This is a genomic window from Enterococcus sp. ZJ1622 (genome assembly GCF_011038845.1).
Taxonomy (GTDB): Bacteria; Bacillota; Bacilli; order Lactobacillales; family Enterococcaceae; genus Enterococcus_B.
Genome location: NZ_JAAKDW010000009.1, coordinates 1 through 115,343 on the forward strand (window position 1 = coordinate 1; position 115,343 = coordinate 115,343).

104 protein-coding genes, 2 pseudogenes and 2 riboswitches (1 of these 108 running past the window's edge) are annotated in these 115,343 nt (G+C 41.9%); of the genes and pseudogenes, 24 read left to right on the top strand and 82 right to left on the bottom strand.

All coding sequences use genetic code 11. The features are described from left to right. Positions 1–490 (top strand): peptidase M23 (locus tag G7Y42_RS09570; protein ID WP_165005922.1); only part of this gene is annotated, 490 nt, incomplete at its 5' end. 449 nt (positions 491–939) lie between these two features. Here the strand turns inward: G7Y42_RS09570 and G7Y42_RS09575 are convergent. From G7Y42_RS09575 to G7Y42_RS09610, 8 genes are all read right to left on the bottom strand, one after another. Then, positions 940–1,662, bottom strand: coding sequence for a TatD family hydrolase (locus G7Y42_RS09575; protein ID WP_165005921.1), 723 nt, complete (start codon positions 1,660–1,662; stop codon positions 940–942). Continuing rightward, positions 1,652–2,395: an ABC transporter ATP-binding protein gene (locus tag G7Y42_RS09580; RefSeq protein WP_165005920.1), complete on the bottom strand. Its 744-nt coding sequence runs from the start codon at positions 2,393–2,395 to the stop codon at positions 1,652–1,654. The genes G7Y42_RS09575 and G7Y42_RS09580 overlap by 11 nt, the downstream gene beginning before the upstream one ends. Before the next feature lie 11 nt (positions 2,396–2,406). Further along, entirely contained in the window at positions 2,407–3,396 is a 990-nt protein-coding gene (locus G7Y42_RS09585; protein ID WP_165005919.1) for an ABC transporter substrate-binding protein, read from the bottom strand. Between the two features lie 15 nt (positions 3,397–3,411). Then, a complete protein-coding gene (locus G7Y42_RS09590; RefSeq protein WP_165005918.1) occupies positions 3,412–4,155 on the bottom strand; it encodes an ABC transporter permease in 744 nt (247 codons plus the stop codon). A gap of 84 nt (positions 4,156–4,239) precedes the next feature. After that, a riboswitch (TPP riboswitch) is annotated at positions 4,240–4,344 on the bottom strand. A gap of 58 nt (positions 4,345–4,402) precedes the next feature. After that, complete coding sequence (locus G7Y42_RS09595) at positions 4,403–5,725, bottom strand: NAD(P)/FAD-dependent oxidoreductase (RefSeq protein WP_165005917.1); 1,323 nt, start codon at positions 5,723–5,725, stop codon at positions 4,403–4,405. Positions 5,726–5,727: 2 nt separating this feature from the next. Further along, complete coding sequence (locus G7Y42_RS09600; protein WP_165005916.1) at positions 5,728–6,687, bottom strand: ABC transporter ATP-binding protein; 960 nt, start codon at positions 6,685–6,687, stop codon at positions 5,728–5,730. Further along, positions 6,684–8,222, bottom strand: a complete 1,539-nt coding sequence (locus G7Y42_RS09605) for an ABC transporter permease/substrate-binding protein (protein ID WP_165005915.1) — start codon at positions 8,220–8,222, stop codon at positions 6,684–6,686. The genes G7Y42_RS09600 and G7Y42_RS09605 overlap by 4 nt, the downstream gene beginning before the upstream one ends. Before the next feature lie 728 nt (positions 8,223–8,950). Next, entirely contained in the window at positions 8,951–9,238 is a 288-nt protein-coding gene (locus G7Y42_RS09610) for a hypothetical protein (RefSeq protein WP_165005914.1), read from the bottom strand. 134 nt (positions 9,239–9,372) lie between these two features. Here G7Y42_RS09610 and G7Y42_RS09615 point away from each other — a divergent pair, with 134 nt between their 5' ends. After that, positions 9,373–10,044, top strand: a complete 672-nt coding sequence (locus tag G7Y42_RS09615) for a YitT family protein (RefSeq protein ID WP_165005913.1) — start codon at positions 9,373–9,375, stop codon at positions 10,042–10,044. 160 nt (positions 10,045–10,204) lie between these two features. On the opposite strand, the gene G7Y42_RS09620 is transcribed toward G7Y42_RS09615, so the two are convergent. The 4 genes from G7Y42_RS09620 to G7Y42_RS09635 all read right to left on the bottom strand — a co-directional run bounded on the left by G7Y42_RS09620 (position 10,205) and on the right by G7Y42_RS09635 (position 13,324). Beyond that, a complete protein-coding gene (locus G7Y42_RS09620) occupies positions 10,205–10,945 on the bottom strand; it encodes a hypothetical protein (protein ID WP_165005912.1) in 741 nt (246 codons plus the stop codon). Positions 10,946–11,075: 130 nt separating this feature from the next. Next, positions 11,076–12,023, bottom strand: coding sequence for a LacI family DNA-binding transcriptional regulator (locus tag G7Y42_RS09625; RefSeq protein WP_165005911.1), 948 nt, complete (start codon positions 12,021–12,023; stop codon positions 11,076–11,078). 145 nt (positions 12,024–12,168) lie between these two features. Next, positions 12,169–12,930 carry an alpha/beta fold hydrolase gene (locus tag G7Y42_RS09630; protein WP_165005910.1) on the bottom strand — a complete coding sequence of 254 codons (762 nt, stop codon included), beginning with the start codon at positions 12,928–12,930 and terminating at the stop codon, positions 12,169–12,171. Positions 12,931–12,934: 4 nt separating this feature from the next. Beyond that, positions 12,935–13,324 (bottom strand): hypothetical protein, encoded by a 390-nt coding sequence (locus G7Y42_RS09635; RefSeq protein ID WP_165005909.1) that lies wholly within the window; start codon positions 13,322–13,324, stop codon positions 12,935–12,937. Between the two features lie 137 nt (positions 13,325–13,461). Between G7Y42_RS09635 and G7Y42_RS09640 the strand changes: the two genes are divergently transcribed. After that, on the top strand, positions 13,462–14,004 hold the full coding sequence (locus tag G7Y42_RS09640) for a DUF2179 domain-containing protein (protein ID WP_165005908.1): 543 nt from the start codon (positions 13,462–13,464) through the stop codon (positions 14,002–14,004). Between the two features lie 146 nt (positions 14,005–14,150). Continuing rightward, positions 14,151–14,774 (top strand): hypothetical protein, encoded by a 624-nt coding sequence (locus G7Y42_RS09645; RefSeq protein WP_165005907.1) that lies wholly within the window; start codon positions 14,151–14,153, stop codon positions 14,772–14,774. Between the two features lie 40 nt (positions 14,775–14,814). Here G7Y42_RS09645 and G7Y42_RS09650 read toward each other — a convergent pair whose 3' ends face one another. The 8 genes from G7Y42_RS09650 to G7Y42_RS09685 form a co-directional block, all read right to left on the bottom strand. Further along, complete coding sequence (locus G7Y42_RS09650) at positions 14,815–15,270, bottom strand: hypothetical protein (RefSeq protein WP_165005906.1); 456 nt, start codon at positions 15,268–15,270, stop codon at positions 14,815–14,817. Between the two features lie 69 nt (positions 15,271–15,339). Continuing rightward, the gene (locus G7Y42_RS09655) at positions 15,340–16,230 is read right to left on the bottom strand and encodes a DUF1803 domain-containing protein (protein WP_165005905.1); all 891 of its coding nucleotides are present in this window, start codon (positions 16,228–16,230) and stop codon (positions 15,340–15,342) included. 136 nt (positions 16,231–16,366) lie between these two features. After that, a complete protein-coding gene (locus G7Y42_RS09660; RefSeq protein ID WP_165005904.1) occupies positions 16,367–17,293 on the bottom strand; it encodes a manganese-dependent inorganic pyrophosphatase in 927 nt (308 codons plus the stop codon). An 86-nt stretch (positions 17,294–17,379) separates the two neighbouring features. Continuing rightward, positions 17,380–18,141: a pyruvate formate-lyase-activating protein gene (gene pflA / locus G7Y42_RS09665; protein ID WP_165005903.1), complete on the bottom strand. Its 762-nt coding sequence runs from the start codon at positions 18,139–18,141 to the stop codon at positions 17,380–17,382. A gap of 285 nt (positions 18,142–18,426) precedes the next feature. Continuing rightward, on the bottom strand, positions 18,427–20,658 hold the full coding sequence (pflB, locus tag G7Y42_RS09670; protein ID WP_165005902.1) for a formate C-acetyltransferase: 2,232 nt from the start codon (positions 20,656–20,658) through the stop codon (positions 18,427–18,429). A gap of 277 nt (positions 20,659–20,935) precedes the next feature. After that, positions 20,936–23,386 carry a DNA topoisomerase IV subunit A gene (parC, locus tag G7Y42_RS09675; RefSeq protein ID WP_165005901.1) on the bottom strand — a complete coding sequence of 817 codons (2,451 nt, stop codon included), beginning with the start codon at positions 23,384–23,386 and terminating at the stop codon, positions 20,936–20,938. An 11-nt stretch (positions 23,387–23,397) separates the two neighbouring features. Next, entirely contained in the window at positions 23,398–25,443 is a 2,046-nt protein-coding gene (parE, locus tag G7Y42_RS09680) for a DNA topoisomerase IV subunit B (protein ID WP_165005900.1), read from the bottom strand. Between the two features lie 223 nt (positions 25,444–25,666). Beyond that, the gene (locus tag G7Y42_RS09685; protein WP_165005899.1) at positions 25,667–26,110 is read right to left on the bottom strand and encodes a CoA-binding protein; all 444 of its coding nucleotides are present in this window, start codon (positions 26,108–26,110) and stop codon (positions 25,667–25,669) included. 124 nt (positions 26,111–26,234) lie between these two features. On the opposite strand from G7Y42_RS09685, the gene plsY reads away from it, so the two are divergent. Then, the gene (gene plsY / locus G7Y42_RS09690; protein WP_165005898.1) at positions 26,235–26,873 is read left to right on the top strand and encodes a glycerol-3-phosphate 1-O-acyltransferase PlsY; all 639 of its coding nucleotides are present in this window, start codon (positions 26,235–26,237) and stop codon (positions 26,871–26,873) included. A gap of 85 nt (positions 26,874–26,958) precedes the next feature. Here the strand turns inward: plsY and G7Y42_RS09695 are convergent, their stop codons facing one another. From G7Y42_RS09695 to ylqF, 10 genes are all read right to left on the bottom strand, one after another. After that, positions 26,959–27,834 carry an aldose 1-epimerase family protein gene (locus tag G7Y42_RS09695; protein WP_165005897.1) on the bottom strand — a complete coding sequence of 292 codons (876 nt, stop codon included), beginning with the start codon at positions 27,832–27,834 and terminating at the stop codon, positions 26,959–26,961. 67 nt (positions 27,835–27,901) lie between these two features. Continuing rightward, positions 27,902–28,693: a GTP-sensing pleiotropic transcriptional regulator CodY gene (gene codY / locus G7Y42_RS09700; RefSeq protein ID WP_165005896.1), complete on the bottom strand. Its 792-nt coding sequence runs from the start codon at positions 28,691–28,693 to the stop codon at positions 27,902–27,904. 15 nt (positions 28,694–28,708) lie between these two features. Then, entirely contained in the window at positions 28,709–30,109 is a 1,401-nt protein-coding gene (hslU, locus tag G7Y42_RS09705) for an ATP-dependent protease ATPase subunit HslU (protein WP_165005895.1), read from the bottom strand. Between the two features lie 15 nt (positions 30,110–30,124). Beyond that, positions 30,125–30,673 (bottom strand): HslU--HslV peptidase proteolytic subunit, encoded by a 549-nt coding sequence (gene hslV, locus G7Y42_RS09710; protein WP_165005894.1) that lies wholly within the window; start codon positions 30,671–30,673, stop codon positions 30,125–30,127. 40 nt (positions 30,674–30,713) lie between these two features. After that, positions 30,714–31,613 (bottom strand): tyrosine recombinase XerC, encoded by a 900-nt coding sequence (gene xerC / locus G7Y42_RS09715; protein ID WP_165005893.1) that lies wholly within the window; start codon positions 31,611–31,613, stop codon positions 30,714–30,716. Positions 31,614–31,856: 243 nt separating this feature from the next. Continuing rightward, complete coding sequence (trmFO, locus tag G7Y42_RS09720) at positions 31,857–33,182, bottom strand: FADH(2)-oxidizing methylenetetrahydrofolate--tRNA-(uracil(54)-C(5))-methyltransferase TrmFO (RefSeq protein WP_165005892.1); 1,326 nt, start codon at positions 33,180–33,182, stop codon at positions 31,857–31,859. Positions 33,183–33,215: 33 nt separating this feature from the next. Then, complete coding sequence (gene topA, locus G7Y42_RS09725) at positions 33,216–35,294, bottom strand: type I DNA topoisomerase (protein ID WP_165005891.1); 2,079 nt, start codon at positions 35,292–35,294, stop codon at positions 33,216–33,218. Positions 35,295–35,419: 125 nt separating this feature from the next. Continuing rightward, complete coding sequence (dprA, locus tag G7Y42_RS09730) at positions 35,420–36,274, bottom strand: DNA-processing protein DprA (RefSeq protein ID WP_165005890.1); 855 nt, start codon at positions 36,272–36,274, stop codon at positions 35,420–35,422. A 60-nt stretch (positions 36,275–36,334) separates the two neighbouring features. Next, on the bottom strand, positions 36,335–37,102 hold the full coding sequence (locus tag G7Y42_RS09735; protein ID WP_165005889.1) for a ribonuclease HII: 768 nt from the start codon (positions 37,100–37,102) through the stop codon (positions 36,335–36,337). Then, the gene (ylqF, locus tag G7Y42_RS09740; RefSeq protein WP_165005888.1) at positions 37,095–37,955 is read right to left on the bottom strand and encodes a ribosome biogenesis GTPase YlqF; all 861 of its coding nucleotides are present in this window, start codon (positions 37,953–37,955) and stop codon (positions 37,095–37,097) included. Before ylqF ends, G7Y42_RS09735 begins: the two co-directional genes overlap by 8 nt. A 185-nt stretch (positions 37,956–38,140) precedes the next feature. Here ylqF and G7Y42_RS09745 point away from each other — a divergent pair, with 185 nt between their 5' ends. Further along, a complete protein-coding gene (locus G7Y42_RS09745; protein ID WP_165005887.1) occupies positions 38,141–38,539 on the top strand; it encodes a VOC family protein in 399 nt (132 codons plus the stop codon). 151 nt (positions 38,540–38,690) lie between these two features. Then, a complete protein-coding gene (locus G7Y42_RS09750; RefSeq protein WP_165005886.1) occupies positions 38,691–39,230 on the top strand; it encodes a folate family ECF transporter S component in 540 nt (179 codons plus the stop codon). A 72-nt stretch (positions 39,231–39,302) separates the two neighbouring features. Here G7Y42_RS09750 and lepB read toward each other — a convergent pair whose 3' ends face one another. The 6 genes from lepB to G7Y42_RS09780 all read right to left on the bottom strand — a co-directional run bounded on the left by lepB (position 39,303) and on the right by G7Y42_RS09780 (position 43,339). Next, positions 39,303–39,854 carry a signal peptidase I gene (lepB, locus tag G7Y42_RS09755; protein ID WP_165005885.1) on the bottom strand — a complete coding sequence of 184 codons (552 nt, stop codon included), beginning with the start codon at positions 39,852–39,854 and terminating at the stop codon, positions 39,303–39,305. Between the two features lie 125 nt (positions 39,855–39,979). Further along, on the bottom strand, positions 39,980–40,207 hold the full coding sequence (locus G7Y42_RS09760; protein ID WP_165005884.1) for a YozE family protein: 228 nt from the start codon (positions 40,205–40,207) through the stop codon (positions 39,980–39,982). Next, positions 40,204–40,722 carry a peptide-methionine (S)-S-oxide reductase MsrA gene (gene msrA / locus G7Y42_RS09765; protein WP_165005883.1) on the bottom strand — a complete coding sequence of 173 codons (519 nt, stop codon included), beginning with the start codon at positions 40,720–40,722 and terminating at the stop codon, positions 40,204–40,206. The genes G7Y42_RS09760 and msrA overlap by 4 nt, the downstream gene beginning before the upstream one ends. Positions 40,723–40,742: 20 nt before the next feature. Further along, positions 40,743–41,441: a YpmS family protein gene (locus tag G7Y42_RS09770; RefSeq protein WP_165005882.1), complete on the bottom strand. Its 699-nt coding sequence runs from the start codon at positions 41,439–41,441 to the stop codon at positions 40,743–40,745. A gap of 4 nt (positions 41,442–41,445) precedes the next feature. Next, positions 41,446–42,342 carry an SGNH/GDSL hydrolase family protein gene (locus G7Y42_RS09775; protein ID WP_165005881.1) on the bottom strand — a complete coding sequence of 299 codons (897 nt, stop codon included), beginning with the start codon at positions 42,340–42,342 and terminating at the stop codon, positions 41,446–41,448. A 154-nt stretch (positions 42,343–42,496) separates the two neighbouring features. After that, positions 42,497–43,339: a DegV family protein gene (locus G7Y42_RS09780; protein ID WP_165005880.1), complete on the bottom strand. Its 843-nt coding sequence runs from the start codon at positions 43,337–43,339 to the stop codon at positions 42,497–42,499. 129 nt (positions 43,340–43,468) lie between these two features. Between G7Y42_RS09780 and G7Y42_RS09785 the strand changes: the two genes are divergently transcribed. After that, positions 43,469–44,122, top strand: coding sequence for a hemolysin III family protein (locus G7Y42_RS09785; RefSeq protein WP_165005879.1), 654 nt, complete (start codon positions 43,469–43,471; stop codon positions 44,120–44,122). 69 nt (positions 44,123–44,191) lie between these two features. Here the strand turns inward: G7Y42_RS09785 and G7Y42_RS09790 are convergent, their stop codons facing one another. From G7Y42_RS09790 to G7Y42_RS09825, 8 genes and pseudogenes are all read right to left on the bottom strand, one after another. Continuing rightward, entirely contained in the window at positions 44,192–44,701 is a 510-nt protein-coding gene (locus G7Y42_RS09790) for a dihydrofolate reductase (RefSeq protein WP_165005878.1), read from the bottom strand. A 19-nt stretch (positions 44,702–44,720) separates the two neighbouring features. Then, entirely contained in the window at positions 44,721–45,668 is a 948-nt protein-coding gene (locus G7Y42_RS09795) for a thymidylate synthase (RefSeq protein WP_165005877.1), read from the bottom strand. Between the two features lie 11 nt (positions 45,669–45,679). Continuing rightward, a pseudogene (locus G7Y42_RS09800) lies at positions 45,680–47,583 on the bottom strand (ABC-F family ATP-binding cassette domain-containing protein). Positions 47,584–47,736: 153 nt separating this feature from the next. Continuing rightward, entirely contained in the window at positions 47,737–49,827 is a 2,091-nt protein-coding gene (locus G7Y42_RS09805; RefSeq protein ID WP_165005875.1) for a sodium:proton antiporter, read from the bottom strand. 12 nt (positions 49,828–49,839) lie between these two features. Continuing rightward, a complete protein-coding gene (locus G7Y42_RS09810; RefSeq protein WP_165005874.1) occupies positions 49,840–50,115 on the bottom strand; it encodes a hypothetical protein in 276 nt (91 codons plus the stop codon). A 256-nt stretch (positions 50,116–50,371) separates the two neighbouring features. After that, entirely contained in the window at positions 50,372–50,827 is a 456-nt protein-coding gene (locus G7Y42_RS09815; RefSeq protein ID WP_165005873.1) for a hypothetical protein, read from the bottom strand. A 165-nt stretch (positions 50,828–50,992) separates the two neighbouring features. Then, a complete protein-coding gene (locus tag G7Y42_RS09820; RefSeq protein WP_165005872.1) occupies positions 50,993–52,201 on the bottom strand; it encodes a CCA tRNA nucleotidyltransferase in 1,209 nt (402 codons plus the stop codon). Positions 52,202–52,242: 41 nt separating this feature from the next. Then, positions 52,243–52,584, bottom strand: coding sequence for a nucleotide pyrophosphohydrolase (locus tag G7Y42_RS09825; protein ID WP_165005871.1), 342 nt, complete (start codon positions 52,582–52,584; stop codon positions 52,243–52,245). Positions 52,585–52,736: 152 nt separating this feature from the next. On the opposite strand from G7Y42_RS09825, the gene G7Y42_RS09830 reads away from it, so the two are divergent. Next, on the top strand, positions 52,737–53,612 hold the full coding sequence (locus G7Y42_RS09830) for a YitT family protein (RefSeq protein ID WP_165005870.1): 876 nt from the start codon (positions 52,737–52,739) through the stop codon (positions 53,610–53,612). Positions 53,613–53,717: 105 nt separating this feature from the next. Here G7Y42_RS09830 and G7Y42_RS09835 read toward each other — a convergent pair whose 3' ends face one another. The 10 genes and pseudogenes from G7Y42_RS09835 to G7Y42_RS09880 form a co-directional block, all read right to left on the bottom strand. Next, the gene (locus G7Y42_RS09835; protein WP_165005869.1) at positions 53,718–54,299 is read right to left on the bottom strand and encodes a ReoY family proteolytic degradation factor; all 582 of its coding nucleotides are present in this window, start codon (positions 54,297–54,299) and stop codon (positions 53,718–53,720) included. Positions 54,300–54,304: 5 nt separating this feature from the next. Next, entirely contained in the window at positions 54,305–55,564 is a 1,260-nt protein-coding gene (locus G7Y42_RS09840; protein WP_165005868.1) for a tetratricopeptide repeat protein, read from the bottom strand. Position 55,565: 1 nt separating this feature from the next. After that, positions 55,566–56,612 carry a hypothetical protein gene (locus tag G7Y42_RS09845; RefSeq protein WP_165005867.1) on the bottom strand — a complete coding sequence of 349 codons (1,047 nt, stop codon included), beginning with the start codon at positions 56,610–56,612 and terminating at the stop codon, positions 55,566–55,568. Positions 56,613–56,844: 232 nt separating this feature from the next. Continuing rightward, the gene (locus G7Y42_RS09850; RefSeq protein ID WP_002290178.1) at positions 56,845–57,120 is read right to left on the bottom strand and encodes an HU family DNA-binding protein; all 276 of its coding nucleotides are present in this window, start codon (positions 57,118–57,120) and stop codon (positions 56,845–56,847) included. Between the two features lie 243 nt (positions 57,121–57,363). Next, a complete protein-coding gene (gene der, locus G7Y42_RS09855) occupies positions 57,364–58,674 on the bottom strand; it encodes a ribosome biogenesis GTPase Der (RefSeq protein ID WP_165005866.1) in 1,311 nt (436 codons plus the stop codon). 177 nt (positions 58,675–58,851) lie between these two features. Continuing rightward, positions 58,852–60,084: a 30S ribosomal protein S1 gene (rpsA, locus tag G7Y42_RS09860; protein WP_165005865.1), complete on the bottom strand. Its 1,233-nt coding sequence runs from the start codon at positions 60,082–60,084 to the stop codon at positions 58,852–58,854. Positions 60,085–60,218: 134 nt separating this feature from the next. Beyond that, positions 60,219–60,896: a (d)CMP kinase gene (gene cmk / locus G7Y42_RS09865; RefSeq protein ID WP_165005864.1), complete on the bottom strand. Its 678-nt coding sequence runs from the start codon at positions 60,894–60,896 to the stop codon at positions 60,219–60,221. A gap of 115 nt (positions 60,897–61,011) precedes the next feature. After that, complete coding sequence (locus G7Y42_RS09870; protein ID WP_165005863.1) at positions 61,012–61,671, bottom strand: SAG1386/EF1546 family surface-associated protein; 660 nt, start codon at positions 61,669–61,671, stop codon at positions 61,012–61,014. A 66-nt stretch (positions 61,672–61,737) separates the two neighbouring features. After that, a pseudogene (locus G7Y42_RS09875) lies at positions 61,738–63,146 on the bottom strand (ATP-dependent DNA helicase RecQ). Further along, positions 63,130–64,161, bottom strand: coding sequence for a helix-turn-helix domain-containing protein (locus G7Y42_RS09880; RefSeq protein WP_165005862.1), 1,032 nt, complete (start codon positions 64,159–64,161; stop codon positions 63,130–63,132). Before G7Y42_RS09880 ends, G7Y42_RS09875 begins: the two are co-directional and overlap by 17 nt. Positions 64,162–64,191: 30 nt before the next feature. On the opposite strand from G7Y42_RS09880, the gene G7Y42_RS09885 reads away from it, so the two are divergent. Beyond that, entirely contained in the window at positions 64,192–64,410 is a 219-nt protein-coding gene (locus G7Y42_RS09885; protein WP_165005861.1) for a ferredoxin, read from the top strand. A 132-nt stretch (positions 64,411–64,542) separates the two neighbouring features. On the opposite strand, the gene G7Y42_RS09890 is transcribed toward G7Y42_RS09885, so the two are convergent. The 17 genes from G7Y42_RS09890 to G7Y42_RS09970 all read right to left on the bottom strand — a co-directional run bounded on the left by G7Y42_RS09890 (position 64,543) and on the right by G7Y42_RS09970 (position 84,576). Beyond that, a complete protein-coding gene (locus G7Y42_RS09890) occupies positions 64,543–65,274 on the bottom strand; it encodes an alpha/beta hydrolase (RefSeq protein WP_165005860.1) in 732 nt (243 codons plus the stop codon). A gap of 152 nt (positions 65,275–65,426) precedes the next feature. Next, entirely contained in the window at positions 65,427–66,767 is a 1,341-nt protein-coding gene (locus tag G7Y42_RS09895; RefSeq protein WP_165005859.1) for a M20 family metallopeptidase, read from the bottom strand. Positions 66,768–67,008: 241 nt separating this feature from the next. After that, positions 67,009–68,532: a YfcC family protein gene (locus tag G7Y42_RS09900; protein WP_165005858.1), complete on the bottom strand. Its 1,524-nt coding sequence runs from the start codon at positions 68,530–68,532 to the stop codon at positions 67,009–67,011. Positions 68,533–69,072: 540 nt separating this feature from the next. Beyond that, positions 69,073–69,684 carry an ECF transporter S component gene (locus tag G7Y42_RS09905; RefSeq protein WP_165005857.1) on the bottom strand — a complete coding sequence of 204 codons (612 nt, stop codon included), beginning with the start codon at positions 69,682–69,684 and terminating at the stop codon, positions 69,073–69,075. A 124-nt stretch (positions 69,685–69,808) separates the two neighbouring features. Further along, positions 69,809–69,934, bottom strand: a riboswitch (FMN riboswitch). 80 nt (positions 69,935–70,014) lie between these two features. After that, a complete protein-coding gene (locus G7Y42_RS09910) occupies positions 70,015–70,731 on the bottom strand; it encodes a pseudouridine synthase (protein WP_165005856.1) in 717 nt (238 codons plus the stop codon). After that, positions 70,731–71,306: an SMC-Scp complex subunit ScpB gene (gene scpB, locus G7Y42_RS09915; protein WP_165005855.1), complete on the bottom strand. Its 576-nt coding sequence runs from the start codon at positions 71,304–71,306 to the stop codon at positions 70,731–70,733. The genes G7Y42_RS09910 and scpB overlap by 1 nt, the downstream gene beginning before the upstream one ends. After that, a complete protein-coding gene (locus G7Y42_RS09920; protein WP_206215457.1) occupies positions 71,290–72,060 on the bottom strand; it encodes a segregation/condensation protein A in 771 nt (256 codons plus the stop codon). Before G7Y42_RS09920 ends, scpB begins: the two co-directional genes overlap by 17 nt. Beyond that, positions 72,057–72,428: a GNAT family N-acetyltransferase gene (locus G7Y42_RS09925; protein ID WP_165005853.1), complete on the bottom strand. Its 372-nt coding sequence runs from the start codon at positions 72,426–72,428 to the stop codon at positions 72,057–72,059. Before G7Y42_RS09925 ends, G7Y42_RS09920 begins: the two co-directional genes overlap by 4 nt. An 18-nt stretch (positions 72,429–72,446) precedes the next feature. Continuing rightward, positions 72,447–73,334, bottom strand: coding sequence for a site-specific tyrosine recombinase XerD (gene xerD, locus G7Y42_RS09930; RefSeq protein ID WP_165005852.1), 888 nt, complete (start codon positions 73,332–73,334; stop codon positions 72,447–72,449). Positions 73,335–73,428: 94 nt separating this feature from the next. Next, positions 73,429–73,902 carry a Fur family transcriptional regulator gene (locus tag G7Y42_RS09935; protein ID WP_165005851.1) on the bottom strand — a complete coding sequence of 158 codons (474 nt, stop codon included), beginning with the start codon at positions 73,900–73,902 and terminating at the stop codon, positions 73,429–73,431. Positions 73,903–74,006: 104 nt separating this feature from the next. Further along, positions 74,007–74,870 (bottom strand): S1-like domain-containing RNA-binding protein, encoded by an 864-nt coding sequence (locus G7Y42_RS09940; RefSeq protein ID WP_165005850.1) that lies wholly within the window; start codon positions 74,868–74,870, stop codon positions 74,007–74,009. Between the two features lie 189 nt (positions 74,871–75,059). Continuing rightward, on the bottom strand, positions 75,060–77,174 hold the full coding sequence (locus tag G7Y42_RS09945; protein WP_165005849.1) for a cell division site-positioning protein MapZ family protein: 2,115 nt from the start codon (positions 77,172–77,174) through the stop codon (positions 75,060–75,062). Positions 77,175–77,354: 180 nt separating this feature from the next. Then, positions 77,355–78,464, bottom strand: a complete 1,110-nt coding sequence (rpoD, locus tag G7Y42_RS09950) for an RNA polymerase sigma factor RpoD (protein ID WP_165005848.1) — start codon at positions 78,462–78,464, stop codon at positions 77,355–77,357. Between the two features lie 23 nt (positions 78,465–78,487). Next, positions 78,488–80,332 (bottom strand): DNA primase, encoded by a 1,845-nt coding sequence (gene dnaG, locus G7Y42_RS09955; protein WP_165005847.1) that lies wholly within the window; start codon positions 80,330–80,332, stop codon positions 78,488–78,490. A gap of 212 nt (positions 80,333–80,544) precedes the next feature. Then, positions 80,545–82,860, bottom strand: a complete 2,316-nt coding sequence (locus G7Y42_RS09960) for a cation-translocating P-type ATPase (RefSeq protein ID WP_206215456.1) — start codon at positions 82,858–82,860, stop codon at positions 80,545–80,547. 182 nt (positions 82,861–83,042) lie between these two features. Beyond that, on the bottom strand, positions 83,043–83,894 hold the full coding sequence (locus tag G7Y42_RS09965; protein WP_206215455.1) for a DUF368 domain-containing protein: 852 nt from the start codon (positions 83,892–83,894) through the stop codon (positions 83,043–83,045). Positions 83,895–83,943: 49 nt separating this feature from the next. Next, positions 83,944–84,576 (bottom strand): lysozyme family protein, encoded by a 633-nt coding sequence (locus G7Y42_RS09970; RefSeq protein ID WP_165005845.1) that lies wholly within the window; start codon positions 84,574–84,576, stop codon positions 83,944–83,946. Positions 84,577–84,786: 210 nt separating this feature from the next. Between G7Y42_RS09970 and G7Y42_RS09975 the strand changes: the two genes are divergently transcribed. After that, positions 84,787–85,503 carry an alpha/beta hydrolase gene (locus G7Y42_RS09975; protein ID WP_165005844.1) on the top strand — a complete coding sequence of 239 codons (717 nt, stop codon included), beginning with the start codon at positions 84,787–84,789 and terminating at the stop codon, positions 85,501–85,503. Between the two features lie 21 nt (positions 85,504–85,524). Beyond that, the gene (mprF, locus tag G7Y42_RS09980; protein ID WP_165005843.1) at positions 85,525–88,119 is read left to right on the top strand and encodes a bifunctional lysylphosphatidylglycerol flippase/synthetase MprF; all 2,595 of its coding nucleotides are present in this window, start codon (positions 85,525–85,527) and stop codon (positions 88,117–88,119) included. Positions 88,120–88,276: 157 nt separating this feature from the next. Here the strand turns inward: mprF and tuf are convergent, their stop codons facing one another. Further along, on the bottom strand, positions 88,277–89,464 hold the full coding sequence (gene tuf, locus G7Y42_RS09985) for an elongation factor Tu (protein WP_165005842.1): 1,188 nt from the start codon (positions 89,462–89,464) through the stop codon (positions 88,277–88,279). A gap of 328 nt (positions 89,465–89,792) precedes the next feature. Between tuf and G7Y42_RS09990 the strand changes: the two genes are divergently transcribed. Then, the gene (locus G7Y42_RS09990) at positions 89,793–90,149 is read left to right on the top strand and encodes a YxeA family protein (RefSeq protein WP_165005841.1); all 357 of its coding nucleotides are present in this window, start codon (positions 89,793–89,795) and stop codon (positions 90,147–90,149) included. 115 nt (positions 90,150–90,264) lie between these two features. Here the strand turns inward: G7Y42_RS09990 and G7Y42_RS09995 are convergent, their stop codons facing one another. Beyond that, on the bottom strand, positions 90,265–91,269 hold the full coding sequence (locus G7Y42_RS09995) for a nucleoid-associated protein (protein ID WP_165005840.1): 1,005 nt from the start codon (positions 91,267–91,269) through the stop codon (positions 90,265–90,267). 173 nt (positions 91,270–91,442) lie between these two features. Here G7Y42_RS09995 and G7Y42_RS10000 point away from each other — a divergent pair, with 173 nt between their 5' ends. The 3 genes from G7Y42_RS10000 (at position 91,443) to G7Y42_RS10010 (ending at position 93,469) form a co-directional block, all read left to right on the top strand. Next, positions 91,443–92,294, top strand: a complete 852-nt coding sequence (locus G7Y42_RS10000; protein WP_165005839.1) for an aldo/keto reductase — start codon at positions 91,443–91,445, stop codon at positions 92,292–92,294. A gap of 16 nt (positions 92,295–92,310) precedes the next feature. Then, complete coding sequence (locus tag G7Y42_RS10005; protein WP_165005838.1) at positions 92,311–92,556, top strand: hypothetical protein; 246 nt, start codon at positions 92,311–92,313, stop codon at positions 92,554–92,556. A gap of 184 nt (positions 92,557–92,740) precedes the next feature. Further along, entirely contained in the window at positions 92,741–93,469 is a 729-nt protein-coding gene (locus G7Y42_RS10010) for a hypothetical protein (RefSeq protein WP_165005837.1), read from the top strand. Positions 93,470–93,618: 149 nt separating this feature from the next. Here G7Y42_RS10010 and G7Y42_RS10015 read toward each other — a convergent pair whose 3' ends face one another. After that, complete coding sequence (locus tag G7Y42_RS10015; protein WP_165005836.1) at positions 93,619–94,980, bottom strand: phosphatidylinositol-specific phospholipase C domain-containing protein; 1,362 nt, start codon at positions 94,978–94,980, stop codon at positions 93,619–93,621. A 176-nt stretch (positions 94,981–95,156) separates the two neighbouring features. Then, positions 95,157–97,592 carry a hydroxymethylglutaryl-CoA reductase, degradative gene (locus G7Y42_RS10020; protein WP_165005835.1) on the bottom strand — a complete coding sequence of 812 codons (2,436 nt, stop codon included), beginning with the start codon at positions 97,590–97,592 and terminating at the stop codon, positions 95,157–95,159. A 185-nt stretch (positions 97,593–97,777) separates the two neighbouring features. Between G7Y42_RS10020 and G7Y42_RS10025 the strand changes: the two genes are divergently transcribed. Further along, positions 97,778–98,932 carry a hydroxymethylglutaryl-CoA synthase gene (locus tag G7Y42_RS10025; RefSeq protein ID WP_165005834.1) on the top strand — a complete coding sequence of 385 codons (1,155 nt, stop codon included), beginning with the start codon at positions 97,778–97,780 and terminating at the stop codon, positions 98,930–98,932. 126 nt (positions 98,933–99,058) lie between these two features. Here G7Y42_RS10025 and G7Y42_RS10030 read toward each other — a convergent pair whose 3' ends face one another. Together G7Y42_RS10030 and G7Y42_RS10035 are read right to left on the bottom strand one after the other, a co-directional pair. Then, positions 99,059–99,787, bottom strand: coding sequence for a class I SAM-dependent methyltransferase (locus tag G7Y42_RS10030; protein WP_165005833.1), 729 nt, complete (start codon positions 99,785–99,787; stop codon positions 99,059–99,061). A 635-nt stretch (positions 99,788–100,422) separates the two neighbouring features. Beyond that, a complete protein-coding gene (locus G7Y42_RS10035; protein ID WP_165005832.1) occupies positions 100,423–103,089 on the bottom strand; it encodes a cation-translocating P-type ATPase in 2,667 nt (888 codons plus the stop codon). A gap of 339 nt (positions 103,090–103,428) precedes the next feature. Here G7Y42_RS10035 and cls point away from each other — a divergent pair, with 339 nt between their 5' ends. Continuing rightward, on the top strand, positions 103,429–104,880 hold the full coding sequence (cls, locus tag G7Y42_RS10040) for a cardiolipin synthase (protein ID WP_165005831.1): 1,452 nt from the start codon (positions 103,429–103,431) through the stop codon (positions 104,878–104,880). A gap of 66 nt (positions 104,881–104,946) precedes the next feature. Here the strand turns inward: cls and thiD are convergent, their stop codons facing one another. Continuing rightward, positions 104,947–105,765: a bifunctional hydroxymethylpyrimidine kinase/phosphomethylpyrimidine kinase gene (thiD, locus tag G7Y42_RS10045; RefSeq protein ID WP_165005830.1), complete on the bottom strand. Its 819-nt coding sequence runs from the start codon at positions 105,763–105,765 to the stop codon at positions 104,947–104,949. 296 nt (positions 105,766–106,061) lie between these two features. Here thiD and G7Y42_RS10050 point away from each other — a divergent pair, with 296 nt between their 5' ends. Further along, positions 106,062–106,337 carry a hypothetical protein gene (locus G7Y42_RS10050; protein WP_165005829.1) on the top strand — a complete coding sequence of 92 codons (276 nt, stop codon included), beginning with the start codon at positions 106,062–106,064 and terminating at the stop codon, positions 106,335–106,337. Positions 106,338–106,760: 423 nt separating this feature from the next. Further along, positions 106,761–107,207, top strand: a complete 447-nt coding sequence (locus G7Y42_RS10055; RefSeq protein WP_165005926.1) for a Spx/MgsR family RNA polymerase-binding regulatory protein — start codon at positions 106,761–106,763, stop codon at positions 107,205–107,207. 183 nt (positions 107,208–107,390) lie between these two features. Here the strand turns inward: G7Y42_RS10055 and G7Y42_RS10060 are convergent, their stop codons facing one another. The 4 genes from G7Y42_RS10060 to G7Y42_RS10075 form a co-directional block, all read right to left on the bottom strand. Beyond that, positions 107,391–108,140 (bottom strand): permease prefix domain 1-containing protein, encoded by a 750-nt coding sequence (locus G7Y42_RS10060; protein ID WP_165005828.1) that lies wholly within the window; start codon positions 108,138–108,140, stop codon positions 107,391–107,393. Next, positions 108,141–108,467: a PadR family transcriptional regulator gene (locus G7Y42_RS10065; RefSeq protein WP_165005827.1), complete on the bottom strand. Its 327-nt coding sequence runs from the start codon at positions 108,465–108,467 to the stop codon at positions 108,141–108,143. It abuts the gene before it with no gap. A 233-nt stretch (positions 108,468–108,700) separates the two neighbouring features. Next, positions 108,701–109,141: a universal stress protein gene (locus tag G7Y42_RS10070; RefSeq protein ID WP_165005826.1), complete on the bottom strand. Its 441-nt coding sequence runs from the start codon at positions 109,139–109,141 to the stop codon at positions 108,701–108,703. 78 nt (positions 109,142–109,219) lie between these two features. After that, the gene (locus G7Y42_RS10075; protein WP_165005825.1) at positions 109,220–110,620 is read right to left on the bottom strand and encodes a glycoside hydrolase family 1 protein; all 1,401 of its coding nucleotides are present in this window, start codon (positions 110,618–110,620) and stop codon (positions 109,220–109,222) included. 150 nt (positions 110,621–110,770) lie between these two features. On the opposite strand from G7Y42_RS10075, the gene celB reads away from it, so the two are divergent. From celB to G7Y42_RS10095, 4 genes are all read left to right on the top strand, one after another. After that, complete coding sequence (celB, locus tag G7Y42_RS10080; protein WP_165005824.1) at positions 110,771–112,042, top strand: PTS cellobiose transporter subunit IIC; 1,272 nt, start codon at positions 110,771–110,773, stop codon at positions 112,040–112,042. An 884-nt stretch (positions 112,043–112,926) separates the two neighbouring features. Further along, positions 112,927–113,649 (top strand): GntR family transcriptional regulator, encoded by a 723-nt coding sequence (locus G7Y42_RS10085; protein WP_165005925.1) that lies wholly within the window; start codon positions 112,927–112,929, stop codon positions 113,647–113,649. Positions 113,650–114,081: 432 nt separating this feature from the next. Beyond that, positions 114,082–115,056, top strand: coding sequence for a ring-cleaving dioxygenase (locus tag G7Y42_RS10090; protein ID WP_165005823.1), 975 nt, complete (start codon positions 114,082–114,084; stop codon positions 115,054–115,056). A gap of 42 nt (positions 115,057–115,098) precedes the next feature. Then, positions 115,099–115,343: the start of an alpha/beta hydrolase gene (locus G7Y42_RS10095; RefSeq protein WP_165005822.1), read on the top strand. It continues 358 nt past the right edge of the window; only the first 245 of its 603 coding nucleotides appear in the window; it begins with the start codon at positions 115,099–115,101; its stop codon lies beyond the right edge, outside the window.

The following is a 115,343-nucleotide window of genomic DNA, read 5'->3' on the forward strand; positions in this document are numbered from 1 at the left end:
TGGTGACAACTCCTTGATCAATGCCATTGCAGAATCAAACTCAATTTCTAACATTAACCTGATCTACTCAGGACAACAATTAACGATCCCTACTGAGGGTAGCTCTGCTCAAGCAGCTTACACAGCTCCTCAAGAAACAGCTGCTCCTGTGCAAGAAGCACAACCAGTCGCTGAATCTGTTCAAGCACAACCTGCTCAAGTACAAGAAACAGTCCAAGCGCAACCTGCTGCACCTGCGGCTCCTGCTGCTACTGAAACAGCAAGCACTGGGACGAACTCAGCGAAAGAATGGATCGCTCAAAAAGAATCAAGCGGTTCTTACACAGCAACAAACGGTCGTTACATCGGACGTTACCAATTGGATTCTTCTTACTTGAATGGTGACTATTCTGCTGCGAACCAAGAACGTGTCGCAGAACAATATGTCACTTCTCGTTACGGTTCATGGGAAGCTGCTAAATCTTTCTGGGAAGCAAACGGCTGGTACTAAGAGTCATCCATAGAAAATATAAACTCAAAAAGGTTGTGACAGTGCCGCTCAGCTTTGAGGGATAAGAAAAATTTTGTGAAAATGGCTTCCTACATTTTTACATAAATTTGACTTAACACCAAGAAGTTGGCACTGGAACACCGTGAATCAGAGGTTGTAAAAAAGCTGCTCTGCATCAAGTAATAAGAACAGCCAAACAAAAATAGCTCTTCATATTTTTCGTTTGGTTGGGCTTATTACCGCAGATGCAAGCTTTTTAACACCGTTTAGCGGAGAGGTTGTGACAACTGCGTTCTGCTTTAAGGAATAAGGACACTGAACAGAAAATAGCTCCTCATATTTTCTTGTTCAGTGAATTTATTGCCTAGAAGCAGCAGTTGGAACACCGTTTATTCGAAAAAAAGGAACTATGACAAGACTTTTGTCACAGTTCCTTTTTTGTTGTCAGCTTATTTTTTCTGTCCGATGAACGCCATAAGGTTCTGATAAGTTGTTTTTTCGATCAATTCTTCTGAACTGTTTCGCCATTTTGCGATATGCTGAAGATGGGTACGCAGCAAATCAGCATAATTTTCCACGGAAACCGTTCTTTTCAGTGCCCATTCCATTGCTCCTACGCCATCCGTTTCTAATAGTAAACGATTGGAGGGAACTGCTTTGACTAGTTTCTGGACTGCCGGATGATCTTCTAAATCGATCCCAATCGTAAAATAGCAACCTTCATCGATGTATTCTTGCTGGTAGTCTATCGAAGAATACCAATGGATTAGATATTTGTTAGGATAGGCTCGAATGGATGATAAAATTTCCTTTTCACACCCTTTTGTATGCAAGACAACCGGCTTTTTGTTTGCTGCGGCAAATGCTAATTGCTGATCGAATAACTGACGTTGTCTACTCATCGGCACTGTTGTCCAGACATTGTCCAGCCCGATTTCTCCGATGATCCTTGCCTGTCTCAGATATGGGATGACTTCTTCAAACGAATAATCGCTGGCTTTCCACGGATGTATCCCAAAACTAAGTATCTGGTCTTCCGTTCGGATAAGGTGCTGGTTCTCTTCCCATTCTTCTGGCGAATCACAATTGATGATCGTCAATATCTGCTGACTTTGCTGGATCAAAGCTAGCTCCTCGTTTCCTTCCAAATGACAATGCGCGTCACTCAGCATGTGTCTCACCTGCCAATAATTGATAGATTGTTTGCTTCAATGGCGCTTGTTCGATCAGCCACTCGCGCGATTTCTTCCCTTTTGGAACTGGAACTGCGAGTTCTTCGATAACACGTGCAGGTCTTTTGGAGAGCACGACTATGCGATCGGACAGATAGATAGCTTCTTCGATATCATGCGTAACGAGAAGCGTCGTCCGTTTCATTTTTTCTGGCAGTGACAGTAGCCAGTCCTGCATTTGTCCTCGGGTCATCGCATCAAGTGCACCAAAAGGCTCGTCTAGCAGCAGATAATGAGACTGATTCATCATCGTGCGAAGTAATGCTGTCCGTTGCCGCATGCCGCCGGAAAGCTGTTCTGGCAGAAAATCCTGGTATTCTTCCAAGCCGAATAAGGTCAAATACTCGAGCACTTGCTTCTTGTCTATTTTTTGATGATTGATCCTCTGGTACAATGTGACATTTTGATACACATCCAGCCAAGGTAAAAGCATGTCTTCTTGCGGCATATAACTAAAAGCTGTATTTAGTCCTGATAACATTTTCCCATCTACTTTGATTGATCCGGAAGTGATAGATTGGACACCTGTCAATGCCTTCAGCAGGGTCGATTTCCCTGCGCCGCTTGGAGCAATCAACGAGGTGAAAGAATTTTTAGGAACGGTTAAATCGATTTCCTTTAAAATTTCAAGCCCTTCGATCGTTACATCTAAGTGTTCGATTTGAATGGACATCAGCGTCACCCCTATTTTATGAATTGGTTCGTAAATAAGTCATTCGAGTCAACTGCTTTGCTAATCAACCCATTTTCCTTCATGAATGAAGTGTAGTTATCCCATACTTTCTTCTCCATGACTCCCCATTTTTCTGGTTCATCTGTATAATGACGTGACAAGAATTCCTGTGATTCTTCCAAGAAGCTTTGTTCATAATCCGTTGCGTATTTATGCAGAATCTCTGCGCTGCCTTTCGGATCTTTGATCGCTTGCTGATATCCTTCCTTTGTGGCATCCATAAATGACTGAACGAGCGCAGGATCATTTTTGATCAGCTCCTTATTCGTTATCAGAACAGGTGTATAATAATCCAAGCGTTCATCCAAGCTGTTTACCGGCATGTAATTCAAATCGATACCTACATCTTTTGCTTTGATCATATCCCATCCTTCAAAGTACCATTGGATATCAGAGGATCTCCCCAGACTTTCTGGTCCTTCCCCGTTGCTTCCGACAATCGTCAATTTTGAAAAATCCGCATCTGATTTTTCCATGACTGCTTTCAGCACAGCTTCTTCACTAGGACTTTGCCAGCCAGCGTAAGTCTTTCCTTCAAAGTCTTCGGGTGACTTGATCCCACTGTTTTTCAGAGAAGCGAAACCTGATGTATTATGTTTGATGATTGCAGCAATCGCTTTGACAGGTATATCCTGACCATCAGCATGGGCATAGGTCACATCTTCTTGATAGCTTACGCCAAATTGCGCTTTATTTGCCCCGACAAGCCCAATACTCGTGGAGTCATCTCCAGGTTCGATGATCTTGACATCTAGTCCTGCCTTCTTGTAATAACCTTTTTCCTTTGCCAGATAGAGGCCTGTATGATTCGTATTAGGTACATAATCAAGGACGACTGTCACTTCTTTCAATGGTTTGGAGTCCTTCTGTTCTTCTTTTTGTGTCCCACATGCAGTCAAAACCATTAGGAGCATCGGAACAATAACCAAGATTTTTTTCATGTTTATCCCCTTTTCTTATAAAAGATGCAATATGCGATAATAGCCTTTTTTCAAGAGCACACTGACAGCGTTAAGCAACAGACTCAACAAGATCACGCAAAGAATCGCGGCAAATACTTTATCGATCTGATAACTGTTTTTCACCCGGATCATGTAATAGCCCAAACCTGCTTGAGCACTTAGCCATTCCCCGACTATGGCCCCGCTGACACAATAAGTAGCAGCAACTTTCAATCCGGAAAAAAAGCCAGACATCCCTTCAGGAATCTTGAATATCCGATAGATCTGCCAAGTACTTGCTCCCATCGTCCTCAAAAAAACAATCTGGTCGTTCGATGTTTTTCTCAATGCATCCGTAAACGAAACGACCATCGGGAAATAACTCATCAACACGACAAGAATCACTTTAGGCAAAATCCCAAACCCGAACCATAATGTCAGTAGCGGTCCTAGCACCATGATCGGCAAGGTCTGCGAAACGACTAACAGCGGATAAAACGAGGCTTTCAGCAGCTGCCAGTAATCCATGGCTAATGCAGTAAAAAAAGACAGGACTCCTGCGATCACTAGTCCGATGACTGCCTCATTCAAAGTGGTCAAAGAATGTGAAAACAATACCGGATAATCGGAAAAGAAAGCGGAGACAACAGAGGTCGGACTAGGTAAGATGAAAGCAGGTGTTTGCCAGAATGTGACAAAGAACTGCCAGATCCCTAAAATCAGAAGCAAGCTAGCAATGGGATAAATCTTGTTTTTCATAACGGCACCTCCTTTTTTGTACCCGTTTTTCTGAGAACAGACAAAAAACGCTTGATTCCAGGCACGACATAGTAACCCGCATCAAGCGTCTGCTATGTTTCTCCCTTCACCAGTATTAACTGACAGGTTCGATGGGTCTAAGTTCACAACTTACTCTCATGCCGTCTACGACATCCCCAGAAACAGGTATTATTTTTTCAAGTGTACCATAACAAAAAAGAAGCAACAAGCTCTTTTATCTACCGCCCTACTTCAGCAAGTAAGATAAATCACTAGCTAAAGTCGGATAGCCCATGATGTAGCGATCCAGATCTTTTTTCATCATTTTCTGATTGATCAAAAGAGTCAGATCATCGATCAATTCATCTGCTTGTTCACTTAGGACGGATGCGCCAATGAGTTGGTCACGCTGATCGAACGTCAATTGAGCTTTTGCAATAGGTTCATTGACACGATGATACGTAAACCAGTTTGTCATATCGACTTCAACGACCTGATCAGAAGAAGCAGCATTGCTTTTAGTGATCCCGACCATCGCCATTTTTGGACTTGCATATACGATTGTCGGAATCACCGGATACTGGATTGCAGGATATGTTTCATCTTGCATCCGCTGTGCCACATAATTCCCTTCAAACGTAGCAACTGGTGTCAATTTCGGTCTTCTTTTTGACAGGATATCCCCGCAAGCAAAAATAGCTGGGTTACTTGTTTGCAAGTAATCATTGACCACTATCCCATGCTTATCTGTTTCGACCTTTGCCTTATCCAGATCGAGAGATTCCATGTTTGGCTGTCTGCCTGTGGAACAGAAGATCGCATCAGCTATTATCTCAGTTCCTTCGGCGATCAGACGATAAGAATCTCCTTCCTGCACGATTTTTTGCGTATTTACATCGAAAGCAAATGTTATTCCCTCTTTTTTCATCTGATCAATCAAGAGCTGGACCATCGATTCTTCAAAAGCTTTCAATGGTCGCTGATTATGATGGACGATCGTCACTTCACTGCCAGCTGCATGTGCAATAGTCGCTAACTCAAAAGCGATATATCCTCCACCGATGAAAACGATCCGTTTAGGCAAAGAAGACAGAGATAAAAAATCCGCACTTGTCTTCAAGTATTCTTTTCCTTCGACAGGCAAGATCGTTGGTCGCTGACCTGTAGCTAGCACGAATTGATCCGCAAGAATCTTTTCACCATTGATCTCTATAGTAGATTCATCTAAGAAACGAGCAGTGCCTGTTAAATGGTCAATCCCAGCAGTACTCAACTGCTGTTTTCTGTCTTCAGGTACCGGATCTGTAAACGTCCGCTTGAATGCTTGAAGTTCTTCCCAATTGACGGTTGGCAACTCATCGAATCCTTTGTTCTGCAACTGTTTTATCCGATTTCTTGCTTCTACACCGCTAAGCAGTACTTTTTTGGGGTCGCATCCCCGGTTCGGGCAAGTCCCGCCCCATAGATCTTCTTCTGCTACAAGCACAGTTTTGCCAGCTTCTCTTAATCCGTAAGCGGCACTGAGTCCTGCTACTCCTGAACCAATCACTACTGCATCATATTTTTTCATTTCTAGTCCTCCTCCTGACTTAAAAAGGCAAAGATCTCTTTACTTCCTATCTGCCCGATGATCGTTTCTTTTTCCTGTATCTGAACATTTGGATAATCAATTAGCAATGCGTAAATTTCTTTTAGCGGCGTACTCAGATTCACTGTACGACTGTTCGATCGTAGTGTTTCGTTATTCATTTTTGTATAGTAACCACCCAGAATAAGATCTTCGACTTTCAGCTCTTTGTTTTGTATCGTTTCGTCAAAAAAGCTGCGTACAAAATCATTTTTGGGATTGGCTAAAAGCTGTTCTGGTGTATCGCACTGGATCAATTCGCCTTCTTTCATCACTGCGATCCGACTGCCTAATTTGATGGCTTCTTCCATGTTATGCGTGACAAAGACGATAGTCGTTCCGAATTCTTGATGTAAGTATAACACTAGTTCCTGCAAAGAAGTCCTTGACAGAGGGTCCAATGCACTGAAGGGTTCATCCATCAGTATGACATCAGGATTTGCTGCCAGTGCTCTGAGGATTCCGATACGTTGCTGTTCACCTCCCGAGAGTTCACGTGGCAGCCGATTTCGATAAGTATCGGGATCTAATCCCACTTTTTCGAGTAGCTGATCTGCTTTTTCAGCTCGCTTTTCTTTTTCCCAACCGAGCATTTCCGGGATCACTTCGATGTTTTGTTTGACAGTCATTGTCGGGAACAAGGCAATTTGCTGCAACACGTATCCCATATTCCAACGCATTTTCTGCAAATCATATTCTTTTAACGGTTTCCCTTTGAAATAGATCTCACCTGCAGAAGGCTGTGAAAGTCCATTGATCATTTTCAATGTACTTGTTTTCCCGCTTCCTGAGGGACCGACTAATACAAAGATTTCTCCCTCTTCGATCGTCAAGTTCAATTGATTGATGACATGCTTTCCATCATATTTCTTTTGGACATCTTTGAATCTGATCAGTTCTGTCACTTGTTTCCCTCCTTCAATAGTCCTTCTTCTTGAAGGAAAGAATGTGCAATTTCTGCTGGCTGTTTCTTCTCGACGTTTACTTGATAATTCATTTCGATCATCTGTTCTTCTGTGATTTTTCCACTAAGCGTTTCAAGAGCTTGAACGATTTCAGGATGTTTTTTTGCAAACTCTTCTTTCATAAGTGGTGCGCCTTGATAGGCTGGGAACAGATGCAAGTCGTCTTCAAGTGTGACTAAGTCATATTGTTTCAGTTCGCTATCCGTAGAATAAGCATCGATGATATTCACGTCCCCATTATTGATTGCCTGATAACGCAAACTCGGTTCCATACTTTGGACGCTAGGAAAATCCAAGCGATAAGTTTCTTTGATTCCTTTGTATCCATCTGAGCGATCGATAAACTCTAAAGTGAATCCTGCTTTGATTTGACTTTCGATTGCTGCTAGATCAGAAATAGTTTTCAAATTGTTTTCTTGCGCAAAAGATTTCTTGACAGCTAAAGCATACGTATTTTGGTAAGCCATTGGTTTTAGCAAAGTCATGTTGTATTGCTTATTCAACAATGCATTCGCTTCTGTATATGTTTTTTCTTCCGTCAGTTCTGTTTTTTTCAGCGATTCAGGTACTTTCACCAGACTTTCTAAGACAGTTCCAGTAAATTCAGGATAGATATCGATCTGATCATTCTCTAATGCCCGAAACAGAAAACTGGTTTTCCCAAAATTAGGTTTCAGCTCCACTTTTGTATCTGTCTGTTCCTCGATCAATTCTTTATACATCTGGATCAATAAATCTGGTTCTGCCCCAAGTTTTCCAGCGATCGTAATCTTTTCTTCTTGGAAAAATCCACTTTGATAAAACGATGCCCCTCCGATTATGACGATAAGTGCTGCTAAAGTAAGCAGAGAATAGCGAGGTTTCCTATTTTGCAGCAAGCGTATCAGACTACTGAAAAGAATGGCGAGTAACGCGGAACTGATCGCACCGATCAAGGTAAGAACAGGCGTATTCCGATCGATCCCTAACAGAATAAACGTCCCTAATCCTCCTGCACCGATCAAAGCTGCAAGTGTTGCTGTCCCGATGATCAGGACAAGTGCTGTGCGAATCCCTGAGATAATCACAGGTAAAGCGATTGGAAGCTCCACTTTGACTAATCTTCGCATTCTTGACATCCCAAAAGCAACTGCAGCTTCTTCGATCGAAGGATCTATTTCTGACAAACCGATATACGTACTTTGAAAAATCGGCAAAAGAGCATAGATCACTAAAGCAATCAAAGCTGGAACAGTGCCGATACCTACAAAAGGAATAAGCAGCCCAAGCAGTGCAAGGGAAGGGATTGTTTGAAGAACACTTGTGATCTGCAATAAGACTTCAGCCATTTTCTTATGATTGACTGCCCAGATTGCTAAAGGAATCGCGATGAATGCGGCAATCAGCAAGGAGATAAGTGAAATGGACAAATGTTGGAACGTTGCTTCCAGCAGTTCACCTTTTCTTTCACTAAGTGTTTGAATAAAATTGTTCATATGACCTTCCTTTCCATTGTTCTTTAAGTATAAATCATCTCTTTTGGTTTCCCCAACTAAATTGACTTGAAGAGGTTGTGACAGTGCCTTTCAGCTTTGAGGGATAAGAAAAATTTTGGGAAAATGGCTTCTCACATTTTTGCATAAATTTGACTTATCTCCGAAAAGTTGGCACTGGAACACCGTGTGTGAGGTTGTGAGAAAGCTGTCCTGCATCAAGCAGTAAGAACGAGCAGAGAAAAATAGCTCCTCATATTTTCTTGTTCAGTGAGCTTATTACCGAAAAGCAGCAGTTGGAACACCGTATGTGAGGTTGTGACAACTGCCTCTTGCTTTGAATGCCACGTAGATACATACTTCGTTTTTACTTTGATGTACTCGATGGACTAAAAAAATAGCCGAACAAAAAGATGGGATTTCTGAACTGCCATACTTTACGACAAAGAAACCACATACTGATTGTTCAGCTATACTTTTCTTGCAAAACGACTTTGCTGGTTATTAAAGAGACTCAGATGATGCGTCAACTGCTTTTTCTGAGTTACCTTAGCTATATGAGATCAGCAATGAAACAGCCAGTAAAGTAAACGTCTCGTGGGGGAGATAATCTTTACTGGCCTGTTCATTGCATATTATACTGTATTTTCCGCTTTTTGAATCAAAATGATAAAAAACGACTGTTTTGGGATCATAACTGTGCGTTTTTGGGCCTTTTTTGTTTTCTTTCTTCACACAATGAGATCATTGTCTAGCTCTTTCACCCCGTAAAGCGGTAGAATGTTCTGATCTAATTGATAATAAATTTCTTTTTCACGATGTTTCATCAGCAAGATCAATAAATCTTTTGTTGGCAGCGCCACTTTGTTTTCTTCAAAAACAAATACGAGCGCATGGGAATCATTTTCTGTCACGGCTGTCAAAGGTTGATATTTTTGACTTTTCTCAAGCAAGATATTCTGATACTGCTTCTTTCTCGGTGTGTTCGCAAGAATAGTCAATAAGTCGGCTGCACGCATACTGCTCTCTCCTTTCGCTTATGTATCAATAAAAAAGATCGTTAAAAAAAATTTCTATTTTCCTCTTGAAGAACTGTCTGCAATCAGTATAATGAAGAAGTTGCTGAAAATTTTCAAAAGAAAAGAGGTTAGACATGAAAAAATTAAATCTAATGACAGACTTAGGCGGAATTATCTTGGGAGCAAGCCTTTATAGCTTGGCTGTCACAGGGATCAACATTCCTTCAAAACTAGCAGATGGCGGTGTAACAGGCATTGCTTTGCTGTTGAATAACTTATTCGGATTTGCGCCTTCGATCACTTCTTTGCTTTTTAACTTACCTTTATTACTTATCTCATTATTTATTTTTGGAAAGCACGCATTTCTTCGCACGATCGTTGGGACATTTGCGCTGGTTTTCTTTTTACATTTATGGGAAAGTCTTCATATACATTTTGCTGCTGACAGCCTTCTGGTCAATAGTATAATGACTGGCATCCTATCAGGTATCGGTTGCGGACTCGTGTTTCGTTTTGGCGGCAGCACTGGTGGAACAGACATCATCTACCAAGCAATCGAAAAATATTTTCATGTAAAAATCGGAAAAAGTCTTTTTCTGATCACTTTTGGGATTTTAGTCGTCTCTTTATTATATCTAGATATCGAACACTTTATTTACACATTGCTCAGCTGCTCTATTTTATCTTATACTTTAAATAAAGTGAAGTACTTGCAAGTGGCTAACCCGTTCAAAGCGTTGGCTGAGAAATCTACTGCAGAGCCTTTTGAGCCATTAGAGACTTTGGAACAGATGGAACAATCATAAAAGTCTCGCATTGTATACATGATATAACCTGTCAGAAAGATTGCGGAAATCCGCAATCTTTTTTTGTTCTATATTTTAGTTTGCGATAATTTTATTTTGTTCATCAAATCCACAAAAAATGAGTATACACCGGTAAAACAGCGTATACTCAGATATCACGTTATTTAAAATACCCATTTTCTCCTATGGAATTGCCTGGATCTTCAATCAGGCCTTGCAAGGAACGTTCAAGAATACTGTGTCCTTTTTTTGCTTCAGTTTCTTTTTTCTTCTTGCTCGTCTTTTCTACTTTGTTGAACGTTTTAACTGAAGGTTCATCGACTTTTTTCTCTTGATAAGGAACAGGTTCTGTATCAAATAAAAGATAAGAATCCTTTTCTTTTTTCATCGAATCAATCAGTTCGTTTTCCGGCACCTGGCTTTCTTTCGGATCAGGAATAATCGAAGCAGGAACATATTTAGGAACAAAATAAGAACGTTCTCTTACGGTGTGTGCAGTCTTTTCCTGATGGATATTGTTGCTACGTGCTGGACGTACATTTTCTGAACGTGGACGTGTCGTGTTTTCTCCAAACAATTTCTTTCGTCCAGTCGATGTCGTTTTCGGCTGATAATGTCCGCTGTAATCCGGCAGTTGTTCTTTATGCTTTTCCAAATTTTCTTTATGCGGTACAGCTTTTGCTGAATCATTCAGTGTGCGCCGTTTGCGACGTGTTTGCTGCGATGATGTTTCAGAAAAATGAAACTCTTGCATCGGCTCATACAAGGGCCGATCCGTTGTGTCTGTCATTAAGTCATCTTGTCCATCAAATAACACACGCTGCTGGCTTTTATTCAATTTTACACCTGTTTCGTCATCATACGCAGGAAAACGAAAATGTTTTCGTCTGATTTCTTTCATTCAAACCATCCTTCTCAAAAATGGAACTTTTCTCAATGATAGCATAGATTCACCGAATGCAGTAGCAATGAGTCGCTAATTTTTAGGAAAATAAACAAAAATCTTAATCAGTTGCTTCGTCTACCATTTGTTACTTTGTAGTCTCTCGAATCACTAATTCCGGGAAAAACCGCCGATACCCTTGACTTGCCCCTTTTTCAGAAATTTTTTTCAGTAGCATTTCTCCGCATACTTCGCCCATGCGAATGATATCCTGCTTCACAGTCGTCAGCTTAGGAGCACTGATTTGATCTAGAAAGACTCCATCGAAACCAATCACACCGAAGTCTTCCGGCAAACTGCCTCCCGAATTCAAGATCGCTCTCACAACACCTAATGCCAGCCGATCCGAACTGCAGACGAAACAGGTTTTCTTATCAAACAGATGCCAATTCTCTGTCAAATAAGTTTCGGCCATCGTGGAATGATTCGGGAAACGCACGATCGTTTCTGCTAGATTCGCTTCAGCAATCGCAGAGGAATAACCTCTCTCTCGTGATAGTTCAAATGGTTCATCTACATCGATCCCGATATACACGATTGTTTCATAGTTGCGAGAAAGCGCGTACTGCACAGCTTTAGCCGTGCCATATTCATTGTCGCTGTCTACATAATCATAGCCGAAGCAATTCTCGCCAAATAGCACGACTGGCTTTTCCAGCCGTTCGATCCAATCGAAGTCTTTCTCTCGCACACCCGTGATGATATAGCCATCACATGAACCGACATCAAAGGCATCGTTAGTGACAAGCTGGAGGGAATAATGCGCTTTTCCGATCCGTTTGGCGATTCCCATCAGAAGATTCATGTAGTAAGGCTCAGTTGTGTCGATTTCTTCCAATATAAACAGTTTGATGATTTGTGAACGGTTCGATACTAATGCTTTTGCTGCGATATTGGGACGATAATCCAGTTCAGCCATCGCTGAAAAGACCAGTTCTTTCAATTCATCCGTTACTTGTTCTGGATGATTGATCACTCTTGAGACGGTCATTTTGGAAACATTGGCTCTTTTGGCAACATCTGCTAATGTAGGCATGTTCTCTTCCTTTCTTCTTTTTTTCTATTTTATCAGATTTCATCCCACAAATCCGCTGACGGTCCATTTATTTAGCGAAAAAACGACGAAGTAGGAGTCCCGACAATGTCGCAACCCCTGCCTTTCACAGATATCTCTATCTTTTTCATTCATGATCCACTAGCGATTGTCTCAAAAACAAAGCTGCCTCTTCCATCAAGGGAACCTGTACCATATGCCGCTGGTTCTTCGAAGAACGGAAAACGATTTGTCGACCATAGGACATGGACTGGTTTTTTTCCACAAAATCTGCTGTCTGCTCATAAGGGATCTTTTCGTCTGCCTTGCCGTGCCAAAAAAATAATGGGCGCCCTGCGAGTTTTTCAGGTTGCAAAGATAGATCGTAGTGTTTGACCCAAGAGATCAGATCGAAATAATCCTTTGGCAGCAAGTAGTGATAGTCATCTGCCCTTTTTTGGATCTCTTGTCCGTATGCAAGCGGTGCTGGCGAGCCCATCAGACAGACTCCGCTTGTCAGTTCAGGATGCTTCACCATCAAGGCACAAGTGGTCATCCCACCCATCGACACGCCGCCAACTGCGATTTTTTCATGAAGCACCCCTCTTTTTTCCAAATGCTCAAGAATTGTCTCGAATTCAAATAAATTCCCGTATATGCTGTTCCAGAATGTATACGATGGGACAGAAGATACCGGCTGCTTCCTCTCGCCATGGTTCATCGCATCTGGCAGGATCACTCGAATCCCTTGCTGAGCGAATTTTCTTCCTTGAGTCAGCACCAGCTCTTTACTTGTCTGCCACCCGTGATAATATATGACTACCGGAATTTTCTCATTTCTTAATTCTTCTTGGACCACTTCCAGCACAGGTATATTTTTGACCGAACGCTTTAAAATAATCGGATTCACTTGCCTAATCACCTATCTTCATTAAATTTGCTGAACGAAATAGCAGCCAGGCACTGACTACTACTTGGAATAAACTCAATATCCCAAACAATAGCAAAACTTGACTAAAGGATGCCGAAAACAACAGAAGTGAACATAATCCCAAAACGCCTAATACTAGCGTCAAAAGCGGATAGATAGAGAAATTCAAAAAACTGGCTACGCTCCCAAAAATACTCCCGATAAACAATATCAGAAAGAAAAACACACTTAAGATCAACCCATCGGTCAAAGACATTTGAAAAACGATGTTCTCAACGTCAATAGGTTGTTGAATCGAATAGACACCTAGGTATATACTGAGTATGATACTGAACACATGACTCAAACAAATGACTCGGTTGACTAATTTCATTTTCATCACCTAACTTATATTTATAATTCTATTATAATCATTTTATCATTTTTTGTAACAAAAAGAGAGTCGATTTTTCCTAAAATTAACTTTTTTTGCTATTGTTGTCATAGACTGATTGAAAAGGAGCTGTTTTCATGTTTGACCCTCGTATGCTTTTGATGATCTTTTTCATCAATTTTGCTTACATCACCTTGAACACCTTACGATTCATGCTCACAATGAAAGGCTATCGACTCGTCGCCCCACTTGTCAGTATGGTAGAGATTACGATTTATATCGTTGGCCTTTCTCTAGTATTGGATCGCTTGGACAATCCGCTGAATTTGTTTGTTTATGCTTTAGGATATGCGGTCGGAATCAGTGTCGGGATTCTGATTGAAGACAAGCTGGCACTTGGCTATATCATGGTCACGACGATCTTGCCAGCGAATAGTTCAGAAGACAAAAATCTTCCAAGGATCTTAAGAGAACACGGCTACGGAGTGACTCAAAGTTCAGCTATGGGACTGGAAGGAGAACGACTCGTATTAGAGATCCTCTCACCAAGAAAAAGTGAGAGAGAATTATATCGCCTGATCAAAGAGGTAGAAGAACGAGCATTTATGATTTCCTATGAACCAAAATATATTTCAGGCGGTTTCTGGACGAAGAAAGTCAGAAAACGACAATCCAACTAACCAGATCACACGATAGTATACGGAGTTTAAATTAAATTTTTAAGTTCCGTATACTATTTTTTATTATTTAGATTAAAAAACATCGACATTCGCTCATCATTTTGTTAATATATTTTATATCACTTATCAAAATTATTGGAGAAATTATGGAACTACAACGAAAAACTACTCTATTTTTATATGCAGGGTCTTTTTTTTCTGGTTTAACGATCCTCTTTTTTATTTGCTTTGTTTATTTCAAAACTTCTACTACCCCTTGCAACGCGTTTGGATGGCTGCTTTTAGATCATTCTGATGTGGGAGAAATTGAAGACAATCCTTTCTTTTTGATTCTTTCTTCGTTATGCGGACTGATTTTCTCCGTATATTTTGGTGCGTATTTCTTTCATCAAAAGCCTGGGAAATTGAATGAAGCTTCTGTCGTGCTCATCGCTTTGAAACTGTTTTCTTTTATAGCGATCCTTTTTTACTCTTTCAATCACAATTCCCTGCTCTTTTTCATTTTGAACGGGTTAATCGTGATTTTAACGATTTTTACGTTTTTTCTCTTTTCCCTTATTTTCAACCAGTTGAAGCTATCCATGTTTTTTCGGCTGATTCCAGTTCTCTGTTTTGGCTACAGCGTCTTTTCTTTTTTGGTACTTGCAATGGCTCCTTCGATCGATCCTGCGAATATCCAAATAACAAGCAATTATCTGGACTTACTGTTTATCGGATGTCTGGGTCTTTTTATGCGAAGAACAAAAAAAGGACGTGAAAGAGCCGTCTGATCGCATACCGCTCTTTCTAAATCCTTTATCGATCGTATGTTTATAAGGAACCAGCTTTTCGATCCAGCCACATCTCTACGACTTTGCCATGTGTATACACTTTGAATAAGCTTTCGATTCTTTTTTCACCGCTGGATGCCACCACTAGATAGTAATCTCCATGAGCGTCAAAGTCTCGTTCACCGATCATCTGATACTTTAGTGTGTTCTCTTTTGCAGTTTCTTTTCCTCGTAGGTCTATAGCAGATGGATTGGATGTTTCCGCATTTTTTTCAAGTATCCAATCAATGATCACAGGAACGATCGTCGCAGCACGAAGTCGTTTCTTTCTTTGGATTGCTTCTGCTAATTCACTATCTGAAAAAGCTTGTCCGTCGAAACCGCCAAGAGATAATTCGGTTCTTACTTTTTTTGCTTCAAACGCTGGGATAAAAGTAGGGATCTCTGTTTGTTTTTTACTAGGGTTTTCAAAAACGACACTCTTCATCTTTTCCACTGCCATCACCTCGTATTTTGATTTACAAGGTCATATTATCATCATTTTCTAATGTTAACAAACAAAACGCTACTCATTATCTAACATTTTTTTAATGTAAGAAAAACTTTTTGGCATAAATCGGCTCTTCAATTCATTATATGCTTGCTTTTTGATGAATGCTACTGCATCTGTCGGCAAGTCTATCCCATCTGTACATTTGATGATGTCGAGCGGTTCCCGCTCCTCTGACACGATCGGTAGCACCAGTTCATAGGCGTCGCTTTCCTGTGTCGTTTTTTCTACTGTACGCGTTGCTAGCAAGGATTCTAAAAAAATACTTGGTCGACGATTTTTGAATTTCCCCTTGCGTATACGCTCAATGATCACTTCTACTTGATCAAAGTAATAAGCTTCATTCACATCTCCTATCAATTCGGCGATTTCTGAAAACTTAGAAGGTATCGGTAACTGGTTTTTTTGGATGAAAAAATAAACTGCTAAAGATAAAGGCAATTCTTCATCAGAAGAAAGAGAAACAAATCGATATGTAGAATTTCCAGCTGTCATCTTGCGCACTTGTCTGTCGTTTGTTACAGCATAAAAATATTCTGCTTCTTCTTCAAAGCAGTAGGTCCATATTTCTTCGCTCATGGCAAACTTCCGATCAATCTCTGTCATCGATTCAAGCTCAGAAGCGATCTTTTCCGTCAATGCACGACTATATTCCTGATAGTCATTTGGTTCAAAAACAGGGAAATTCAGCCGATATCTGCGCGCTTTACGCAGGATCAAGCCATTTTCAATCAGCTGATCTAAAAAATGTTCGAAATCCTTTTGCGGGAATTCTTTTTTCAGCTCGCGCAAAATCACTTCTTCTTCTCGATGCGCATACAGATAGTCGATGAGTGAAGGAAATAGCGGGTCATTCACGAATTTTTGATAGGTTTTTACTTGATTCTCTGAATAAAAATAGTTCATGTTTTTCTCTTTTCTATCATTTTTTATTTTAAGAAGCAATGGATCAGCATCATTTGAGATATTTCGATTTCTTCTCTTCAAAAAAGCCGAAATATCTTGAATCGCTCAGATATCCCGGCTTGCTGATCTGCTTTTTTTAGTTGAAAGCTTCTGTTAATTGTGGCACGACTTGTTTTTTACGAGAAACGACACCTTCCAAGAATGCACGGTTATTTGTCAATTTCGTTTGGAAAGCTTCTTCTACTTTTCCTTTTTCTTTACCTGCAGCCAATAATTCAGAATTGCTTTCGAGGATATCAGTTACAACTAGAACAAAAAGGTCGTATCCGTTCGCTGTCATTTCTTTTTCCATAGCAGCTTCCAATTCTGCCTGACGGTCCATTACTTCTTTCAGGTCAACTGTATTGACTTGTGCGATACGTACGCTTGAATCGCCCATTGGGAAGCTTTTTGCATCAAGATCAAGCAATACTTCTGCTGATTTGTCGCTTAGGTTCGTTCCTGCTTTCAGCATATCCAATCCATAGGCATTCAGATCAACTGCTGCGATTTCTGCAAGCTCTTTTGCTGCAGCTTCGTCTTCTAGTGTACATGTTGGTGATTTGAACAGCAAAGTGTCTGAAATGATCGCTGACAGCATGATTCCTGCGATTTCTTTAGGGATAGCTACTTGGTTTTCTTTATATAATTTCAAGATGATCGTACTTGTACAGCCAACAGGTTCTGCACGGTAGTACAATGGGTTCGCTGTTTCGAAGTTAGCGATCCGATGGTGATCCACTACTGCTAACACATTGACTTCTGCGATATCAGAGATGCTTTGCTGGAATTCGTTGTGGTCGACGAGCATCACATCGGCATTTTCCGCTTTGGCTGATTCAACCACACGTGGGGCTTGCAAGTTGAAATGATCAAGTGCAAATTGAGTTTCTTCATTAGGGTTACCTAAAGCAACAGCTTCTGTGTCTTTCCCTAATTCATTTTGCAGATGTGAAAAAGCAATCGCTGCACCGATTGCATCGGTATCGGGGTTTTGGTGTCCGAAAACTAAAACTTTTGACATATATGATTCGCTCCTTTGTGATTTCTCCTACTTAATAATAGCAAAAAAACGGAAAGAAGCAATACTTAACTTCTTTCCGTCAATGATTATCGTGTTAAATATCCGGTATAACTTTCTGTATGGAGAAGTCGTTTGGCATTTTCCACGCGTTCTTTCGTAGGTGGTTCGATCCCTTCTAATGGGTACTTCAGACCTAAAGTCTCCCATTTGTATTTTCCCATTGTATGGTAAGGAAGGATTTCCACTTTATCTACGTTTTTCAACGTTTTGATGAAACTGTCCAATCGAATCAGATACTCATCGTAATCACTGCGTTCAGGAACCAGCACATGCCTGATCCAAACTGGTTTGTTCGTTTCTGACAAGTATTGCGCCATTTCCAAAATATTCTCATTTCCCCAATGTGTAAGCTTCTTATGTTCTTCATTATCGATGTGTTTGATATCGAATAACAGCAATTCCGTATACTTCATCAATTCCTGAAATCGAGAAAAGAAGGGCTCTTCACGGGTGAAGGGTTTGCCGCAGGTATCTAGTGTGGTATGCATGCCGCGTTCTTTTGCTTTTCTAAATAATTCGATCAGAAAATCGATTTGAAGAAGCGGTTCGCCTCCACTCACAGTGATCCCGCCTTCTTGCCCCCAATAGGAACGAAAGCGTTCTGCCTGATCCAAAAGCTCATCTGCCGTATATTCTTTTCCACCGCCGATATTCCAAGTATCTGGATTATGGCAGAATTGGCAGCGCATGCGGCAGCCTTGCATAAAAATGACAAATCGTACACCAGGTCCGTCAACTGAGCCAAACGTTTCAATCGAATGGACATAGCCAATTGTTTTTTCTTCCATTAGCGTTCACTTCTTTTCTTTGAATTCATTTTGCGACAAAATAAAGGAATCAAGCGTTTGTGAAAGAACTTGATTGTCGATACTAGTTTAGAAAGATGCAGAAGATAGAAAACTATTTTTCTTTCTACTATCTAGATCAAAACGTTCCTTTCATATCCTCATAAACGGTGCTCAAAAGCTTGCATCTGCGGTAATAAGTTCACTGAACAAGAAAATATAAGAAGCTATTTTCTGTTCAGTTTCCTTATTCCTTAAAGCAGAACTCAGTTGTCACATCCTTTTTTCTTACATTCTGTCGTGCGATGTTCTCATCAAGACATCTAGTTGCTGTTCTCTTGTCAAGTCACGGAATTTGACTGCATATCCTGAAACACGGATCGTCAAGTTCGGATATTTCATTGGATTTTCCATTGCGTCACGCAGCAAGTCATTACTGAAGACGTTCACGTTCAAATGATAAGCGCCTTTAGAGAAGTAGCCATCTAATACATTACGCAAGTTGCCGATTCTTGTTGGTTCGTCTTTTCCAAGACCTGAAGGATTGATCGTTTGCGTGTTTGAGATACCGTCACGTGCATAAGCATAATTGATTTTAGCAGTTGAGTTCAAACTTGCCAGTAATCCGTTTTGTTCTGCATTGTAACTTGGGTTTGCTCCTGGTGCTAACGGCTTGCCGGCTTCACGGCCATCAGGAGTATTCCCTGTGTTTTTACCGTAGACTACGTTCGATGTGATCGTCAGCAATGACGTCGTAGGTGTTGAGTTACGATAAGTTTTATGACGTTTGATCTGTGACATGAAGTATTCCAAGATCCATTCTGCTAATTCATCTGCTTTATCGTCGTCATTTCCATATTTAGGGAATTCGCCGTTCACTTCAAAGTCGACTGCGATTCCTTTTTCGTTACGGATTGGTTTTACTTCTGCATACTTGATGGCAGCCAGACTGTCTGCAGCATGGGAGATACCTGCGATACCAGTCGCAAATGTCCGTTTCAAATCAGAGTCCATCAAAGCAAGTTGTGCTGCTTCGTAGGAATATTTGTCATGCATGTAGTGGATGATGTTCAGCGTATTCACATAAAGTTCTGCTAGCCAGTCCATCATGTTCATGAAATTGTGTTTGACTTGCTCGAAATCAAGTGTTTCAGAGGTGATCGGACGATATTCCGGTCCGACTTGTGCACCTGTCACTTCATCGACACCGCCGTTGATTGCATATAGTAGCGCTTTTGCCAAGTTTGCACGAGCACCGAAGAACTGCATGTCTTTTCCGACTACTGTTCCTGACACACAGCAAGCGATCGCGCAGTCGTCAGATCCCCATTGTTCGCGAAGCAGATTGTCATTTTCAAACTGGATCGATGAACTTTCGATCGCGATCTTGCTGGCATAAGTTCTGAATCCTTCTGGCAGATGTTCAGAATATAAAACAGTCAAGTTCGGTTCTGGTGAAGGTCCCATATTCGTTAGCGTATGCAGTAAGCGGAAATCGTTTTTCGTTACTAGAGAACGGCCATCCAATCCCATACCAGCAATCGATAAAGTTGCCCAAACTGGGAATCCTGAGAACAACTGATTGTATTCTGGTGTACGAGCGAATTTGACCATACGAAGTTTCATGACTAAATGGTCGATCAATTCTTGTGCTTCTTGCTCAGTGATCACGCCGTTGTCCAAATCACGCTGGATATAGATATCCAAGAAAGCAGAGATACGTCCGATTGACATAGCTGCTCCATTTTGAGATTTGATAGCTGCAAGATAACCGAAGTATAACCATTGTACCGCTTCTTTTGCATTAGCAGCTGGTTTAGAAATATCATAGCCGTATTTTGCAGCCATTTCTTTCATTTGTGCCAATGCGCGGTATTGTTCCGTGATTTCTTCACGTAAACGGATCACTTCTTCGCTCATTGTGTGATAACCAGTCAAATCATGATCTTTTTTCTTTTGTTCCATCAAATAGTCGATTCCATACAATGCAACACGACGGTAATCTCCGATGATTCGTCCGCGTCCATAAGCATCTGGCAAGCCAGTGATGATTTTGTTTTTACGAGCAGCACGCATCTCTGCAGTATAAGCATCGAATACCCCTTGGTTATGAGTCTTGCGCCAGTCTGTAAAAATGTGAGTCAATTCGTCATTAGGCGTGTAGCCGTTGCTCTTCAATGCATTATTGGCCATGTTGATCCCGCCAAATGGCATGAATGCTTGTTTCAATGGTTCATCTGTCTGCAATCCGACGATTTTTTCCAGATCCTTGTCTAAATAACCTGCATCATGAGAAGTAATGGTCGATACGATTTCTGTGTCCATGTTGTACACGCCATTGCGTTCATATTGGACATCGTTCAGTTTTTGAAGTTCTTCCCAGAGCTTTTCAGTTGCTTCTGTCGGGCCTTCCAGGAAACTGTCATCTCCACGGTATTCTGTGTAGTTGTTTTGGATAAAATCCCGTGTGTCTACGCCTTCTCTCCATTTTGTACCTTTAAATCCATTCCATTGCTCCATTGTATGGACCTCCTAAAATTCCTGTTTAGTGTAACAGTTTTTACGTGATTAGTATAACACAGGGAGGCTTCTTTGCAAGGGTTTTCTTGTTTTTTATTTAACAACTTTTTATCATTACACGCAATTGTATACAGAAACGTTGAATGGCCGCTATTTATACATTGTGAACACTTTCATATTTCTTGGTTCTACACGTTAATTTTTTATTAACAAAGATGAAAGAAAGACGTTTCCTGTACTAATACAGAAAACGTCTTTTCAATAAATACCATAACAGTTAATCTGTGATGGCTATTTCCGGCGCATCGATCACTTCAATGACTTCCCCGCCTTTTTTCTCATCTAAGGCAAACGAACCATTCGATGTCCGGTCACTGATCGGGTAATCAGTCGGATCGATTGTCAGCTGCTGTCCTTTTTGGTTGATCAGTGTGATTTCTTTTGAACGCCCTTCAGACATGTAGACGATGCGGTGCGCATTTTTTTTCAGTTCCCGCAAAACAGTGACACCTCGTTTTGCTCGTGAGGTCTGGCTGATCTCTTGAGCGAGCATCCGTTTTACCGCGCCGCGCTGTGTCACGATCACGATCGGCGTATCCCCTTCTGCCAAGACGAGTAACCCATTCACGACAGAATCGCCTTCTTTCAGGTTCATGGATTTGACACCTGCTGCTTTGGCACCGACTACCGGTACATCAGTCAGCGGATAACGCAAGCCCATTCCTTGCTTCGTGACGAGGAAGACATCTAAGCCTGGCTGTCCGTTTTCCAAATAGACAGCGGCTAATTCAGCTTCTTCATCTTTCAGCTTCATCCCGCTGAGTGGACGACTCTTGTAAGTACGCCATGGTTCGAATTCTGTCATCCTCGTTTGCTTGATCAGACCATTATTACTGATGAATACGAATGTTTTTTCCGGATCGATCTTCTGATAAGGGAAAACAGCCATGATCGATTCATCTACGGATAGATTCATGATGGTTTGAGAGATATGTTCTCCTGCATCCTTCCACTTCAGATCAGGCAATTCATGTACCGGACGATAAATGACATTCGCTTTGTTCGTGATCAAAAGAAGATGATCCAGTGTACTCAATTCACCAGAATAAAGAAGATAATCTCCTTCTCTCATACCGATTTCTTCCGGTTTTGAGGCGCTGTATGAACGAAGACTTGTCCGTTTGACATACCCTTCACGTGTCACGCTGACGATCACATCTTCTTGTGCAACTAGTACTTTTGTATCGATCTTGATTTCTTCGATTTCATCTTCGATCGCAGTCATTCGAGCGTTGGCATATTTTTTCTTCACTTCTCGAAGTTCTTTTTTCATGACAGAGAATAGTTCTTTGTCATTCGAGAGAATCTTGTTCAGCTCTGTGATCTGTGCGATCAGACTTTCTGATTCACGACGAAGTTCAGTGATATCGGTGTTCGTCAAACGATATAGTTGCAGTGTGACGATCGCTTCTGCTTGTTCTTCAGTGAACTGGAAGACTTCGACCAGATTTTGTTTCGCATCTTTTTTGTCTTTGCTTTCTCTGATCGTCGCGATCACTTCATCCAAGATAGACAAAGCTTTCATCAAGCCTTCCACGATGTGCTGTCTTTTTTGTGCTTTGGCCAAATCGAATTGACTGCGTTTTGTGATCACTTGTTTTCTATGTTCGATATAGCTGCTCAAGATATCTTTCAGACCTACTTGATGCGGAGTCATGTGATCGATCGCAACCATATTGAAATTATAATTGATTTGCAATTCCGTGTTTTTGAACAAATAATTCAAGATCCCTTGAGCATTTGCGTCTTTTTTCAATTCAACCACGATTTGCAAGCCTGTGCGGTCACTTTCATCTCGCACTTCAGCGATTCCGTCGATTTTTTTATTCAGGCGGATCTCGTCCATTTTCTTGACAAGTGTTGCTTTATTGACTTCATAAGGGATTTCAGAGATGACGATCTGCTGTTTGTTGCCTTTGAGTGATTCAATGCTAGTTTTTGAACGGAGAATCACTTTTCCACGACCCGTTTCATAGGCTTTTTTGATTTCGTCTTTCCCTTGCAGGATCCCTCCGGTCGGAAAATCGGGACCAGGGATATATTCCATCAGTTTGTCGAGACTTGCTTGCGGGTGATCAATCATGTAGATCGTCCCGTCGATGACTTCTGCCAGATTGTGTGTCGGAATCTCTGTCGCATATCCGGCAGAAATCCCTGTAGAGCCATTGACCAGCAAGTTGGGGTATCTGGCAGGAAGGACTGTCGGTTCTTTTTCGGTATCATCGAAATTCCAGACAAGATCTACCGTGTCTTTTTCGATATCCGCTAGCATCTCGCCGCTTAATTTGGACAAACGGGCTTCTGTATAACGCATGGCAGCAGGCGGATCACCGTCCATGCTCCCGTTGTTCCCGTGCATCTCAATCAGTACTTCCCGTAACTTCCAGTCTTGGCTCATCCGAACCATCGCTTCATAAATACTGCTGTCACCATGGGGATGATAATTCCCCATGATATTCCCAACAGATTTTGCGGATTTGCGGAATCCTTTATCGAATGTGTTGCCATCCTTGTTCATCGCGAACAAGATCCGCCGTTGGACAGGTTTCAGCCCATCACGGATATCTGGCAAAGCACGTTCCTGGATAATATATTTTGAATAACGTCCGAAGCGGTCACCCATCACTTCTTCTAAGGTTAATTCTTGTACTTCTTGTCGATCTTCCATCAGGTGACCTCCTATTCTACATCAACTGTTTGATTGGATTGATTTTGTTCTGATTGCTCTTCATCTAATAGATCATTTGAGACAGAAGGAGCGATCTCTGCATCTTCTTTTTTATCCAAGATGCTTCCGTCTTCTTCTAATGTGAATTGGACGTGGCTTTCGATCCATTTGCGTCGCGGTTCGACTTTATCTCCCATGAGCGTCGTTACTCGGCGTTCTGCCTGTGCAGCGTCATCGATACGAACTCGGATCAGCGTACGAGAGGCAGGATCCATCGTCGTTTCCCAAAGCTGCTCGGCATTCATTTCCCCTAGCCCTTTGTACCGCTGGAGCATATAGCCTTTTCCGATTTTCTTGATCGTTGCTGCCAGTTCATCGTCGGTCCATGCATATTCCACGACTTGTTTCTTCCCTTGTCCTTTTGAAACTTTGTAAAGCGGCGGTAATGCGATATAGACTTTCCCGGCTTCGATCAATGGTTTCATATAACGATAAAAGAATGTAAGAAGCAGGACTTGGATATGCGCACCATCGGTATCCGCATCGGTCATGATGATGATCTTGTCATAATTGCAGTCTTCGATCGAAAATTCCGGTCCCACTCCTGCGCCGATCGTATAGATCATAGTATTGATTTCTTCGTTCTTCAAGATATCTTGCATTTTTGCTTTCTCGGTGTTGATGACTTTTCCTCGAAGCGGCAGTATCGCTTGGAATTTTCTGTCCCGACCTTGTTTCGCTGATCCTCCAGCGGAATCCCCTTCGACAAGATACAATTCATTTTTCTTCGGATTACGTGATTGTGCTGGTGTCAATTTACCAGAAAGCAGGGATTCACCTTTCTTGCGTTTCTTCCCATTTCGGCTTTCTTCTCTGGCTTTGCGGGCAGCTTCTCTCGCTTCTCTTGCTTTGATCGCTTTACGGACGAGAGATTGGCTCATTTCGCTGTTTTCTTGTAAGAAAAAGCCCATTTGTTCTCCAATGACGCTGTCTACAACGGTCCGAGCGACAGGCGTCCCTAATTTTTCTTTTGTCTGCCCTTCGAATTGGAGCAGATTTTCAGGGACCCGAATCGAAAGAACGGCTGCTAATCCTTCTCGGAAGTCGCTTCCTTCAAGATTCTTGTCGCGTTCCTTCAGTAAGCCGACTTTTCTGGCATATTCATTATAGGCCTTTGTCATCGCGGCTTTCATCCCAGCTTCATGGGTACCACCATCTTTTGTACGGACATTGTTGACAAAAGACAGGACGTTTTCGGAATAACCATCATTGTACTGGTAAGCGACCTCTACTTCGATGCCTTCTTTTTCTCCAGAAAAATAAATGACGGGTGTCAACGTATCCTTTTCCTCATTCAAATAATCGACAAATTCTTTGATTCCTTCTTCATAATGAAAGACTTCCTTCACAGGTTCTTCCCCACGAAGGTCAGAAAGAGAGATTTTCACACCTTTCAAAAGGAAAGCTGATTCTCTCAAACGCTCAGCTAATGTGTCATACGAAAATTTCGTTGTGCTGAAAATCGTATCATCTGGTAAAAAATGGACAATCGTCCCATTCGCTTTTTTGGTTTTGCCGATTTTTTTCAATGTACCGTCTGGCTTCCCGCCGTTTTTGAATTTTTGCTGGTATTCAACGCCATCTCGAACGATCGTTACGGTCAGCCATTTCGATAATGCATTGACGACACTTGCTCCGACACCGTGAAGGCCTCCGGAAGTTTTATAGCCGCCTTGACCGAATTTTCCTCCGGCATGCAGTACGGTAAAAATCACTTCGACAGTCGGGATCCCTGAAGCATGCATACCCACTGGCATTCCGCGTCCGCTGTCTGCCACAGTGATGCTGCTGTCTTCATGGATCGTTACATCGATTTCGTTCCCATAGCCCGATAAAGCTTCATCTACAGCGTTATCGACGATTTCATAGACTAAATGATGCAAGCCTCGGCTATCAGTCGAACCAATGTACATCCCTGGTCGTTTTCTAACTGCTTCCAATCCTTCAAGTACTTGGATCGAAGCATCATTATATTCATTGTTTACTTTTTTTGCCAAGGCAAACGCTCCTTCAATAATACTTTGCGGCAAAACCGCACCACGATTATCATACTAGAAAAGACTGCGAAAAAAAAGAGGGGAGAACAAATTCCAAAATGGATTGACGCCCGACAACTTTTGAAGCAGACTTTTCGTGTTCAAATGCTTTTCGTTTCTGTCATAGAGGCTGGGACAAAACGGACCTGGCCTCTTATCTCTCAATTAGGATAAATGATGGCACCTACCCATTCTTTAGTGCCTGCTCATCCATTTTGTTCAATTCGATTTTCATACACCGATCCATCACTATGTCCTTTCTACCTGCATCTTGAAGCATTTGGGCTGCTTCCTCGTTTTTGAGTCCTAATTGCGCCCAGAATACTTTCGCATCGGTCTTCAAGAATTCAGCAGCGACCTCAGGTAAAAACTCACTTCGTCGAAACACATCCACGATATCGATCGGTTCATCGATTTCAGTCAAACTGCCAACTGCTTTTTCTCCTAGGATCTCTTGACCGGCCAGTACGGGATTGACAGGGATGATACGATATCCGTGATCTTGCAGCACCTGTGCCACCATATAACTGGTTCGTTCAGGCTTGTTGCTCAAGCCGACTACCGCTACTGTTTTTGCTTGTTTCAAGTACGTAAAAATCATGTCTTGTGAGGGATTCTCAAAGATCATTGACGACACTCCTTATTTTCGATTATTTACTATCCCCGCCCGTATCTTTCAATTTTTTCAATTGTTCCTCTTGTCTATTCATGCTAAAATAAACATTAGTTTTCAACTTGAAAGAGGGAAAAAAATGAAATTGATCTTATTACTTATTGTAGCATACCTTTTGGGTTCTATTCCTTCAGGTGTCTGGGTGGGGAAATTGTTTTTTAAAAAAGATATCCGCCAGCACGGAAGCGGGAATACCGGAACAACAAATACATTCAGAGTGTTGGGCAAAACTGCTGGTATCATTGTCTTGCTAATGGATATCCTTAAAGGGACGCTGGCGACCTGTCTGCCGCTGATTTTCCATCTTTCCTCAGTGAACCCTCTTTGGTTCGGTGTCTGCGCGATCTTAGGGCATACTTTTCCCATTTTTGCCGGATTCAAAGGCGGAAAAGCAGTTGCGACTAGTGCAGGGATGTTATTAGGATTCAATCCTGTGTTCTTTGTTTATTCTTGTATCATTTTTATCATCAGTTTGTTTTGTACGAGTATGGTCAGTTTGAGCAGCATGATCAGTGCAGTGCTGATCACGTTGTCCACGATTGCGCTTCCTTACGTCGCTCCGATGATTCTGCCAGAACCGAACTGGCTGCTTACGATCATTGCTTTCTTAGTCTCTTCCTTTATTTTCTACCGACACAAGGAAAATATCCAGCGAATCAGGAACCATACTGAAAGCCGTGTGCCTTTCGGTTTGAACAGCAGTAAGAAAAAATCTTAAAAAACGTAACGTGACATAAAAACAGTTGACTGCGGCAAAAGCAGCCAACTGTTTTTTTAGTTTGAGAAAGTGGTGATTCGTGTCTTTATTTGACAGTGATCGAGTATTTTGTCTTGAAGATTTCATGGGCACCAAGCTGATTGATACCTACTTTCTCCATCAAGTTCCCGTTACTTTCCATCGTATCTGCAATCCCGCACCAAGGTTCGATACAAACGAATGGCGCTTCTTTTGGATACGGAGACCAAATCCCGACATACGGCATGTCCTTATAGCTCAATGTGACGCTGTGGATCGATTTTTCGCTTCGGATCGCATAAGCATTCAGTCCTCTTGTTTCGAAAACTAGCGCATCCTGATTGAATAGCTCCCGATTCAAGGCCAAATTCGTATTCGTCTGCCCGAGCGTCTTTTGTTCCATATCAATAAAAGGACCATTCAAAGGCAAACGCAACCTTGATTTCAATGGAGAAAATGCCAGATAAAAATCATCAAATGACAGCCCTTTTTCTAGTGGTACATTGAAAGCGGGATGGCCGCCGATCGAAAAGAACATCTCCTCTTCTCCGACGTTTGCTACCTGATAATGGACAGTGATCCCGTCTCCGCCCAATTCATAAGAAATCACCAATTCGAAATCAAACGGATAATTCTTTTTGGTTTCCGGCGTACTTCTCAAAAGAAAACTTGCTAATTCCGTTCCTTGTTCAATGACTTCAAAATCCATGTCTCTGGCAAAGCCGTGCTGACTCATAGAATAGGTTTTTCCTCGATACGTATATTGATCGTTCTTCAATCGCCCGACAAACGGGAAAAGAACAGGTGCATGTCTGCCCCAATATTCTGGATCACCTTGCCAGATGTATTCCAGATCATGTTCTTTTGATCTTAAACTGATCAATTCTGCGCCATGTTCAGCTATTTCAGCAATGAGCTGATCATTTTGAATAATAACAGTCATTGTAACTCCTCCATCTTCGCCATACTTTTATCATGCCAGCACTCATTCAACACTGACTACGTTGCTATCAATAACTATGTTTTGCTAATTCTTCTTTAAATCGGGGGTTTAACACTTTCAGATACGTTCCTTTCATTCCTAACGAACGTGATTCAATGATTCCCGCAGATTCCAGTTTGCGTAAAGCATTGACGATAACCGAACGTGTGATCCCTATTTTATCAGCAATATTCGAAGCAGTCAACCGGCCTTCGTCTCCGTCCAACGCATCAAAAATAGCTTGCACAGCTTTCAGTTCACTATAAGACAACGTGTTGATTGCCATCTGGACAGCTGTAGCACTTCGCACATCTGCCTCGATACTGCGAGATTTCTGGTAAAGGATCTGCATCCCGACAACAGTCGCACCATATTCTGCCAATACGAGATCGTCATCTGCGAATGCCTGCTCCATACGGGACAAAATGATCGTTCCCAAGCGTTCACCTGCACCAAAGATTGGCACCACCGTCGTCAAGCCAAATGGGTATTTTTCTCGTGATTCAACAGGGAACGCTGTGATGTCGCTTGTGATCGGGATATTCGCTTCTGTTTTCATCAGCTGAGCGACTGTATCCGTGTAGGATTCGGGAAACTGTTTTTCAACAAACATCGTTTTGATCCGTTCATTATTGACATCATGGCGTTCATTATAGCCTAAGAGTACGCCGTTGCTGCCGATAATATACGTATTGCTGTCTAGGATTCCTCCTAATGTCACAGCCATTTTATCGTAAGGCAAATCTGCTTGCATATCAAAAGTATTCTTTTGCTGCAAAAGTGTGTTTATCTTGCGGGTTTTCGTTAGCAAGTCTGTCATGTTCGTCCTCCGATTTTATAATATATAGCGGCTTAGATCTTCGTTTGCCGCAATGGATCCTAATTTGTCATCTACGTAAGCTTCGGTGATCGTGATCTCACCCATCTGCATGTCTGGTGCTTCAAATAACAAGTCTTCAAGCAGTTTTTCCAGAATCGTGTGGAGTCTTCGTGCCCCGATATTATCTGTGTCACGATTCACATCAAAAGCGATTTGTGCGATCCGCTCGATTGCTTCTTTCGTAAAGGTCACTGAAACATTCTCTGTCCCGATCAGTGCAACATATTGTTTGATCAGTGCGTTGTTCGGTTCAGTCAAGATCTTGACGAAATCTTCTGTAGAAAGATCATCTAGTTCTACGCGGATCGGGAAACGTCCTTGCAATTCCGGGATCAGATCACTTGGTTTTGACAAGTGAAACGCGCCAGAAGCGATGAACAAGACGTGATCTGTCTGGATAACTCCGTATTTCGTATTCACTTGGGAGCCTTCGACGATCGGCAAGATGTCTCGTTGTACGCCTTCTCGTGATACTTCACCTGATTGCTGAGATTTCGAAGTGATCTTATCGATTTCATCGATGAAGATGATGCCGCTTGATTCAGCTAATTTAATTGCTTCGCTATGGATGTCCGCATCTTTCACTAGTTTAGCTGACTCTTCTTTGATCAGCAGTTCCAATGCTTCTTTGACAGTCACAGTACGCTCGATTTTTTTCTTTGGTGTCAATGCACCGAGTGTTTCGTTCAAATCGATCCCCATTTGTTCCAGTCCGTTGTTCATCATCGGTGCTGGTTTTTTCTGATCTTCCACTTCGATCGTGACTTCTCGATTGTCCAGCAAGCCTTTTTGCAGCTGTTCTAAGACGGTACGGCGATTCACCCGAATGTCTTCTGTGACTTCTTCTTGCGGTTCTGCCATATTCTGCTGAGAAGCATTGAACAAGTTCATCATTTGTTCGAATTGGTTGGTTGATTGTTTCTGTTCTTTTTTGATGCCAGGTACTAATACTTTCACTAACCGTTTTTCTGCATTTTTCTTGGCACTTGAATATACACGACTGTATTGTTCTTTTTCGACGATCTGGATCGCATTTTCCACGAGATCTCGGACCATTGATTCCACGTCTCTGCCGACATAGCCGACTTCTGTGAATTTGGTTGCTTCGACTTTTACAAATGGCGCATTGACGATTTTTGCCAAACGACGAGCGATCTCTGTTTTCCCGACACCAGTTGGTCCGATCATCAACATGTTTTTAGGTGTGATGTCCTGCTGCATTTTTTCGTCCAGCTGCAGACGGCGGTAGCGGTTACGTAAAGCAACAGCGACAGATTTTTTCGCTGCCTGTTGTCCTACGATATATTCATCTAATTCACTGACGATTTGTCGTGGTGTTTGTTTTAATTCATTCATTCGTGATTCACCTCGTTATAGTTCTTCTACAATAATATTATGGTTGGTAAAGATACAGATATCTGCTGCGATATTCAACGCGTTTTCTGCGATTTCTTTGGCACTCATCTCGTTATGTGCATAATTCTTCATTGCTCGAGCAGCAGCTAATGCAAAATTACCGCCGGAACCGATAGCTAGAATACCATCATCTGGTGTAATGACTTCTCCAGTTCCTGAAACAAGAAGCATCTCTTTGTCGTTCATAACGATCAGCATTGCTTCTAGCTTCTGCATCGATTGTTGTGTACGCCATTCTTGCGCAAGTTCAACAGCTGCACGTTGTAGATTCCCGTTATATTCATTGAGCTTGCCTTCAAATTTTTCTTCTAATGTGAATGCATCTGCTACACTTCCTGCAAAGCCGACAACTACTTCATCGTTATAGATGCGTCGCACTTTTTTAGCTGTTCCTTTCATAACGACCGATTCACCCATCGTTACCTGACCATCTCCGGCCATAGCAAATTTGCCATCTTTTTCAACTGCACAGATCGTGGTTGAATGGAATTGTGATTCTACCATATTTGTGTTCCTCCTAAATCGATTATTCTCTAACGTTTCTTTACGCTCTTGGATGGAAAGAGCGGTAATTTTTTTGTAAGCTTTCTTTTGTCACATGTGCATAGATCTGCGTAGTCGACAAATCAGCGTGTCCTAACAATTCTTGGACTGTCCGCATATCTGCTCCGTTATTCAGCAGATGTGTCGCAAAGGTATGCCGAAGCATATGAGGATGGATATCACTATCCAAGCTGCTTTTTTTGATCGCTTGATTCAAGACGTATTCGATCCCAGTCGGCGTGATTGGATCGCCATGATGATTGATGAATACGAAATCATGTTCTTTGTGGTACTTGTCCATCAAAAAGCGGCGACTCTTTTCAAAATATTCATGCAAGGCATCCTGTGCAAAAGAGCCTAACGGAGCATAACGCTCTTTATTCCCTTTTCCATGGATCAGCATGACCTCCGAATCGATATCTATATCCGAAACTTTCAAGCCGCTGCATTCGCTCAAACGGATCCCTGAACCATACAAGACTTCCAGCAATGCTCGATTTCTCAAATCCAACGGGCTGTCCCCAGCTACGCTATCAAATAAAACCTGCATTTCATTCTCATAAAAAAAGCGAGGCAATCTCAAGCTTTTCTTTTTAAGATGGACATAAGAAAAAGGATTTTCTTTCACTGCTTCTTCTTTCAGAAGGTAATGATAAAATGAGCGCAGACTAGCGATCTTCCGACTGATTGAGTTTCGACTGTATTCTTTATCTGACAACACACTCAGATAGACACGAACGTCTAAATGATTGATTTTCAGCAAGTCGGCATCCCCTGATTCTTCCAAAAATTCTTTGAAATCATCGATGTCTTCTTCGTATGCAGCTCTTGTCTTTTCGGAATACCCGCGTTCAACGATCAAGTAACGCAAAAACTTTTCTTCCCACGTTTGTTCTGTCATTTTCGCACCTTCCTTTTTATCCCAGAGATAAATTTAGCATAGCAGATGTGAAAAAACAAATAAATTGTCAGAATTTAATCAATATTTCTAAGTTTGTTCACAATTGGCGCAATTTATTACCTGATTATTTGAGAAATTCTTAAGAATAATCCTCACAGATACAGATCGATCGGAAATCACGTGCTTTTTCCTGACACACAAGAAAAAGAGCAAGACTGCTTGTCTCACCCTTATCCTTTAAGGCTAATTATTCGGTAATGCTTCTTTTGCTAATTCTTTTCTGACTTGTTCATTCGCTTCCAAAGCTCTTTGTGCTAAAGCTTCATAACGCGCTTTTTTATCTCTGATACGTTCTGGCAACTCTGGGAATAACCCGTAGTTTGCGTTCATTGGCTGGAAATGTTTTCCTTCTGCATGGGTAATGTAATAGGCCATGCTGCCGATTGCCGTTTCTTGTGGAAACTCGATCGGCACCATTTCTTTGGCAAGACGTGCTGCGTTGATCCCTGCAAGCAGTCCGCTCGCTGCACTCTCGACATATCCTTCCACACCGGTCATTTGTCCTGCAAAGAACAAGTCTTCACGTTTTTTCGACTGATAAGTCGGCTTCAATAATTCTGGTGAATTCATGAAACTGTTCCGATGCATCACTCCATAACGGACAAATTCTGCATTCTCCAGACCTGGAATCATTCGGAATACGCGTTTTTGTTCGCCCCATTTCAAATGTGTCTGGAAGCCAACGATGTTATACAAAGAAGCTGCTGCATTGTCCTGGCGCAGCTGGATCACTGCATATGGTCGTTTACCAGTCTTAGGATCTTCCAGCCCTACTGGTTTCATCGGTCCGAACAGCATCGTCTTGAAACCACGCTGAGCCATGACTTCGATCGGCATGCAGCCTTCGAAATATTTTTCTTTTTCAAAAGATTTCAGTTCAGCCACTTCGGCATTGACGAGCGCTTCGTGGAATGCTTTGAATTCCTCTTCTGTCATAGGACAATTCAGATAAGCTGCTTCACCTTTGTCATAACGTGATTTCAAATATACTTTGTCCATGTCGATCGTCGATTTGTCGACGATCGGTGCTGCTGCGTCATAGAAATAAAAACCATCGGAACCGTTGAATTCTTTGATACTTTCTGCCAACGGGTGCGAAGTCAAAGGACCAGTAGCGATCACTGTGATCCCTACAGGCAAAGCGGTGACTTCTTCGTTGACGACTGTCACTAACGGATGTTCCTTCACTTTTCGAGTGATGGTTTGAGAAAAAGAATCTCGGTCGACAGCTAATGCTCCGCCAGCAGGTACGGCTGTCTCGTCTGCGGATGTGATCACTACAGAATCTAAACGACGCATTTCCTCTTTTAATAATCCTACAGCATTCACTAAACTGTTTCCTCTCAATGAATTCGAACAGACAAGTTCTGCAAATTCTCCTGTATGGTGTGCTTCTGTCGTCTTCACTGGACGCATTTCATATAAACGGACTGGTACACCTGCTTGCGCGATCTGCCATGCAGCTTCGCTTCCAGCAAGCCCCGCACCGATAACATTAACTGTTTTCAACTAAAACCCTCTTTTCTTTTTATCTGCTATTTTTTATTTCTGAACGTCTTCTTCGTAATCGCCATTCACACAAACGACTTGTTTGCCGCCTTTGACTTTCTTTTCAACAAGGTAATGGTCACATTTTGGACAATTTCTGCCGATCGGTTTATCCCAAGATGTAAATTCGCATTCTGGGAAACGTGAGCAACCATAAAAAATCCTGTTTTTCTTAGACTTGCGTTCGATGACTTGTCCCTCATGACACAACGGACAAGTGACCCCGATTTCTTTGACGATTGGTTTCGTATTCCGACAGTCAGGGAAATTGCTGCAGGCATAGAACTTACCGTATTTTCCTAATTTGATCACCATCGGATGGCCACACACATCACAATCGAAGCCGGCTGGTTCATCTTTGATCTGGATTTTCTCGATCTTTTCTTCTGCATTGGTCAATTCTTTCTCAAATGGTTTGTAGAATCGGTCAACGACTTTCACCCACGCTTCTTTTCCTTCTTCGACCTTGTCCAGATCCCCTTCCATCTCTGCAGTGAAATGCACATCGACGATCTGAGGGAAAAACTCGCAGATCAGTGAATTGACGATTTCACCTAGCTCTGTAGGTTCGAATCTTTTTTGTGTCAGTTTTACATAATACCGGCGTTGGATCGTATCAAGCGTTGGCGCATAAGTAGATGGACGACCTACGCCATTTTCTTCCAATGCCCGGATCAGTGTCGCTTCATTGAATCTAGCTGGCGGTTGAGTAAAATGCTGTTTCGGTTCGATATCGACAGATTGGACGACATCTCCTTCTTCTAATTCAGGGAGAATATTTTCTTTGTCTTCTTTGCCGTCATCTCTTCCTTCGACATAGACCTGCATGAACCCTTTGAATTTCACTTTTGAGCCATTGGCAATGAAAATCACGCCGTTTTGCTCCAAGGTTACTTTCATCGTATCTAAAATCGCTGGTGTCATTTGACTAGCAACAAAACGTGACCAGATCAGTGTGTATAATTTCAGCTGATCCTTATCCAAGTATGCCTTCAATTCGTCAGGGGTCCGAAGCACACTGGTAGGTCTCACTGCTTCATGGGCATCTTGTGCGCCTTGCGCATTTTTGATTTTTCGATGATCATGGCTCGAGAATTCTTTGCCATATGTTTCTTCAATGAAAGAGGCTGCTTCTGCCTTTGCTGTATCTGCAATACGTGTCGAGTCGGTACGCATATATGTAATCAAACCGACTGTTCCTTGTTTCCCAAGAGTGATCCCTTCATAAAGCTGTTGGGCAACCATCATCGTTTTTCTTGTCCTGAAATTCAATTTTCGGGCAGCTTCCTGTTGAAGGCTGCTAGTCGTGAAAGGATTAGCAGGATTTCTTTTCCGCTCTTTCTTTTCTACTTTCTTGACATCGAAATCTTGACCTTCGATTCTGGAAGTGACTTCTTTTACTGTTTCAGCATTTGGCAATTTCTTTTTCTTGCCGTCGATCCCCCAAAAGTTCGCTTTGAATTTTTTACGAGCTTTTTTGAAGTTTCCGTCGATGCTCCAGTATTCTTCTGGGACGAAATCCCGTATTTCTTTTTCCCGATCGATAATGATCTTCAGTGCAACAGATTGGACACGGCCTGCACTCAAACCTTTCTTGACTTTGCGCCATAGGATCGGACTGATCGAGTAACCAACGATCCTGTCGAGTGTCCGACGAGCTTGCTGAGCATCTACTAGATCGACATTGATCGTGCGAGGTTCTTTGAACGCTGCTTTGACGGCATCTTTTGTGATTTCGTTAAAGACTACGCGATTCTTATCATTGAGATCCAACCCCAAAAGATAAGCTAAATGCCAAGCGATTGCTTCCCCTTCTCTATCCGGGTCACTTGCGAGATAAACTTTTTGCGCTTTTTTTGCCGCTGACTTCAAACTTTTGATGACATCGCCTTTACCGCGAATCGAAATATAATGAGGCTCGTAGTTGTTCTCGAAATCGATCCCCATCTTACTTTTCGGTAGATCTCTTATATGACCGACACTGGCCATTACTTTATAATTACGGCCAAGATATTTCTCAATCGTTTTGGCCTTTGCAGGTGATTCTACAATCACTAAATATTTATATGCCATTTCTGAATGGACTCCTTTCACTTGTCGTATTCCTACTATTTAAAAGAGAATTCGTACAAATCGTAGCTTATCATATCCATTCAGAAAACGTTTGTCAAGAAAAGCAAATGAAAAGCCTACTGTTATTATTTGAATTCAGCTAAGATGTCTTGCCCCGAAACCGCGCAAACGGCGCCGTCTTGGATCAAATGATGACATCCTGTAGAATGTTCTGTTAAAATATTTCCTGGAACAGAAAAAACCGTTCTCCCCAGATCCAGAGCTTGCTGCGCGGTGATCAGTGAACCACTTTTTTTCTTTGCCTCGATGACACAGGTCCCTTGGGATAAAGCGGCAATGATCCGATTCCTCATAGGAAAACGATGCTTCTTCGGACCTGCTTGTGGCGGGTATTCGCTGAGCAGCAAGTGCTCTTTTCCGATCTTTTCTTGCAGATCTCTGCTTTCTGGCGGATAAGCCTGATCGATTCCCGTACCGATCACACCGATCGTTTTCCCGCCACAATGGATGGCCGCATGATGGCTGAACGTATCGATCCCTTTGGCACAACCGCTGACGATCACATAACCAGCTTCAATCACCGGTCCTAAAAGACGATAGACCGTCTTACGCGCTAAGATAGAAGATCGTCTGCCGCCGACTACACTAAGCATCTTGCTATTAAGCAAAGTCAAGTCACCTTTGTAAAAGAGGATGATCGGAGGATAAGCCAAATGCAGGAGTTGCTGGGGATAACGCGGATCGAAGCAAGTGATGAACCGCCTTTCTTTCTTTAAAGATGCCCAGTTCTCTTCGATCTCAGTCCAGCTTTGTCGAAACAATTCCCGATGTGTCGTAATACGACCGATTTTTATGATTTCTTCAAAAGTGAGTATTTTTTTCGAGGATTGGATCAGATGACTGGCGACTAGCCACTTGCCTTGGCTGCTGATCCCTTTGGCGTAAGCCATTTTTAATAATTGTTCTTCTAAACGGTCCATAATAAAATCCGCCTTTCATGTGTCTTTTTTAATAAGATACGCAAAAAGCGGCAAAAATTTTTAATTTAGATATTTTTTTACAGGAGCAAAGCTTTTACGATGGATCGGCGTGATGCCAAAAGCTGCTAATCCATCCAGATGTTCTTTTGTCCCGTAGCCTGCATTGTGGTCAAATCCGTAGCCGGGATAAAGCTGGCCATAGTCTTTCATCAATCGGTCCCGATAAACTTTCGCAATGATACTTGCTGCAGCAATCGAAACGGACCGGGCATCTCCTTTAATGAGCTTTTCCTGCTGGATCGGCAAATCTAGTGTCATCGCGTCAATCAGCAAATAAGTTGGGGTGACTGACAGTTTCTCGACTGCTTGGATCATCGCTAACTTGCTTGCTTCATAAATGTTGACTTCATCGATCATATGCTCATCAACGATACCGATGCCGATTGCTACTGCTTTTTCCTGGATCTGTTCATAGAGCTCCTCACGTTTTTTCTCAGAGAGCTGTTTGGAATCATTCAGACCAAGGATCACTTCCTCACGTGGCAAAATGACGGCGGCAGCCACCACTGGACCTGCCAATGGCCCGCGTCCTACTTCATCGATCCCGGCGATCCATTGATGGCCTTGTTCATAGCCTTGTTTCTCAAACAATGACATTTCCTGGTATTTTTCTTTGACTAGCACTTCTTTTGCCAAGCGTCGTTCAAAGGACAGCAAAGCCTGCTGCACTCCTTTTCTGTTGTCTTGTCTCAAGTCTAGTAGCGAAGGATCATCTAAGGTATGGATCATTTTTAATCGTTCCTTGATGCTTTGGATCGACTCAGTCATCGTTTCCCTGCCCCATTTCTTCCCAGCGGTCGAGTGTGTAGCGTCCTAATTTCCCTTGCCGGATATCATGGACAACGAGTTCACTGCCTCGATCATAATCGTCTTTGTATCCGCGTTTGGCGGTGATAGCCATGAGCAAATCTGGTGCCAGTTGTTCTTCCTGATCTGTAGTCAATCCATAACGTTCACTGATTTTTCCTGGATAGTAACGTGTAAAAAAGTCCAGGCCGTAAATCGCCAAATCATCTAGATGGACAAGCTGATCTTTGATAGCACCAGTCAAAGCTAATTTTTTGCCGATTTCTTCGTCTTCGAATTTTGGCCACAGGATCCCTGGCGTATCAAGCAATTCCAGTTCACTGCCTAAACGCAACCACTGTTGGCCTTTCGTCACCCCGGGTTTGTTTCCTGTCTGGGCGATCTTCTTGCCGACTAAACGGTTCATCAATGTCGATTTCCCTACATTTGGAATCCCCAAAACCATAGCACGAATGGCTCGTGGCTTGATACCTCTTGCTGCATCACGTGCCCGTTTTTCTTTCAGTGCTTCTTTAGCTGCTGGTACAAGTCCTTTGATCCCCTTGCTTTCTTGCGCGGTGATCGCTAACGCTTGATGTCCTTGACTGCGGAAATATTCCTGCCACAAACGCGTTTGCTGCGGATCTGCCAAGTCTGCTTTGTTCAATAAAACAAGACGCGGTTTTTGCTGGATGATCTGATCCAGCATAGGATTGCGGGAAGACAACGGCAATCGTGCATCTACTAATTCAAATACGATATCTACATATTTCATTTTTTCAGAAACTTCACGGCGTGCTTTCGCCATGTGTCCTGGGAACCATTGGATGGTCATTGATCATTCAATTCCTTTCATGCCAGTAATCTTTCCTCATTTTAGCACATCTTCTTTTTTATGACTGAACTTTTTTGTTTTTGATCTGATAAAACGAAACAAAGAGTGTTTTTTTGGTAGACAAATTTTTTGACATCGTTTTCAAAATAAGAGATGATGTACAGACAGAAAGGAGACGATACAAAATGAACAGCATGGTTTTTGTCAATTTTCCAGTTGCCGATGTCACTCGCTCCGTTGCGTTTTATGAAAAGTTGGGTTTTAAGAAAAATGAAGAATATTCGAATGAGGAAGCTAGCTCGATGGTCTGGGACGATACGTTTTGGATCATGTTGCTATCTCATGATTTTTATAAAAAATTTATCAAAGACAAAGAGATCGCTGATAGCAAAAAAACAAGTGGTGCATTGATTTCCTTTAGTGTCGCAAGTGCGGATGAAGTAAGAAAATTTGCACAGATCGCCAAAGAAAACGGCGGCACTTTCCATGAAGTCGATATGGGCATGTCTGAAGATGACATGTTCTCTCTAGAAGTACAGGATCCAGATGGAAATACATTGGAACCTGTGTGGATGAGAATGTGACGAATAAAAGATGCGGCTGACCTTTTTGGTCTTTTAGCTGCATCTTTTTCATGTCCAAATGAATGAATATAAAATAAACCTCAAAGGTGTCATGACACCTTTGAGGTTTTATGGTATTCTTTTACTATCAATTAGTGAAGGAGCGATTTTTTTGAACACCTTGATGACCAGAAATATCTTTACTCTGCCAACGATGAACGCGAAACTGCTGTCGACTTCTGCCCTTTTATTAGCCCTTGACGTCATTCTTTACAAAATTGCGATTGGACCTGCCTATTTTCAAATAACATTCGGTTTCTTGAGTATGGCACTGATGGGGTATTTGTACGGACCGATCTGGGTGGGACTATTGGAGATGCTTTCGAACACCTTGAATTTCACTATTTTTGGTTCAGGAACATTCCAAGCGGCTTTTCTCCTCACTGCTTTTCTTGGCGGTTTCATCAATGGTCTACTGCTGTATGATAAAAAAATCAATCTGCTTTCTGTTATTATTGCTCAGTTGCTGATCATGGTCCCTGTCAGCTTGTTTATCAATTCGTGGCTGATGTCTGTACTGTTCGGGGCAGATTTCAAGGTGATCTTTTTGGGAAGAGTCATTCGTAACATGTTCCAGATACCTATCCAAGTGGCTGTCATTTATTCTTTCATCAAAGCATTGGAAGCAAGAAAAGTTTTCAAACGAACCTAGAGAAAAAAACAAAGAGACCGAAACTTCGTGTTTTGATCTCTTTGTTTTTTCTTCTTATTTTATTCTGATTTTTTACTTGATCCACTTGATCTCATCGAACGGATAATAGACAAATCTCGCTTTTCCCAATATATCAGCTTTTGACACTGTGCCAAATGAACGGCTATCCTTCGAAACTCGTCGATTATCTCCTAAGACAAAGTAACTATCACTGGGGAGCTTTGTCTCTCCTGTCAGCTCCTGTAAGTTGAAATCAGTGGTATAAGCAGCGTTCTCATGATCAGATCTGATGTTTTTCATTAAAAAAGGTTCCTTGACCACTTTCCCATCGATACGTAGCTGGTCATCCTGATAGCTGATCGATTCACCAGGTAGCCCGATGACCCGCTTGATATAGATCGTCCCATCAGATAACTGAAAAACAATGACATCGAATCGTTTGATCTCAGAGATTTTTTCCATCACTACCATGTTGCCCTGACTCAAAACGTTCTCCATCGAGTTGCCTTCGACAGGCACCGGTATAAACAAGAATCCTCTCAAGATAAAGGCGATAAAAATCGAGATGAGCAAGTATTTGAATATGAGCCAAAAGCGATCAATATAACGTTGTTTTTTTGTCAATATCCATCAATCCATCCCTCTTTTTGTCATTCTTTCTCCATTATAGAAAAAATAAGCAAAAATTGCGACTAGATCGCTGAATTTCTCTCTTTTTTCTCGTTTGCAGCAGATATAACTGCTGTTGACTATGTTTGATGATTGTTTTCCAAGTATTTTTCCCATGCTGTATCAAAGATATCCATCGATGGCAGATAATCGACCGTCATTTCCAGATAATTGGAGATCTCTTCATAGTCCGTACTGTGTTTCGGGAACTGGATGTCTTTTCCTGCTTCTGTGGCAAAAGCAGACAATGTATCATGAGCACCTCCGCCACGCAAAGTCATCAGATAATGGTAAAAGCTTCGATTCACGATTCAGTCCCCCAATTTTCTTCGATAAACGCAGCCCGGCGTGCATGGTTCCTGCTAAAATTCTCAGGATGTTTTTTATAATATTCCTGATGCTCTTCTTCTGCTAGATAAAAAGGTTGTGCCGGTTCGATGGTCGTCACGATCGGCTGATCGAAACGTCCGCTTTCAGCCAACTGTTTTTTACTTTTTTCTGCAACTTGCCGCTGTTCGTCCGTCAGGTAGAAAATCACTGGGCGATAATTGTCCCCACGATCTTCAAATTGTCCGAAGGCATCAGTAGGATCTGTCTGCTGCCAATATAATTCGACTAGTTCACGATAAGAGATCAGACTAGGATCATAGATGATTTCCACCGCTTCAGTATGCCCGGTGGTCTGGCTTTTCACTTGTTCATAGGTCGGATCAGGTACATGACCTCCTGTATAACCAGACATCACTGTATGGATGCCTAGTAATGTATCGAAAGGCTGGATCATGCACCAGAAGCAGCCGCCTGCAAATATTGCTCGTTCCATATTGCTCCTCCTCGTGAGATTTAGTTGTTCGATGCTTTGTCGTTCGTATCGCTTGAATTCGTTTTGTTTGTATCTTTGTTGGAAGCAGATGAATCAGCCGCATCTTTTGGCAAATAAAGACTGAAGCGAATATCATCATCCACTAGGTCGATTTTATCAGCCTTGATGTACATGCCGTTTTGCATCCGGAACTGGTCGAGCCGGAGCATGATCGTCAAATCATCTGTGTTTACTTCTACCCATTTAGGCAACTTGTAATTTCGTTTGATCATATTCATCACGTCTTTGATGGGCAGACTCAGCGTCCCGACCGATAAGCTCCTTGCTTTGAGCTGGACATTCCCGTTTTCCATCACGAATGGATCAAAGTACAGATAAAAATTGATAGGAAACCCTAAAACTTCAAAGGTGCCATTTAGCATCGCTTCATTTTCTAAATAAAATTTATATTCGATATCACTGTCTTTTTGATAATCAGATAAGAAAAAGCTGATCAGCTGATTGACTTTTTCTTTATTCGAATTGATCGTCAGTACTGGCTCACCCTGGCGCTCTGTAATAGCTGGTATCTCCGTGTATTCAGGTTCGCGGTTCGCAAAGATGCGGCTTCCTAAAAACACCGTAGAACCGATGACAATGCCGAGAAGGATCAGAAAAGCAAATTTCCAGTAATTCGCTTTTCGTGTTTCTTTTGCAATTGGTTTGGATCTTTTTTCCATTTTCTTATTTTTCCTCCTTCTTTGTCAGCCATTGATCTTGTGTTTGGATCAGCTGGTCTCTGACCGCGTTTGCCATCAGCTGATAGCCTAAGTTATTTGGATGGAAATGATCTTCTTCATACAAGACGTTGTTCTTTATCCCGTTCAGATTCTCCGTTGTACTGGTGGTTTGGTCCGTTCCCTCTTCTGTGATGCCGACTTCTTGGTTCAACCCTTGGTATAGCAGATCATTGATCGGGATGAAGTAACTGTTTTTAGTTTTCTTCACTACTGATTCTGTCCCGGTATTCCAGTTGTTGACGATGGTCTGCATATCGGTTATCTCTGGGAAATTCAGATAAAATGGATTGTAGATACCTAAAACATAGATCGGTGCCGATGGATTCAATGACCGGATCTCTTCAAGCAGATCTGTGACATTTTCCTGGTATTTTTTCAACGGTTTCTTGAATGAATTGACGCTTAGACCAAATAAATTGTTTTGGATCACTTTCATCAGGTCATTTCCGCCGACAGTCAGTGTGAGGAAGTCTGCGGATTTGATGTTTTCTTGGATTTTTTCGTTTTCTTTGACACGCTTCAGTATCTGGTCGCTTCGTTCGCCATTCACCCCATAGTTTTCTGTTTCAACAGCTATCAAGTCGTATCTATCTTTCAAGTCATTCGCAACTAAAGGGATGAAACCGCCTTGTTTCGTCTGGTCGCCTACTCCTTCAGTCAATGAATCGCCAATAGCAACATAGTGGAGCTTCTCTTTTCTATTTGGATCTGCTTTTACTGTCGCAGCGGGTTTTAATAACGGTCCTGCTTTAGGTACCGAAAATGAAAGCCCAGCATAGACCACTATAGCGATAATCAATGGGAACAAAACGAGGCTCAATTGTCGTTTTGTTAATTTCATTCTTTTCACCTCATGTATTCGATTGGTTCTAATATTATCAAAAATTCCATCAAAAAGGTAGCCTTTATGAAAAAAGAAAGAATTATTTTTTCGATCAAAAAAAGGACAAGTGCAATAGCCGAACCGGCTTTTGCCTCATCCTTATCCCTTGTTCTTAATCTACGTAATACATGATCGCAAATGCAGCCTTCCCTGTATGAGTAGCAATGACCGGATTCGTGTGAAGGACAGGGATATTCATATCAGGAAACAGCTCCTGTAGCCCTTCTTTGAATTCTTGTGCAAGCTCTTTTGCATCTGCATGAGATATGCCGATTTGACGGACATTCGGAATTTCTTTCAATTCTTTTTTCAAATTATTGAACCATTTGTCGAAGGTTTTCTTCCCGCGGCCTTTTGCTACTGGGATCAATTCAGAATGCGTGAAATTCATCACCACTCGAATATTCAATACACTGGACAATAACCCGGTCGTTCGGCTGATCCTGCCGCCTTTTACCAAATTGTCTAAAGTCGAGATACCAATATACAGTTTAGTGTTGTCCTGTACTTTCTTGACTTCTTCCAGGATCTCTTCTACTGATTTCCCTTCTTTGGCCAACTCAGCTGCACGGATTACTTGGAAAGACAATCCTTGGTCTGTCGTATCGCTATCGATGACAGTCACTTTTGTTTTTGTCAGATTGCTTGCTTGACGTGCAGCTTCAACGGTCCCGCTCAAGCCTTTCGTCATATGGATCGAGATCACTTCACTGCCATCTGCTCCTAAAGCATCATACATCGAGATGAATTCACCAATTGGAGGCTGGCTTGTTTTCGGCAATGATTTCGCTTCTGCCATCATCCGCATGAATCTTTCCCCATCTAGCTGATCATCATCTGGGTAGACAACACCGTCAATCATGATCGATAACGGCATAACATGAATATTCAAATCATCTCGCACAGTCTGCTCCATCGTGCAAGAAGAATCTGTTACAATTTTTACATTTTTCATTATTTTATCACTCTTTCTTTAACAAGATGCCTTATTCATGTTAAACTACATCTAAGGCAATTTCTATTTTTAGTATAACAGACAAATGATGTTTTTTCATTAATTACACCTAGTAAAGGAGCCGTTTTCATGGAAAAAACCAAATTTAACCATACGTATCAGATCATTAACGAAGTCTTCAATGCGGTCACTCATGGAATTGGTACCGGTTTAAGCATTGCCGGTCTCGTTGTGCTTCTCATAAAGGGTTCGCAGTTGCATTCTCCTATCCACGTCGTCTCTTATGCGATTTACGGTGCCATGATGATTTTGTTATTTTTAACATCAACGCTGTTCCATTCGCTGATTTTTACAAAAGCAAAAAAAGTTTTCCAAGTATTGGATCACAGTTCTATTTTCCTTTTGATCGCCGGAAGCTACACCCCGTTTTGTTTGCTTAGTATTCGTGGTTGGTTGGGTTGGACCCTATTCAGTCTGATTTGGCTTTTTGCGATTTTAGGCATCATTTACAAGGCATTGACACTCCATAAAAAAGAACGGGTCTCCAAAATCTCTACGATCATCTATATTTTTATGGGCTGGCTCTGTGTCGTCGCAGCCGTACCTCTTTACCATTCACTTGGTCTGACCGGCGTGATATTGATGGTAGCTGGCGGACTGTCGTATACGATCGGCGCATTTTTCTATAGTTTGCAGTCTGTCCGTTTCATGCATGTCGTGTGGCATCTGTTTGTTATGTTAGGTGCAGGATTCATGTACTTTTCAGTCTTATTCTTCACTTAATGAAAAGGTCATTTCTTAAACTGGTTCTTACTGAACAGTTGTTTAAGGAATGACCTTCTTTTTTTGCTATTATTCACCTTGTGACTGGTTTTCGTTGCGCTGATAGGTCTCGAATTGATGTGCATAGAGATTGTTCTCGTCCACTTCTCCTTGGCTTTGGTTGATCAATGACCACTCTGACCAGTCCACAGGAGGAAAGTAGGTATCGCCATCAAACGTGTGATGGATCACCGTTCGATAAAGGACCGTGCATAATGGCAAGAACTCTTTGTAGATCGCCGAACCTCCAGCAATGAAAATGATGCCGTCTGTCTCTTTCTCAAATGCTGCTACTTCTTCTACGCTATGCATGACCGTCACGCCTTCTGCCTGATAATCAGGATCGCGAGTCAAAACGATCGTTTGCCGATTCGGCAACGGGCGGCCGCCCATCCCTTCAAAGGTCTTTCTCCCCATGACCAGGATATTGGACTCGGTCATCTGCTTGAAAAACTTCAAATCATTCGGCAGCCGCCAAGGAAGTCTGTCTTCTTTTCCGATCAGACCATTTTCATCCTGTGCCCAAATTGCTGCTAACATATTCTCATCCTTTCTGATCTCAAACAGCGATCGGTGCTTTTATCGCCGGATGCGGATCATATCCTTCCAGTTGGATATCTTCCATTTCAAAATCAAATACTGATTGTTTCTCCTGATTCAAAACTAAAGTAGGAAATGCTCGTGCTTCTCGGCTCAGCTGTTCTTTCATCTGTTCAACATGGTTGGAATACAAATGAGCATCACCTAATGTATGGATGAATTCACCAACTTCCAGACCAGTCTCGTGTGCAATCAGGTGTGTCAGCAATGCGTAGCTTGCGATATTGAATGGGACACCTAAAAAGACATCACCGCTTCGCTGATACAGCTGACAGCTCAACCGTCCATCTTGCACGTAAAACTGGAACATCGTATGACAAGGCGGTAGAGCCATGCTTGGTACATCTTCTGGATTCCAGGCAGAAACGATCAAGCGTCTGGAGTCTGGCGTTTTTTTGATAGCTTCGATCACTTCTTTGATTTGATCGATGAATCCGCCGTCCTTTGTTTCCCAATGACGCCATTGGTAACCATAGATGTGACCGAGATCACCGTATTTTTCAGCAAAAGCATCGTCGTTCACGATCTTTTCACAAAACAGGCGGCTTTGTTCTTTGTAGCGTTCATTGAATTCGGGATCTGTCAAACTGCGATGGCCAAAATCTGTCATGTCAGGACCAGTATAATCCTCGCTCTTGATATACCGTTCAAATGCCCATTCATCCCAGATATGGTTCTTGTTTTCCAAAAGGTAACGGATATTGGTATCACCTTTCAAAAACCAAAGCAACTCGCTTTTGATCAGTCCAAAAGGTACTCGTTTCGTCGTCAGTAAGGGAAAACCTTTTTGCAAGTCAAAACGCATCTGATAACCAAAAAGACTAAGTGTTCCTGTACCAGTCCGGTCTCCTTTTTGATGTCCTTCTTCTAACAGCTTTTTTCCAAGGTCAAGGTATGCTTGTTCCATTCTTTCTCCTCCTAATCTTCCGCCCATTCACTCAAGTATTCCCAGCGTGCCATTTTCTCTTCCAATTTCGTCTCAGTTTCAGAGACTTCTTTTTGCAGTTCTTGAAGCCGAGTGAAGTCATCTCCCTGATGGTTCATCTCTTCTTGCAGCACAGACAGCTGTTCTTCTAATTCCGCGATGTCGTCTTCGATCGTTTCCCATTCTTTTTGTTCCATGTAGGAAAGCTTCTTCTTTTTCTGCTGTGTTTTGTCATTTTTATCGATGTTCATCTCAGCTTTTGACTTGTCTTTTTCTGCAGTTGCATGCTGTACTTCTTTTTGCTTCAGTAAATAACCTGACATATCGCCATAGTACAGTTCCTGCTGACCGTTCCCGAGAAATACGAGGAGTTTCTCTGCTACTTTATCTAAGAAATAACGGTCATGAGATACAGTGATAACAGCGCCCGGGAAGCTTCGGAAATAGTCTTCTAAGATCGTCAGTGTGGCAATATCCAAATCGTTGGTCGGTTCGTCCAGCAATAAGACATTTGGCTGCTGGATCAGTAGTTTGAGCAAATAAAGTCGTCTTTTTCCCCGCCGGAAAGCTTGCCGATCAATGTCCCATGCATAAATCTAGGGAATAGAAAACGTTCTAGAAGCTCTGCCACACCAATTTGGGAACCATCTGCTGTTTGTGCTTCTTCTGCGGCTTCCTGCAAATAAGCGATCATCCGCTTATCTGGAGCCATCTCTTCATTTTCCTGAGTATAATAAGCGAGTTTCACTGTTTCTCCGATGGAAAGCGACCCGCTGTCCAGTGGGATACGTCCAGCCAGAATATTCAGCAGCGTCGATTTCCCCGCACCGTTTTTCCCTGTGATTCCCAATCGTTCTCTTGATTGAATCAGCAATTCCAAATGCTCAATCAATGTTTTTCCATCAATTGAGTAGCTGCCGTCTTTGATCTCCAGCACTTTTTTGCCTAATCGCTGTGTTGCGATGTTCAATTCCAGATCCTCTTCCTGATTGACTTGGTACAAGTTTTCTTTCAGATCCTCGAAACGGTTGATCCGTGCCTGCTGCTTCGTTCCACGAGCTTGTACGCCTGCGCGCATCCATGCAAGTTCTTGCTTGTAAAGTCGCTTCCGCTTTTCTTCCTGCTCTACTTCTACTCGATCACGTTCTGCTTTTTCTAAGACATAAGCTTCGTAATTCCCTTTGTATTCATGTAGCTGCCCGAATGCCAGCTCAAAAATCCGGTTGGTCACTCGATCAAGGAAGTACCGATCATGTGTCACCATCAGCAAAGCGCCGCGATATTGCTTCAAATAGGCTTCCAGCCATTCGATCGCTTCATAATCCAGGTGGTTCGTCGGTTCATCCAGCAGCAGCAGATCTGGTTCGTCGATCAGTACTTGCGCTAAGCTGACTCGTTTTTTCTGCCCGCCTGAAAGCTCCCCGATCTTCTTGTCCAATTCGCTGATGCCTAGCTTTTGCAAAATGATCTTTGCATTAGTATCTGTCGTCCATGCATCGTCCTTGTTCATCTGCTCTTCCGCTTTTGCGTAGCGCTTTTGTACTTCAGGCGCATCCCCGTTTTCTGCCAATTGGATCAATGCCTCTTCATAGGCGCGAACCGTTCGGATCAAAGGGCTAGTGCCTTGAAAAACCGCCTTTAGCACGGTGATATCTTCTGAGAAGTCCGATGTCTGTGAAAGATAGCCGATCCGATAGTCATTGGGGTAAAAAACCGCTTGGCGATCGCCATCTCCGCTATCGATTCCCGCTAAAATATTTAACAGACTTGTTTTTCCTGTCCCATTCGTCCCAATCAAACCGATCCGATCTTTTTCGTGGATCAAAAAAGAGATTCGGTCAAACAAATCTTTTTCTCCATAAGTTTTTTTGAGGTCAGTTACTTTTAATTCTTTCAACACATTCCCTCCTTATCTTGGTTATTGTATCATAAAAATGACTGATTACAGATACCTTTTTTACTTGATTTCAGCTTTTTTGTTCGAGTAAAAAAGAACAGGACCATCCGATCCTGTTCTGAAGTAATTTATTTTTTTGCCATTTCAGAGAAGTCATTCTTTTTTCATGACGTTCTCCCGGAATTTCTTCGTTTTTGCCCGAATAGCAAATTGGAAACTAAAATTGTCCGATGGCTTGTTCATTGTATAGGATTCTAAAAGATTGATGTTTCTCCGATAAGTATTGGCAGAAAACATCGTGATTTTTTCTGCTTCTTCGTACTCATCGACGATTTTTCGTTCCAGATAATACCCGCGAAGCATCCGCTTGGTGAACAAGCTTTCCTGCTGGATCATCCAAGCTGAAATCAGGTTCCCGGAGATCATTTTGATCCCTTCTGCTTTTCTCTGCTGGATAAAGAACTGGACCATCGCTTCATCATAGACATCCGTCAGATTCTCCAGACTCTCGATGATCAACTGCGTATTTTTTTGATACGTGTCCCGAATCCCTTGGATATCTTCTTCTGTTATAAAGGTTTGACGATCCGAGTGTCTCCTTTGCCAAAACATCTTCGGATGGAGAATGATTCGAAGAACACGCCGGCCCACGATAAACCAGAAGCCGATAAAGGATAGGATCTGACTCGTGATCGAATGTTCGAAGCGAGAGAGAAAACGTGAATAAAAACGATAACCATTTGCAGAAAGCTTTCCTGAACGATAGCTTTTGTCCAGCCCATCTCGCTCGATCGAAAGGATCAGCGCTTGGATTTCCTGTACTTCCTGTCTTTCATCATCAGATAGATCTTCTAAGTACAAATCTCGGATTCGTTCCTGATAATTTTCGATCACTGCTTCTGTCGCAAGAAATTCTTTGGAATCTCGCGGCAGTTCTTCCAAATCTTTGCGCAACACTCCAACGACTTCTTCTAAGATCATCAAAGCATTCAAATCAGTTTCGACTGCTTCTTCTGTTTCGGTCAGCATCGGCAAGACAAGTACACCAACGATCAATGTCACCAAAATGACACCTGCTGTCAGAAAAAGGAGAAGAGAACGCTGATAAAAAATAAGATTGTTGATAGAAAACGGAAGGATAAAGATCGTAGCCAAACTGACGGTCCCTTTGACACCGCCAAAAGTCAAGATCAATACTTCATTCAGTTGTTTCTTGAATTTTTTTCGTCCATCTTTAAATACATAAAATAAACTGATCGACACAAAACGGATCACAAACAACATGATGGAGATAAGTAAAATCGTGAGCAACAACAGCCAATTGGGATAAATACTATCTGCCCAAACCGGCGAGAACACTTGTGTCAATTCGATGCCCAAAAAGATAAAAACTAACGCATTAAGCGTAAATACGATTGTTGTCCATGTACTTTGTGACAAACTAGATAATTCCGCGTCAAATACCGTGATTCTTCTAAATCCCGATGCCTGCAGTACGCCTGCAGCTACTGCAGCGATGATTCCTGATACATCCACTACTTCCGCCAGTACATAGGCCAAAAATGGAAGCAGCAGTTCGATCAGCAGATAACCTGTTACGTCTCGCGCTGAAGCTTTTTCGATCAGATCGATCACTTTTTGTTTGAGCCAGACAAGTAAAAATCCGATCAATGCGCCTCCAATACTGGAAATCACTAAAGTAAATCCTGCGTTGACCGCAGAAAAAGTACCAGTGATCAATGCGCCAAGCGCAAATTGGAAGGCTGTAACTCCTGAGGCATCATTCAGCAGACCTTCGCCCTCAAGGATATGCATCGCTTTTTTGGGAATATTCACACGCCCTGAAAGCGAGCCTACTGCGACAGCATCTGTCGGTCCTAAAGCAGCCCCGAATGCGAAACATGCAGCAAGAGGTACACTAGGCAGGAGAAAAGACAATGTGGCTCCAACGCCGATCAGCGTCAAAATCACGCCTCCGAATGCTAAAAACAAAATCGTATCGAAATTTTTCAGTATGGAGGAGATATCTGCTTTTTCTCCTTCTCGAAACAGTAAAGGGGCAATGATCATCACTAGGAACAACTCTGGCTCGAAGTCGATCGACTGCCCCCATTCTGTCAGTCCTAGGATTACCCCGAGAAATATTTGAATCAGTGGAGCTGGTATCATTGGTAAAATGCGGCTAGCTATATTGGATATTGTGATCGTCACTGCAAAGACAATAACTAACTCAGCAAATTCCATCGTCCATCCCCTTTATTTTTTATTTTGAGTGAGTACCTTTAAAAATTGTTCTTTTTTCTTCAAAATCTTATTTTCTACCGCTTCAGTTTGTGCTAGATTTCCTTCTAGTTCACACTGCACCCGTTTTGACTCTAAGCGCAGCAGATCATGCTTCAAGCGTTCAAGCTGGCGATACATCAGAATATTTCTTTTGCGCAGCTTACAAAGAATTTGGCGACGGTCTTCCATTGAAATCGCGCCATAACGATCATGCAGCATTTTTTTTCGTTCTTCGAAATTCTCTCTCATTTTCCAGATCTCCTATATACAAACTTCATCCATTATAGCAAAAATACCACTAAATGAACAATCATCCCTCCATTTAGCAACTCCTGCAACTTACATAGAACTAGACATAAATTTTCATCGCCTCATTCTATTCCAAAAGTTTGGAAATAGCAAGCTTTCCATGAAAAAAAGAGAAGAGATCAGGAACAAAATGCTATCCCGACTTCTTCTCATAAAATAAGTGTAAATTCTCGCTCAGATGACTACCTGTCAGTACTTACTCAAAAAATTCGCCATACACATCTTCCACACGCTGATCTGGATTGATCACGATATAAAGATTTCCTGTCTTTTCACTGATTTTTGTTGACTGGTACTGATTATCCAAGCCTTCTGTGCCTTTATCAAGGTAAGGGAAATAAACAAGATCTGGTGTGCCATTGCGGTAAAGGATCTCCATCCGTTCGATATCTTCATATTTCAGTGCGCGATTGAACATCCCCATTTCCAGACCACCTAGATTGATGTCGTGAGTCGCAACTGCATCGCCTTCGTGGAAAATCTCGATTTTGAATCCTGCACATGGATGGATCTCTACGAATTCACTTCCGTTGATCCGTCCAAAACTAGTAGTGATCTGTTTGATCCATAGATCGCCGATGTGACGGCGGTCGATCGTCCATGTCTCACCATTGCGGAAATAGAATTTTAGCGCTGTCATTTCTTTGCTCATTAGAAAATCCCCTTTTATCGTCATTTATTCTTGTACCCTCTTAGTTTAGCATAAATTGATGTAAGTGGTCACATTTAATGTTTTTTTAAGAACACCGAAACACTTTTGCTTGTAAACAGGATACACACAAAAATGTTTCGGTAAGAAAGAGAGATTAAAGAGAGATTATAGTATCGATTGCTCCTCCAAATAATGCAGGATCGCGGTTTCCTTATTTTCGATCTTTCTCTCTACAACTGCTGCTTCTGCAAGCTTCAGTGCGTCACTGACCCATTTGCCCGCTTTTTTCTCGGTATTCGCCAGTAGGATCTTCCCGTCTACGGCTAATTCTTTCATTGATTTGATCGGTAATGACGTATACTTGCTCTTGACTTCAGCAAGCTGGGGGGTCTCACCGAAATAAGCGGCGAGCTGTTCTACTTGCAATGCATGCGCTTCTCCAAGTCGATACAAAGCTAAGGTGCCCAGCGGCTGTTTTATCCGCTGCTGCAATCCCCAGTATAGTTCCTGCACTTCTTTGATTGTCTGGTTGGAGCACTTCCACTGTTTCAAAAATGATCTGATCCCATTTTCCTGAATCGTCAGCTGGCTGATCAAAAGCGTCCAAGCTTCGTTTTCTGCTTTGAGCTGGATCTTCGGTAACTCTGAAAAACGCAGTAAAGCTTCGCCTTCTTCTCTAAGTCCCGGACAGCAAATGTAGCACTCGGTTTCGATGAATGCACGAAGACCAGCTGCTCGCTCTCTCCCCATCAGCATTTTGACAAATTCGACATTGATCCGTTCCACCGATATTTTCCCCAGAAGTTCATGGTTTTCCTGGATAGCTTTGGCTGTTTCCTGCTCCAGCTCAAATCCCAGCTGACTGACAAAACGGATCCCCCGCATCATACGCAGTGCATCTTCATGGAATCGTTCGTGAGGATTCCCGACTGCTCGCAAAACATGGTTCTCCAGATCCATCAAGCCGTCAAACAAATCAACGATCTGTCCATCTTCTTTTAAGGCGAACGCATTGATCGTAAAATCACGGCGTTTCAAGTCTTCTTCTAATGAACGGACGAATTCGACATGATCCGGACGCCGGTAATCCTGATAAGTCGATTCGGTCCGGAAAGTCGTGATTTCATATTGCTCTCCTTCTTCCAAGACAAGGACTGTCCCATGATCGATACCAATATCGATCGTCTTTGGAAACAGCCGTTTGATTTCTTCCGGAAATGCGCTTGTCGCGATATCCACATCATGAATTGGCTGATGCAATAAGATATCTCGCACACTTCCTCCTACGAAATAGGCTTCAAAACCGGCATTTTCCAATTTTTTCAACACCGGTATTGCTTTTTGATATTCCAATGGTAATTGTTTCAGTCTCATTTTCCCAACCTCTTCCACACAAATTCTACTGTATTCGACACTTAGTTTTCTTCTCGATCGTTGCGCTCAAACCGATTACGGTCTCTTCGATTGAATTTTTCCATATTTTTCTCAAACACATCTGTCAAGTCGATCTCTAAGGAATTGGCCATGATCATCGCTACGACAAGGACATCCCCCAGCTCTTCTGCCACCGTGTTTGCCGGCTCGGATGCCTTTTTGCTTTTTTCGCCATATGTGTGGTTGATTTCTCTTGCTAGCTCGCCTACTTCTTCTGTCAAACGAGCCATTTGTGCCAATGGGGAAAAATAGCCGACTTTGAATTGTTGGATGTAGTCATCTACTTCCTTTTGCATACTGCGTAAAGAACGTTCTTCTTTCATTGTTTTCCCCTCCAGAAACTATCTTACCAAAACTTTACAGCAAATCCCAGATAAGAGCAATTGAGAAAATAAAAATTCCGTGCTACATTTAGGTAAGAATGCAAATAGTTTGAAATTTCATTGAAAATACATTATTTGAAAGCAGGGATCCTATGACTTCATTAAAATCTGTGAAAGAAGTTATTCTTATTATCATCGGGACAAGCATTTATGCTTTTGGACTGGTTTATTTGAATATCGCTAACCATTTAGCAGAAGGCGGTGTTTCCGGGATCACATTGATTCTCAGAGCCTTGTTCGGTATCGATCCGGCTTATACTACATTGCTGATCAATATCCCTTTGATCCTGCTTGGCGGGAAGATTCTCGGAAAACGAGCATTAGCCTATACGATATTGGGCACTGTCTCTTTGTCCGTATTTTTGTGGATCTGGCAACGCGTTCCTTTGGCTATCAATTTGCAACATGACCTGCTGATCGTCTCTTTGCTTGCAGGATTAGTCGCCGGCGTAGGCAGCGGGATCGTGTATCGGATGGGCGGGACGACTGGCGGAAGTGACATCATCGCTCGGATACTGGAAAAAAATTACGGGATTTCCATGGGCCGCTCATTATTAGCTTTCGATATTATCGTCTTGCTTGCTTCTCTCACCTACATCGATTTAAAACGGATGATGTATACGCTGATCGTTTCCTATGTGTTTAGTCGTGTGATCGATTCGATCCTGGATGGCGGGTATTCTGCAAAGGGCATTCTGGTGGTCTCAAACAAAAGCCAAGAAATCGCGCCCTTATTAATGACCGGTCTTCAGCGCGGGGTGACGTTTCTCGAAGGTGAAGGCGGCTTTTCTGGAAATACGAAAAAAATCATTTACATGGTGGTCAGTGCCCGGGAATTGTCAGAGGTGAAACGTATCGTACACGAGATCGATGAAAAAGCGTTTCTTTCGATTATCAATGTCCATGAAGTCGAAGGTGAAGGCTTTACGTACTTGAAACCTCAAACCAAGTTATTGAAGAGATTATAAGACAGATTTACACACGTTCATAAATAAAAAGAGCAGAGATCCTCTTTGTCGTTTTGACAACTTGAGTATCTCTGCTTTTTCGATCCTTCGCTTATTACTGAAGTGCTAATGGTTCCGGTCGCTCACTTGTTCATTTTTTTCATGTGTATAAGAAAAAATCTGACGGTTGACTTCGTCTGATAATTCCAGGAATGCTTCTTTGTTTCCTTCTTCTAAAGCTTGGTCGATTTGTGCATAGAGCCTTTTCAGCTTTGCTTCTTGTTCTTTTTCCTGAAAATACTGTTCGATTTGTTCCGCGTCTTCTTCACTGATAGAAGAATCCCATGTAGCATAAGGATTGTCTTCCAGAATAGACAGATATTCTCTTGTCTGCCATGATTGTTCGAATAAACATTCCACGTAAAGAGGTTTTTTCCAATTCAAGCGGATCTCGTGAAAGATCTGATCCGTATCAGTGAATTCTTTTCCTTGAAGGAACAGCTTCATCGGCTCACCATCAAAGGAAAGATCGCTGATTTGCAGCCCGCGCTCTGCTTGATTGGCTCCTTCGACAAAATGGACGTTGTTCAAGATTGCTTCATGATTGGCAAGATAATTCAAAATCCAAAAGACTTCTCTTCGGCTAAAAGAGACATGATTGACCATCCACGTTAAGAAATTCTTTTTTTCTCTTACATCGATCAGCATAATTCTCACCTCTCTGTTAAATCATCTAATAGTGACAATGCCTCCATATCTCCAGGTTCAAGTTCCAAATAATGGGTCAAGAGTTCCCGTGTTCGATCCAACTGCCCTTCTTCTCTTAGGAAAAAGGCATATTCTTTTAAGAAATCCGGTTCGTGCTGCAGTTCGTGGTAGGCTTGTTCATAATGAACGGCTGCGACAGCAAAATCTTCCAGTTCGTTATACGCATGAGCTAGATTCCATTCTGCGTATGGGTTGGCTGTTTCTTCCATTTGATTGATCACTTGGATCACTTCTTCATAACGTTCATCGTCTAAATAGAGATTACTTAATGTCAGCAGTGTCTCATCTTGTTTGTCTCCTACTTCCAATGCCTTTAAGAGCAGTTCTTCTGCACGTTCTTTGTCATGAAGTCGGAAGGCATTTTCCGAGGCCAGATGATACAATTCCACTTGGTACGGATTTTCTTTGATCCCTTCTTCCAAGACTTTCTGCGCTTCTTCGATCATTTCTTCTTCCTGTAATGCCTGTCCTAGATATAGATACAAGGATTGGTATTGCGGATTGATTTCACGTAGCTCTTCCAGGTAATTGATGGCTTTCTCGTTTTCTTTTAATTGAAGATTCGTAAAAGCCAGCTGGAACAAACGATCATCTGTCCGTTCTTCCATCAATGCTGCTTCTAATGGTTCGATCGCTGCTTCAAATTCTCCCTGCATGCTTAAAGACTGTCCTAGACGTTCTTGCATGGATATACCTGAGATTTCATTGATATCACTGGCCAGTAATGTTTCGTAGATGACCGAAGCTTCTTTGAATCGGTCAACTGAAAAATACAATTCAGCCAATGCGAACTGGATCAGCGGTTCATCTGGCAGTAAGCTCGCTGCTTCTTTCAATTTTGCTTCGCTGACTTCCGGTATCCCGATCACTTGGTATAAATCTGCGATGGCAAGCAAGCTCTGCGGATAATAGTCGCTGTCTTTTGCTACTTTTTCCAAATAATCGAAAGCCTGATCGATTTCATTGTCTTCGATAGCGATTTCTGCTAATGGGATATTCAAGCCGTCATTTTCAGGATACTGTGCAAGCAGTTGTTCAAAAATCTGTTTGGCTTCTTCTAAAAAGCCGATGGCAAGCAATTCCTCGCCAAGTTCAGCTAAGATATCCGCTGGGTCTTCTTTCAATGCTTTAGCAAGGAACACTTGTGCTTGCGCCAAATCTTCGTCCGCTAAAGCCTGCAGCATTTTTTCACTATTCGTATTCATTCTATTTCCCTCTTATCTCATGGACAATCTTTTGATAGACTGCCATTGTTTTCAATAATTCTTTTTCTGTTGGTGTTCGGTATCCATCTATTATACCGATTTTTTCCAAAACGAGAATTTTTTTGCTTTTTTCTGCCAAAAAAAGGACATTTTCCAGATATTCTGACTCAGACAACTGATCCAGCCAGTCGATCGGATAGCCGAGACGAGCCAGCCAAATAAAAAAATTTTTCAGATGAAACGAGAACGGCAGAACCTCCATATTCCAGATCAGCTGCATCAGCATGCCCAAAAATTTCTTCATGCTAGCCGAAAGCAGATGCCCATTTTCTGTCAGATAAAAAGCTTGTTCAAACAGTTTACCATAATTTGCAAGATTTTCTGCCTCTACTTGATAAAAATAGATCATTTCTTCAAGCATCCCGGCAAAAGGACGACTGCTCAATTGATGTGCGCTCGGATAATTCTTATATAGATTCTGAAGAAATCGATGATCACAGACAATGCCGCAGCAGACAAACACCAAAAAGTCGATTTGCTTACCTTCGATCTGTCGTTCACTGATCGTCTGATCATACACGATGCGTTCTGGGACATTTTGTGTCTGCAGCACTACGCGATTAGGCAACTGCAAAATCGTCCGCTGCGGAACCAATGCGCGCCCCATGGAACGAATCGATACAGGGATCAGCCAGAGCTTCGATTCAAGGTTCGTATGCTTTTGGAAGAAGCCGGCAAGATCCATGATGCCTTCATTACCGAAACCAATAAGCAGAAACGGCTGATTCTCAGGATAACGTTTCGCAAAATCAAGCAGATTCGTCAACTCTGCCAAATGATTGCATTGCGTATTGGCACAGATGTACCAGTCCACACTTGCCTGATTCGCAAATAACTGATTGATTTTTTCTGCAAATAGGTCGTAATACCGCTGGTTCGTCAAAAACAAGATCGGTTGATCGATCGCTAGCGGTTTTAATTGACTGACAAGTGTCTCACCATAAAAAATTTTTGCTGTTTCTTCTTGTACTTGATAATCAAGTTCCACATACACCCCTCCTTATATTTATTTTACCATTCCTAGACAAAATCCAGAAAAGATACGTGCAGCAAAAATTCCCCCTTCTGAAAAATAAGTAAACATTTAATAAATGACGGATGTTTTTATGTAGGTGAAAAAGCCTTGCGCTCTATCTTTTTCCTTTTTTTGCTGTTTGTTCATGTCCAAATGAAAGAAAAGCGCCCGCAGCCTTAGAGCCACAAGCGCTTTTCGTACTGTTTTATTTAACAGCGTCTTTCAATGCTTTACCTGGTTTGAATGCAGGTACTTTGCTAGCTGGAATTTCGATTTCTTCACCAGTTTGTGGATTGCGTCCTTTACGAGCTGCGCGTTCGCGAACTTCAAAGTTACCAAAACCGATCAATTGAACTTTTTCGCCGTTAGCTAAAGCATCTTGAATAGTTGAAAATACAGCATCTACTGCTGCAGTTGCATCTTTTTTAGTTAAGTCAGTAGCTGAAGCAACTTTTTCGATTAATTCTGCTTTGTTTGCCATGGATAGATTCACCTCCTCCACAAGAGATATGATGTAAAACATCATTTAGTTAAAACATTCTGAGTGGTCCAGAAGTTTAAAAAGAAATATTGATCAAGTTCAATATTCTGTTATCACGATATCATATGAATCGCTTAATAGCAAGGTTTTTACCAATTTTTACATGCTTTTTTTAGTCATAGAAACGTAATAATTAAATCCGCCTCTTTCCTTTGAAAAAAAAACTGCTATATGGTAAAATGCTTATTTTCTTCGTCGCGGAATGATCCGGATCGAAGTTCCTTCGAAGGTGAATGCTTTTCTGATCTGATTTTCTAAGAAACGTTCATAAGAGAAATGCATCAGCTCTTCTTCATTGACGAAAACAACGAAGGTAGGTGGTTTCACTGCTACTTGTGTTGCATAAAAAATCTTCAGTCGTTTCCCTTTATCCGTTGGTGTCGGGTTGATAGCGACTGCATCCATGATGATATCATTCAATACAGCAGAAGAGACACGAAGATTCTGATTCATACTTACATCTTCGATCATTTCCGGTAACCGCTCCAGACGCTGTTTTGTCACAGCTGAGACGAAAACGATCGGCGCATAATCCAAATAGCGGAATTCATCGCGGATCTCTTGTTCGAAATCACGCATCGTGTTCGTTTCTTTTTTGACCAGATCCCATTTGTTCACGACGATGATGACGCCCCGTCCAGCTTCATGGGCATAGCCAGCCACACGCTTGTCTTGTTCACGGATCCCTTCTTCTGCATTCAGCACCATCAGCACGATATCTGAGCGGTCGATTGCCCGCATGGCGCGCATCACACTGTATTTTTCAGTGTTTTCGTAGACTTTCCCGCGTTTTCTCATCCCTGCTGTGTCGATCATCAGGAATTTTTGCCCGCTTTCGGAGACAAAGTGCGTATCGATCGCATCCCGAGTCGTTCCTTCGACATCAGATACGATGACACGTTCTTCCCCTAAGATCGCATTGATCAAGGAAGATTTACCGACATTTGGACGTCCGATCAAACTGAATTTGATCGTATCGTCTTCTTCCTCTTCTGTATCAGCTAAGAAGAATTTGACCGCTTCATCTAAAATATCACCGATACCCAGACCATGACTTCCTGATACTGGGTAAGGATCGCCCAAGCCTAATGAATAAAATTCATAGATATCATTTCTCATTTCCGGATTATCTACTTTGTTGACTGCTAAGATCACAGGTTTGTTGCTTCTGTATAAAATTTTTGCTACTACTTCGTCTGCATCCGTCACACCTTCACGACCGCTGACAACACAAATGATCACATCTGCTTCTTCGATCGCGATTTCTGCCTGGTGCTTGATCTGATCCATGAATGGTTCATCACCTAGATCAATCCCGCCTGTATCGATCACACTGAATTCCCGACCTAACCATTCGCCTTTTGCATAGATACGATCGCGAGTTACTCCTGGAGTATCTTCGACAATCGAAATACGCTCGCCAGCGATGCGGTTAAAAATCGTAGACTTACCGACGTTCGGGCGGCCAACGATTGCAATTGTTGGATTTGCCATATTTTTTCCTCCTCACAAGTTTCCAATCTCACTTAGTGTAACGAAAGCTTTGCCAACTTTCAAGCATAGATCGCTAAAAACACTGAAGTATTTTTGTTCCTAGCAAAACACAAGGTCTGCGAAAAGAAAAACTGAGACAAAAGCAATTGCTTTCATCTCAGTCGCTAGTCGCAAAGTCTATTTTTCAGAATCGTCTGATGCTGTTTCTTCGACTTCTTCTTTCAAAGCATCACCTAGAATGTCCCCCATGGTAAAACCAGTGTTTTCTTCCGGTAATTCATAGGATTCCACATTTTTTGGTTCTTCTTCAGAGGCTGGTTTTTCTTCCAGCGCTTTGATACTCAAAGCAATACGATGTTCTTCCGGATTCACTTCCAAAACCTTCACTTTCACATCGTCGCCTTCATGAAGAACTTCATGCGGTGTAGCGATGTGTTTATGAGAGATTTGAGAGATGTGGACTAATCCTTCTACTCCCGGGAATACTTCGACGAATGCTCCGAAGCTCGTCAGCCGTTTGACTGTACCGTCTAGAACAGTTCCTGCTGAAGCTTTTGTTTCGATATCAGTCCATGGTCCAGGCTGTGTATCTTTGATCGACAAGGAAACACGTTCTTGTTCTGGATTGATTGACAAGACTTTTACGCTCACTTTGTCATCTACTGCTAAGACATCGCTTGGTTTCGCCACATGACTATGAGAGATTTCTGAGACATGGACCAACCCGTCGATACCACCAAGGTCAACGAATGCACCAAAATCGGTCAAACGAGCGACACGTCCTTCGATCACATCGCCTTCATGGATGTTTGCAAGTACTTCTTTTTTCTTTTCTTCTTTTTCTGTTTCGACAACAGCTTTATGAGAAAGGATCAAACGGTTTTCTGACGGTTCGATCTCTACGATCTTAAAGCTCAGTGTTTTGCCTTTATACTCTGAAAAGTCTGCAACAAAATGATCTTCTACCATTGACGCAGGAACGAAACCTCGAACACCGACATCAACGACTAATCCGCCTTTTACGACATTAGTCACTGGCGCTTCGATCACTTTTCCGTCTTGGAAATCTTTTTCGATATCTTCCCAAACTTTTTTTGCATCTAAACGGCGTTTTGATAACAAATAGCTACCGTTTTCTTTATCTTTACCGATTGTACTGATAACGACCAAGTCCAATACGTCACCAACGTTCACTACTTCATTGACGTCCTCAACAGGCAAAGTAGATAATTCTTTTGCTGGAACGACTCCCTCAACTCCAGCACCTTCGATTCCGACAATTGCTTGTTTGTCTTCGATCACTAAAACTTCGCCTTTTACTACATCGCCAACGTTTACTTCCTGGACGCTTTTCATTGCATCTTCCATTGACTGGCTGCTATCTGTCTGATTTTGTTCAAATTCTGTCATAACACTTGTCCTCCTAACCAACATTCTGCCGTAAGTACGGTACTGTTTTTAGTTTAATTGATTATTTGAAAAAAATAAAGCGATTTCGTTTGTTTTGCTTGAAAAAACAAATGTTTTTTCAAGTTTTTTTCTTTTTACACGCGATACCCTTTTTCTTTCACCACTTCTTTGACTACATGTACGACCTCTGCGATCGATTTTCCCGTTGTATCGATCCGGACAGCGTCTTTCGCTTGCTTCAAAGGTGAAACTTCTCTGGTCGAATCATAGTGGTCTCGTTCCTGGATTTCTTTTGTCAGAGTCTTTAGATCTGTAGGTATCCCCTTTTCAATATTTTCTTTATACCGCCGTTCTGCTCGTTCAGCCACACTTGCGACTAAAAAGATCTTCACCTCTGCATGAGGCAATACAGCTGTACCGATGTCTCTGCCATCCATCACGACACCGCCATTTTCTCCGATCTGCCGTTGGATCGCTACAAGCTCCTGCCGTACTTTCGCATGGGCAGAAACTTCAGAAACCGCCCTTGTTACATTCGGCTGGCGAATCTCTTCTGTCACATCCTGTCCTGCTGCAAAGACATGCTGTCCATCTTCTTGCTGCTGGAAGGAAATCGGATATTTTTTGATCAAAGAAACCAATCGATCTTCATCAGAAAATGGGATCTCATTTTTGATTGCCAGATAAGTCACTGTCCGATACATCGCACCGGTATCTGTATAAATATAGTGGAACTCTTTCGCTAAGATTTTAGCGATGGTGCTTTTCCCAGAGGATGCAGGTCCGTCTATCGCGATACTAATTCGTGTCATTTCATAACTCCCTCTTCTCAAAAAAAAGGGGCTGTGGTCTTAGCCACTGCGCCCTTATTTAATTCCTGTATAAACGAGCCTTTTCTTGTCCAGCTCTTGTTGTTCCATATCCTGATTATTTGATTCTCAATTCTTGACCAGGATATAGGAAATAGTTATTTGGATCGATACCATTCAATTCGAACAACTGATCGATAGAGATCCCTGCACGCTCGGCTACTTGTTTTGGCCCTTCACCTGACTGTACAGTAGTTGTCGATCCAGCAGCTGCTGCAGTAGATGAAGATGGTGTGGTAGTTTCTGCTTCATTGCTTGAAACGCCTGCTTGATAAGCCGGTTCACTTGAAGAAGAAGGCACTGTCTCCACTGGGACTGAACTGCTTTCAGGAGTAGTCACAGCTTCTTGTGATACGGAAGATTCTTCCACAGCCGCATTCGAATCTGCTGTTGATGCTTCTGCTGATGATTCTGTCGACGATTCCTTAGTCGAAGAGCTTGTTTCGCTCTCTACCACGGATGTTGTCGTCGATGTAGACGATGCACTTGATGCACTGTTTGTTGAACCGTTTCTGATCCAGAAATATGCGCCAGCCGGAATAGCGATACATAAAACTAATAATATCAAAAAGAGAGACAGAAACAATGTGTTGCCTTTCTTTTGTTGGCGCTGGGAAGTTCTTGAAGAAACCTCGTCATCTGTATCATAGATCGGTTGCTCCCATGGTTCTTGTGTTTCGTTATTTTCTGATGTGTGATGTCTATCTTTTCTGCTCACCTTTTTTACCTCCTAAATTCTATCGTGTGTATTATACCATAGGAAAATCTTTCTTGTCCTGAAAAATCATAACTCCGTGTTTTTTTTAAACAAATTTAGTAAAATCTCCTGCCATTCTGCTTTTTTCGTTACAGTCATTTCTTGTACCTCTTCTTGGACAGGCAATACCGCTCCTTCCAGATCACAGCAGCTGTCAGGCTTTTCAACGAGCTTCTCACCGAAATAATGGAGGATCGCTGCTCGTCGGCAGTTTTCTTCTTTGATATAACGCAGCATCTGCTTCAAGCGATACTCTTTTTCTTTTTCCTGGAGCTTCAATCGATTCATCCATTGCTCTGGTTCGTTTGTCTTATTGACGATCTCCAGCCATTTCTGCTGCACTTCATCGAATAACACGTCGACTTCTTCTGAATGTTCCAAATAAAGCTCGAAGCTCTGGCGTTGTTCTCTTGATAGCTGATTGAAAAAGTAATGGATTCTCTCATCTCCTGGCTGATAAAGCAAAATTGCAGCACTCGCTTTTTGATCCCTTCCAGCACGTCCGATTTCCTGCACATAATTCTCCAGACTATCTGGCAGATCATAATGGACGACGTAACGGATATCTGGTTTGTCGATCCCCATGCCAAATGCATTTGTCGCTATTAGAAACTGCAATTTATTTTGACTGAACTGTTGCTGGAGCTGCCTTCTCTGGGAAGCATCCAACCCTCCGTGATAATAACCGATTGCGTACTTTCCACGAAACAGATGATAAAGCCGTTCAACTTCTTTTTTGTTGCGCAATAGATGATCATCGCACCTTTTGCTTTTGTCATCAACGCTTCAAGCTCTTGTTCCTTTTGTTCCGTTTGTGTAACGAACAAGGAGATGTTCTCTCTGTTGACCGAATGTCGAACTAGGACAGGGTCTGTGGAAAATAGCACTCTTTCGATATCTCTTTGGACGGGTGCTGTTGCGGTTGCGGTCAAAGCAAGTGTTACTGGCAAGCCGAGCTGTCGTCTGATTTCTCCCAAATACTGATATTCAGGCCGGAAATCTACGCCCCATTGCGAGACACAGTGGGCTTCGTCCACTACGAACAACGCGATTTTCTGCCGCTTAAGCTGTTCCGAAAGTTCGGGATGATTCAGCATTTCAGGACTTAAAAACAAAAATTTATAGCGGGACAAATGTTTTATCACATAGTTTCTCTCTGACTTAGAAAGCAAGCTGTTATAAGCTACTACTTGTTTTTCTCCTTGTTTTTGCAATTGCATGACTTGGTCTTCCATCAATGAAAGAAGCGGAGACACAACGACGACTAATCCTTCTCGCAAATAACCGGCAAGCTGATAGCAGAGGCTTTTCCCATTTCCTGTTGGGAGCACAGCTAACACATCTTGTCCCTTCAATAATGTCTGGATGATCTCTTCTTGCCCTGGACGGAACGAGGTGAATCCAAAGTACTTTGTCAGTTCATCTTGCAGTGTCATGTACGGATTCTCCTTTCAGTAACTGGATTTGATAAAAACGAAATTCGCCATAATCCAATTTCCCATCTTCATTGATTGCTTTGTACTGCCAGTCACGTACAGGCACATCCAATTCGCTTAATTGTTTTTTTGTTTGTAGCGAGACTAACGATTCATAAGGAAAATCATCAAAGAATAATGCCCATTCGATCAGATGATCAGTCACTGTTCCTTTTTTCAGATGCCGCTGTGCCATGACTGTTTCAATGGAGTGCCCGTTTTTGATCATCTCCCTAGTGATGAGCATACTTTGATTGTGGTTTTGAGTGAACAAAGGTGAGAGCAGCTGGTAAATAAGAAATTCAGGCTTTTTTTCGATTTCTGCCAAAAGAAGATGGGTCGACTTTGCTTGCTCGAGAAAAATTTCAGGCGTTTGTGCGTCATCAGACAACTGATAAGGAAGCAGTCCTACCTTTTCAGTTCCGGAAAACTGATTCGCCAGAAAATCTGCCACTTGGCTATCTAAGCGGGAAAACAATTCAAATAGTTCCTCATACATCGTTTCAATCAGTTCATGCCGAGGAAGATTCATCTGAGCTAGCCACTTTTTTACTTGATACATGTAAAAAGGACTTGTTTCTGCAGGTAAGTAATCTTGATTTCTGCCGGCTAGATTCGACACGACTTGGACGGCAAACTTGAGCAAACGCCAACACTCATTATAGGTTCTGCCATATCGGTCGAATCGTAGTCCCTGATATTTCGGTGCTACACGTTCCAGCTCTTCTTTTCCAGCAGAGGTGATCATTGCCTCGTTATCATCTAGCAAAAGCAGTCTATTTTCCTGAAGCTGGTCCAGCAATTGCTGAAACTCTTCCTGCGTCAACTTTGGAAAACTGTTATGTGCAAATAAAAGATCATTGACGAATCCATAGATCAAAACAGAGGTCGTCCGCTTTCCTGTGATCAGATGGAACAATGAACTGACACGCAGCTTGTTTCCTGATGAAAATAAAGATAAAATAAACACAGTCATAATATTCTCCTTAAGTTAGGATGGTTAAAAATGTCATTGATATGTAAACTTGTCCCTGAACGTTGTATCGCTTGCGGTCTTTGTCAAATCGAAGCACCGGATATTTTCGATTACGACGAGGAAGGCATCGTTTTGTTTGCACAAGAGCCGGAAGCACACCAACAGTTTGTCAGAAAAGACGAAGAAGCTTTTGTAAAGAAAGCCTATCAAAAATGTCCTGTTCGGGCAATCTTGTTAGAAGATAAATGATCCCTTGAATCCTTGCTTGATCATCAATAAGTTCGATCAGATAAAGAACATGAAAAACTGTTTTTATCTGATCGTTCTTGCTATTTCATGTAGGGTAGCTTTTTCACAACCTTTGATACACGGTGTTCCAACTCACTTTATCTTTTTCAGCCAGTTCTCCATTGTATTGACGATTGCTGTTTGCTGATCGGCGTTGGTGATTCGTGCCTTCCCATCGCCTTTTTGTTCACCATAGCTACCAAATCCACCATGGTTTCCGCCGTTGATCGACACATATTCTGTTTGCTCTGGCAAGTACTGTTTCGCGTCTTCATAAGCTTCCTGATCCAATACGTGGTCTTCAGAGGCTGTGACTGTCAGTACTGGCAGCTTTGATTCTTTCAGCGTACCTTTTTTGTCGGGATAGCTGGCAAGGAAAAATACGCCTTTCAGATGCGGATCTGCTTGATGTGTATATCGGCTACTCATCACGCCTCCCAGAGAGTGCCCGCCGATCACGTAATCTTTCTCGGGGAAGTCCTCCTTGATCTTGTCCGCCTTTTTCCCACCTAAAACAGCTAGATCGAGCGGCATCTTGGCGATCGCGACCGAATAACCGTTTTTTGCCAATCCTTCTGCCCAGATACTGTAGCTTTCCGGCTCGACTAAGGCACCAGGATAAAAAATCACTAAAGGTCGGCTGTCTTTTTCTTGGTTCTTTGCTTCAAAAAGCAGATAGTCTTCCTTCTCTTTTCCTTGCCTGAACGCTTGCTGGGCTTGTGAAGAGGGCTCATATATGTTTTGCTGGATATAATAATAACCGGCACCACCGATGATTCCTAAAATCAGTACTAGACCGATCAGGATTCGCTTAAAAATTTTCAATTTTCTCCACCTTTCATTATTCGGGACACGCCTTTCTAATTAAGTATACGTATTTACCATAGAAAAAATAAGAGAGAATTGCAACTTTTTCAGATAAAAAAAAGCAGGGACCTAGTTTTTTCCTAAAAAGGTCCCTGCTGTTTGATTGTTTCTTATTTTGCGCACAAACGGTAAACCGCTTCTGCGTAAATTTCCATCGCTTTATACATGCTACTCAATTCCCAACGTTCATTTGCTTGGTGCATGAAGTCAGGTGTGTCTGGGAACATTGCCCCAAATGCGACACATTGGTTCATCGTACGGGCAAAAGTTGCGCCTCCTGAAACGAATGGTTCAGTCATGTCTCCAGTGATATCACGATAAGTCCCTAATAGATTTTTAACAAGTTCGCTGTCTAATGGCACATATAGTGAATCTAGGAAATCGAATTCTTCATAGGTCAATTCGTATTTCTTTGCAGTTTCTGTCAATTTTTCTACTAAGTCTTCTTTTTTTAATGTGACCGGGATACGCATATCAACGCCGATTTTCGTTTGTTCCGGAGTGATTTCCAAGCTTGCGAAGTTCATAGTCAATTCACCAGACTGTTCATCCACTGTTTTACCTACTACTTGTTCTCCTGTGGCATTTTCCTGGACTAGTTTTCCTAAGAAATCGATCGGTGCAAAATCAAATACATCAGAAAGCGCGATTGCTAGACGTGAGATCGCATTTACGCCTTCAGCAGCATCTTTTGCATGGATACTTTTTCCGAGAACGACGATCGAGTCACCTTTATCTTCGAAATCAAATCCGTGTTTCGTCAAAGATTCTTTTACTTCTGCTAACTTTTCTCCAGCGTATGGTGCTGCATCAGGAACGACATTGAGTGCGCCACCAGCTTTCACTGAAAAATCAGATGTACCTGGTCCTGTCAAGTAAGCTTGCAGTAATCCTTTTTCAGCATAGATCAATGGGAATTCCGCATCTGGCGCAAATCCCTGTGTGATTCCTTCTTCTTTTTCATTGTATTTTTCTAAACAGCGCCATAAATTCTCTTCGTCAGTCCCAAAGATGAAACGAATCCGTGTTTTGAATTCAACGCCTGCATCCATCAAGGCTTTCACCGCATACATCGCAGCGATCGAAGGGCCTTTATCGTCTTGTGAACCGCGCCCAATCAGCCAGCCATCTTTGACAGTCGGATCGAATGGTTTCGTTTCCCAATTGTTCTCATCCCCTGCAGGAACCACATCCATATGACATAAGATCCCAAACAGCTCATCACCAGAACCGATTTCAGAATAGCCGTAATAGCCTTCAGGATCCTTGAATGTCTTGAATCCCAATCCTTCGCTGATTTCCAGTACCTTATCCAACGCTTCGATCACTTTTTTGCCGAAAGGATGACCTTCTCCTGCATCTGCCTCATCTAAGACAGATGGGATTCGGATCAACTCGTTCAGTGATTCCAAAGCTTGTTCATGATGTTGTTCTGTAACAAATTGTTTCATAGTTGCAACCTCCTAATATGATAAAAAGGGTCATGTCGAATTATTAGACACAACCTCTTTTTTCAAAATAAATACTATTCAAGAACCAGCGTCTTGAGAAACGGTATCGGACAATGGATGTACAAATCTGACTTCATTGATCCGAGTTGTTTCTCACAAGACGCTTTGACGTTTTTTTCTAAAGTAGCTGAGTCAGCCTCTTCTATTCAATGATAGATGTTTCTATTTGATTTGTCTAGGACTAAAACATTGCTGCTACGCCTAAGATGACACAGATCGCTACGAATAAGATCGCAATCAATTTACCTGTGAATTTCCACCATACGGACACATCGAAGCGAGCGATAGCTACAGCACCCATTACGATAGCAGAAGTTGGAGTGATCAAGTTTACTAAACCAGATGCAGATTGATAAGCAGTGATGACTAAATCTTTACCTACACCGGCAAATTCTCCCATAGGTCCCATGATTCCCATTGTTGCGGCTGCTAAACCAGAAGTTGATGGGATCAGGAATGACATAGGGATGTAGAAAATAAATGTGATGATGATGAATACGCTTGATGATAATGAACTCAAGCCTTGTTCTCCCCAATGAAGGATCGTATCAGTGATCAGTCCATTGTTCATCACTACTTGGATACCACGTGCTACAGCAACGACGATCGCAACACCGATCAAGTCAGAAGCGCCTGCTAAAAATTCAGAAACGAAATCAGATTCTTTCATACCATAAGTGATAGCCACTACGATTGACATCACTAAGAACAGCATCGTGATTTCTGGGAAGTACCATTCTCCTAGTGGAAGCATGCTCTTACCTAGTACTGTACCAAGTACTGGAAGACCAGTCAGCCATTTTGTCAATGATTCGAAGATCGTGAAGTTTGGATTCAACGTTGTCCAAGGAATCAAACTGATGATCATGATACCGAATGTGATGAAGAACAATACATTGACATGTTTTTGTTTTTTCGTGATCATTTCTTGACGGCCAATTGCTTCGATATCAAAATGTTTCATATCTTCATTCCGTTGATTATAAACCAATGATTTCGTTGGATCTTTTTCGATTTTTGAAGCATACCGGTAAACATAGACGATCGAAATCGCAAGCAATACGACAAACATCAGAAAACGCAAGCCGATCCCTTCACCCATTGAGATACCAACTGCTTGTGATGCTACCCCTGTTGCAAACGGGTTGACAGTAGATGCTAGACAGCCTACTTGTGAACCAACTAAAACGATTGCAACTGCGACAACAGTATCAAATCCTACCGCCATCATGACTGGGATCAGCAAAGCATAGAACGGGATTGTTTCTTCAGCCATTCCGTAAGTCGATCCGCCTAGAGCGAACAAGATCATCAATACAGGAATCAGCATTTTTTCTTTTCCCTTGAATCGTTTGACGACAGAAGCGATCCCCGCATCTAGTGCGCCAGTCTTGTTGATGATTCCTAAAAATCCTCCAACGATCAAAATAAAGAAAGAGATTGGGATAGCCGCTGGTGTTTCTTTTGTCAATTCACCTGCTGGTACACCAAGCATCCCATTGACTGGTGCCATGAAAATATCCCACAGCCCTTGAGGATTTTGCTGTACTCGTTCATATGAGCCTGCTACGATATTTCCTGCATCATCCACACTGTAATGCCCAGCCGGTATAAACCAAGTTAATACAGCGATGATCGCGATGATAATGAATAAGACCGTATACGCTGAAGGCATTTGAAACTTTTTCTTCTTTGTCTGTTCCATATTCTTCTTCCTTCCTTTTCTCTTTAGAACCACTGTTTTTGGCTCTATCGTTATTTTATCAAAAAGAGCGTCAGAACAAAAATAATATCACGTGTTTTATCAAACTTTGTTCAAAAAAATTCGCTTTTTGACCAATCTGCCCTCCTTTTCGTATAAAAATAATGAAAAACTTCTTTCAATATGATTGTAGCGTTCCACCATCTTTTTCTTTCAGACCTATTTATCATTATAAAAGAGAGCATTTTCTCTTTTTCAAACAATCGATTCATTTTTATACATAAAAAATGAAAATACTCAATTTGCGCTAATAAAACGTTTACATCTATTCTGTTCCTGTATTTTTTTTCAAAAAAATCTGCACAAAAAAATTTTCTCCGTTACTAAAAGAATTTACAAAAAAGCAGTCGAGGAGGCACTGCCTCTTCAGCAATGTCTTTTTGACATAAAAAACCGATCCTCAAAAGTTCGTTCGACTAACTTTGAGGATCGGTGTATTTTGAATGTCGGTTTGTTTCTCTTATCTCTTATTATGGATGATTTTTATTTTATGACTGTATGTCGCTGTGCGAGTTGATGCTGTTTCCTACTTAGCCATGGAAGCAACTTAGCATGCAAGACTAAAAAGGCGGCACTCACGATGAATCCTTTGATCAGATTAAATGGAACGATCCCGATCAGCACATAATTGACTAACGGCATCCCCAGCATCTGATTAGCATTCAGACCTAAAAACATGAGGTATAACGGTGTAATGACAAAATAATTAGCCACACTCATGAAAAGAGTCAATGCAAGTGTTCCTGTGATCACACCTAAGAATTTGTTTCTTCCTTCATGTCGATTTTTCTGTCTGAAGAAATAAAAGATCGGCAAAGTAAACATCGAGGTAGCTAGAAAGCTAGCCACATCCCCCACTAGATTGTCTGGTGAAAAACCAGTAGTGAGCAAATGCAAGATAGATCGTAATAAAGCGGTCAATACACCAGCTGCTGGCCCGAATAAAAACATACTGATCAGTACTGGGATATCACTAAAGTCGATCTTTAAAAAACCAAAAGCTGGCATGATTGGAAAAGCAAGAAATTGCAAAACCAATCCGATTGCAGCAAACATCGCTACCGCAACCATTTTTTGTACACGGGTGTTCTTCATTTGAAATCCTCCTGTTAGGACTCCTCTTCAGCGAACTATCTGACGTTTCTCTACAAAATAAAAAACTCTATTTTCCCAGGGAAAACAGAGTTAGAGTCATTTGATCAAGCGTGCGTCAAATAAGCTCTATCTTCTTTATCCAGACTTTACTGTCGGTATCGGAATTTCACCGATTCAGCTATCTCAAAAAGAAATAGGTCGTGGACTATAACCACCGGTCGGGAATTTCACCCTGCCCCTGAAGACGAACCATATATTTTTTTGTTTACTCTTTCATTATACATAGCTTTATAAAAAAAGCAACGATTTATACTTATAAAAAGTAAGCAATCATTTTGAATGATTCAGCAAGCTACTGATCTCTTTTTTGTTCAATTCGCGATAATCCCCCGGACGTAAGCCCTGAAGCGTCAGATCACCGTATTTTTCCCGTTTCAGTTTCTGCACAGGAAGACCTACAGCTTGCAGCATATTTTTCACTTGATGGTTTCTTCCTTCGTGGATCGTCAATTCGACGATACTGTGATTCGTTTTAGGATCAACTGACAGGATCTGGAATTTTGCAGGAGAAGTCCAGTGCCCTTCGATTTTGATTCCTTTCGTCAAAGGTGCCAACATCGATTTGGTCGCGATCCCTTTTACTTTTGCGACATAGACTTTATCGACTTCATGTTTCGGATGGGTCAGTCGCTGAGCAAAGTCGCCATCGTTCGTTAGTAATAGAATGCCTGATGTATCATAATCCAAGCGTCCCACTGGATAGATCCGTTCTTTCACCATCGGAAGAAGATCTGTGACTACCTTTCTCCCTTTGTCGTCTGCTACAGCGGATATGACGCCTTTTGGTTTATAAAGCAGATAGTACCCATATTCTTCTTGATAGATCGGCACTTCGTCGACTTCGACAGTATCATGTTTGCCGACTTTGACACCTAATTCTTTTACCACTTTTCCATTTACTTTGACACGTCCTGCAAGAATATATTCTTCTGCTTTTCGACGCGAGGTGATCCCAGCGTGAGCGATCACTTTTTGCAATCTTTCCATTACGATTGTTCTCCTTCATATGTTCCGTCAAAGAAGAGATCCAAAGAGGCGTCTTCTTCGAGTGAACTTTCCATTTCTTGTGTATCTGGCAGTTCTTTCAATGATTTCAATCCGAAATAGTCTAGAAAATACCCAGTCGTCCCATACAAAATAGGCCGGCCTGGCCCGTCGACTCTGCCTTTTTCTTCGATCAGGCGGTGCGCTGCTAATCGCTGCACCGAACCCGATACCTGGACACCACGGATCTGTTCGATCTCCGCCCTAGTGATCGGCTGTTTGTAGGCAATGATCGCTAATGTTTCGACAGCTGCCTGAGATAATGTATTCGATGTCCCTTGTGCGTATCGTTTCAGCAGCGGCGCAAGTTCTTTTTTCGTAGACAGCACATAATGGTCTTCTGTTTCTAAAATATGGAGTGCTGTTTTATCATTTGTTTCATACGCTGCTTCTAATTCTGCTATCAAGACAGCGACTTCTGCTTTTTCTATCTTCAGCAAATAGCTGAGTTCATCACTGCCGATCCCTTCTTCACCGACAACAAAGAGGATGGCTTCAAGTTCACTTAATTTCGTCATGTTTCATATCTCCTACTACTGGATAAAGCATAATTGAATCATAATTTTCTTCCTGCTGCGCTACGACCTGGCCTTTTTTCATCAGTTCCAGCAAAGCCATAAAAGTCGTCACCACTTCATTCTTGGATGGCGATTCGAAAAACGAATCAAAGGAACAGCCCTGTACACTGTTTCGGATCCGTTCTTCGATGAACACCATCCGTTCTTCAATGGTGGTATCATCAGGTGTAATCGTTTTTTCGACTTTTTGAGAAAACTTCTTCCGTTCCAAAATCTTCTGCATGGCTCGGAAAAGATCGACTTTTTTCACTTGTCCACGTTTTAACGGTCTGTCTTGCCCAACGAGTCCGTCAACGACCATAGGCTCTTTTGTATAATACAGGCTGCGTTCTTCTGCTTTTTCTGTCAGTTTTTCTGCCGCATATTTGAATTTTCGATACTCCAACAGCTGAGTGACTAATTCTTCTCGGGGGTCTTCTTCCCACAGCTCATCGTCCTCGGCAGCTAGTTCTTGTGCTGGAAGCAGCGTTTTGCTTTTGATAGCCATCAGTGTAGCGGCCATCACCAAATACTCTCCGGCAACTGCTAGTTCCAGCGTCTTCATCGTATGGATATACTGCATATACTGCTCTGTGATCGTTGCAATCGGTATATCATAGATATCGATTTCCATTTGCTGGATCAGGTGAAGAAGCAGGTCTAACGGTCCTTCAAATACGTCCAGCTTGATATTGATCTCTGTCAACTTGTTCACTCTTTCTTGTTTTTCTTAGCGATCCATTTCGATAAGTAAGGTTCTGTGATTTCTGTGGCACGAATCGAGACTTCCGGATATTTTTCCTTCAACTCATCTAGCATCTGAAAGCCCATATTCTCTCCACGATAAGATGGGTTCAAGGAGATGTCATGGATCACCAGTTGATCATCTGCTAACCAATAGACACCGATCACTCCCTGGATATTGGTTGATCCTTCTGGTGTAAAGAAAAAAAGTTCATAGCCTTCTTCTGCTTCATACGTATCGATCTCCTTTAATAAAGAAGATTTGCCTGTTAGTTTCTTATGGAAGCTTAACAGCCCCATGGCGATTTTTCGGTTTTCTTTTCGGTAATGTGTTAACATATTCTCACCTTCCTATGACTAAGCCCTTGGAAAATGCTGCTTATAAACATCCGTCATTCTTTTCTTCGTGATATGTGTGTAGATTTGAGTCGTCGATATATCGGCATGTCCTAGCAGCTCTTGTACCGTTCGCAGGTCTGCACCATTTTCCAGCAGATGCGTAGCAAAACTGTGCCGCAATGTATGAGGTGTCACTTCTTTGCGGATGCCTGCTTCTCTGACAAGCTGTTTCAGATTTTTCCAGATTCCCTGACGTGACAGTCCTGTGCCATGATTGTTTACGAACACGTGCGTTTCAGAAGGATTCTTCACCAATAACGGACGTGCCTCATCTAAATAACGTTCCAGCCATTGAATCGCATAATCTCCCAGAGGAATGATCCGCTCTTTGTCCCCTTTACCGATCGTCTGTACTAGTCCCAGTGAAAGATGAAGATCTCCCAGTTTCAACCCGATCAGCTCACTGACACGCATCCCAGTCGCATACATCACTTCTAGGATCGCTCGATCTCTGATCCCCAGATTTTTAGAAGTATCGGGGGTCTCGATCAGTTTTTCGACTTCAGATAACGTCAGCGTACTAGGGAGTTTCTGTGCCTTTTTCGGAGTATCGATGTATTGCATCGGATCGTGATCCGTAAAGCGCTCTTGCCGTAAAAACTGATGGAATCTCCGAAGGCTGGAGATCATCCTCGTCACAGTCGCCGTTGCTTTGTTTTCATCATGCATTTTTTCTAGATACTGGATGACGACGAACCGATCGACCTTTTGCCAAGAGTCGATTTTTTGTTCTTCCAAAAACTGAAGGTACTGCGCCAAGTCGCGCTCATAGCTTTTTCTGGTGTTTACGGACAAGCCTCGTTCAATATTCAAATAGTGGAGATACTCACTGATTTCTTCTTTCATACTAATCCACCTCGTGCTTCTCTATCATATCAGAAACGCTTTATTTGCGATAGTCTATTCCGTCATCTCTGCAAAGAAAAAGCCGTCTATACTATCAGACGGTTTTGTTCCTTTTTTCTTTTTCTGCGCATTCCTGACAAATCCCATGGAAAGTCAGCCGGTGATCTTTCACCAGAAAATGATAACGTTCTTCGACGACTTGTTCTACTTCTACCAATAAATCTTCTTCCACTTCTTCGATCGTTCCGCAGTTCAAACATAATAAGTGGTGATGAAAATGTTTGGCGCCTTCTTTTCTTAAGTCGTAACGAGCAAGTCCATCGTTAAAACTGACTTTATCGATGATCTTCAACTCAGTCAGGATTTCGAGTGTACGATAAACCGTTGCTAATCCGATCTCCGGACTTTTCTTCTTTACCAAAAAAAAGATTTCTTCAGCAGAAAGATGCTCTTTCTCATTTTCTAAAAGTACTAACAAGGTCGCTTCTCTTTGCGGGGTCAGTTTAAACCCAGATTCGTGCAGCTGCTGTTTCGTTTTCTTCATCGCTGACATAGCATTCATAACCATTTTCTCAACCCCAACAATTTATAATAATTACAATTAAAACTATAATAATAACGTCTCAAATTAAAATAATTATAAGCTAGTTAAGAAAAACATGCAAGCTATTCTCAATTAGATTTTTTCACTAATTTAGTCACTCCATCTTCCTGCTTGATCAGACCTTGCTTCAGCAGATTCCCTAACGCGCGTTTGAATGCTCCTTTGCTGATACCGAATGCTTTCATGATCTCTTCTGGATCTGACTTGTCTGTAAAGTTGATCTGTTGGTCGGCGGAACGTTCTAAAATAGTCAGAATCATCTGAGCATCATCCGTTATTGCTTCATATGCTCTTGGTTTCAATGACAGATTCAAGACACCATCTGGACGTGCGCCAATGATTCGTCCTTCAATGCGTTCACCTAAACGAGGTTCTCTATATCGTTCAGAAGGATGGATGAATCCTAGATAAAAATCATCTGTCAATACATAAGTCCCAGTCAGTTTCAGTCGGTACGCAATTCCGGAAACATTTTTATTCTTCAGCTCTTCTGTACCGTATTTGCTCAGCGATTTAAAAATCTTCTCATCTGCTAAGCTTCCCCAAATGCGGTCCTTTGCATCAACTCGCAAAGAGATCATCAATTGATCGCCTTTTTTGGGCCAAAGTTCAGTCATAGTTGGCAGCTCATCCAAAGACACGACAAAGTCTTTATCTGGAAGGCCGATATCGACGAATGCACCTAAATCTTTTCTCGTAGCAGTCACCGTACCAAATGCGTAATGGCCGACACGACTTTTAGGGATTTGAGTGGTCAAGCGGTTTTCATGCTTTTGGTTTTGATAACCAAAGCCTTCTACCGCTTCGCCGATTTGATGTTCGCCTTCTGTCTTGCTCAATCTGAAAGTTTGCCCATTTTTTTGTACAAAATAATTTTTTTCGTTTTCATCGATAACCATACCGGTGAAGATTGTTGCTAATAACTCGTTCATATTTTTCTCCCTCTATTATGAAAGGTCTTCTATTTTCTTCGTACTTTTCTTTGCTATCATACCATATTGCGCAGCTGATGAATAGTTTGGCTTCCATAACGCTCAACAAAAAACTTAGGCACACCTATTAATAGGTACACCTAAGTCTGTTGTTCGACCCTTTGATCGACTGATTATCGATTCAGCTGATTATCTGCTGCCGTTTCCGCCGAACCAACCTGTCTTGCAGTTGATCGTCACGATATAAAACGGCAGTGCACTCTCTCCGATTCCATTCATCAAAGCGGATTTCGTAGAAGTCGCATATAGATTGTAATAGCCTTCTCCGTTTTCGATCCGTGCTTTTTCTAGTTTATAACCGCCTGCTACGATATATCCGCGCTGGATACAAGTAGCGATCACACTTTCTTGCACGCCAGGTGCCCAATTCCATGCAGTGTTGGCAGTATCTGCCACATCACTAGCTCTTTGGGACATGATTGGCTGATTCGCTGTGTTTTTATTCGTATTACTTGAGGCTTGAGCTTGGGCTGCGGCTTGGGCAGCAGCTTGTGCGGCAGCTGCTTCTTGGGCTTTTCGAGCTGCTTCTTGCTGTGCTTGCTCTGCCTGTTTGGCCTTCTCAGCTTCTTCTGCTTTTCTTTGTTCTTCTTTCTTTTCTTTTTCAGTAAGTGCTTGATCAGTTTGTTTCAGCTGTTCTTTCAGTGAAGCGACTAATTCCTGATTCGCTACTTTATCAACGGCTTCTTTTGCAGCTTTGTATTGGTCACGAGTAGCCGTTTCTACTACTTTGTCGTCTTTATAAACGACAGCTGTCTTCTCTTTTGCTGTCTGCAGCTGTTCATATTGCTGTTTTGCTTCATCTTGTGCTTGTTTGATAAGTTTTCCAAAAGCTGTATCAGTTGTCTTTATTTCGCTGATTTCATTATCTGCCTTCAGTTTCGGTGTTTCCGACAGATGGTCATCCGTAATGACTGGTGAAACGAACAATTCATTGACACGATGGATATCGGCTATTTTAGAGCGGATATCCTGATATGTTTTTTCCAATGCAGGATAGTCTTTTTCATCCTTGACTTCTTTTAGGTCCGTCTGTAATTTCGACAGATCCTGATTCATCATAGACGAGCGGATGAACTGCTGCGTATCATCTGTATAAAAATCAGCAAGTGCTTCTTGCAATGCTACTACTTTTTCCTGCTGTCTTTTTGCCTCTGCAGCGATTTGTGCTTCGACTTTCTGCTGATGATCGTAATAAGCCCAGCCACCTGTTCCTAGTAATAGCACAGCCGCTAGTACAAGATAAGGAATCTTCCTTGACTTTTTCAGTGACTGCTGTTTCTGTCCTTCACTGATTGCAGGTTCTTTTACTGATTCAGTGGTTGGCTCATCATCTGACGGTGTCGGATCTTCTGATGAGGTCTCCAGCTGGGGCTCTACTGCTATTTTCGGTTTTTCTGCTGGTTCCTTTGAGATCTTAGCTGTTGTTTCTGGAGGAACTGCTAGAGAAACTGAAGAGTCGTCTTGCGGTTGCTCTTTATCTTCTGTTGTCTCATTCGTGACAGTTGCCATTTTTATCGATGGCTGACTTTCGTCACTGATTGGGTCTTCGCTCACTGGTTCAGTCTCTGCTTCTTCGTCCACCGTTTTTTCTTCAGCTTGCGTTTGTTCTATCATTGGTTCTGAACTAGCTTCGGACGACTCATCAGCTGGTTCATCCGTTTTTTCACAATGAGTGTCTTCTTCATGTTTGCTTTTTCCTGATTTTTCTAAAGCGATTTTTTCATTGATCATGCGTAGCAACTCTTGTGCATGTTCTTCTTTCGTGTCTTCTCTATGTGCTTTGATGTACGCAGAAAGGATCGAATTTTCTTCTTCTTTATCAACGATTTCTTTCAGTTCAGCTACACGTTTTTTTTGTTTCGATTCGATTGATTCTACCACTGTATCTTCATTTGCCGGCACAGCATCTGCCACAGGATCCTCCGATTCTCCAGAGATATCTTTTCCTGTCTCTTCATCTGCTTCGTCTGCTTTATCTGACACTGCTTCTTCCGCATCGTTTTTTTCGAATAATTCCATCACAGATTCAAGCGGCAGATCTTTCAATTCGGACCATTCGATTGGATCGTTCAGTTCAGTATCTGGAAAAAACTGGTCATCCGTCAGCTCTGATGGTGACTTTGCTTTTGCGTTTTCTTTTTTAGTTGTGTGCTGATCATCTCCATTGACTTGATAGCCGCAGTTCGGACAGCTCATCTTGCCCTTGATCTTCGTTGATCCACACTCTGGACATTTTTTTATCACTTAGCGATCGGCTCCTTTTACTAGGTTTACGCTACCACTAAATCTACCATATTCTGAACGTCACGCCAATAGTCTATTTTCAGGATTTATATAAAAATAAAGTGCAGGAAAATTAGATATAACAAAAAAAAACTGGCACACAAGCTTCTAAGCTGTGTACCAGTTTAACCATAATAACGTTTATTCTAAGAAATCTTTTAATTGTTTCGAACGGGATGGGTGGCGTAGTTTTCTCAATGCTTTTGCTTCGATCTGACGGATACGTTCCCGTGTCACGCCGAATACTTTCCCGACTTCTTCTAAAGTTCTTGTGCGTCCATCATCCAAACCAAAACGTAAACGAAGAACATTTTCTTCTCGGTCAGTCAATGTATCCAAGACATCTTCCAGTTGTTCTTTCAACAGTTCATAAGCAGCATGCTCTGCTGGGCTTGTTGCTTCTTGGTCTTCGATAAAATCACCTAGATGTGAATCATCTTCTTCACCGATTGGCGTTTCAAGTGAGACAGGTTCTTGAGCGATTTTCAAGATTTCACGTACTTTTTCTGTTGGAAGGTCCATTTCCGCACCGATTTCTTCAGGCGTTGGTTCTCTTCCTAGGTCTTGAAGCAATTGACGTTGGATTCGGATCAATTTGTTGATCGTTTCGACCATATGCACAGGAATACGGATCGTACGAGCTTGGTCAGCGATTGCTCGAGTGATCGCTTGTCGGATCCACCAAGTCGCGTAGGTCGAGAACTTGAATCCTTTGCGGTAATCAAATTTTTCAACAGCTTTCATCAAACCCATATTTCCTTCTTGGATCAAATCAAGGAATTGCATGCCACGGCCGACATATCGTTTCGCGATACTTACGACTAGACGCAGATTCGCTTCAGCCAATCGCTGTTTCGCTTCCTGATCGCCTTCTTCGATTTTCAATGCCAAGGCTACTTCTTCTTCCGCAGTCAAAAGGGAGACACGGCCTATTTCTTTCAGATACATGCGAACTGGATCATTAATCTTTACACCAGTTGGCGCAGATAGGTCATCTGCTTTAGCTTGTTCGGCTTTCTTTTCTGCACTTTTCAAACTATGGACGGAAGGATCACCATTTTCATCAACGACACTGATTCCTGCGTCTTCGATCTTTTGGATCAGTTTATCCATTTCATCTGCATTCAAAGTGAATGGTGTAGCAAGCTGATTAGACAGGTCATCATAGACCACTTGTCGTTTAGGTTTGTTTTCTTTGATGAATGCTGCTACTGCTGATTCATATTTTTTCTTATCTGTTACATTTGCCATAAAAGAAGGCCCCCCTTGAGTAGCTATTTGGCTTGTTTTAACTGTTTCGTTAAATTAATGATCTCAATCGTCAGTTCCAGTTCAAGCTGCTTGTTTCCTGTTCGTCTGGCTTCTTGCTGCAATTGTTTTTTGGCTGTTATTTCATCAGCTAAGCCAGATTTACTGATCACATTCAGCAAATCCTGGATTTCTCTTGGTGTGCTTTCTTCTGCTACACGCAAGTAGGCGATCTCCACCACTAAGCGCCTTAAATTTTCATCTTGCAGAAAGTCTAAAAACTCCGCAAGGTTGAATTCATTGTGTTGTGATACGTATGCATCAAATAGAAAATAAACTTCTGCATATGTATCGTGAATAAATTGAAATTCTCGTTCTTTCAGAAGATTTCGGACAGAAATTTCTCTGAATACGCGATAAAGCAGCATTTGTTCCGCCTTTTCAACTTGTGTCAGTGGTCGTTTTTTTTGCACAGCGCCACGTCTTGGGCTCGAGGCACTCGTATCTGCCACAGGTGGTTCCTGTCGCTGTACCTGATTCTCCCGTCGAAGATCACGCAGCTGTCTTTGCATAGTTTCCCGACTCAACTGAAACTCTGTCGATAATTGCGAAAGATACATGTCTTGCTCGATTGGCGAGATGACTCGGCTGAGTTCAGCCATCACTTCTTCGAGATATTCGATCCTGTCTTTTTCATTCTCCATATTTTTCGATTGCTTCAAATAACGAGACTTGAAAGTAAAGACTGTTTCTCTTCCATGAAGGATCAATTCCTGGAAGGGTTCTTCGCCGTATTTTCGCAAATACTCATCCGGATCGAGTTTTTCTGGGATCACCACGACGGACAGTTGCAAGCGGCTGTTTTGCCGCAGCAGTTCAATCCCTCGATTGGTAGCTTCAAATCCTGCGCTATCTCCATCATAACAAAAAACGAGCTGTTTCGTCAGCCGTTCGATATGTTGGATCTGCTGAGCAGTCAAACTTGTTCCCATGGAAGCAAGTCCGTTCGTGATCCCTGCCTGCCAAGCTGCAATGACATCCATAAACCCTTCGAACAAAAGAACTTCTCCGCTTTTACGGATATTGCTCCGAGCTTTATCTAAGTTGAACAGCACCTGCCGTTTGTTGAACAGCTCTGTTTCCGGACTATTCAAATATTTTGGCTGATCTTTTTCCTGCCCTTTCTCCGGTGCAAGCCAGCGACCAGAAAAACCGATCGTACGCCCTTGCGGATTATTGATAGGAAACATGATCCGTTGATAAAAACGATCTGACATCCGTCCATCATCGTGCGTGATGAAAAGACCAGTTCGTGCCAAAACCTCATCTGAAAACGATTCATTTTTAAACACTTGACCCAAAAATGACCGTTCATTCGGCGCGAAGCCGATATTGAATTCTTCGATCAGTTCCAAGGTCAGACCGCGTTTTTGCAAATATTCCAATGCTGGTTCTCCAGCTTTCGTATTCAGCAGCATGTGATGATAGACTTCCGCTGCTTTTTCATGAGCAGCGATCAGTTTTCCGCTGGCAGAATCACTATTTTGCTCTGTAGAAGATTGCTGACGCCAGTGTTCTTCTAATGGAATTTGTTCAAAATCTGCTACTTTGACAACTGCTTCTGGAAAGCTGAGTCCTTCCAATTCTTGAAGAAATGTAAAGACATTCCCACCCTTGCCGCAACCGAAGCAATGAAAGATCTGCTTATCCTCTGCGACTGAAAATGACGGTGTTCGTTCTTCGTGGAAGGGGCACAGCCCCAAATAGTTCTTTCCGGATTTCTTCAATTGGACATATTGCCCAATGACTTCAACGATATTCGTTTGACTTCGAATGTTTTCAATCACTTCTTGCGGAATCCGCTGAGCCATTCTTTCACCCCCTGTTTAGTTGATATCTTTTTTCTGATAAAAGATAATTCAGGAGAATAACCGGTAAAAAATCGCACTAACTGAAATCAGTGCGATTTTAAAAGACACAATTATACATGTTTGATTGTATCACATTTCTAGACTTTTTCAAGTATAACACTCTGTTGTGTTTATGCCAACAAAATGATAGCCTGTTCGGCTGAAGAAAGCGGTCAGCTAGCCATCTTATTCAGCAGATAAGTCTGGATATCCGTTTTCCAGTAGACTAGACGGAGAACGATGTTCAAAATCATGAAACCAGCAAAATATCCCCACTGATCCCCTAAGCCGAGATTTACTTCTAATATCCCGTGGAATAGCATTGCCGCAACATAAATCCCCACAACGGTCGTCACTGCCAAGAAAATACGCAATGGGTTGAAAGGATAGCATGCTTTGATCACAGCCATGCAGCTGATACCGATCAGTAAGTAATACATCAAGGTCGTCGTTTCCCCGGGTGTCCAGGAATGGTTTCTTCCCATAAAGTACACCGCGATGATATTCAACACAACGAGTAAAGCATTCGGCAGTGCATTGATCAAAGCGGTCGGCAAGTAGCGATAATTGACCTTCCGTTTGTCTTGTTCAAAAGATAAAAAGAAAGAAGGATACCCTTCGATCGCCAAATCGATCAGTGTGATCTGGATCGGAATAAACGGGAAGCCGATCGCTGTCACTGCACATAAGATTGACAGAATAAAAGAATAGATCGTCTTGATAAAGAAAATACCAGATACTTTCGTTACATTGTTTACCACTCGTCGCCCTTCGAACAATACTTCAGGCAATGTTGTAAAATCAGAATCCAGCAAGACTAGATTCGCGATCTGCCGGGTGGCTCCGTCTCCTTCAGCCATCGCGATACTGCAGTCAGCTTCTCTCAATGCCAAGACATCGTTCACACCATCACCAGTCATTGCGACTGTATGGCCATTTTCTTTCAATTCATTGACAAGGATTTTTTTCTGCTGCGGACTGACACGACCAAACACAGAGTATTCATGTACCGCAGCTCGAACGTCTCTTTCTTCCGTCAAACTAGACAGATCAATATAAGCATCATAATTAGGCAGACCGGCTCTTCTGGCTATGTTCGAAACAGTGAACGGATTGTCTCCGGAGATCACTTTCAGATCCACGCCTTCTTCATGAAGATAAGCTAATGTTTCTTGCGCATTCTTCCGGATCGGATCATCGATCTCAAACAACGCCACTGGTTCGACAAATTCTGGCTTTTCTTCTGACAAATGTTGATTTGGCGCAATCCCTAGCATCAGCACTCGATAGCCGTTTGCCTGTGCCTCGTTCAGGCTCTCAGGCAACTGATCTTCACTTACGAGTCGTTCTGGAGCTCCGACATAGACGACCCCGATCTCAGGGAATTCCATAGCCCCCCATTTCCGATCCGAAGAAAAAGCGATTTTTTTGGTGACTTCATAGCGATTTGATAAAGAAAAGTAGTCGCGCATCGCCCGCATCGTGATGTTGTTGTCACTGCTTTCCGCTAGATAAGTTCCCATGATTTCAGGAATCGCCTTTTCATATAGCGAGTGGAGCGGTTCAACACGCTGGATGCTCATTTTTCCTTCTGTAATCGTCCCTGTCTTGTCTAAACAAAGCGTATCGACATGCGCAAGTGTTTCGATCGAATACATGTCTTGCACAAGAATTCTTTTTTTCGCTAATTTTGTCACACCAGTCGTCAATGCGATACTGATCAAGAGTACCAACCCTTTTGGCAACATGCCCAAAAGAGCAGCCGCTGAGGCGATGACAGAAAGCTTGATCGAAGCATCACGGATAAATAAAGCTTCGAGGAATAAAATGATTCCTAGTGGGATGATGACAAAACTTGTAAATTTCGATACTTTCCTTATCGAATCGATCAGCTCGGAATGAATCGCTTTGTGTGTTTTTGCCTCGCTCGTCAAACGTACTGCATAATTCTCCGCTCCGACACGGATCACTTGAGCAGACACAGATCCGCTTGTCAAAAAGCTTCCCGAAAGCAATTCAGCGCCTTCTTCTTTGATGATCAGATCTGATTCTCCTGTGAGCAGCGCTTCATTTGCTTCAGCCCGCCCTGAAAGAACCTGCAAATCGGCCGGGATCTGTTCACCAGCACCGATCTTCACCAGATCGCCCAAAACCAACTCTTTCGTAGAAATCAGCTGTTCCTTGCCCTCTCTTATCACCGTCACTTCAGATTGAGACACGATCGATAATTTTCGAACAAGGTTCCTTGCGTGGATTTCCTGGTAGATCCCGATCACGATATTGACCAAGATGATCGCTAAATACGCCATATTGGAATAGGCACCTACAAATAACAGACATAAACCTATACCGAAATTCAGAAAATTGAACAACGTCAGTATGTTATCGCTGAAAATCTGCCGGGTGCTTTTCGAAGCATCTTCCTGATAGTCGTTTTGCTGGCCAGAAGCCTGTTTTTTTGCTACTTCTTGCTGTGTTAGACCATTCATTTCTCTATTTTCCATTTTTCGCCAACTTTCAATAATAATCACGTGTTTAAGTCTAGCGTGTTCCACTGTTAAAAACAACTTGTTTTTTATAAAACTTAAAGAATAAAAAACACTTGATAACGGCTGGGACTCCTCCCACATTTTCCGTTTATCAAGTGCTGTGTGCTTATTTTTGAATGCAATTACTTATATTGCTCTTCTAAACGACTCATCCACCAGCCTAACGCTGCACCTGCAGCAAAAAGGATCGGACAAGCCACTAGTCCTGCGATACCCAAACCGGCGTAATCTGTCGGGATGATCATGATAGTAGAAGCAAAAACGACGCCTAAAATAAAATGGAACAATTTGCTGTAAGCTTTTGAAAAAATAAAATCCATGATTTTTGATAGACCAAGTACACATAACACGCCGCCGATCCCGATCGGAAAAATGACTTCCAGTCTCATTTCCTTGAACCCATCAGCCATCGCTTTATATAATCCCATGTAGACAAGGAAATTCGATGGACTCAATCCGGGAACGATCATCCCTAAACCGATCAAAGCGCCCGCGATCAGCCAAGTGACAAAATTCTGTTCTACCTGTCCGTCAAATAGCTGTGCCCCATAAAGCAGGAAAAGATACGCGACGACAAAGGTAACGATCATGATGAGGACATCCGAAGAGCTGCGTCCTTTTTTCCCGGCCTCTTTCCATAATGCCGGGACAGTCCCGGCAATACAGCCGACAAAGAACCAGAGAATCGTCGTTTCATAGGCGCCTAATAAAAAGCTGACCAAAAAAGAAAGTAAAAAGATCCCGGTTATTCCGCCCAGTCCCACTGGAAGAAAAAACAAGACATTCTCTCTGAAATTTCTTGTGATGTGTGCCAAAAACGAAATAAGCCGTTCATACATCCCGAAAACAGCAGCTAAAGCGCCGCCGCTGACTCCGGGTAAGATAAATCCTGAACCGATAAACATTCCTTTTACAAATCGCAGTCCCCAATCTCTGGTAGCCGTGCGTTTTCCCATTTCCTGCCTTTTTTCCACTATTGCGTGCACTCCTTCTTTCTATTCGTTTTGTTCTTGATTTTTTCGTTCATCCTAGATATTTTTCATACGTATCGATGATTTTTTCGTTCATCTTCACGATATCTGGGTAAAACATGTTACCTCCATTATGGTAGAGATATCCTCCGTTGTAAAGCAGAGACTGTACTCGCCAATAACGATACTGCTTTTGTTCGCTATTGCCCAAAAGCGGGCTGAGAACATTTTTAGAGTAAGATTCGGCTAATTCTACCGTATTCTTACCACCGTGTTCTCTGATATATGCAATATAGTCTTTCCCGAAATTATAAGCCTGCACAGCGGTCCACAGATCGCATCCCTGCCGCTTAGCTTCTGAAATCATTTCTGCCAAATAACTGACACCTTGATCGATGCTGTCTGTCTGGTTATCGATGGCATTGACTACTCCATGAGCACTTTCAGAGCTTTGCATCAAATCTGTTCCTTTTCCCTTCGACTCTGTTAAAATGATTGCTTTGATTAGATTCTCATGGGTCTCCATTTGATATTTCTTCGCAGCTTTTGTTATTTCTGGTTGATATTCTTCTACTCGTTTCACCGATTGATAAGTCCGTCCGCCTAAAAAAAGGAGGACAGCTCCCGCCGTAACAAACACCGTATAAAAAAGGATGCGGAAAATTGATTTTCTTTTTTTCTTCATCATAAATCACCTAGTTATTTTGACATCTTTTTTTATCTTACTATTTCTTTTTCTTCTTGGCTATTTCTTCTTTATGTTCTGCAGATTACTTAAGAAAAAATGAATTTTTCCGATTTATTTTCTACCTTACGAAAATGATCGTTTAATTTTAGTGAAAACAATTGCCCAATCATAAGTAAAATCGTTATACTTTAAACAGTAGGTGATTATGTGAAAAAAGAAAAGAAATATGCAAAAATGTCAGACGGTACTGACATCTATTATGAAAAGAGCGGGAACGGCTTTCCTCTTTTTCTGCTCCATGGAAATGACGGCAGTGGTCGTTTTTTTTCTGAACAGGTTCCTGTATTTGAACAGCATTACACGGTGTATCTCGTCGACAGCCGAGGACATGGCCGTTCTACCAACCAGGCAAATACCCTGAATTTTCGTTTGATGGCAGAAGATCTATATACCATCATGCTCTTAGAAAAGATTGACCAGGCGGATTTTCTCGGCTTTAGCGATGGTGCGAACCTAGCTTTGGTATTTGCCAGCGATTACCCGGAAAAAGTCCATCGGCTTATTTTGAATTCTGGAAATACGCTTGTAAAGGGCGTTCATTTTTCTGCCCGATTGGCTAGCTTGCTCCATTACAGTCTAGTTTGGCTTCTGTCAATGTTCCTGCCAAGGCTTAGAAAGAATCTTTTAGTGATCCGATTGTTACTACGTGATGTGGGACTTTCTACAGAAGATCTGAAAAAAATCGATTCGCCGACACTGATCATCGTCGGAAAAAAAGATGTGATCAAATTGAAGCATTCTCTTTATTTGGCCAAGACGATCCCCAAAGCTTCCTTTGTTCTCGTAAAAGAGCAAGGACATCAACTGGCTAGAAAAGATCCTGAACGTTTCAATCATGAAGTACTGCAATTTTTATCTGAATAAAATGAATAGTAGGTGATTTTCTTGTTAAAACAAACCCTCCAGTGGTTCAAGAACCACTTGGGACTTTTTAAAACGATCTTCTTGATCTCTGTGGTCGTGATCATCGTTGGTGAACTGATGTCGATCGGAAAAACGCTGTCTGTTGCACAGCTGGCAGATACTTTTGCGACGATCCCTATCTGGAAAACCGCACTGATGCTACTGATCGGCTTGCTCTCTGTCTTGCCGATGATCGGCTATGACATCATTCTCAACCGGCTCCTAGGCCAAAAGCAAAAACCTCTCTATCTGTTTGAGACAAGCTGGCTGATCAACACGATCAATAATATCGCCGGATTCGGCGGATTCGTCAGTATCGGGCTTCGTTCAGAACTGTATGGGCATAAAAAAGAAGGCAAACAGGTAGTTCAAGCATTATCGAAAGTCTTCTTGTTCTTGATGGCAGGACTTTCCATCTACAGCTTGCTTTCCTTTTTCCTTGTACTGTTCACACCAGTTGCACCATTTCTGAAACAGTATTGGATCTGGCTGATCGGTGGCGGTCTGTATTTTCCTGCAGTTTTTATCATCACTACGTTGAAAAAAGAGGGCTATGTCGGCGGATTATCTTTGAAAACACAAGGGCAGCTCTTGCTTGTCTCGTTACTGGAATGGTCAGGTGTATTGTTCAGTTTTCTATCCGTCGGTTATTTGATGGATATCCCTATCGATTTATGGCAGACGATCCCTTTGTTCATTGCTGCATCTGTGATCGGGATTGTTTCAATGATCCCTGGTGAGATCGGAAGTTTTGATGTGATGATGATCATCGGACTATCAGCGATCGGCGTCCCTAGAGAAATCGTCGTTGTATGGATCTTGCTCTACCGGATATTTTACTATATCATCCCATTTCTGATCGGGATCATCTTCTTTTTCAAAAACGTCAGTTCTGCTTTCGATCAACGTTACTCCGGGATTCCAAGGCAGCTTGCAACAGAAATCGCACACAAGATCGTTGTCGTGATGCTTTATTTTTCTGGCATCATGCTGGTACTTTCAGCGACGATCCCGCAAGCTTTCACCGAGTTTCGCTGGCTCCATACTCTTAATCCACTGAAATCGCACTTCATCATCCAGTTTCCTAGCATATTGTTAGGGTTTCTGCTGATTATCATGGGAAGAGGGATCGCAGCTCGAGTCAAACGCGCTTATTTCCCGACGATCGTTCTGATCTTGCTTGCGCTGACGTATATCCTAGTGATTGATTTCAGTATTACTGGGATTCTTTTCCTGTCGCTTCTCCTGCTGATTATCATCGGTTCGAAAAACGAGTTGTTTCGTGAACAGCTGATCTATTCTTGGGAATGGCTGACAGTCGATGGTCTGATTATCGGAACGTTATCTTTGCTGTATATCATTATCGGGGTGTACAATCTACCGACTTTCCCTCATCATCGCCATCATTTTATTTCTTTTTTCCTGTTCCCATCTGAAAAGATCTGGTTTTCCGGTCTGTTGGCGATCGTTGCGGTGAGCTTCATGATCATCTTATTCGTTCATTTCCTACAAGGCGAAAAGAAAGAGATCGGCGAGCCACTTGATGAAGAAAGAGCTTTGCGTATCTTGAATACTTACGGCGGGAACTCAGACAGTCAGTTGATTTTCTTAAAAGACAAGCGGATGTTCGTCTATCAAAAAGACGGGGAAGAAACCGTTCTGTTTCAATTTGCTTGCTACAATAACAAGTGTTTGGTCATGGGTGATCCTTCTGGTAAAAAAGAAGATTTTCCCGAAGCAATCGAAGCATTTATTGAAGAAACGGATAAGCTGTGTTACTTACCTGTTTTTTATGAGACAAGCGAAGAGACCGTCATGATTCTCCATGAATTCGGCTACGATTTCATTAAAATGGGTGAAGAAGCTTATGTCGACTTGCCGGACTTCACTACCTCTGGGAAAAAAATGAAAGGAACACGAGCAGTCCTGAACCGAATCGAAAGAGAAGGATTTACTTTTGAAGTCATCCAACCGCCCTTTTCAGCAGATCAACTGGCTGCCTTACGGAAAATATCCGATAAATGGCTCGGTACTCGGAAAGAAAAGGGATTTTCTTTAGGATTCTTCTCAGAGGACTATCTGCAGCGTGGACCGATCGCTTTAGTAAAAAACAGTGAAGGTGAAAGTGTCGCGTTTGCGAACATCATGCCTACCTATACCGAAAATCGCGTAGGAACGATCGACTTGATGAGATATGACCCTGAAACTGCTCCTTCTGGCTGTATGGATTTCTTGTTCATCCATTTGTTCACATACATGAAAGAGGAAAATATCCAGTGGTTCAATCTAGGGATGGCTCCTCTTTCAAACGTTGGGACCTCAAGAAAAAGCTTCTTGCAAGAACGTATCGCCTATTTAGTTTATGAGTTTGGTTCCCGGTTCTACTCTTTCCACGGTTTGCGGGAATATAAAGACAAATATGCCACAAATTGGGTCTCGCGCTATACGCTTTATTCACGAGACAGCTGGATCGCTTATGTGATGATTGCTTTGCTGATCATCGATAATGCGCCGGTAGAAAAAACACGTAAACGATTCTTCGGGTTGAAACGCTGGATGCGAAGAGACAGATTCTAAAAAGATGTTTCTGTACCAATCAAGCTGCACGATCCTAAAAAAAACACATGAGAGACAAAAAATAGAGGCTGTGACAAAAATCTTGTCACAGCCTCTATTTTTACTTCGTTGTCCGACTTTTCCAGTCGTAGAATCAACTGGATGATCTCGTGTTCGATTATTCTTTGATTTCTGTAACGATACCAGAACCAACTGTACGTCCGCCTTCACGGATAGAGAATGTTGTTCCGTTTTCTACAGCGATTGGGTGGATCAGTTCAACATCGATCGTTACGTTATCGCCAGGCATAACCATTTCTGTACCTTCAGGCAACGTGATCGTTCCAGTTACGTCTGTTGTACGGAAGTAGAATTGTGGACGATAGTTGTTGAAGAATGGTGTATGACGTCCACCTTCTTCTTTCGTCAATACATATACTTCTGCATTGAATTTTGTATGAGGAGTAATTGAACCTGGTTTTGCAATTACTTGCCCGCGTTCGATGTCATCACGTTGGATACCACGTAATAATACCCCGACGTTATCCCCAGCTTCCCCGTAATCCAATGTTTTACGGAACATTTCTACACCGGTAACTACCGCTTTTTGTGTTTCAGGTTTGATCCCTACGATCTCTACTTCGTCACCGACACGGACTGCTCCGCGATCGATACGTCCAGAAGCAACTGTACCACGTCCAGTGATTGAGAAGACATCTTCCACTGGTAACAGTAATGGTTTGTCTGTGTCGCGTTCTGGTGTTGGGATGTATTCATCTACAGTGTCCATCAATTCCATGATGGCTGCTTCTGCATCTGGATCACCTTGTAAAGCTTTCAATGCAGAACCTTTGATAACAGGAATGTCGTCGCCTGGGAAATCATATTCATTCAATAACTCCCGAACTTCCATTTCTACTAGATCGATCAATTCTTCATCATCGACCAAATCGATTTTATTCAAGAAAACAATCAGATATTTTACGCCAACTTGTCGTGAAAGCAAGATATGTTCACGTGTTTGCGGCATAGGACCATCTGTTGCGGATACTACTAAGATCGCACCATCCATTTGGGCAGCACCAGTGATCATGTTTTTCACATAGTCCGCGTGTCCTGGAGCGTCGATATGCGCATAGTGGCGTTTGTCTGTTTCATATTCTACGTGCGCTGTGTTGATCGTAATCCCACGTTCACGTTCTTCTGGAGCCGCATCAATACTAGCATAGTCTTGAGGATTTGCTAGGCCTTTTTTACCTAATACCGTAGTGATTGCAGCAGTTAAAGTGGTTTTCCCATGATCGACGTGACCAATGGTACCAATATTAACGTGTGGTTTACTTCTATCGTAATGTTCTTTTGCCATAATTTACAAACCTCCTAAATAATATAGATCACTGAATGCTTTCAGCTCTCACTTCTTTATTATAGTCCTTTTTTCAAGAAATAAAAAAGATTATGTCCGCCTTACTTTTTGTAAGTATCGAACTAAGCTTATTATACGTCAAAGTTAGTCAAAGTCAACTAAGAAGCCTTCTCTTTCCATCCAGCTTTTTACACAGACATCCCACGCTTGAAAAATATGAAAAATTCTCAGCCTAGATTCATGAAGAAACTAATTTTCTTTTTAGTTTAAGGATTTTTGATAGACGAATCCACGTATTTATTGAATAATGAGGACAGAGGTGAGAGAAATGAAAAAAGTCATTGGCTTACTTGTAGTCGTTGGAATATTTTTGATTGGTAGTTTTTCCGCATATAATTATTTCTATGGTGGCGATGATTATTACACCAAGATCACGACAAACGGCGAAAAAACATCGAAAGTCATCGACAATGGCGAAACTGTATATGCCTATAATTACGAACAAGCTGCTTACGATGCAGATGGCAATGAGAAACGAATCTCACTGCACGAAGAAAGGTCTCGACCTTTAAAAATGAATGCCTACCTGAAATTGAAGATCAATCCGCGTAAAGGCGTAATCAGCTGGGAAGAAGTTTCTGCTTCTAAAGTTCCAGAAAAAGCAGCTGCAAAGCTAGATAAATGAACCTTCCACCCGCGTGTGAAACCGGGTGGCTTTTTTGTCTGCTTTGCGAGATAAAATAAACCCTTATAGAAAAACCCTTTTCCAAAGCGCTTAGTCTTTGGAAAAGGGTTCTTTATTAAAGACGGTTCAATACTTCATCCACGTTTTTGATCATCACTGAGATCGTTCCGTCTGGGTTATTGACAAATTCGATCAGATCCGGATTCCGATAAACATCTACTGGTACGATCAGTTCGATCCCGTTGGAGAGCTTGAATTTTTGCTTGCCGAATTTTTTTTCGGAGATTTCCTGGACTTCTTTTACAGGTGGTGCTTCCGGCACAAAGCCTTGTTCCTGCACTTCTTCCTGAAAAGCTAATTTGGCTGTGATATTTTCTTTGAAGACTTTTTCAGCGATCATCTCATGATCCAGTCTCCCCTTTTCTTCGATCGTATCATAGACAGCTTCTTTCAGATCCGCCATGATATCGAATTCTTCTGTCTCGAATTTCTTTCCTAGATGCTTTGCGACTTTCTGGATCACTTTCACGTTTTCTTCTAAGGAAGGCGCTGGGACACTCTCGATCACTCGTCCAGAGAAATATAGTTCTTTTTTTCCAGAAAACTCATATTTTTTTTCGATCAATTCATAAGTCAAATCTGACAGATTGACAGCTAAAGCTTCGTCTGCTTTTTGTGATTTCGAACCTAGGATCGCACGATTCAGTATCAAGCGATTGTCGATGCCAGCTTCATCTGCTTCTACAAAATGCGTATACGCTTCACGGTAATTGACCTTCAGCAAAGCTAAATACATCACCGTATCCAATTCATAAAGCACGACGAACACATCTGCACTTGGCGCCTCTTCGCTTTCCTGATACACATCGAACCAGCGCTGTACGATGGACTCGCTTGCTTCTACAAATCGTTCCTGACAGTCTTGGAGACTTCTCGCAAATAGACTTTCTTCTGCCAGCTGTCCTGTCTTGGTTTGAGCAGAAGAGATCTTCTGGATCTTCTTCTGGAGGAAATCACGTACGAATTCCTTTGTCAAATCCAGTTCCTTTTGTGAAAAGACCGGTGAACCGGTTTCCCGATCGATGATATGCAAAATTGCTTTTTTTAAATAGATATCCATTAGCTCATTCCCTTCTGCTCTAGTTTACGGAAAAACGATAAAAAATACCAGAAGCAAATGGTCATTCTTTCGGAGATTTTTAGAAAAAAAGAAAGATAACAAACAAAATGGATTTCTTTTTTTTAAAAATGAGCTACACTTATAAGTGAACAAAATTTAAAGGAGCTGAAAGTATGAATTCATTAACAAGTACGTATCGTTTATCAAATGGTTATGAGATTCCAGTAGTAGGATTCGGGACATGGCAAACACCTGACGGAGACGTAGCTGTGTCTTCTGTAAAGGAAGCTCTAGCAGCAGGCTATCGCCATATCGACACAGCTCAAGGATACAAAAATGAAGAAAGTGTCGGACAAGCGATCAAAGAAAGCGGGATCCCTAGAGAAGAAATCTTTTTGACGACCAAATTATGGAATGCCAACCACAGCTATGATCTCGTGATGTCTTCCTTTGAAGAATCACTAGAAAAACTGCAGACAGATTATATCGATCTTTTCCTGATCCACTGGCCAAACTCGATTGCTTTTCGTGAACATTGGGAAGAAGCGAATGCAGAAACATGGCGTGCCTTTGAAGAATTATATGAAGCAGGAAAAATCAAAGCGATCGGCGTCAGCAACTTCTTGCCTCATCACTTGGATACTTTGGCAAAAACAGCAAAGATCATGCCGATGGTCAATCAGATCTTCCTTGCACCAGGTGAATTACAACCTGCTGTCGTTGACTATGCCAAACAACATGATATGATCCTTGAAGCATACAGCCCTCTAGGAACTGGGAAAATCTTCGATGTCCCTGAAATGAAGCAAATTGCACAAGCTCATGATAAAACAATTGCACAAATCGCTTTACGCTGGTCTTTACAACACGGATTCTTGCCACTTCCTAAATCTGTGACACCAAGTCGAATCAAAGAAAATACAGATTTATTCGACTTTGAACTGACGGAAGAAGAAATGAAACAAATCGATCAGTTAGACGGTGTCGTTGGCAAAGCGAAAGATCCAGATACTACTCAATTTTAAGTCGAAAGGTGATTTTATGGAGCCAATCGAACGCTTGGACGCTCTACCAGAAGAGGTCACGCGTACCTTCCATTCTGATTTTGTTTTCCTGATCGATGCGGAGAAAATCCAGCATTTTCCTGCACGAGGCTGGACACATGATCAAATCCTCGAAGAACTGAAAAAAAGGTTTGACCATTCTTTAATGGTCAAAAACTGGCAGGAGCATGAAATCATTTATTCTCCTGAATTACCGGTTTTTGCCTTGATCCCAAGGAAATAGAAAAAGCAGGACGGTTTATGTACGCATGATCCGTCCTGTTTTTTTATGTTTTTTAGCAAAAATAGGATGAAAAAGCGGATTTTTCTGTAGGAATTTGCGTATACGCAAGTTTTTTTGGTTTACTCCTTTTCATTTGGCTATTTTTTTCTTATAATCGAAAGGGTATGAGCGAAGGAGAGAACATATGAAGAAAAAACAGAAACAAAAATTATTGAATCAATTTCGACCTTCTTTGGACGGAGTCAGAGGTCAACTGTTCCGTTCATTGGAAGAAGAAAGCTTGCGCCGTTATGGATTACCACTGCAAGTCATGCTTGATCCAAAAAATCGCCAAATCTTGACGATCGGATTAGCTGGAAAAACAAATGAAGATACACGGATCAATGTACCGATCGACGAAAACTTCAACACTGTCCTGAAACGTATCCGTTCAGGCGAAAAAGGTATTTTTGAACGTTTCCGTGACAACCTTCTGATCGAAATCGTTTCTTATTGGAATGATCAACGGATGAAAAACGATGAACCAACTGCACAAACAGTTGCGACACCAGTTACTGAAGAACCAGTCAGTGTTCCTGCAGAGACTGCCGAAGTTTCTGAGCCAAAAGAAACAGCCGAAACACCTAAAGCGGACACAACTGAAAACAAACGCTCAACTGACTCAAGTGCCGCTTTGAACTTCGCTGATTTCTCAGCTGCAGTTGCTGAATATCCAAAATTCTACGTGGAAAAAGACGAGCAGTCAGCAATCATCTATGAAAAAGCTGCTGAACCTCGCAAATTAGCTGAGATCTCTATGACTTCAGAAAACGAATTTACCATCGAAAAAGCATTGGAAAGAAAATACAAAGTCAAATTGACCTTGATCCCGCTGATCGAGCAATTTGCAGCAACAGCTATCAGCGAAAGATAAAAAAAAGATTGTCATAAATCCAGTCTTGTCCTCTGTGGACGAGACCTTCTACGAAAAAACGACCAGGCTCTTTTCTATAAGAACCTTGGTCGCTTTTTTTGAAGATGATCTTTTTCATCCTATCTTTATGAAAGGATCCATGCTCGTCCTTATTGCATCCCTTCCATGTGAATCACAAACCGTTGTCTTTGTGTACGTGATAATGGTTGAGTGATCAATGCTTGATTATCATGATATTGACCATTTTGAACTTCTAAAATCCTTCCACTGTGAACGTTCTGCAAATAATAGATATTCCCGTTGACTTGCCTTCCTGCATCGATCAACCGCCATCTTGCGCGATTTTGCGTGCTTGGACGGTTCGTAACATCTATCCCATATGATGCATTCTCAGTTAAAAGATAATTCTGATTTGCCAGACTTCTTAGAATATATGATCGATTGGCTTGATCATACTCAAAGATCCACTTCTGATTGTTATTTCCATAATTATGGAATAAAATACCACGGTTGTTCCCTTGATTCCAATCGACGATTTTCCAGACATTCGCATCACTTTGAATCGTTGTTAGATAACGGTGATACCTTCCTTTACTTTCTGGATTTTTCAGCAGGCGATGATTAAGATCGATGATTGCATTCACTAGCTTTTCACTAGGATAATCCATTGGAACGATCCCTGTATGCTGGACATTCCTATTCAGGATATAATTGAAAGTAAAGGGATTGATGACAGAAGCATAGCCGGTGACCCCACTCCAAAAGCCATTAGCGCTCAGATAGTTGATATACTTCACACCATTTCTTCCTTCGCTTCGTGAAGTCTTGTTCAGCTGCTGCTCGACTGCCCAGCGTTTATCATTAGGGTTCACTGGATTCCAGTAATCTTGGATATCGAACCCTGATGGATAAGGAATGCCTACATCGTTACCTGAAAAATTACGTAAAATAACAATCTTACCTCGGGTTTCTCTTAATGTAGGATTGGCATTCCCATAATAAATATGGGGACGCCAATAGTTATTCTGCAAGTAATGATTATTTAAAATTTGATTGAATGTCTGATCGCTGACACTACTATATTCTTGTTTTAATCGCATATATACAACTTCGTTCGGATTGGCTTTTAAAAAGCTGACTGTTTTATTCAAAACATCTCCAAAATTCTGATTTAAATAGGCATTGCCATGATGCATTGTAAAAACGCCATCAATCGCACGAACACGCGCATCCAAAAAACGGATACCATTATCAAGTTGTTGCCGAATATCGATACTTTGTGTTTTAACATAATAATTAGCACCAAAGTAAGTAGCTGTTGCAGAATCATGTGTCCCAGGAATAGATAGCTCCGAAAGACGTACATCATCTCTAAGCTCACTCATCCATGTACGATTCTCAGCTCGTGCTTCCCATCTCCCTGTATTCATATCTGCGTATGTCAATGTGGTCGTTCCTAATACATATCCTCCTAAAATACATAACAATACTTTCATCACTTTATTTTTCATCCATTTTTATTTTCCTTTCTCATCTTATAACTTCACTATACTCACAAACGATCCGTTATAAACTCGGATTGGAAACATCTTTTTCTCTATTTCGAAAAAAAGTTTTGGACACTATGGATAACCTAACTAAAAAAAGAGAAAAATCATAAAAAATGATCTTTCTCTTTTTGTTTCTTTCATTGACGGATCTTTGCTAACAACGTAGATGCTGTCTTTTGATCCATTTTCTCTGCTTGCCGAAGCGCTGCTGCAAGCTGCTCGATTTCGGCACCTTTCGCTCCTACCGTGATTGCTAAAGATCTTGCTTGTAGTGACATATGTCCTTTTTGGATACCATCTGTCACTAACGCACGTAAAGCAGCAAGGTTTTGGGCCAAGCCTACTGCAACGATCACTTGCGCAAGTTCTCTGGCTGAATGCACATCCAGCATTTCCAAGGATACGTTGGCTTTCGGCAGTACCTTAGAAGCGCCACCTGCCGTTGCGACAGCTAAAGGAACAGTGATTTTCCCGACTAACTTGTCCTTTTTCACTTGCCAGTCACTCAGTCCTTGATATAACCCGTTTCTGGCAGCATATGCATGGATCGATGCACTGACTGCTCGTGTGTCATTGCCAGTTGCCCCTACGACAGCTTCGATACCGTTCATGATCCCCTTGTTATGCGTGGCTGCACGATAAGGATCAAGTTTGGCATATTCTGCTGCTTGCTGGATTCTTTTGGCGATCTGTTCGCCGATTTCTTTGGTTTTCCCTAAACGTTCGAATGGGATCTCACAACAAGCAGTAGCCAGTGATTCTGTTGCAAAATTGCTTAGAATACTGAACAAGATCTCTTCGTCTGGAAACCACTCACGAAGTTTGCCAGCCACACTTTCTAAGATCGAATTGATCATATTTGCGCCCATCGCATCTTTGACATCTACTAAAAAATCGATCGATAAATACGCATGGAAGCTCCCCATGAATTCCCTCGTGGAAATATCCTGGACACCCCCACCTCGTTTGACGATTGAAGGATAGCTTTCATTCGCACAGGCAATCAGCGCAGCTTTTCGTTCAGCCACCGCTTCGATCACTGCCTGATATTCTGATTTCCCGGACAGGACGATCTGTCCACGCATCAGTCGTTGCGGTGTTTCTGCACAAATGTTTCCGCAAAGTTTTGCACCATTACTTGCAGCGGCAATCACAGAGGGCTCTTCTGTCGCCATAGGTACCCACTTTTTCTTGCCATTGACTTGGAAATTTTGAGCGATCCCCAGCGGAATCTCGATCTCACTCACTTGATTTTCGATCAAATGACTGGCTAGATCTTCTGGAAGTGCCTGCTGTTTCAAAATCTCCATATTTTCCTGACTCAGTACAGCCTCTTTCACTAAAGAACGTCGACGTTCTTCAGGCGTCAGCTGATAAAACTTTTTTTTTTGCGTACTCGTCTCCGTAGAGGAATGAGCTTCTAGCAACACGGCTAATCCCAGACCGCCTCCGATACATAAAGACGCGATCCCGTATTTCTTGTGTTCTCGACGCAAACTGTACCCTAATGTAGTCAAAATGCGTGCACCACTTGCCCCGATCGGATGACCTAAAGCAATCGCGCCTCCATATATGTTGACTTTCTGCTCCTCCAATTCCAATTCGCGATTGACTGCTATGGAAGAAGCAGCGAACGCTTCATTGATTTCGAACAGATCGATTTCACTTTTAGAGATCCCAGATTTATCCAGCAATGTATTGATTGCTGTGATAGGTGCGACTCCCATGATACTTGGGTCGATACCGATCTCTGCTACTTCTTTGATCACAGCGAGATAAGGGAGAGCGTTTTTCTCTGCATATTCTTTTGAAGCTAAGATGATCACTGATGCGCCGTCATTCAAAGGCGAGGCATTGCCTGCTGTGACAGTCCCGTCCTCGGAAAAAACCGTACGCAACGTACTTAATTTTTCCAATGTACTATTTCCTCGAACAGCTTCATCTGAGGATAACCATTCATCGTCAGAAATCTGTACTGGGACGAGTTCTTCTTCAAAAACCCCTGCTTCACTAGCTTTTGCCGCTTTCAGCTGAGAAGCCAGTGCATAGCTGTCTTGTTCTTTTCTACTTACAGCAAATTGTTCTGCTACTTTTTCAGCTGTCAGACCCATATGCGTATTCGAGAACGCATCGGTCAATCCATCATTCACCATACTTGAAACAGGTTCCCCATATTCATTGGTATCTGCATCATAAGGCTGCAGCATCGGCGCTTGAGACATGCTTTCTGTACCGCCAGCCACGACGATATCTGCTTCTCCTACTTGGATCAGCTGACGTGCCAGGATCACGGCTTTCATTCCTGAACCACAGACTTCATTGATCGTCATGGCAGGAACATTTACTGGGATCCCGCTATTGACAGCTATTTGTCTAGCAACATTTTGTCCACTGCCAGCTTGCAGGACATTCCCGAAAATGACTTGATTTATCTGATCTTTATTTATCTTTGTTTTATTTAACAATTCTTTTGTGACAAGTGTACCTAATTCGACTGCAGAAAAGGAGCTTAGACTTCCGCGGTATTTGCCAATAGGTGTTCTTGCAGCATCTATCATTACGACTTCTTTCAAGTAAGCCACCTCCTACAAAAATATACCATTCTTTTCTGCAAAAACAAATAGGTCATGTTCTCCAGAAAATTTTCTTGGTTCAAATTTTAACAATCCTTAAATATTGACTTTTTTATATTTCTTTTAATCTTTTTGTGATACTTTAGTATGGTAAGTTTTTTTATCATGAGTAAAGAGGTGTTGAAATGAAAATAGGAATCGATCGTCTTTCCTTTTTTATTCCTAATTTATATGTAGATATGACAGAACTCGCGGAGGCACGCGGTGATGATCCGGCAAAATATCATATCGGCATCGGTCAGGATCAGATGGCTGTGAATCGCGCAAATGAAGATATCATCACGCTTGGGGCGAATGCTGCTAGCAGGATCGTGACAGAAAAAGACCGTGAACAAATCGATATGGTCATCGTCGGGACTGAATCTGGCATCGATCACTCAAAGGCGAGTGCGGTGATTATCCATCATTTGTTGAAGATCCAGTCGTTTGCCCGTTCATTTGAAGTAAAAGAAGCCTGCTACGGCGGAACTGCTGCCTTGCACATGGCAAAAGAATATGTAAAAAATCACCCGGATCGGAAAGTACTGGTAATCGCTAGTGATATTGCTCGTTATGGATTAGCAAGTGGCGGAGAAGTCACACAAGGTGTTGGTGCCGTCGCAATGATGATCACCCAAAATCCGCGTATCTTGTCCATCGAAGAAGACAGTGTGTTCCTGACTGAAGATATCTATGATTTCTGGCGCCCTGATTACAGTGAGTTTCCAGTTGTGGATGGTCCATTATCGAATTCGACCTATATCGAATCCTTCCAAAAAGTCTGGACACGTCATAAAGAACTGACAGGACGAGGCCTAGAAGATTATCAGGCTATCAGTTTCCATATCCCTTACACAAAAATGGGTAAAAAAGCCCTACAAAGCGTACTGGATCAAACAGATGAAGCAAATCAAGAACGACTGCTTGCTCGCTATGAAGAAAGCATTCGCTATAGCCGACGGATCGGAAATCTTTACACCGGTTCTTTATATCTGGGATTGACCTCTCTTTTAGAAAATTCGAATATCTTGCAAGCTGGAGACCGAATCGGGCTATTCAGTTATGGTTCAGGAGCTGTCAGCGAATTTTTCACAGGTTATTTAGAAGAAAATTATCAAGAATATCTATTTACTGAGCTACATCAGCGAATGCTCGATAATAGACAACAGATTTCCGTTGAAGAATATGAAACGATCTTCAGTGAAACATTGCCAGAACATGGCGGACATGCTGAATATACTTCAGATGTTCCTTTCTCCATTACCAAAATCGAAAATGATATTTGTTATTATAAACAATGAGATAGAAAAAACTGAGCGTGCTTCCAAAAATCTGTTTTTGGGGGCGTCAGCTCAGTTTTTTATTTGATTAGATATCTCTATAAAAAAAGTGTTCGATATGATTTATCAGCCCGTTCAAGGACATTTCTATCTCACCTTTACAACCAGTAATCGATAAGTCAAGGTTGTCGTATTGATGAGTTCTTCTTTTTCCGCAAATAATTCTCGAAGGTATTCGACAAAAATAGGATCATTTGCGTACTCTTCATAATAATACTTCATTAATTCTTCTGAGATTTCTTCTTTTGAATAATAAATGAATTCTTTTTTCTTAAAATAAAATCCCTGTACTCTTATATATGCTTCGAACTGATCCATGATCCTTGGTGTCGTATGAGGGTCTTCACTAGTGATTCCTAAGCGTTCTTCCAATGGGGAAAACACATCATCCCTAGAGTCGACTACGCGTAACACCACACACCATTTGTTCGATTTATCGATCAATCGTTCGAATTGGCTATTTTCTGTCAATGCAGGATTTGCTGCAGAGAAAACTAGCTCATATCTTTTCTTCGCCTGTAAAAAACCAGCAAAAGATTGTTTGAATAAGGATACATTCGTTCGCTTTGCTTTTTTAGCTTCATATTTCGCAAATTCCAGCATGTTCTCAGAGAAATCGATCAGTTCATAACAGTCGGTTTCCGTCGATAAAGTCAGGAATCTCCCAGCGCCACCAGCAACATCTGCTAGCGTCTCGACAGGTAAGATTCGTTCACTTTTCAGATATGCTTTGACATCTTCTGCGATCCTTGCCTGCGATTCTTGCTGCACAGCATAATAATCCGGGGCAAATTCATTCCACTCTTCTTCGTTCATTTTGTACACCTCGATTGATTGCTTCGTCACTTTTCGGAATAAACCATCCTTCCTACTTGCTTTTATTATATCCTATTCTTGATATATTAGAACTATAGAAAAAAGGTTGTGAGCGTGCCGTTCAACTCTGAGGCACAAGGAACAATTTCAACAAACAGCTTCTCATGTTTGATGAACATTGTGACTTGTGCCCGAGGAGTTGGCAGGAGAACACCGTGAATCAGAGGTTGTGACAACTGCGTTCTGCTTTAAGGAATAAGGACACTGAACAGAAAATAGCTCCTCATATTTTCTTGTTCAGTGAACTTATTGCCGAGAAGCAGCAGGTGGAGCACCGTGAATCAGAGGTTGTGAGCCTGCCGCTTAACTCTGAGGCACAAGGAACAATTTCAAAAAACAGCTTCTCATGTTTGATGAATATTGTGACTTGTGCTCGAGGAGTTGGCAGGAGAACACCGTGAATCAGAGGTTGTGAAAAAGCTGTCCTGCATCAAGTAATAAGAACAGCCAAACAAAAATAGCTTTTCATATTTTTCGTTTGGTTGGACTTATTACCGCAGATGCAAGCTTTTGAACACCATTTATTCGAAAAAAAGAAGCTGCGACAAGACTTTTGCCACAGCTCCTTCATCTTATTACTTATTGCCTTGTACGCGTACGATGATCAATTTTGTGATTTCCATCAAGATGATCGTCACAAAAGCGATCCCCATACATGTAAGGACTTCTGTCAAACCAAATGCTGTTGGGATGGAGAAGACTTCTTTCAGTCCTGGGATCATTGTCAGACAATAAAGCGCACTACATACAACTACCGCTAACAAGACACTTCGATTCGAGAAGAAGCCTGCTTGGATCGCTGTTTGTGTATTTGAACGTGCTGGGAATGTCTGCAATGTACGACACCAGATCAATGTTGAGAAGGACATCGCTACACCGAATTCCGGTGAATGCTGCATCCCTAGCCATTGAGCAAAGATCACTGCGATCCCGATCAGTACTCCACGATAAGTAACAGAAATCAACGTTTTATCCGTAAAGATCCCTGAATTGGGATCTCTTGGCGGACGACTCATCGTAGCAGGTTCTGCTTTTTCTGTTCCTAACGCAATAGCTGGTAAAGAGTCATTGACAAGGTTGATGAACAACAATTGTAAAGCAGTAAACGGGTTAGACCAGTCTGCAACTAATGCGAAGATGATCGCAATGATTGCCCCTAAGTTCCCTGCGAACAAATAAGAAATAGCTTTCTTGATATTGTCAAAGACATTACGTCCTACTTCTACCGCACTAACGATCGAAGCGAAGTTGTCATCTGTCAAGACCATCGCAGCCGCATCTTTGGCCACATCTGTTCCTGTTCCCATCGCGATTCCGATATCCGCTTGTTTCAAAGCAGGCGCATCGTTGACCCCATCACCTGTCATAGCAGAGATATGGCCTTTTGTCTGCCAAGCACGCACGATACGGATTTTGTTTTCAGGAGAGACACGAGCATAAACAGTGACTTTTTCTAGGATCTCATTCAGACGTTCTTCTGGCAGTTCATCTAATTCCGTTCCGGTCAATGCCTGATCGCCTTCTTCAAAGATACCGATCTGTTTAGCGATCGCTACAGCGGTTGTCTTGTGGTCACCAGTGATCATGATCGTTTTGATTCCCGCACTTTTCGCTTCTTTGACTGCTTGCGTCACTTCTGCTCTTGGCGGATCGATCATTGCCAGCAATCCAACTAGAATCAAATCATTTTCGTCATCGAATGAAAGATCCAAGTTATCGATCGGACGATAAGCAAACGCTAAGACACGTAAAGCACGAGTAGAGAATGCTTCGTTTTGTTCTTGGAATTTCTTCATCAATTCATCAGTCATCGGTACGACTTCACCGTTTAACAGCACTTTTTTACTGCGTTGGAAAACGATATCCGGTCCGCCTTTGACAAATAGATACTTGTTATTGTCAATCGTATGAGCTGTTGACATCAGTTTTCTGTCAGAGTCAAAAGGCAACTCTGCCTGTCTTGGAAAATTATTACGGATCTCTTGATATGGCTGGTTCAGCTTTTCACTGAAATCGATGAATGCCACTTCTGTCGGATCGCCTAACTTGCTACCATCCTCACTGATCGATGCATCATTTGCCAAGACGCTGATTTCGATCAGGCGACGTTCATCTGCTGTCCATTTTTCAGGGTCATCTGTAAAGTCTCCTGAATCACCATTTGCTAAATAATAATCAACAACCGTCATTTTGTTTTGTGTCAGTGTACCTGTTTTGTCCGTACAGATGATACTTGTCGAACCAAGCGTTTCTACTGCAGGGAGCTTACGGATAATGGCATGTCGTTTCGCCATTTTGTTCGTTCCCAATGACAAGACGATCGTTACAATCGATTGCAGTGCTTCTGGAATAGCCGCTACCGCTACTGCTACTGCAAACATCACTGCATTGATTACGTCTGCTGTCAGATCACCCGTACCTTCACCTAAATAAATACGAAGGAGCTGGATACCTAAGATCAGTAATGACAACGCTAAAATAGCCAGACTTAGCTTCTTGCTGAATTTGTCCAATCCTCGTTGGAGCGGTGTGACCTGTTCTGTCGTTGATTCCAGCAATCCGGCTACTTGTCCGATCTCTGTATTGTTTCCAGTGGAAGTCACTAAGAATTTCCCGCGTCCATAAGTCACGATCGTTCCACTGAAGACCATATTTTCACGATCACCGATCGGCACCGTACCATTGATGTCTACGACGTTTTTTTCTGCTGATGTCGATTCACCAGTCAGCATGCCTTCATCTATTTTCAATGAGCCGGCTTCAAGCAAACGTCCGTCAGCAGGCACATAATCTCCAGCATCTAGTAAAACAATGTCTCCAACAACTAATTCATTTGCTGGAACTGTACGTTCTTTTCCATCACGTATTACCCGTGCATCAGGTGCAGAAAGATTTTTCAATGCTTCTAAGGAACCTTCTGCTTTTTTCGTTTGGACAACACTGATCACAGAGTTCAGCATCAGCACAGCGAAAATGACGAAGAATTCGATGTAGTCTCCCATGACCATTTGGATCAATGCGACAATCAGCAATACGATAACCATTGCGTCTTTGAAAGTTTCTAAGAATAATTTCCAGGTTGGCTTTTTAGGAGCCTCTTTCAGCTGATTCAGTCCATCTCTTTCTAATTTTTCCTTTGCTTGCGTGGTACTCAATCCATCTGTTGAGCTCTGCGTTTGCTGCATCAGCGAGTCAATCGTTTCTTTATAGACTGCTCGTTGTGCCTGTTCCTTGTTTTCCAAATTTCATCCCCCATTTTTGAATTCGGTTCTGGTCTCTTTTTCTGAAAAAAAAGAGACCTAAGACAAATGCAGATTTGTCTTAGGTCTCACCATTTCATACAATACCAGAAAACCATTGGTTAACTTACTGTTGATATTATCACAACAAATGTTGCCGGTTACTCCCCTAAGGAGATATTCAACTGTAATAATATCCTACCTTATTAACATGTAAAAAGCAACTACTTTACCCTATTTTCTCACCTTTTCATGAAAGAAACAAAAATCCTCATCACCATGATAGGCTTCTTTCTCAACTCATGCTATACTAATAACACCGTATATAAGGAGGATTTTTTTGTGGTAATGAGTATTATAACTGCCCTATATCTGATGAATGCCTTGATCGCATTGGTCACTATCTTAATCAAACCGCGTGATGTGGCAGCTATCTGGGCTTGGCTCCTGGTATTATTTGCTCTTCCGGGTGTTGGATTTGTCCTTTATCTATTTTTTGGTCGTGGACTGACCGATAAGAAAAAATTCTATCTGAGGCAAAGTGACTTGAAAGAACTTGAAAATTTCCAGTCATTCAGAGGAGATACGATCGAACATTACGATCCGATCATGGGCAACCCGGAGAATCAGCAGTTTGTCGACTTTTTCTCTTCTTTGAACCGGATGCCTCTGACCCGAAAAAATTCTGTGACCCTACTCACGGATGGAATGGAAAAATTGACTTCTTTATTACAAGACCTCCGCGAAGCAAAACATTCCATCCATATCGAGTATTATGCTTTTGTCACAGACAATATCGGTACTCAGATTTTGCGGGTTTTGGAAGAAAAAGCAGCAGAAGGTGTCGAAGTACGACTTCTGTATGATGCATTCGGCTCTCACGGGACAAAAGCGAAGGATTTCAACAAACTGATCCAAAATGGCGGACATGTCCACACTTTCGTTACGTCTCAACGCGCACTGCTTAGGTTCCGTCTGAATTATCATGATCACCGGAAAATCGTGGTCATCGATGGCAAGATCAGTTATACTGGTGGCTTCAACATTGCGAATCAGTACGTCAATCCGACAAAGAAATTCGGCTATTGGCGGGATACCCATATCCGGATCTATGGCGCGTCTTCTTCCTTGCTCCAGCTTCGATTTTTGACGGATTGGAATGTATCTGTGCCCGAACAAAAGAAAGTCGGTTATCATTTAGATTATTTTTTCAAAAAAGAGTATGGCGAAAGCCACAAACATGCAGATACATCCATCCAGCTAGTTTCAAGCGGTCCGAATAATGAACGAGAGCAAATCAAGCTTTCGTTTATCAAACTGATCACTTCTGCCAAAAAGCGAGTATGGATCCAGACGCCTTATCTCGTCCCTGACGAAAGTGTGATCGCCGCATTAAAAATCGCTACTGCTTCAGGTGTCGAAGTCAAGATCATGATCCCGAACAAACCAGATCATCCGTTTATCTATCGTGCTACTCAATATTATGCACGACAGCTGATCAAAGAAAATGTCCAGATCTTAGTTTACGAAAACGGCTTTATGCATGCGAAAACATTGATCATGGATGACGAAATCTGTATGGTAGGCTCAGCAAACCAGGATATAAGAAGCTACCGGCTAAACTTTGAGACAAGTGCTGTGATCTATGATCCTGAATTTTTAGAACAGCTATCAGCTAAATTTGTGGAAGATCAGACTTATTGTACGCCGATGACCACTGAAACAGTCAAAGAAATGTCTAACTGGCTTTTATTCAAGCAGCAGATTTCTCGATTGTTCTCACCGATTCTTTGATATCTATGTAACGAAAGAAAAAACGAGGAACCTCGCGTAATAGTACGCAGGATTCCTCGTTTTCTTTTACTCTAATTCACTTGCTGCCCAATGATTGATTGGGCCATATTTATGTCCGACATGGAGTTCTTCTCGGATAGCTCGATTCACATAATCTTTGGCGATCCTGATCGCATCTTCAACTGATGTTCCTTTCGCTAATTCCGCTGCGATACAAGCAGACAATGAATCACCAGTACCGTTGATTCGATCTGTTGGATAATAGGGTGCATTTAGCCAAAATGATTTACCAGATTCAAGTAACACATAATCGTTGACTGTTGCTTGCTGGGCATCTTTTCCATGGTGGCCTTTGATCATCACGTTTTTTGCCCCCATTTTCTGCAATTCTTCTGCTGCTTGTACGAAATCTTCTTCTGTAGATAATGTACGTCCTGTCAGTTTTTCTGCTTCATAAAAATTAGGCGTCAGCACCTCTGCCAAAGGAACTAGTTTTTCTTTCAAACTCTGCAGCGCAGATTCTTCCAGTAGAAGATTGCCGTGTTTGGTCACGATGACTGGATCTACGACTAATGGTCCAAAGTCATACTTCTGATAATTTTTCACCACTGTTTCGATCAGCGTTGAATCTGCAAGCATCCCTGTCTTAGCAGCACGTATTTGAAAGTCTTCAGCGATCAATTCGAATTCTTTGTCAATGAAATCTGTTGGCAAAGTCACACTTGCACCGATCCCATAAGAATTACCTGCCACACACGCTGTCATAACCGAAACACCATACACTTTCCTTGTAAAAAATGTATGCATGTCCGCTTGCATTCCTGCACTGCCGTCACTGTCTGATCCTGCGATCGTCATTGCTTGAACATATTGCTCTTCTTTCATGCCAAAGCCCTCCGTTTTGTTGTATTTAAATGATATTTTGCTCGCTCTCTTATGACTCACTCCTGCCTGTATCAAAGTATCCCTCAGTAAATATACCACTACTTTTTCTCTACAATCAAATTTATTTGAAAAAACATTTGTAATAAATAGGAAAGTTTCAGCCGTGTCCTTTAACAATGATTACGTTATCGAATACCGGTCATTTGATTTTTGAATACTTCGCTCTTCATCCTTGAATCTGCTCTTCTTGTATAGTTATTATTTTCTTGAAATACAGTATAAAAGAAGGTGATGAAATGAAACTCGAAGATAAGAAAGTCATTTTGAAAAAAATCAGGCATCTGCCAGACCGATTCGATGACTATACGATTTATTCCTATAAAAAAGACAGATGTCTAAAAGTTCATACGCAACATACAGAAAAAGGATCGACTTACATTCTGCAAGAACAGGGTTTCCAACATCAGACCTATTTTTTTGACGAAAAAAAGGAATTCCATAAAAAATTGAAAAAGCTGATTGAACTAGAATTTCCTCGTAGTCGAAAACTCTATATAAACAAACGATTCTGATTCTCCTTCAGAAGCGATTAGGCCATGTTTTCTATCATAGCCTAATAATCCTTTATAACAACTATAACCAAACAGAATAAAAAATATACTTTCTATAAGTTATAATGATGTTGTTACATGGTTCATCTGGCAAAAATTCAAGATTTCGATTTCACACTAAGTAAGTCCAGATGAACCGTGGACCCTTCTTCAAATTGTAGAACCCTTTTTCCGGAGGAGCTGCAGCATAAGCCAAAAACCATTTCAGAAGCCAAATCCAGCGATATTCTTTCTATTACTGCCATCGCCTATCCAAGACTATAGAAAGTATTTCTGAGGATTATCGGACTGTTTTAGTTATTGATGCTTATGTTACAGCTCCTTAACTATTAATTTTCATTATAAATTCGACAAATCCAAGGAGTATTCAGGGAGTTTCTTATGATGCTTACGCTCTATTCTTCTCGTTCTCATAGTTATCATCTGATGGTGAAGTGGCTGAATACGCATCAGATGCCTTACAGAGAACGTATTTTCACACAAAAACAGCCTTTGACAAAAAAAGAAATCTTTTATTTACTGTCTTTGACAGAAAACGGCTTCGATGACTTGTTAGCCAAACGCTCGACCGATTATCAGCATTTGAAAGAAAAGATCGAACACTGCTCAACCTTTGAGCTTGTGGATCTGATGATTTCCCATATTTCTTTATTGCAACGACCTATCCTCACTGATGGGAAAAAATTATTAGTCGGATTCAGCGAAGAGAGTATGCGGATCTTCATTCCCATACAGTGGCGGAGGAGACAGCTACAAGAAGTTTATGCAGATTTTACATGGGTACGCAATGATCCAGAACTAAGTGATGATTTTTTAGATGATTATCTATAGAAGTATCTCAGTACAGAAAATATGCCCTCCTTTTGAAACGAACAAAAAGACGACTGAGAACCCATGAATTCTCAGCCGTCTTTCTTTTTTTGTTATGCTATATCCTGAAGAACGTAAATGTACGAGATGCCTTACAATTGGACAGCAAGTCACGACTTCTCATACACGGTGTTCCAACCTTTCTCACCACGTATACTGGCTTTGGTTGAATTGGCGATAGGAATGCCAGACAAGACTGCCATAGATGATCAAAAAGATGCCTATTCCCGCAGTAACGAAAAAGGCTGTAGCTCCCAGTCCGCCATCCATGTACCATAAAAGAGAAGCTATGACCGGAAAAAAGGCACAGATACAAAAACCGATCCCTAAGACTAGAGATGCGCCAAAACTTCGACGATACTTTTCTTCCCTCAGACGAGCTTCTGCTAATACCTTTCCTGAAACTTCCCGATGATGCACATAACGGTTCAGCTGATTGATCTTCATTCCAGATACAATGAAAAAACCGATTGATATTGCTAGCCCGAAAAGCAGGCAAGCAAAACCGACGAAGGGGGAACCATAAGACGCAAAGAAAAGAAACCCTGCAAAGGACAAGCAGCTGAGAAGAACGCCTGAAGCCAACTGGAAGCTTGCCCGCTTGTATTCCTTCCAGTAATTCTCTGCTTCACTCAAATGAATCGAAGGAAACTGTTCACCCGACTGAGTAGAAGCCGTTTCTTTTTCAACATTCAGTTCTTCTAAAAGTTCATCGATCGAGCCAAATGTCGAGATGACTGTACCGACAGCTTCGTGTTCATTCTTTCCTTCATTGATCAGTTCATGATAATGATCTTCCATATTTGCGAGCAAATCCGCTCTTAATTTTTCGATTTCACTGCTTTCGGGTACGCCGATAAAAAGACTGTCTAAATAATTACGAATTGTATCCACTTATTTTCCCTCCAAAAATTGATTGACAACAAATTTTGTTGTCTGCCACTCCTGCGTTTTTTGTGCTAAAAGAGTACGTCCTTCTTCTGTGATCTTATAATAAGTCCGTTTTTTCCCATGGGTCACTTCGCCAGGATAAGAAACGATCAACCGATTTTTTTCCAAGCGAGCAAATACGGAGTAAAGAGTGGTTTCCTTGATCACATAGGAATCTTCCGTTCTCTCACGGATTTTTTTTGAGATCTCATAGCCGTATGAATCGCCTTGATCAAGAATAGCCAAAATAATCGCATCGTTGTAACCGCGTATCCCATCACTTGAAATCATTCTTTCCCCTCCACATTACTCCATCTGTCGTTGTAATCATTATACAATTTTTACTACGACAGGTAAAGTAATATTTTTTACAAAAACTGCAGCTAGATCGTTTCGCTGAAAAATCGATGACCTTAGTTATATAAAAAAAGAAACACTAGAATGTTCCCTCTTTTGGGATTGATTGGCTAGACAAAAAACGCAGTCGAACGTTTCCGCTCGACTGCGTAGCTGTTTGTTAGTGATTATTTCACGACCATGACATTACATGGCGCATGATTGACTACATAAGAAGTGATGGAACCAACTAATGCACGTTCCACGGCATTCAGCCCTGTGGAGCCCATCACGATCAAATCGATCGGTTCTTTGGATTCATGGAAATTCGCAATCAGGGTCTTTGGATAACCATACAAGATATGGGTCTCGATATCTGTCAATCCTTTTTCAATCGCCAGATTCCGGTGTTCGTTCATTTGTTTCTCTGCTACTTCGTCTAGTTCTTCTTGCAGATTCGTCGTCACAAAAGCAAAATCGCCAAAATAATTTCCTGTGACTTCGTTGACGTAAAGGATGTGCAAAGTTGCGTGGTTGCGTTTAGCAATTGTGATCGCCTCCAGAAATGCTTTCTCTGCCTTTTCTGAACCGTCGATTGCTACTAAAATGTTTTGATAAGTGTCTACCATTGTAAACGCCTCCTTTACATTTAGTTTAGCACGATTATTTTAGAACTACAAATATTTTGTGAACGATTTCTTTAAAAATCATTCTGCTTCAAACCCATTTTTTTCTGAAACCTTTTTGAACCAACGACCGGATTTTTTGATCGTCCGTTTGCCGTCCTGCTTCAGATCGACCGCAATAAATCCGTAGCGGTTTTTATACGCGTTCGTCCATGACCAGTTGTCCATGCATGTCCACATATGATATCCTACACAATTCGTGCCTTCTTGGATCGCCTGATGGACATATTTCAGATGCTCTGTGACAAATTCGATCCGGTAATCATCTTCGATCACCCCTTCATCATTGACGAATCGCTCTTCTCCTTCTACGCCCATGCCGTTTTCGGAGATGTAACACTTGATGTTCCCGTAATTCTCTCGTGTATTCGTCAGAATATCGTAGATGCCTTTTTCGTAGATTTCCCAGCCGCGGTAAGGGTTCATTTTTTTGCCAGGCATGTCATAGTTGTCAAAGTAATCGTCCGGCATCGGCCCGTGTTCATGATCAATTGGCATTTCTTTTGCTTTGATCCGGCGAGGCTGGTAGTAATTGATCCCTAAAAGATCGACTGTGTTCTGACGAATCAGTGCTAAATCTCCTTCTCTCATTTCAGGAAGAAGGTTTAGCTCCTTGATGATCTCGATCAGTTCTTTTGGAAATTCCCCTTTGACCGCAGGATCGAGGAAGGAACGATTGAAGAAAGCATCAGCGATTCTTGCCGCTTTCACATCTTCCGGATTGTTTTCATCTCTAGGATAGCTTGGCGTCAAATTCAAAATAATGCCGATCTCTCCATCTTGTCCAGATTCATGATATGCTTTGACCGCTTTGGCACTCGCTAGGTTTTCATGGAAACCGACTTGCACTGCTTCTTTCATATCGACATGATTCGGGAAATGGAACTGATACAAATAACCGCCTTCTATCGGTACGATCGGTTCATTGTGTGTGAACCATTTCTTGACTAGGTCACCGAACAATTCAAAACAAGCAGCCGCATAAGAAACATAGGCATCGACCGTTTCTCTGGACAACCAACCTCCTTTTTCCTGTAATGGCAGCGGCATATCGAAATGATAAAGATTGACGAACGGCTCGATTCCGTTATTTCGCAGTTCCGTAAAATAATCTCTGTAAAAAGAAACTGCTTTTTGATTGATCTCTCCTGTCCCATTGGGAATAAGGCGACTCCACTGGATGGATGTACGAAACGTATTATGTCCTGTTTCTTTCATCAATTGGACGTCTTCTTTGTATTTGGTATAAACTTGTGATGTTTTTTCAGGTCCGACTTGATCGAAAAATTTCTCTGGTTCTAATCCGTACCAGTGATCCCAAATATTTTCTCCTTTGCCGTCTCCTGCTACTCTGCCTTCTGTTTGCGGTCCGCTTGCAGCAGAGCCCCACCAGAAATTTTTTGGAAATGTATAAGTCCGCATGTTATCTCCTCACTTTTTCATTTTGATATCGTTATTATAACCAATCGTCAAAAATAAATCAATACTTTTTAAATAAATGACTAGACATTTAAAATATTCAGCGTTATACTCTGTATGTAATCGATTGCAAATAAATTTGAGGTGAATAAAATGAACGGTTTTATGGACAAGCTTTCTGAGAAAATCATGCCCTTAGCTAATCTATTAGGGCAAAATCGTTACCTGACTGTCTTGCGGGATGCTTTCATGCTTTCTTTTCCCCTGACGATGTTCGGTTCGATCGTTGTTGTTATCAATAATCTGCCTTTTTTCAGTGATGGGACGAAAGGCACGCTGACCACTTTATTCGGAAATGGACAGAATGCCACAATGAGTATCATGTCTGTGTTTGTTACTTTTGGTATCGGCTATTATTTATCGAAATCCTATGATGTCGAAGGTATTTTCGGCGGTGCTGTTTCTTTTGCCAGTTTCTTGATCCTCACTCCATTCGTCATGACATCTCCTGGAGGCGAAGAAATCACTGGAGTTCTTTCACTGGACCGTTTGGGTGCAAAAGGGATGTTTATCGGAATGATCGCTGCTTTCTTAGCTGGTGAAATCTACTGCAGAATCACCAAACGCGGGTGGCAGATCAAAATGCCTGACGGTGTTCCGCCTGCAGTCACTAAATCATTTGCAGCTCTGATTCCTGCTGTAGTCACTTTGACAGTATTTTTGATCATCAATGCAATCATGACGGGTGTCTTCAATGCCAATCTCCACGATGTCGTTTATGAAGTGATCCAAAAACCATTGACTGGTTTAGGAAGCAGTTTGCCTGCGACACTGATTGCATTATTCTTTGTCCAATTCTTGTGGTTCTTCGGGCTTCATGGACAGATTATTGTCAATTCTGTCATGGACCCAATCTGGAATACTCTGATGCTTGATAATCTGGAAGCTTATCAGCACGGAAAAGAGCTTCCTCATATCATCTCTAAACCATTTATGGAAACCTTTACTGTTGGGATCGGTGGTTCTGGCATGACTTTGGCAGTTGTCTTATTGATGGCGTTCGTTCTTAAGAAAAAACAATATCGGGATGTCGGTCGTCTGGCTTTAGCACCAGGTATCTTCAATGTGAATGAACCAGCGATTTTCGGGTTGCCGATTGTCTTGAATGCGACGATCCTGATTCCTTGGATCATTGCTCCTCTGATCGTGACTGTTTTCAACTATTCTATGATGGCAGCTGGGATCGTTCCTGCTCCGACAGGTGTTTCAGTACCATGGACAGTGCCGATCATTGCAAGCGGTGTCTTAGCGACAAATTCATGGCTTGGCGGATTGCTCCAAGTAGTCGATTTCGTGATTGTCGCCTTCATCTGGTATCCATTCTTGAAAGTTCTAGATAAACAACCTGATTTGGATATCGCCTAGTTCGATCACTAAGAGCTGTGACTTTGGTCGCTGCTCTTTTTTTACGGCTGCCAAAGGTTGTGACAGAAGTGGGCAGCTTCCAGAAATTTCGGCTTATTTTCGAAGAAGCTACTTCTGGAACATCGTGTATGAGGTTGTGACAGTGTCGTTCAGCTTTGAGGGATAAGAAAAATTTTGTGAAAATGGCTTCTCACATTTTTGCATAAATTAGGCTTATCTCCGAAAAGTTGGCACTGGAACACCGTGAATCAGAGGTTGTGACAGTGTCGTTCAGCTTTGAGGGCCAAGTAGGTACGTTGCATCATCGAATCACTGATGTTCTTCGTGATTTAACGCAATAAGAAAAATTTTGTGAAAATGGCTTCTCACATTTTTGCATAAATTAGGCTTATCTCCGAAAAGTTGGCACTGGAACACCGTGTATGAGGTTGTGACAACTGCGTTTTGACCTGAGTATTAGAGAAGAAAAATGTAAAATAGCTCTCCATATTTTGCATTTTTATAAGCTAATACCGAAGGTCAGCAGATGGAACACCGTGTATCAGAGGTTGTGAGCCTGCCGTTTAACTCTGAGGCACAAGGAACAATCTCAACAAACAGCTTTTCATGTTTTATGAATATTGTGACTTGTGCCCGAGGCGTTGGCAGGAGAACACCGTTTATATCAAGAGGTCGTGAAAAAGCTGCCCTGTATCAAGTAGTAAGCCCAATCAGAGAAAAATAGCTTTCCATATTTTTCATCTGATTGGGCTTAGTGCCGTAGATGCAAGCTTTTGAATACCATTTATTCGACGACAAGTCTTTTGTCACAGCTCCAAAGCTTTTATATTCCGGCAGTTGTCGCCGGACGGATCTTTCGTTATACTCTAGAAGAGGTGAATAACGTGCCAAAATATGAAGAAATCGCAAATACATTAAGAGAGCGGATCCGTTCAGGGATTTATCCGCGCAATAGTTTTTTACCGAACCAAGTAGACTTGGTCGAAGAATTTGGTGCGAGCCGGATGACGATCAAGAAAGCGATCAATATCTTAGCAATGGAAGGTCTGGTCTACTCTCAGAGAGGTTCGGGAACGAAAATCTTGAACCATCCATTTTTGCAAAAGGATACTTCACCTGTCAATGAATACGAAGGACTCAGTCTTCAAATGCAACGCAGAAACCGCTCCTTGAAAAGCCATATCATCCAATTCGATGTGGAATTTCCGAGCCAGCTGATCCAGGAACGTTTGATGATCGGTGCCGAACAACCTGTTTACAACATCCACCGTTTACGGATTCTGGATGGTGAGCCTTATATCCTGGAGCATACCTTCATGCCTGTCCATTTAGTGCCCGGCTTAAAAAAAGAACATCTACTCGCTTCGATCTATGATTATCTGCACAAAGAATTAAACATCCATTTTGCAGGTGCTTATCGCGCGATCGCCGCAGATAAAAGCACAGCATTTGATCAGGAATACCTGAACTGTTCAGAAACAGATCCCGTTCTGGAAGTCCAGCAAGTCGTTTATCTGAAAGATGGCCAGCCGATCGAATGTTCATCCAGTAGAAACCGGTACGACGTCCGGAATTATTCGGTGTTGGATGTGAGATCCATGCAGTAAGAGGTTGCGTCAACTGCGTTTTGACCTGAGTATTAGAGAAGAAAAATGTAAAATAGCTCTCCATATTTTGCATTTTTATGAGCTAATACCGAAGGTCAGCAGTTGGAACACCGTGAATCAGAGGTCGTGAAAAAGCTGTTCTGCGTCAAGCAGTAAGAGTGATCAGAGAAAAATAGCTTCTCATATTTTCTTGTTCAGGGCCTTTATGACTAAACTGAAGCTGAATGACGTACGCGCCAAAGTCCAAACTTTTACAGAGTGTTTTTTACACTCTGTTTTTTTCTTCCTATAGTCATATCACCCCTAGCTTCTCCTCTACTCCACTTTGTTATTATTTCAAAAGACAAAATAGTTGCAAAAACACCCCTAACCTCCTATACTGTGTCTAACATCAATCACTTACTTTTTGTAAGTTAACAGGAGGAATATATTATGGACACACAAATCAGAGGGATCCACCATGTAACAGCGATGACATCTAGCGCAACAAAAATCTACCGCTTCTTCACGGATATTTTGGGTATGCGTTTGATCAAGAAAACAGTCAATCAAGACGATATCGAAACCTATCATCTCTACTTTACAGATGAAACAGGCGCACTTGGAACAGATATGACTTTCTTCGATTTTCCTAATCAGCCAAAAGGCAAAAAAGGCACTGATACGATCTCACGCGCTTCTTTCCGCGTTCCAAGTGATGCCGCTTTGGACTTCTGGCTAGAACGTTTCGAAAAATATGAAGTCGTTCACTCTGAGATCAATGAACGCTTCGGAAAAAAATATCTTGAATTTGAAGATTTCGATAACCAGTATTATCAATTGATCTCCGATGAACAAAACCAAGGAGTAGCAGCCGGTATCCCTTGGAAAAACAGCAATGTCCCTACAGAATTTGCGATCACTGGACTTGGACCAGTTTTCGTCCGTGTAAGTAACTTGGACCATATCCGTTTGATTCTGGAAAAAGTGTTAGGTTTTACTGAAACAGATCGCTCAGAAGACTTTTATCTATTCGAAATCGGCGAAGGTGGAAATGGCGCAAGCATCATTATCGAGCATCGTCCAGATTTACCGAAAGCCATCGAAGGATTCGGCAATATCCATCACTTAGCTTTGCGTGTAGCAGATAAAGAAGCTTTGCAATATTGGATCCAAGTCATCAATAAAATCGAATTGCCAAATTCTGGCTTTGTCGATCGTTTCTATTTCCAATCTGAATATTTCTTGGCTGCTACTCATGTGTTATTCGAGCTAGCAACAGACGGACCTGGATTCCTTGAAGATGAAACAGCAGAAACAGCAGGAGAAAAATTGTCCTTACCTCCATTCTTAGAAGAACGTAGAGAAGCAATCGAAGACTATGTCCGTCCATTCGATACAAGTGACGCGAACAAAAAACGAGAATAATTTTCTCCCAAAAACTCGGCAGTACGGCAAGGAGTGAATCAAATGAACTATCTCTTTGAAAAAGGCAGTACGAACAGTAAAAAGCTGATCTTACTACATGGTACAGGTGGCGACGAATATTCTCTTATGGAAATTGCTGGATTCCTTGCACCAGACAGCACGATCCTCTCCCTTCGAGGTACGATCGAAGAAGATGGCATGAATCGATTTTTCAAGCGAAACGGCTTGAATCAATTCGATCTCGACAGTCTAGAACAAGAAACAGATCGCTTACACGAAACAATCAA

Excerpts from the sequence above, each read along its gene's own strand:
- G7Y42_RS09575 (WP_165005921.1), bottom strand. The coding sequence starts at position 1,662 with ATGCTGAGTGACGCGCATTGTCATTTGGAAGGAAACGAGGAGCTAGCT.
- G7Y42_RS09580 (WP_165005920.1), bottom strand. The coding sequence starts at position 2,395 with ATGTCCATTCAAATCGAACACTTAGATGTAACGATCGAAGGGCTTGAA.
- G7Y42_RS09585 (WP_165005919.1), bottom strand. The coding sequence starts at position 3,396 with ATGAAAAAAATCTTGGTTATTGTTCCGATGCTCCTAATGGTTTTGACT.
- G7Y42_RS09590 (WP_165005918.1), bottom strand. The coding sequence starts at position 4,155 with ATGAAAAACAAGATTTATCCCATTGCTAGCTTGCTTCTGATTTTAGGG.
- G7Y42_RS09595 (WP_165005917.1), bottom strand. The coding sequence starts at position 5,725 with ATGAAAAAATATGATGCAGTAGTGATTGGTTCAGGAGTAGCAGGACTC.
- G7Y42_RS09605 (WP_165005915.1), bottom strand. The coding sequence starts at position 8,222 with ATGAACAATTTTATTCAAACACTTAGTGAAAGAAAAGGTGAACTGCTG.
- G7Y42_RS09610 (WP_165005914.1), bottom strand. The coding sequence starts at position 9,238 with ATGCGTGCAGCCGACTTATTGACTATTCTTGCGAACACACCGAGAAAG.
- G7Y42_RS09615 (WP_165005913.1), top strand. The coding sequence starts at position 9,373 with ATGAAAAAATTAAATCTAATGACAGACTTAGGCGGAATTATCTTGGGA.
- G7Y42_RS09620 (WP_165005912.1), bottom strand. The coding sequence starts at position 10,945 with ATGAAAGAAATCAGACGAAAACATTTTCGTTTTCCTGCGTATGATGAC.
- G7Y42_RS09625 (WP_165005911.1), bottom strand. The coding sequence starts at position 12,023 with ATGCCTACATTAGCAGATGTTGCCAAAAGAGCCAATGTTTCCAAAATG.
- G7Y42_RS09635 (WP_165005909.1), bottom strand. The coding sequence starts at position 13,324 with ATGAAATTAGTCAACCGAGTCATTTGTTTGAGTCATGTGTTCAGTATC.
- G7Y42_RS09640 (WP_165005908.1), top strand. The coding sequence starts at position 13,462 with ATGTTTGACCCTCGTATGCTTTTGATGATCTTTTTCATCAATTTTGCT.
- G7Y42_RS09645 (WP_165005907.1), top strand. The coding sequence starts at position 14,151 with ATGGAACTACAACGAAAAACTACTCTATTTTTATATGCAGGGTCTTTT.
- G7Y42_RS09655 (WP_165005905.1), bottom strand. The coding sequence starts at position 16,230 with ATGAACTATTTTTATTCAGAGAATCAAGTAAAAACCTATCAAAAATTC.
- G7Y42_RS09660 (WP_165005904.1), bottom strand. The coding sequence starts at position 17,293 with ATGTCAAAAGTTTTAGTTTTCGGACACCAAAACCCCGATACCGATGCA.
- pflA (WP_165005903.1), bottom strand. The coding sequence starts at position 18,141 with ATGGAAGAAAAAACAATTGGCTATGTCCATTCGATTGAAACGTTTGGC.
- pflB (WP_165005902.1), bottom strand. The coding sequence starts at position 20,658 with ATGGAGCAATGGAATGGATTTAAAGGTACAAAATGGAGAGAAGGCGTA.
- parC (WP_165005901.1), bottom strand. The coding sequence starts at position 23,386 with ATGGAAGATCGACAAGAAGTACAAGAATTAACCTTAGAAGAAGTGATG.
- G7Y42_RS09685 (WP_165005899.1), bottom strand. The coding sequence starts at position 26,110 with ATGATCTTTGAGAATCCCTCACAAGACATGATTTTTACGTACTTGAAA.
- plsY (WP_165005898.1), top strand. The coding sequence starts at position 26,235 with ATGAAATTGATCTTATTACTTATTGTAGCATACCTTTTGGGTTCTATT.
- G7Y42_RS09695 (WP_165005897.1), bottom strand. The coding sequence starts at position 27,834 with ATGACTGTTATTATTCAAAATGATCAGCTCATTGCTGAAATAGCTGAA.
- codY (WP_165005896.1), bottom strand. The coding sequence starts at position 28,693 with ATGACAGACTTGCTAACGAAAACCCGCAAGATAAACACACTTTTGCAG.
- hslU (WP_165005895.1), bottom strand. The coding sequence starts at position 30,109 with ATGAATGAATTAAAACAAACACCACGACAAATCGTCAGTGAATTAGAT.
- hslV (WP_165005894.1), bottom strand. The coding sequence starts at position 30,673 with ATGGTAGAATCACAATTCCATTCAACCACGATCTGTGCAGTTGAAAAA.
- xerC (WP_165005893.1), bottom strand. The coding sequence starts at position 31,613 with ATGACAGAACAAACGTGGGAAGAAAAGTTTTTGCGTTACTTGATCGTT.
- topA (WP_165005891.1), bottom strand. The coding sequence starts at position 35,294 with ATGGCATATAAATATTTAGTGATTGTAGAATCACCTGCAAAGGCCAAA.
- dprA (WP_165005890.1), bottom strand. The coding sequence starts at position 36,274 with ATGGACCGTTTAGAAGAACAATTATTAAAAATGGCTTACGCCAAAGGG.
- G7Y42_RS09735 (WP_165005889.1), bottom strand. The coding sequence starts at position 37,102 with ATGACTGAGTCGATCCAAAGCATCAAGGAACGATTAAAAATGATCCAT.
- ylqF (WP_165005888.1), bottom strand. The coding sequence starts at position 37,955 with ATGACCATCCAATGGTTCCCAGGACACATGGCGAAAGCACGCCGTGAA.
- G7Y42_RS09745 (WP_165005887.1), top strand. The coding sequence starts at position 38,141 with ATGAACAGCATGGTTTTTGTCAATTTTCCAGTTGCCGATGTCACTCGC.
- msrA (WP_165005883.1), bottom strand. The coding sequence starts at position 40,722 with ATGGAACGAGCAATATTTGCAGGCGGCTGCTTCTGGTGCATGATCCAG.
- G7Y42_RS09770 (WP_165005882.1), bottom strand. The coding sequence starts at position 41,441 with ATGGAAAAAAGATCCAAACCAATTGCAAAAGAAACACGAAAAGCGAAT.
- G7Y42_RS09775 (WP_165005881.1), bottom strand. The coding sequence starts at position 42,342 with ATGAAATTAACAAAACGACAATTGAGCCTCGTTTTGTTCCCATTGATT.
- G7Y42_RS09780 (WP_165005880.1), bottom strand. The coding sequence starts at position 43,339 with ATGAAAAATGTAAAAATTGTAACAGATTCTTCTTGCACGATGGAGCAG.
- G7Y42_RS09785 (WP_165005879.1), top strand. The coding sequence starts at position 43,469 with ATGGAAAAAACCAAATTTAACCATACGTATCAGATCATTAACGAAGTC.
- G7Y42_RS09790 (WP_165005878.1), bottom strand. The coding sequence starts at position 44,701 with ATGTTAGCAGCAATTTGGGCACAGGATGAAAATGGTCTGATCGGAAAA.
- G7Y42_RS09795 (WP_165005877.1), bottom strand. The coding sequence starts at position 45,668 with ATGGAACAAGCATACCTTGACCTTGGAAAAAAGCTGTTAGAAGAAGGA.
- G7Y42_RS09805 (WP_165005875.1), bottom strand. The coding sequence starts at position 49,827 with ATGGAATTTGCTGAGTTAGTTATTGTCTTTGCAGTGACGATCACAATA.
- G7Y42_RS09810 (WP_165005874.1), bottom strand. The coding sequence starts at position 50,115 with ATGAGAGAGAATTTCGAAGAACGAAAAAAAATGCTGCATGATCGTTAT.
- G7Y42_RS09815 (WP_165005873.1), bottom strand. The coding sequence starts at position 50,827 with ATGAGCAAAGAAATGACAGCGCTAAAATTCTATTTCCGCAATGGTGAG.
- G7Y42_RS09820 (WP_165005872.1), bottom strand. The coding sequence starts at position 52,201 with ATGAGACTGAAACAATTACCATTGGAATATCAAAAAGCAATACCGGTG.
- G7Y42_RS09825 (WP_165005871.1), bottom strand. The coding sequence starts at position 52,584 with ATGAAAGAAGAACGTTCTTTACGCAGTATGCAAAAGGAAGTAGATGAC.
- G7Y42_RS09830 (WP_165005870.1), top strand. The coding sequence starts at position 52,737 with ATGACTTCATTAAAATCTGTGAAAGAAGTTATTCTTATTATCATCGGG.
- G7Y42_RS09835 (WP_165005869.1), bottom strand. The coding sequence starts at position 54,299 with ATGCTGATCGATGTAAGAGAAAAAAAGAATTTCTTAACGTGGATGGTC.
- G7Y42_RS09840 (WP_165005868.1), bottom strand. The coding sequence starts at position 55,564 with ATGAATACGAATAGTGAAAAAATGCTGCAGGCTTTAGCGGACGAAGAT.
- G7Y42_RS09850 (WP_002290178.1), bottom strand. The coding sequence starts at position 57,120 with ATGGCAAACAAAGCAGAATTAATCGAAAAAGTTGCTTCAGCTACTGAC.
- der (WP_165005866.1), bottom strand. The coding sequence starts at position 58,674 with ATGGCAAATCCAACAATTGCAATCGTTGGCCGCCCGAACGTCGGTAAG.
- rpsA (WP_165005865.1), bottom strand. The coding sequence starts at position 60,084 with ATGACAGAATTTGAACAAAATCAGACAGATAGCAGCCAGTCAATGGAA.
- cmk (WP_165005864.1), bottom strand. The coding sequence starts at position 60,896 with ATGACACGAATTAGTATCGCGATAGACGGACCTGCATCCTCTGGGAAA.
- G7Y42_RS09880 (WP_165005862.1), bottom strand. The coding sequence starts at position 64,161 with ATGACTGTGTTTATTTTATCTTTATTTTCATCAGGAAACAAGCTGCGT.
- G7Y42_RS09885 (WP_165005861.1), top strand. The coding sequence starts at position 64,192 with ATGTCATTGATATGTAAACTTGTCCCTGAACGTTGTATCGCTTGCGGT.
- G7Y42_RS09895 (WP_165005859.1), bottom strand. The coding sequence starts at position 66,767 with ATGAAACAATTTGTTACAGAACAACATCATGAACAAGCTTTGGAATCA.
- G7Y42_RS09900 (WP_165005858.1), bottom strand. The coding sequence starts at position 68,532 with ATGGAACAGACAAAGAAGAAAAAGTTTCAAATGCCTTCAGCGTATACG.
- G7Y42_RS09905 (WP_165005857.1), bottom strand. The coding sequence starts at position 69,684 with ATGAAGAACACCCGTGTACAAAAAATGGTTGCGGTAGCGATGTTTGCT.
- G7Y42_RS09910 (WP_165005856.1), bottom strand. The coding sequence starts at position 70,731 with ATGGAAAGATTGCAAAAAGTGATCGCTCACGCTGGGATCACCTCGCGT.
- scpB (WP_165005855.1), bottom strand. The coding sequence starts at position 71,306 with ATGACGAAATTAAGTGAACTTGAAGCCATCCTCTTTGTTGTCGGTGAA.
- G7Y42_RS09925 (WP_165005853.1), bottom strand. The coding sequence starts at position 72,428 with ATGTTAACACATTACCGAAAAGAAAACCGAAAAATCGCCATGGGGCTG.
- xerD (WP_165005852.1), bottom strand. The coding sequence starts at position 73,334 with ATGAAAGAAGAAATCAGTGAGTATCTCCACTATTTGAATATTGAACGA.
- G7Y42_RS09935 (WP_165005851.1), bottom strand. The coding sequence starts at position 73,902 with ATGGTTATGAATGCTATGTCAGCGATGAAGAAAACGAAACAGCAGCTG.
- G7Y42_RS09940 (WP_165005850.1), bottom strand. The coding sequence starts at position 74,870 with ATGAACGAGTTATTAGCAACAATCTTCACCGGTATGGTTATCGATGAA.
- rpoD (WP_165005848.1), bottom strand. The coding sequence starts at position 78,464 with ATGGCAAATGTAACAGATAAGAAAAAATATGAATCAGCAGTAGCAGCA.
- dnaG (WP_165005847.1), bottom strand. The coding sequence starts at position 80,332 with ATGGCTCAGCGGATTCCGCAAGAAGTGATTGAAAACATTCGAAGTCAA.
- G7Y42_RS09960 (WP_206215456.1), bottom strand. The coding sequence starts at position 82,860 with ATGAATGGTCTAACACAGCAAGAAGTAGCAAAAAAACAGGCTTCTGGC.
- G7Y42_RS09970 (WP_165005845.1), bottom strand. The coding sequence starts at position 84,576 with ATGAAGAAAAAAAGAAAATCAATTTTCCGCATCCTTTTTTATACGGTG.
- tuf (WP_165005842.1), bottom strand. The coding sequence starts at position 89,464 with ATGGCAAAAGAACATTACGATAGAAGTAAACCACACGTTAATATTGGT.
- G7Y42_RS09990 (WP_165005841.1), top strand. The coding sequence starts at position 89,793 with ATGAAAAAAGTCATTGGCTTACTTGTAGTCGTTGGAATATTTTTGATT.
- G7Y42_RS09995 (WP_165005840.1), bottom strand. The coding sequence starts at position 91,269 with ATGGATATCTATTTAAAAAAAGCAATTTTGCATATCATCGATCGGGAA.
- G7Y42_RS10000 (WP_165005839.1), top strand. The coding sequence starts at position 91,443 with ATGAATTCATTAACAAGTACGTATCGTTTATCAAATGGTTATGAGATT.
- G7Y42_RS10005 (WP_165005838.1), top strand. The coding sequence starts at position 92,311 with ATGGAGCCAATCGAACGCTTGGACGCTCTACCAGAAGAGGTCACGCGT.
- G7Y42_RS10010 (WP_165005837.1), top strand. The coding sequence starts at position 92,741 with ATGAAGAAAAAACAGAAACAAAAATTATTGAATCAATTTCGACCTTCT.
- G7Y42_RS10015 (WP_165005836.1), bottom strand. The coding sequence starts at position 94,980 with ATGAAAAATAAAGTGATGAAAGTATTGTTATGTATTTTAGGAGGATAT.
- G7Y42_RS10025 (WP_165005834.1), top strand. The coding sequence starts at position 97,778 with ATGAAAATAGGAATCGATCGTCTTTCCTTTTTTATTCCTAATTTATAT.
- G7Y42_RS10030 (WP_165005833.1), bottom strand. The coding sequence starts at position 99,787 with ATGAACGAAGAAGAGTGGAATGAATTTGCCCCGGATTATTATGCTGTG.
- thiD (WP_165005830.1), bottom strand. The coding sequence starts at position 105,765 with ATGAAAGAAGAGCAATATGTTCAAGCAATGACGATCGCAGGATCAGAC.
- G7Y42_RS10050 (WP_165005829.1), top strand. The coding sequence starts at position 106,062 with ATGAAACTCGAAGATAAGAAAGTCATTTTGAAAAAAATCAGGCATCTG.
- G7Y42_RS10055 (WP_165005926.1), top strand. The coding sequence starts at position 106,761 with ATGCTTACGCTCTATTCTTCTCGTTCTCATAGTTATCATCTGATGGTG.
- G7Y42_RS10065 (WP_165005827.1), bottom strand. The coding sequence starts at position 108,467 with ATGATTTCAAGTGATGGGATACGCGGTTACAACGATGCGATTATTTTG.
- G7Y42_RS10070 (WP_165005826.1), bottom strand. The coding sequence starts at position 109,141 with ATGGTAGACACTTATCAAAACATTTTAGTAGCAATCGACGGTTCAGAA.
- G7Y42_RS10075 (WP_165005825.1), bottom strand. The coding sequence starts at position 110,620 with ATGCGGACTTATACATTTCCAAAAAATTTCTGGTGGGGCTCTGCTGCA.
- celB (WP_165005824.1), top strand. The coding sequence starts at position 110,771 with ATGAACGGTTTTATGGACAAGCTTTCTGAGAAAATCATGCCCTTAGCT.
- G7Y42_RS10090 (WP_165005823.1), top strand. The coding sequence starts at position 114,082 with ATGGACACACAAATCAGAGGGATCCACCATGTAACAGCGATGACATCT.